The following is a 104335-nucleotide window of genomic DNA, read 5'->3' as shown; positions in this document are numbered from 1 at the left end:
GAAGCTAAGCCTCTCAGCGCCGATGGTACTGCAGGGGGGACCCTGTGGGAGAGTAGGACACCGCCGGACTCCTTTTAAAGTCAAAATGGCCACCCAACGCTGGGTGGCCATTTTGCATTTACACCCAGAGAGAAGGGCCACCCATTGCGGGTGGCCCTTTTTTGTTGCCTGACGGCAGCGAGCGGCCGGCGTCGCTGCGCGCTGAGCCACACGTAGCCGCTGCGCGCTGAGTCACACGTAGCGCGCGACGAGGCGTTGTAAGCAGTGCTCCCAGCCCTGACGCAGGCTCTCGAGTTCGTCGCTTGCCGCCTCGTGCACGATCTCAACGGACGTGGTTGCGTCATCGGCGTCGGTGAAGGCGATGCGCACGGTGCTGGGCGCGGGGCGCGGAACCACGGGGTCGTCGTCTTCCCATTGCCAACTGAAGTCGAGGCGGTGGGTGTCAATGACGCTCAGGTAGCTGCCATGCACGCCAATGCCGGCGCTCTCGGAGGCGAATCGGTAGGTTCCGCCCTCGCGCACGTCGGCGACGTAGGTGGTGTCAGCAAACGGCCACCACCACTGCGCAAATAAAGACATGTCGACAAAGTCTTGCCAGAGCTCGTCGCGGTGGGCGGCAACGACCACGTGTAGTGCGAGTTCTCCCATGCCTTGAGGGTGTCACATGCGGGCATGCGACGTAACCCCACAAGCTACTCGACGAGGAGGTCTTCGACGGCGAAGTCGGGGTCGAGCTGCACGTAGATGACGAGGTCGGGGTAGTTGTTCTCGGCCGCGTATTCGAGGGTGACGACGCCGTCGGTGAAGACGGTGACACCGGTGAGTTCCATGTCGCCGGCGAGCTTGCGGTAGTCCTCTTCTTCGACGTCGCGCTCGGACTGTTCGAAGGCCGACTCGGTCAGCTCCCGCACGACGTCTTCTTCGATCGATTCGAGCTTTTCGCCGCTGAGCCCATCGAGCGCGTCATCGGCGAGTTCGCGCAGACGCGCCTCGTCGGTGGTGAGGTTGTCGTCTTCATCAACCCAGCGCAACGAAACGCTCTGCCCGGTTGGCAACAGAACCAGCGCCACCGGGTCTTGGTCCTCGTCGAGGTGAAAGTCGGTGATGTCAGCCATGTCGCTCCAATTCATCGGGTACACCGTCAAACGTCATCGGGTACACCGTCAACGCTACACAGCATCGGGTTCTCTCAGGGGGTGCGCGGGATAATGGAACCATGTCTGTTTCGTCGCGTCTTCGCTTGGTTTTGGTGGGTACAGCCGTTGCGCTGCTGGCAACGGTCGGTCTCGCAGCTCCCGCTTCCGCGCACGATGCGCTGGATGGTTCCGACCCGGCGACGGGTGCGAGCGTCGAGGTTGCGCCGACTCAGATCACGCTGACGTTTACCGCCGACCTGATGACTGATGGCGCGGAGGCGCAGGTGTTCGCGAGCGCGGATCCGGTTGCGGCATCGCAGGCTGGTGAAACCGATTGGTCGGCTGGTGCAGCCGTTGTCGACGGCGCGAGCCTCGTGGTTCCGTTGCGCGACGATATGCCGGCGGGCACCTATTCGGTGAACTGGCGCGTCGTCTCCAGCGACGGGCACGCCATCTCGACCTCGTCGGCCGAGATCGTGAGCTTTACGGTGACGCAGGGCGCGGCGGCCACCGAGACGCCGTCCGCAACTCCGAGCGCAACGCCCGCCGCAACTCCCGCGCCGCAAGCCACCGCGTCCGCCGATGCAACGGCTGAGCCCACCGGCGCCACTGACGAGATGCCGGGCCTGTCACCGATGGTGATTTGGGCGCTCGTGATCGGTGGCGTGATCCTTCTTGCGCTGCTCGCTGTCATCGTGCGTCTGACGCGCAAGCCGTAATACGCGCACATACACGCCGCAATGCGCGGGATGCGTGTTGACACTGCCGCGTGCGTTCCGTAACTTGAGAGAGCGGAACCATGTGAGCCTTGGCCCACGCGGAGTCGCCGCTCCTTCATGGTGACGTCAGTCACGGTGAAGGGCGAGGGGGAGCAGTTTCTGCATTCGTGCGCGTGATAGCACGATGTGCTGAAGCCCCTGAGCCTGGAGCACGAGGCCCAGCAGGGGAAACTGCACTTGATCACGATCCCCCCTCACGTCGATGAGGTGCTTCCCCTGCTGGGTCTAGATCAGTGCGGCCTCAGCTTGCGGCAGTCCGCGGCGTCTTGATAAGCACGCCCGCGACCAAGAAGGTGACGGCGGCGATGGGTGCCGCGACAGTGAAGAACGCCTCGCCCAGTTGCAGCGGATATGCGGGATTCCAGATCACCGCGATGGCGGCGAGAATCGGCAACCACCACCACTGCCGGCCCTGAATCGCGTACCAGCCGACGATAACGGCGAAGATCGTGACCACGAAGCGCGTGACCAACGGCCATTCGCCCGAGACCAGCAGCGGCGAGACGAAAAGGTACGCCGCGACGAGCAGGCTCGGCGCGAGAGCATTGCGCTGGTAGGGGGGAAGGTCTGCTGCCGCAGGCATGTCACGTCACTTTCTCACGGACATCTAGCTGGGCGAGTCCATGTACCACTTTCCGTCAATCTTACGCAGTGCAAAGACGCTGGTTTGGCCGTGGAAGATGTCGCCATTGATGTCTTCCAGCTTGATCGTGGCGGTGTCGCCGGTGACCGTTGCTTTGTCGATGGTGACTTCGGTGATGCCCTCGGCCTCCAGCTGGGGGGCGAGCGCCTCGCTCAGAATCGCGATCGATTCAACGCACCCCGCCCAATCCGGGTCGGACGAGGTGACGACCTCGCCTTCGCGCAGGCTCAACCCGCACACCGTTTCGCCGTCACCGGCGATCATGGCGTTCATGAAGGTCTCGGCAGTCTGCGTGACCGCGTCCTCTTCGCTGGTTCCGCTGCAGCCGGCCAAACCCAGCGCTAGGGCGGCGATGGTGCTCACGGTCAGCAGCTTTTTGATCATGATTCCTTGATAACACGCCCGGCTATGTGCGCGCATGGAGTTGCCGGAACCCGGACGGAACCACGGCATGCGGAACCACGGGGCAGCGTACATCGCCGCAGGAACGGCAAAGGGGGGCGGCTTCCGCGTTGGAAGCCGCCCCCCTTTGATAAGAATTAGCCTGCGAACGAGTCCTGGCTGAGGTACCAGTCGCCATCGACCTTGGTCATGGTGAGCGACTCTTCGCCACCGAGTGCTCCAGCACCCTTTGCGGTGACCGTTGCGGTGTCGCCGTCGATCTCGACCTTGGTGACCTCGATCTTCTCGACGCCCGAGTCCTTCATGGCTTCCTTCATGGTGTCGCCGAGGCCCTCGTAGGTCGAAACGCACAGGTCGTACGTCGTCGCGTCGTCCTTCATCGGGGTGGTTGCGTCAACGAGCATGACATCGCACGTTGCCTCGCCGTCGCCCGCGATCAGGCCGTCGAAGAACTGCGTGAAGCGGTCAGCGACCTTTGCTTCCTCGCCGCCACCAACGCCGCCGCCCGAGCAGGCTGCAAGGCTCAACGAGAGAGCTGCGACTGCACCCAGTGCCATCAGTTTGCGCTTCATAATATTCTCCTGGTGTAAGTGGAACCTCTTATCCAGGGGTGTGCGCACGGCGCACAAGTCTGTTCCCCTCAAATCGCGAGCGTCCCGCCTCGCGACATCCTTCTCATTCTATGGTGCGAGGGCGACAACGCCATATCGTGCGCCTGACCTCTCGGTGAACACTCCGCTTCGGTAACAACGCCGCCAAAAGTGAACGGCGCGGGCGGAACGAGGGGGCGTTATGCGCCGATGGCGGTGCGCCAGTGCGAGAGAAGGCGGGCGCCGGCCTCATCGTGAATGAGGTCGTCGACGGTGAGCACGGGGTAGGGGCGCTCCAGCATGCCGTCGGCTGGGCGCACGTCGACGTGCGCGACGCTCATTCCAGCGCCGTGCACGTAGTCGGCCATCTTGTAGTCGCTGCGCGAGTCGCCAACGCTTCGCCACGAGGCGGGCAGATCGCCGAGCGCAGCGAAGTACTCGATCGCGCGCTCGGCGCCGCGGTCTTTGTCGAGCAGTACCGACTCGATATCGGTGGAGATGATCGTAGGATCCACGCGATACGGTGCCGCCCCCGCCGCATCGGGGTGTGACTGCTCGCCATAGGTGAGCCCAATGCCGAGGTCGGCGAGAAGTTCGAACGCCTCCTGCTGAAAGGCCCGCTGGCGCGCGTGGTACTCGGCGGCGGTGACATCGGTGCGCTGCTCGACGGAAATCATCGCGCGCTTCGTCTCGTCAAAGAACATGGTGTCGTCGAAGCGCGCGGCAACGAGCTCACGCACCGCGCCGATCGCCTCGGGGCTGAACGCCACCGATTCGTCCACCACCGTCTCGCTCATGCCGTCGGCGTCGATCCGCGCCCATGCGCCGCCCTTTTCAAATACGCCAAACATGCGCGCCCCCGGCATCCGAAGCGCTTCACCGAGCCCCGCGGCCCAGAGCGGGGCAATCACCTGCTCGGCAATAAAGGCGTCTGAGCGCCCCGTGATGAAGGCGATCGGAACCCCGGCTGCGGTGAGCGCGACCAGGTCGTCAACAATGCTGGGGATCGCGATGGAGCGCGTGATGGGGCTCGCGATCGGCCCATCGACGTCAAGCAAGAAGCCGATTTCGGGTGTCGAACCGGCCGCCGCAGATGTCGAATGAATGCGTTCCATGACGCCAGCCTACGCGCCGGGCCCGATGCATTGGTTCCGCCTCTAAGCTCGAAGAAACGGAAGGAAGACGCATGACTACTCTCGATGTTGGCCCCCTGATTCTCGGCGGAAACGTGTTCGGCTGGACGGCCGATCGTGACGACAGCTTTGCAGTTCTCGACGCGTTTGTTGCCGCCGGCGGTCGCGCTATCGACACCGCCGACGTCTACAGCGCGTGGGTTCCTGGACACACCGGTGGCGAGAGCGAGACCATCATCGGCGAGTGGCTGGCTGCCCGTCCGGGCGTGCGCGAGCAGATCGTCATCGGCACGAAAGTCTTTCAGCACCCCGAGCGCGCGGGCCTCGCCCCCGCCAATCTTCGCGCGGCGCTCGAAGATTCGCTGCGCCGACTGCAAACCGACTTCGTTGACATTTACTACGCTCACCGCGATGACCCCGACGTCGCTCAGCTGGACTACCTGACCGCCTTTGACGAGCTGGTACGCGAAGGCAAGGTGCGCACGATTGGTATCTCGGCGTTCAGCCCCGAGCGCATTGCGTCGGCCGTGAGCACCGCGGCCGGTGCGAATCTCACACCGATCAGCTATTCACAAGACGAGTACAACCTGGTGTCACGAGACATTGAAAACGGCGCTCTGCCCGTGATTGCCGCTGCCGGCATCGCCGAGGTTCCCTATTTCGCGCTCGCAGCCGGCTTCTTGACCGGCAAGTACCGTCCGGGCAAGACGGTGCAGTCTGAGCGACTGAACCGCGTGACTCCTCACCTCGAGAACCCGCGCGATGTGGCTGTGCTCGACGTGCTTGATGGCATTGCCGCAGCTCACCGGGTTCCGGTCGCGGCCGTGAGCTTGGCATGGCTGCGCGCTCAGCCCGTCGTTGCCGCACCGATTGCGTCGGCACGAACCACCGAGCAGTTGGAGGCGCTGGTGGCGTCGTTCTCGCTGCAGCTCACCGACGTCGAGGTGGCAACGCTCACGCAGGCCTCCGCCTAGTCATTTCGTGATGGCGGAACCACATGGTTCCGCCATCAGGTGTGCGTGCGAATGCGGGGGATTCCGGTGAGCGGATCAATGGGGCGATGGTGCGTGCCGTCGGCATTTTCAACCAGGTATCCCTCACGCACCCAGTATTCGAAGCCGCCGATCATTTCACGCACGTGGTAGCCGAGGCGTGCAAATTCCAGCGCACCCTTGGCGCCCGCATTGCAACCGGGGCTCCAGCAATAAACCACAACGTGCGCGTCGGGGGCGATCTCATTCGGTGCACGCCGCGCGATCTCGCTGTAGTGCATGTGCACGGCGCCGGCGACCCGCCCCTGCGCGAAGGCTTCGGCCGAACGCACATCAACTATGACCAGGTTTTCACCCGCCGCGCGGGCGGCGTGAACATCGCTGGGGTCTGTCTCGCATTGCAGCTTGGCTGCAAAGAAACTCGCGCGATCCATCGTGCCTCCGTCGTTCTGGCTGAGGTTCACCAGATGTAGCTGATTTCGATTTCGATCTCGTCACCGTCGAGGCTGAACGTGCCACCAACGGCGAACTCGATCTCCTGCGGTTCGGGATTGGGTTTTGCGGTGGTGGGATTCGCCACGATCGTGATGGTCGCATTGTCTGTCTCAAAACTCAGATCGCTCACGTCGAGCCACGCCAGCTCCGACACCTGCGTTGTCAGTTCGAGCGAGTCGAGATTCTTGTCTCTCACGTCTTCGGGGCAGTCATGCGACATATTCGTCGGAACCTCGGCACACGCGGCGACAAATTCCTTCACCTTCGCGAGAACCTCGTTTTTCGTCTCATCGCTGAGCGACGCCTCTAGATCGACGTAGATCGGCTCTCCCGGAGCGGCGAGGAGCGACGCCTCGTCGCCGGAGAGATACTCGCTGTCGGGATTCAGCGTCACCGGGTAGATCCCCGGATACAACGTGAACGTCGCTGAGTAGCCGAACTCCTGCTCGCTCAGGGTCTGTTCGCTGCCCGCAATCTCGACGTCGGCAGCCCCCGTAGCCCACACTTCGGCATCGAAAACCAGCGGATCATCGATCACCCATGTGCGCAGCAGCCCGAATTCGCTCTCACCCGTCGAGACCGCAATATCGACCTCGTACGATTCGCCGCCCAGCGTGAGCTCGGCCGTCACGACGCCGCTGTCACCATCGACCTCGCTCGTGATGTCGCCGACCGTGAAGTGTTCGACGCCCTCGGCGTTATAAACATCGTTGCGGGTCAGATCGGAGGCATCGCCAGACGACAGCGGAACCATCGCGCTCGCGGCGTCTGCGTCGCCGGCAGCGAGATGGTCGAGGTACTCCTGCACCACGCTCTCCGGGCCACGATTCTCGTTGATCACGGTGAGGGCGATCGCCGCGCCACCCACCAGCACGCCGATGACACCCACCGACACGACGGATGCGATGACCGCGCGCCTTGCCTTTCGAGACATCGGCGCTCGCGGCGGCGGCGGAACGGCCATGGCCGCCGGCGCCGCGTAACTGTAGGGGGCGTGGCCGGGAGCGGAGGGCGCTTGGCCGGGGCCGGAGGGCACTGTCGGGTAGCCGGTTGGCGCTTGCGGGTAGCCATTCTGCGCTGGCGGGAACCCGGTCTGCGCTGGCGGGAACCCGGCCTGCGCTACCGGGTAGCCGATCGGCGGCGGCCCGGGTGGCTGATACCCGCCACCCGCGTACCCGCCGCCCGGGCCGCCACCGGGCGCCATCGGCACGCCGGCAACCCACGCCTGAGCGACGCGCTGGCCAACGAGAAAGGCGAAAAACTTCGGGCTCAGCGTGTACGCAATGCCCGGCATGACCTCGGCGAGTAGCGAAACCGCCAGCGCGAACACCGCGACGATGAGCGAAGTCACGAAGGTCAACCCGATCCATACGTCGCCGCCAACCTTGGTGACCGCATCGCTGACAATGCCACCCAGCGTGACCGAACCCAGTGTGTAGGTAAAGGCGATGCTCAACACCAGCACGCCGAGCGGCAATTGCCAGACGCGGTGCGGCGCGAAGGTCATCACGCGGCCGCGCCTCGCGCCCAGGAACACGCCGAGATACAGCAGCACCAGCATCGTCACCAGAATGAGCAGTATCGCGAAGCCGCCGAGGATGTCCCACGCCATCGCGATGCCGGTGGAGGTCATGCCCGTGCCCGCGAGTTGCCCGAACTGCCCCAGCGCCGCGGTGTACGCCGCCGCGTTGAGCCCGTACGGCAACCACAGCAGGGCGACGAGCGTTCCGTCTTTGATGCTGACGACGATAAACGCGATCAGAACGACGATCGACATCGCGCCGACCAGGATGGTGGCGTACCAGACCGGTTCGCGCACCAGGGCGCTTGCCCCTCCCCACCGGGAGACGCCGCGAAAGCGCATGCGCGCAAAGAATAGTGCCAGCGCTACGGTCAGCCACACCGTGAACAGCACGCCGACGAGCGCGGGCGAAACCAGCAGCACCGTATTGCCGGCTCGACCGAAAATCGCGAGAAACAGGGCGATCAATGCCGCAGGCAGAGCCTCAACGAGCGAGCGCACCAAGACGGCACCAGCGCTACCCGCCGGCCCCGACTCTCGCTGCGCGACGCGACGCGCGACGAGGTAACTCCCCATGCCCATCGCCGCGATGGTTCCGAGGCTTGCGACGCCAACTCCGCCGCTGAGGGCCGCAGCGCCCTCCATCTTGACGCCGCCGCCGAGAACAATGCCGAACCCCAGCAGGAGCTTCTGCACCCAGGGCACACCGCGCGCGATGAAGTCGGTCGCGTCGTCAAGCATCGCCAGCAGACATGCCCCCATGGCAAGACCCACGAGCAGCATGATGGCGACGGCCATCGCAGGTACCTGCCACGAGGTTCCGATTTTTCTGAGCTCCAAGGCCAGTGCGCTGGCCGGTATCGGCTGCGCAAAGCCGGGGTGCGGGGCGTAGCCCGACGGTGTCGGCCCGGCGGGCGAAACCCCCGACTGCGTCGCGAAGCTTGGCGGCAGGGAGGGGGCCGGTGCATGCTCAAAGCCGGCTGCGGCCGTCGTCGTCGGTGGCGCTGGCGGCGTGGGCGGGGGTGGCAGCACCGGCTCGGCGCTGGCCGCGCTCGGAACCACGCGCGGCGGTTGCTCTGGATGCGGCAGGCTCGGATCCGGTGTCGTCGTCATGTTTCCCCCTCGGTGCCGCCCCGTTTCTGAGGGTGAGGCGCACACCTTGCTTCGACCGTAGCGGCAGATGCGGGCTTGGGAAACAGTGAATTTGGCAGGGATTGCGCGCAATCCGGGCATGCGGCGGCATCTCGGGCATGTGCTCAGCCGCGACCGCCTAGCCTGGAGGGGTGACGAACGAAACTCCTGCAGCCCAGCCAGACGCCGCCGATGCCTCAACAGCCGAGGCCGTCGAAAGCGTCAACACCCCGAGCGAGACCGAAACGCTGACTCGCAAGCTTCGTCGTTCGCGCACCCTCAACATCGTTCTCGGTGCGGCTGCAGCCTTTCTTCTCGTCGTCGCGATCGCCCAGCCGCTGTCGCAACAAAACCCCGCGGTGAATGCCGATGCGGGCAAGGGGCCGAGCGCAGGCAGCACCGAGGGTGTAACAGGTGGCGCCACCGACGGTGCCGCCCCTGAGGCTGACCCCAACCGCCCACCTCTTGCCGAGCAGATCGCACGCGCCGACCCCAACGACCCGATGGCGTATGGCGATATTGATGCCCCGCTGACGGTGATCGAATGGACCGACTACCGTTGCCCGTTCTGCGCAAAGTTCACCAACGACACCATGCCGGTGCTGTTGGAGGAGTACGTGGATAAGGGCCTCGTGCGCTACGAGGTGCGCGATGTTTCGTTCTTCGGCGATGACTCAACCGCTGCCGCCGTCGCCGCTCGGGCCGCAGGCAACCAGGGCAAGTTTGCCGAGTACTTTGAGGTGCTCTACGCGGCAGCTCCCCAGTCTGGCCACCCCGATATGCCGCGCGAAAAGCTCATCGCGTTCGCCGAAGAGGCGGGCGTGCCCGATATCGCCCAGTTCACGGCCGACCTTGATGACCCCGCGCTCGCCGAAGCCGTTGCCGCCTCGACGGCAGACGCCCAGCAGCTCGGCGTGACCGCGGTTCCGTTCTTCGTTGTCGGCGGTACCTACTTCTCGGGCGCGCAGCCCATCGAGACGTTCCACAAGGTGTTCACCGAGCAGCTCGAACTCGCCAAGGCGGAGTAGTGGAGCTCGGCTTCGCTGGCGCCTTTATTGGCGGCGTACTGACGCTGCTGAGCCCGTGCTCGGTGCTGCTGCTGCCGGCCTTCTTTTCATACGCCTTCGGTTCGCCTACCCGCATCGCGGGGCGTACTGGCGTTTTCTATCTCGGACTCATCACCACCCTGGTTCCGCTTGGCGTGCTTGCCGGCACCCTTGGCGTCTTCATCAGCACGCATCGCAATGCGTTTGTGCTGTGGGCGTCGATTTTGGTGATTGTTTTTGGTCTGATTCAGGTGGCAGGCATTCGGCTGCCGTTCTTGAGCCGCAGCGCGGCGGGGGAGGGAACCACGACGCTGTCTGTCTACCTCTTGGGCACCGTTTACGGCATCGCCGGGGTGTGCGCCGGGCCCCTGCTAGGGGCCACACTGACGGTCGCGGCGCTCAGTTCGAGCACGCTGTATGGCGGACTCATCATGGCGATCTTCGCGGCTGGCATGACGCTGCCTCTGCTGGTGATCGCCCTGATCTGGACGAGCGTGCCGGCGATTCGCTCGGTGCTGAAGCCGCGGGAGCTCGTGATTGGGCGCTGGCGCAATGCGTGGACCAATATCGTCGGCGGCCTGCTGATGATCGGCATGGGAATTCTGCTGCTGGTGACGCAGGGCACGGCCGGGCTCCCCAGCATTTTGGGTGCAGACGATCAGGCCGCCATTGAAGCGAGCGCGATGCGGGCGACGGCCGGGGTCTCCGATATTGTCGCGATTGTCGTTGCCATCGTGGTGTTGGGTGGCGTTGCGGCGCTTCTCACGTGGCGCACCCGCCGCCTTGCCCAGCGGGGCGCTGCGGCATCGGCCGCGGAGTCTTCACACCCGGGGCGATAATAAAACCTATCCCCAGGCTCGGCGGTGTTCTCTGCCGAGAATGCGGCCGCGCTGGTACCGTGCGGCTATGACGAATTCTTCGCCAGGCCAGCCGCTTCGCGACTATCGCGTGCACCGATATGTGAACGCGTTCTGTCCGGTGTGCCACGAAGAAGAGCCGGATCGATCGCTCGATCAGGTGGCGCGGCTGTCTGGTTGGTTGGCCGTCGAGGGTGACACGGTGTACCTCGAGCGTGGCTGCCAAACGCACGGGTTGATTCGCACCCTCTACGACGAGTCCGCCGAAATCCTGAGCTACCTCGAAGAGTGGACAGCCCCCACCAAGGTGCACGTGCCCGATGTGCGCGGCAACTTCAAGCCGGTGCCGAGCGCCTACCTTGATGGCCTGCCCGAAATGCAGACGCAGCACACCTGCATTCTGCTTGAAGATCTCACCGACCACTGCAACCTGCGCTGCCCCACGTGCTTTGCCGAGTCGGGTCCTGCGGCCTCGGCCGTCGCGCCGCTTGCCGAGGTGCTGGCCTCCGTCGATGCGCGTCTCGCGCGGGAGAACAATCGCATCGACGTGCTCATGCTCTCCGGCGGCGAGCCCACACTGTACCCATGGCTCGAACAGCTCATTGAGCAGTTGGCCGCGCGCCCGGTGGTGCGCATTCTGCTGAACTCCAACGGTCTGCGCATCGCGAACGACGACGAGTTCGTCGCGTTCTTGAAGAAGCACCGCGAACGCGTAGAGATCTACCTGCAGTACGACGGAACCTCGGCTGAGGCTTCGAAGTTTCACCGCGGCGCTGATATCCGCCGTTTCAAAGAGCGCGCGATCGAGCGGCTGAGCGCGGCAGGCGTCTTCATGACGCTCACCATGACCGCCGCGAAGGGCGTCAACGATGGCGAAATCGGTGAGGTCATTCGCGTGGCTCAAGCCACCCCCTACGTGGGAGGCGTCACCGTTCAGCCGGTCTTTGGTTCCGGCCGCAACTCCGGCATTGATGCCAATGATCGCCTGACGCACACGGGTGTGCTCGCGCGGCTGGCACCGCAGACTGACGGTGCCATCACGTCGCGCGACCTCACGGCGCTGCCGTGTTCGCACCCGCACTGTTGTTCTGTCGGTTACTTCTTGAAAGATGACTCCGGCCAGTGGCGGTCGTTGACCTCGCTCATCGGGCACGACAAACTCAAGCAGTTTCTTGACCTTGAGCCCGATCTGATCGCCAATCGCATCGCAGACAGCTCCATCAACGCGTCGATGAAAGAGGCGGTGAAAAACTCGCTGCTTGATCTGTTCAGTGAGCAGTCGAGCCTGTCGCACCCGTCGATGTCATCGATTTGGCGCGATATCTGCGTCAACTGCGATATCGGCATCGGAACCTTGACGGCGTTGGCAACGACGGTGCTGCCTGGGCAACACAAGCGGTTGCGCAAGATGCTGGGCGAGCGCATTCTGCGCATCACCGTCAAGCCCTTTATGGACATCAACACCATGATCGAAGAGCGTCTCACGCAGTGCTGCGTGCACGTCGCGACGGTCAACGACGAGACCGCAGCCCATCAGTGTGCCCCGTTTTGTGCCGTGCAGGCGTGGGCGCCGCTGTCACGGCAACGCATCTCCACTGCGACCGCCCGCAACGCACAGCCGGTTGGTCTTGGCCCGGTAATCAGCGTGCGCGGTGGCGACGCTGATGGCGGTGGTGGCGCTGTGGGTGCTGACGTGGGTGTTGGTGGCGGCCTGGGCGGCGGCGGCCGTGTGACGGTTCCGGATGGTGCGGTGAGCGCACATGACTGAGGCGGGGCACACGCGGCAATACGACGAATCGGTGGGGCTGCCGTTTGACCCGCTGCGGCTGTGCGTGTTCGCGACGATTGCGGCGATCGCCGCGCTCACCGGGCCGATCGCGGTACTGGTGTTCTCGCTGATTGCGATTGGCGGCTATCGCAGAGCGCGCGCGGCTGGCCTGCTTCGCTCGCGCTGCAAGCTGGGCGATACGCGCCTCGTGCTCACCTACTTGATCGCGCTCGCGGTGGTGGCGGCGGTTGCCATTCCGTTTTGGGTGTGGGGCATCGTCACCGTCGTCAGAGGCTGGCTGGGCTGACATGTTCCCCACCACCGACACCCTGCTTGGCTTCGGCCCCGCCATCGACACGCACTCCGCGTTTGTGATGCTGGGGCTCGCCGTGGCGGGCCTGTTGTACTGGTGGGAGTTGCGGCGGCGCAGGGTGAGCGATCCGCGCATGCCCTGGCTTGTGATCGGTGCGCTCGTTGGTGGCAGCATCATGGCTCGCCTCGGAACCTGGGTGCAGCACCTCGATTTCTCGCAGAACCTCCCCTTCACCGAGCACATGATTCGCGGCAACGCGTCGATTCTGAGTGGACTGGTCGGCGCATGGCTCGGGGTTCATGTTGCAAAAAAGATCGTCGGCTATCGCGAACGAACCGGCGACTACTTTGCTCCGGCCGTCTGTGCGGCGCTCATACTGGGGCGCATCGGGTGCTTTCTTACCGAGAATCCGGGTGCGCCGACCGGCGGCGGCTGGGGAGTGGTGCTCACGCCTGAGCAAGCGGAGTACACAGGTTCCGTCGCCGGCGCCAGCCTGCACCCCTCGTTCATCTACGAGATCGCGTTTCACCTCGTGATGTTTGTGCTCCTGTGGTTTTGGCTTCGCCACTCGCGTCTCGCGCCGGGGGAGATGCTTACGGTCTACATCGGCGCGTACGCGGTGTTTCGCTTCTTCGTAGAGTTTGTGCGGGCCAACGAGGTGGCATTTGCCGGCCTCACGCGCCCGCAAATGTTCCTACTCGTGACCATTCCGCTCTTTGCCGCCCGGCTCATTTGGCTTGCCCGTCGGGGGCGCCTACTCGTCGCGCGTGCGCCAAAGAAGAGCGGAACCAATGTTGTGGAGGTTGTTGGATGACGGACGAACACAGCGGCCCTCGCCCGGGTTGCTACGGCTTGGGGGCGCATCATGACATCAGATGAGAAAGAACCGCGGGCGGACGACGAAAACGCGAGCCCCATCGTTCCGCCCCTCCCGCCCGGAATGGGCAGCCCCGCGGGCGCGCCTGGATTCACCGCGCCCGGCTCAGCCCCTGGTTCCGCGCCCGGCTCAGCCCCGGGTTCCGGGCCTGGAGAACCGGCCTCGCCGCAGCCGCCGGGGCCTGCGGGTCATGACCAATATCGCCAGGCTCCCCCGGGTGCTTACGGTTCGCCATCGCCTGGTGGCTACCACCCGTACCGACCCTGGGGCGCCCCGACGCCTCCGGTGGTCGATACCCGCCCCGGCATGTGGTGGGGAATTCTGGCTGGCGTCGTCATCGTGGTGCTCTGCACGTTAATCGTTGGCGGCAGCAGCATTGGCCAGTATCCGACAAGTGCACTGTTTATGGGTATTACTGTTGCGTTCGCGGTTGTGCCGCTGGCAGGCATCGCGACTGTCATCCCGTACCAAACCCGCAAGATTGGTCAGGGTATTTTCATCGTGCTCGGCGCGATGCCGCTGGTCTGGTTTGGAGTGTGCATTCAGGCGCTCTCCGGGCAGCGCTGAGCAGCGTCGTTGACGGTTGGCCGGTGCGTCGCACACGTTCCAGGGCGCCATTGGCCCGTATTTCTGCGAGATTAAGGCAAGGCAACGATTACGTCACCTTCGTCACAATCCATTTTCACCCGGTCGCGAAACCACTAGGTTAGTCACACAATCTCAAGACCAGGCCCGTCAATCGAGGGGCCCTAACGAACGGCAAAGAATGAGCAGCACCACCGGAACCGTCAAGTGGTTCAACTCGGAGAAGGGCTTCGGCTTCATCTCCCCGGACGAGGGCGGCGCTGACGTCTTCGCACACTACTCGGCGATCCAGACGTCCGGCTACCGCACGCTGGAAGACAACCAGCGCGTCGCCTTCGACGTAGCGCAGGGCCCCAAGGGCCTGCAGGCCGAGAACATCACCGTTCTCTAATTAGAAGAACCCGCACCTCGCGCAAACTGCGCGAGAGCCGTGGCATCCTCCGCGTGGCGGATGGCGCGCCGCACGGCGTCTAGCGCCGCGACTGCGTCATCCGCCGCGCGCGATGCCGCCAAGGCATCCGTCGCTTCCGTCAGCCGCACGCGCGCGTCGGCGCTGGATGACTGCATCACCATCGCCTCGGCGTGCGCAATCGCGCGACGGGCCGTCGCGGTGGTTCCGGGCAGGGCGTTGCGTGCGCCCTCAATGCGATCCCGCGCGGTGCGCGCGTTGCCCAACGCAACGTCGAGGCGATCGCGAATGCGTGAGATTTCCGCGATCACCGCTGTTGGCTCGGCGCCGGCGCGAGGCTCAATCGCCTCCACCGCGTTCAGGGCTCGTTCAAGCTCTTCACCCACGCGCTGCGCCGCATTCGCCGGTACGTGCTGTTGCAGCGCAACGCCCTTGGCAATGTCGGCACGAACGCTGGCGAGTTCATGGGCAACCGCGAGGCTCGCGTCAACAACAGCCTTGTGGGCAACGTCTGCGGCCAGCGATGCGGCCTCAGCCGCGCGCAGCGCACGCTCGGCCGCGGCAAGATCGGCCATCACCGAAGCGCCCGGCGTGTGCACATTGCGCTCCGCACGCTGCAATGCGCCGTCGGCCGAGGCGAGGGCATCAGCCAGCGAGCGATTCGCCGACTTCACCGGCTCCCATTCGTCATCGGCAAACCGCGCCGACAGATCGCGCTCCAAGGCGCTCGGGTCCCCAATGCCGGTCGTCAGCGCGGCAAAACGTTCACGCGCGGCGACCACCTCGGTCGGCGCGTCCGCGTTTGCGGTGAGCCACTTTTGGTGTTCGAGCTGGGCAGATTCCAACTTCAGTAGCGCGCGGTTGGCTAGGTCACCGACATGCCGGGCCTCGCGGACGGCACCCGGGTGCGTGTCTTTGCGTTCCAGAGCCAACTGATACCGGGCGAACGCGTCGTCGCGGGCGTTCGCCGCGCGTGCCCTGGCAGCAGCCAGCGTTCGCGGCGCGGTTCCGCCGTACATCGCCCCGGCAAGACCAAGCTCGATGTCGCTCTCTTCGATGGCGGTATCGAGGCGCAGCAGTGCCGTTCCGGTGTTCTGCCAGGTGACCTCTCGTCGAGCGCGCGCTCGCGGCGTACGGCGAAAGCCGCGAATACCCAGCCCGAGCACGACGCACAGCACGCCGGTGGTTCCGAACACAACAACCCAGGGCAGCAGGTCCATCGTTACGCCGTCAGAATGAGGTCTCGAAGCTCTGCCGTGGTGGTTGCGGTGGCGATGGCGCCGTCACCTTCGCCGGGGTAGCTGAAGCCCCACGTGACGTGAATCACCGGAACGCCGCACTCCGCGCCACCCTCAATATCGTGTCGTCGGTCACCGATCAGCACCGGACGAGACGTGTCCACTCCAGCTTCGGCCAGGCGCCGCAGCGCCTCGCGCACAACGTCGGCCTTGCTCACGCGAGTCACGCCGTCATCAGAGCCACCCACCATGGCAACGAAGTCGGGGCTGATGCCGAAGTGCTCGGCAAGCGGAACCACCTGAGCCTCCGGCTTGGAGCTTGCGATCGCCTGCGCAACGCCCGCTGCGGCAACCTCGTTGATCAGTTCGGCGACGCCGGGATAGATGCGGACGCCCGCGGCGAGGTCGTCATAGTCATGCAACGAGCGGTAGAACTCAACCGTGCGCAACGCTTCTTCTGGAGTCAGGTTTGCGTTGTGCTGAAACGACTCCTGCATCGGCGGGCCGATCCATTTGATGAGGTCGTCATGGGTTGGCGCCGGCTTGCCCAGGTGATCAAACGTCACCTGCAGGCGCTGCAAGATGCCCTCCGAGGCGTCGACGATGGTTCCGTCCATGTCCCACAAAATGCAAGACCACTGCGATGCTCCACTCACTCTGCCACCCTACCGGGGGTTGGTTGGCCGGTGACCAGTGTGAAGGCTAGAAAAGCGTTGGTGCTCCGGAGTCGACGCCCTTCATCGCGTCGTAGTCGAGCACGAGGCAGGCGATGCCGCGGTCGGTGGCCAGGGTGCGCGCCTGCGGGGCAAATGCCTGCGCCGCCAGCACGCCGCGCACCGGTGCCAGCACCGGGTCGCGGTTGAGGAGTTCGAGGTAGCGGGTGATTTGCTCGACGGCGTCGATGCCGGCGCGGCGTTTGACCTCGACCGCAATGTGCGTGCCGTCGGCCGCGCGCACCATGTGATCGACCGGGCCGATCGCGGTCATGTATTCGCGACGCACGAGGCTTGCGCCCTCTTCGACCAGTTCAACCTGCTCGGCAAGCAGGCGCTGCAAATCGGCCTCCACACCGTCTTTTTGCAGACCGGGGTCGATGCCGAGGTCGTGGTTGGAGTCGTGCATCATCTCGTAGATGCGCACCGTGAGCGCATCGCCAGACTTCTTGTGCACCACACGCCACCGCTCGATGACGCCCTGCGACTGGTCATCCTCGTCGAGCTCTTCAATGGCGAATGAGCACGGCGGGCTCATCCAATTGAGCGGCTTGTACGAGCCGCCATCGGAGTGCACCAGAAGGGAACCATCACCCTTGTGCATGAGAAGGCGCGTGGCCTCCGGAAGGTGCGCATTGAGGCGACCGGTGTAATCAACGCTGCAGCGGGCAATAACAAGACGCACCTGATGAGCTTACTTTGTCTGCCGCTCAGGTCCGCCCGAAAATCTGCCCGATCGCTTGGAACAACCCGAGTTCAACGGCGGCGGCGCGAAAGATGAGAAACCCGATAATGCCGATGATCCACGCGGTTGTCTCGGCGCCCGAGCGTTGCATCCACGCGGCAATGCGCTCGAGAGGCCCCTGCACGAGCGGGGCTGCCACTACTCGCAAGATGAGCAGTAGGAGGGCAGGCAAGATCATCACGAGGCAGTATCCGGCGAGCGCGGCGACCTTCACGGGTGCGCTGGTTCCGGCATCCGTCAATGCGGTCATCGCCGCGATGTACGGCAACATGGTCGCCACTTCAACGAGGCCGGCGGCAAGTGCGATCGCCATCACGGCGGCGACATTGGTGCCGGGGGCGAGGAGTCGTTCGCGCCAGAGGGTGACACGTCCTGATGGCTGGGGTTCCGCGCGCTCCGGCTCCTGTGCGGTCGGTTTTGCGGACGAGGTCTCGGTTGACGGAGATTCTGCGCGATAGTGCGGGACGGGCTTCTTGGCGGGAATCAGAAACGATGTCGCCAAGAGTGCCGCGCCCAGCACGAGGCGAGTGATGGTTCCGGCGGGCGACGCAAGAAAATCACCGGCGACGTCAGCAACGTTCACCAAGCCCCACAAGAACAGCAGCCCGACGACAAGGTAGAAAGTCGCGATCGTGGCGAGGTACACGACGATGCGGCCCGCCTTCACCCGCCCCGGGCTCAGGAGCAAGAAGGCCGGGAGCAGGAGCGTGCCAACGCTCAGGCTGTCGATGAGCGCGAGCGTAGCCAGCGCGAGAGGTAAGGGGAGCCCGCCGAAAAGATCCATAGCTCCACACTCGCGACATGCGAAGCGGCGCGGATCAGGCGAAAGACCCGTTTTTTGTGCGCCCCTCATCCCTTTGACGGATGCGGCCAGCACGCGGCTCATGGTTGCATGAAGGCATGAGCGAGCAGGCTGAGCCCCGACCTTCCGGCGGCTATCGGCGATACCGGCTGGTAGTTGACGCCGTGGTCGTCGTGGCGGCCAGCGCCCTGCTTGCCGCGCTCGGTTTTGGTGGCAGCTGGCGCTCGTTCTCCGTGGTCTCGGGGGATATCGCGCCGTGGGCGCCCATGCTCACCGCGATTCCGGCGGCGGTATTCATGCTCACCAAACGGCGGGCACCCTGGTTGTCGCTGATCGGCGCCACCATTGTGTTCGCCATCGACCTTCTCACCTTCGGCGGCATCGGCCCGCTGCTGGTTCTGCTCGATGTGCTCTGGCTGGCGGCGTATCAAGCGTCGGCGCGCGGCCGCCGCGGCTTGCTGTGGGGAATCGGTATTGCCTCGGCGGCGCTCGCTGGCTGGGCGATCCTGTTGGGGGAGACCGATCTACCGCTCGCCCTCGTCGTCGGTGCGCAGTTCGGCGTCATCTTCGCCACCGACTACTGGTGGGCGGTCGCGATGGCGCAAGCGAACGAGCTGACCGAGCTTCATCGCCAACGCGCCGACGACGCGGCCGCCGCGGCCGAGCGCGACCGCGCGGCCGCGGTGCGGCATGAGCGCGAAGTGATGGCGCGAGAGCTTCATGACGTGGTGGCCGGGCACGTGCTGGCGATGGCTATTCGGGCCGAGGCTGCGCTGTCGACGCCACCCGATGCTGACGCCGACCGGGCAGCGTTGCGCGCCATTCGTGACGCCGGGATCGACGCGCACGCGGCACTACGATCCATGATTTCGGTGCTGCGCCGCGGCGATGGTGATGCGCTTTCGACTCCCAGCCTCGCCGATCTGCCTGGCATCCTTGCCGACGCTCGGCGCGCGGGTCTTGACGTCGCGTTCACCAGCTCAGCCGTGGTTCCGCCCCCGGCCGTCGCCGTCGAGCAGGCCATCGTGCGCGTGGTGCGAGAGGCGCTAGCGAACTGTGCTCGCCACGCCAATGGCGCAGCCGTCGCCGTCGCACTGGATGACGGCGTCGACGGTGTTCGCGTTCGCGTCGTCTCGCATGGCGGCGCGCCCGCCGTGAGCGGCTACGCCAGCACCGGATGGGGGCTCAGCATGCTGCGGGAGCGCGTCACGGCGCTCGGCGGAGAATTTCGTGCGGGCCCGACCGATCGCGGCTGGGTTGTGGAGGCCATTGTGCCGCGGGAGGTGGTGGCGGCATGACGGAACCATCAGTGCTGGTCGTTGACGATCACGGGGCGATACGCGCGGGGTTGCGCATCATGCTGGAGTCGCACGGGATTGTGGTTGTCGGTGAGGCGGCGGATGGCGACAGTGCGGTGCGAAACGCCGCGGCCCTTCGGCCAGACGTTGTGCTGATGGATTTGCGCATGCCGGGGCGCGATGGCGTCTCGGCGACACGCGAGATCGTGGAGCGAGGCCTCGCTGATGTGTTGGTGTTGACCAGCTTTGATGAGGATGAGTTGGTGCTGGCGGCGATTCGCGCCGGCGCCGTGGGGTTCTTGCTGAAGTCGGTTGAAGCGCGAGCGCTCGTTCAGGCGGTGCGTGCCGTGGCCGCAGGTGACGGCGTGCTTGACGCAAAAGTGACCAGGCGTGCGCTCGCGGCCGTCTCGCCGGGTGAGGGGGTGGCCCCCAGCGCAACGACACACGCCGAGCTGACCGCGCGCGAGCAGCAGGTGCTCGATGGCATTGTGCGCGGATGGTCAAACCGTCAGCTCGCCGAGAACCTCAGCATTTCGCTGCCAACGGTGAAAACCCATGTCTCCAGCGTGCTTGCCAAGCTTGGCGCTCGCAGTCGCTCGCACGCTGCAGCGCTTGCGCGCGGCGACTGAGGTTACTCGACCGACGTGGGCTTGGCCGTGGGCTTGGACTCGCGCGCGGCGGGGGAGGCAAGCCCCGAGATGATCGCGAGCGCCACCAGAATGTAGAGCGTGTTGAGCAGCCCGATGTGTTCGCTGATCAGGCCGAGCAACGGCGGGCCGCACAAGAAGGCAACGTAGCCGATCGTGGCGACGGCGCTAACGCGAGCGGCAGCACGAGCCGGGTCGTCTGCGGCGGCAGACATGCCGAGCGGAAAGCCCAACGAAACGCCGGCGCCCCACAGCACAGCCGCGACGAAGACGAGCTCGACCGATGGCGCCAGAATGAACAGCACCATTCCGGTCGTCGCGCTCAGTGCGAGCACCCGCAGAATGGCTACGCGACCGAAGCGGTCAACCAGCGGGCCGCCAAACAGGCGCACCACCGTCATGCTCACCGAGAATGTCGCCAAGCCCAGCGCCCCCAGCGCCTCCGTGGTTCCGTGGTCTTCAACCATCGCCAACGCGAGCCAGTCGTTGGCGCCACCCTCGGCAAACGACATGCCCAACAACACCAGGCCAATGCCGTAGGTGCGTGGGTCCTTCCAAGCCTCCAGGGTGAGCGCCAGGCGGTCGCGCCACGTGGAGCGACCGGTCGCCTCAGGCGCTTCGACGGCCGAGCGCGGCACGTTTGTGTAGGCCAAAACGGCGGCGACGCAAATGACGGCGGCCATGATGCTGGCGTGCGCTGCGACGCTGAAGTCGAGGCGAATCGCGAGGGCACCCAGCGAGGCGCCGGCGACCGTTCCGAGGCTGAACAGGCCGTGGAACATCGGCAGCAGAGTCTTGCCGGTGTGGTTTTCAATCGCGGCACCCTCGACGTTCATCATGACGTCGGTGGCGCCATTGCCCAGGCCAAACAAGAAGAGTCCGGCCATCACCAGCGGGTAGGCGTGCGCCACATCGGTACCAATGCCGATGACGACGAGGCCGAGCGCAAAGGTCACGATGGTGGTGGGCATGGCGCGGCGGGTGCCGAGGCGCGCGATCAGAAACGACGCGCTGCTCAAGCCGATGAGTGAGCCGACGCCGGAGCCCAGCAAAAGCAGGCCGACCTGAAGATTGTCGATGCCGAGCGCCACCTTGATCGCGGGCACGCGTGCGGCCCACGTTGCGATGCTGAGGCCGCTTGCGAAGAAGATGGCAAAGATGGCGAACTTCCAACGCAGAAGCTGACCTTGAGTTGACACGGTATCCACGCGCCCTACTTTACCGAATCGATTCGATCCGCGATACTGTGAGTTGGGAGGCACGGTGGCAAGCAAGGTAACGATCGCCGACGTGGCGCGTGCGGCGGGAGTCAGCGCGTCAACGGCATCCGTCGTTTTCAGCGGCAAGATCAAGGTTTCTGACGAGACGGCAGCGCGAGTGCGCGCGGCCGCCGCCGACCTGGGTTACCGCGGCCCCGACCCACGCGCCGCCTCGCTGCGCACCGGGCGCAGCGGCATCGTCGGTGTCGTGATGACCGCCTCGCTGCGCACCGCCTTTCTCGATCCAATTGCCATCGCCACCATGGATGGCATTGTCTCCTCGGTGGCCCACCTGGGTGCTGGCATTCTGCTGCTTCGCGACGACGGCCACACGCCCGCCGCCACCGAGGTTCCGCTCGACGCCGCCGTCATTTTCGGGTCTCATCGCGAGTCGAGTGAGCTGGTGAAGAGCCTCTCCGAGCGGGGCATTCCGGTCGTCACCGTTGAGGGCGATCCCACGTGGGGGGTTCCGGTGATTTCGCTCGATAATGCTGACGCGCAGGCGCAGTTGGCGCATCATGTCGCGGGGCTCGGGCACCACGAAGTTGCCGTTGTCTCGTTGCGGTGGAATTCGACGGCGGAACCAGGGTTTCAGTCTGCAAGCGAGGCGCCGACCATCGACTTCACGCGGGAGCGACTGGCCGGGGTGCGAGAAGTTTTTGACAATCCCATTGTTTTTTCTGCGCGCGGATCATCGGTGGACTTCGGTATCGAAGCGGCCAACGCGATCCTCGATCACCATCAGCCGACGGCCATCCTGGCGCAGAGCGACTTGCTTGCCGCCGGCGTTATTCGTGCGGCGATTGAACGCGGCCTTCGTGTGCCTGAAGACCTGTCGGTGACAGGGTTTGACGGGGTGGTGGTTGACGGGCTCGCGCCATACCAACTCACGACTATGCACCAACCGGCATATGACAAGGGTCGTGCCGTTGGCGACGCGTTATCGCGCCTGCTTGATGGCGAGGTTGCGCCCTCGGTTCGCTTCACCTGCACGTTCCGCCCTGGCAATACAACGGCGCCACCGGGCAGATCGCCGGTAAGCTAAAAGAGCCCTGCCCGCCAGTCCGTTAAATCGGCGCGACGAGCGAAGACGAACCCATGCTCACGATTCTCGCGATTTTCGCGGTTGCTCCCCTGGTGATCGTGTGGCTAACGCGCGTCTGGGGTGCGCGGGCCTTTGTGATTGCGGCGCTTCTTCCGCTGGGCGCATTTTTTCATGCCGCCACTCTCGCGCCGCAGGTTCTTGCCGGTGAAGCCATCACCGAGAGCTATGCGTGGATTCCACAGCTCGGCATCAATATCTCGATGCGCATGGACTTTCTGGGGCTGTTGATGACGTTCATCGTGACGGGTGTTGGCGCCCTCGTGATGATCTATTGCGCGTGGTACTTCTACGGCAAGACCAATAACCTGCCGCAGTTCGCAGCCGTCCTGCTCGCCTTCAGCGGCGCCATGTACGGCCTGGTGTTGACCGATGACATCGTCATGCTGGTGATGTTTTGGGAGATCACGAGCATCCTGAGCTATTTGCTCATTGGCTACTACCACACGCGTGCCGCGAGTCGTCGTGCGGCGCTGCAGGCGTTGTTGGTGACCACGCTCGGCGGCCTGGTGATGTTTGTGGGCGTTGTGCTGCTGGTTGTGCAAACCGGAACCTCGTCGCTCAGCACAATCTTGGAGCTCGCACCATCCGGCCCCGTGGTCAGTGCGGCACTGGTGCTCATCATCATCGGCGGCCTGTCGAAGTCGGCCATCTTCCCATTCCACTTCTGGCTTCCCGGCGCCATGGCGGCGCCCACCCCGGTGAGCGCGTACCTGCACGCCGCCGCAATGGTCAAGGCGGGTATCTACCTGTTTGCGCGGTTCGCGCCCACGTTCGCCGAAGACCCGGTGTGGCGCCCCATCATCATTTCGCTCGGTGTTTTCACGATGCTGCTCGGCGGCCTGCAAGCCATTCGTGAGACCGACCTGAAACGTATTTTGGCGTTCGGAACCGTGAGCCAGTTGGGGCTCTTGACCACCGTTTTGGCCATGGGAGTGCAGGCAACCGCGCTTGCGGGCCTCGGGCTTCTGCTCGGGCACGCGCTGTTCAAATCGGCGCTGTTCTTGATCGTTGGCGTGATCGACCGCCAGCTTTCAACGCGTAATATCACCGAGCTCAGCGGCGTCGGCCGGCAGGCGCCGGTGATGGTCGTGTTCTCCACCATCGCGGTGGCCTGCATGGTGGGCCTGCCCCCGACCATCGGATTTGTCGCCAAAGAGGGCGCGCTCACCGGCTTTTTGACCGAGGGTCAGGGCGGCTCGATCTGGGGCTGGGTGGGCTTTATCGGTATCGCCATTGGTTCCGTGCTCACCATGGCGTACGGCTGCCGATTCTTGTGGGGTGCCTTCGCGACGAAGCGCGCGCAGGACGGAACCATCGCAGAGCGCACCGAATGGCCCGATCCGCCGATGGGGTTCTTGGCCGCGCCGATTATTCTCTCGTCGCTCTCCCTTATCGCCGGTCTCGCCGCCGGATGGCTCGACACCGGGTTCCAGCTCTACGCGCGGACCGCACCTCTCACCTCCGTCGGATCTACCGCCCAGCCGCACGTCGCCCACCTCGCGCTGTGGCACGGCTTGGAGCCCGCTCTCTTCGTCTCGGCCGGTGCGCTGTTGGTCGGTCTTGGCCTTTTCTTCCTCACCCGCAACTCGGTGAGCACGAAGCGCCTCCTCGGCTTTACCGCAGCCGATGTGTACAACGCCGTGGTTCGTGGCGTTGACCGCCTTTCGGTGATCACCACCTCCCTCACCCAGCGCGGCTCGCTCCCCATCTATGTCGGCATCGTGTTCATCGTGTTTGTGGGTGCCGAGGCCACGGCCCTGCTGGCCTCGCCCGAATGGCGTATCGACCTGGCCGCCTGGCACAGCCCCACCCAGATCGTGGTGGCGCCGCTCATGATCATCGCGGGCGTGCTCGCCGTTCGGGCTCGTAAGCGCTACACCGGTGTGGTGCTGGTGTCGGTGACCGGCATTGGCATGGTGGTGTTGTTCGCGACCAGTGGCGCGCCGGATCTCGCCCTCACGCAGGTGCTGGTTGAGACGGTAACGCTGGTCGCGTTCGCGCTCGTGTTGCGCCGTATTCCGGCGCGGATGGGGCAACACAACCGCTCGGTTGCCCCGATCGGCCGCGCCATTCTCGCGGCAGCAGCCGGTCTCACCATGGCCGGCATCGCGATTGTGGCGACCGGCGCTCGCATCACCGAGCCCATTTCCACGCAGTTTCCGTCGCTCGCGTATGAGCTGGGTCACGGCAAGAACGTGGTCAACGTTGCCCTCGTTGACCTACGCGGGTGGGACACCATGGGCGAGCTCAGCGTGCTGATTCTGGCCGCGACGGGCGTTGCCTCCCTGGTGTTTGTCACCGACCGCACCGATCTGCTCTCACAAATGCGCGCGGTTCCGAAGACCTCCGGGCGCCGTGCTCGCAGGCGTCCGCTGGTCGAGACCGGCGACGGCGTCGCCGCGCAAACCCTTCACAACCGCAGTAGCCCACGAGCCTGGCTCGTTGGCGGTCAGATGATGAAGGAGGAGTCACGGTCGATCATGCTCGAAGTGATCGTGCGCATTCTCTTCCACACCATCATCGTGGTGTCGATCTACCTGCTCTTTGCCGGTCACAACCTGCCTGGCGGTGGGTTTGCCGGCGGACTAGTCGCGGGCATGGCGCTGGTGATGCGCTATATCGCCGGCGGTCGCCACGAGCTGGGTGCCGCTGCTCCAACCGACGCCGGAATGCTCTTGGGTGCCGGCATGACGATTGCCGTGCTCACCGCAATCGTTCCCATGTTCTTCGGCATGGCGCCGCTGGAGAGCACCTTCTGGGAGGCCGAGGTGCCCGTGCTTGGCCACATCGAATTTGTGACCTCAACGCTCTTCGACATTGGTGTCTACCTGGTGGTGATCGGTCTGGTGCTTGACGTGCTGCGCAGTCTCGGCGCCGAGGTCGATCGCCAAACGCAAGAACGTCGTCAGCGATTGGAGCGCGTATGAACGCTTCAATGACCCTCATCGTGATCATGGCAGTGTTGTTTGCCGCGGGCGTCTACGCCATGATGGAGCGCTCGCTGACCCGCGTGCTCATTGGCTTCCTGCTGCTGGGCAACGCCACCAACCTGTTGCTACTCATCGTGATGGGCGCACCCGGAATCGCCCCGTTTTATGGTTCCGGCGATCCAGAAGAGATGAGTGACCCGCTGCCGCAGGCGCTCACGCTCACCGCCATCGTGATTACCTTCGCCGTCAGCGCGTTCCTGCTTGCCCTGATCTATCGATCGTGGCAATTGGGTGAAGCCGACATCGTTGAAGACGATGAGGTCGACATCGCCGTTCGTGAACGTGGTGCCGAAGAAGACGAGGTCATGGACGACGAGGAGTTCGGCGACGACGACGTCGCCACCGACTTTGTCGGAACCGAGACCTCGCCCATCACCGTCTTGCACACCCGCGACTTTGACGGCATTGACGACAACGCTCCCGTTGATACGCCAAACCCGCCGACCCAGAACGGAGGTGAGCGTTGATGGATATGAGCATCCTGGTTCCGCTGATCGTGACGCTCCCGTTGCTGGGGGCCGCCATCACCCTGATCTTCGGCCGCATGCGGCGCGTGCAGATCATCACCTCGATCGTCACGCTGACCGTGGTGTTCGTGATTGCGGCGGTGCTGTTGGTCGCCGTCGACGCGGGTACGCCGATCGCGGTGTCGGTGGGCGGGTGGCCTATACCGTTCGGCATCGTGCTGTACGTTGACCGGCTCGCATCGCTTCTGGTTGCCGTCTCGAGCCTCGTGCTGCTGGCCGTGTTGTTGTTCTCCGTTGGCCAGGGTGCGGCCGATGGTGACGGCGAAACCCCGGTTTCGATCTTCTTCCCCTCGTACCTGATTCTCGCCACCGGAATCTTCAACGCGTTTATCGCGGGCGACCTGTTTAACCTGTACGTCGGGTTTGAGATTCTGCTGGTCGCCTCCTATGTGCTCATCACGCTGGGCTCGACCGAATCGCGCATTCGTAGCGGCGCCGTCTACATCGTCGTCTCGCTCGTCTCCTCGATCCTGTTTCTCGCCGCGATCGCGATGATTTACGGCGCGCTCGGCACGGTCAACATGGCGCAAATTGGCGAACGCATGGCGGAGTTGCCCGAGAGTACGCAACTCGTGCTGCACCTCATGCTGGTGATCGCTTTTGGCATCAAGGCCGCGATTTTCCCGGTGAGTTTCTGGCTGCCAGACTCCTATCCAACGGCGCCGGCACCGGTTACCGCGGTGTTTGCCGGCTTGCTGACCAAGGTCGGTGTCTACGCGCTGATACGCACCGAAACGCAGTTGTTTAACTCCTCAGACATCAACACGCTGCTGTTGATCGTGGCGCTCGCGACCATGGTGGTTGGCATTCTCGGCGCCGTCGCACAGGCCGAGTTGAAACGAATCTTGTCGTTCACCCTGGTCAGTCACGTCGGCTACATGGTGTTCGGTCTTGCGATTGCGACACCGGCCGCGATTGGCGCCACGGTGTACTACACCGTGCACCACATCATCGTGCAGACCACCCTCTTTCTCGCCGTCGGCCTCATTGAGCGCAGAGCTGGTTCCACCTCGATCCTGCGGGTGCGTGGGCTGATGAAGGCGGCGCCGCTGATTGCCGTGCTGTACTTCATTCCCGCGATCAACCTGGGCGGTCTGCCGCCGTTCTCCGGCTTCATCGGCAAGTACGCGCTCTTTGGCGCGGCGGCCGATGAGGGAACACCGCTCATGATGGTGCTGATTGTGGGCGGCATCGTGACGAGCCTGCTCACGCTCTACGCGCTGATGCGCGCATGGAACCTGTCGTTCTGGCGTGAAGAAGACGACTCGGTTGAGACGGAACTGCGCATCAGCTACCTCGGCAACGCACCTGCCGCCGATGACAAGTCCGAACAACGCGTCATTCCGCGCATCATGACCGCGGCAACGGCAGGCATGGTCGCGGTCACGGTTGCGCTGACGATCTTTGCCGGCCCGCTCTACGATGTGTGCATGCGCATCGGTGATGCGCTGACGACGCCGGTCACCCTGCAACAGCTAGAGCCGGAGGTGTCTGATGGTTGAGACCCGCAGAACCGCGGCGCGTCATCTGTGGACGCAGCTACCGTTTTTCATCTGGCTGATTCTGCTGTGGATGCTGCTGTGGGGTCAGTTCACCCCGCTGTCTCTGATCACCGGAACCATTGTCGCCATCGTGACGACACGCGTGTTCCGCCTGCCGCCCGTCGAACTCTCCGGCCGCATCAACCTTTGGTACGGCCTGATCTTCATGGTGTCGTTCATCGGTGCCGTGATTTCTGGCTCGCTGCAGGTGGCGTGGCAAGTGTGGAACTGGAACCGCCAACCCGGATCCGCCATCATCGCGGTTCCGCTGCGCACCGATGATGACCTGATCATGACGCACGTCGGCGTGACCGCGTCGCTCATTCCCGGCTCGCTGGTGGCACAGACCGACCGCCAGAATCGCGTGCTCTACCTGCACATCATTGGCGTGCGCAACGCCGCAGACGTCGAGCGTCAGCGGCGTTGCGTGCTGCGGTGGGAGGACCGCATCGTGCGTGCCGTTGGTTCTCGCGAACAGTTCGGAGCCCTCAAGGCGCGCGAGGCCGAGAGCCGCAACGCACGAAACGGGGTGCCCGCATGAACGTGCTGCTTTTCGTCATCATCGTGGTGTTCGGCATTGCCGCGGTGCTCACGATTATTCGCCTCGTGCAGGGTCCATCGATTCTTGACCGCGCAGTGGCAAGCGACGTGCTGCTGACCGAGGTGATGTGCGTGCTGGGGGCAGAAATGGCGATCAACCATCACACGCGCTCGCTGCCGGTGCTGTTGATCATTGCCGCCGTCGGCGTCTTCGGCTCCATCTCGGTCGCCCGGTATGTCGCGCGAAGGGACAACCAGACCCCATGAACGGTGACCAGATTCTTGACCTTGTCGCAGTGATCCTGATCCTGATCGGCGCGCTGCTGTGTTTGTCTGCTGCCGTCGGTCTGCTGCGGTTTCGCGATGTTCCGACTCGACTGCACGCGGCAACGAAGCCACAGGTGCTGGGGTTCTTGCTGATCTGCATTGCCATCGCGCTGTCGGCGCGCTCGGTGGCGGTCACCGCCATGCTCGCGGCCATCGTCATTATTCAGTTTGCGACCGCGCCGCTTTCGGCGCATATGGTGGGTAGGCAGGCCTATCGCAACGGAACCATCGACGAAGATTCGCTTCTCGTCGACGAGTTGAAAGATGCGAAAGACGCTGCGTCTGAGTAGGGGACTTGAGGGGGAGCGCGCGTGATGAACATTGCGCCTGGCTGGTACGGGGTAAGCGGAACGAGCGACGTGCGTTGGTGGGACGGCGCCAAGTTCCGGCCGATTCTGCTGCGGGATGGCCTGCCGCACTATGAGAAGTTTCGCTCGATCTCACCGGTGCCCTCGATCGTGCTCGGCGTGCTCATGGCGCTGTTGGGCATTGGGCGGTTTGCCATCAGCGACGATGACCCGTACGCGTTCGCCTTGGGCATCGCCTGGGTCTTGATTGGCGTGATGAGCCTGGTGCTTGGCCTGCTTGGCCTCGTGATCGAGAGGCTGCCGGCGCCGATCCACGGGCCCTACCTCGATCCGCGCACGTTTCCGTGGCCGGAGCAGGTCGAATACGGCCCGATACCGCCGGGGTGGTACCCGGCGCCGTCCAAGCGCATTCCCCGCTGGTGGAGTGGTGCGCGCTGGAGCGAATACGTCGTGCTGCGCAGGTTTCCACTGCCGATGGCCGGCCAGCGCAAACGTCAGATCGCCACAACCTGGACCGTCGCCATTGCCTTCATTCTGTTGGCCGGTGTGGGCGTCGCCCTCGCCTTCTACGGCGCGCGCCTTCACGACACCAGCACGATGGTGGTCGGCGTGACCTTGGCCGTTTCGTTCCTCCTGCTGGGCGGCATCCTCACGGCCTACATGGCGTATTTGGTGCGGGTTTATACCCTGCCCGTGGTTCCGCCGGGCGTCACGCGATGACAACCGCGAGCGTGAGCATTCCCGCCGGCTGGTACTCGGTTGCCGGAACCAACGATGTGCGTTGGTGGGACGGCCGCGGTTTTCGTGAGGTCACCCTCGTTGACGGAGCGCCGCGTTATCGCTTTGCCTGGGGTTTGCCGGCGGGCAACTATCTGCTCGGCGCCGTGATCGTGCTGGTGTTCGGGGTTGTCAGCCTGTTTGTTGGCGACAGCCTGCGGGGCGGCGGCTGGCTAGTCTTGCTCGTGGCTGCTCTCATCGCCGTGGGGTTTGGTGTCGTCGGCGTGCTCGCGATGAAGACGCTGCGGTTGCCGCCGCCGACCGGGGAACCGGTGCGGGCTGATGCGGTGCAACCGCTGCCTGGAGCGGCCGAGCCCGGCCCGATTGCCCCCGGATGGTACGCGGGGCCCGCGCGAGACAAGCCGCGCTGGTGGACGGGTGCGCAGTGGACCGACTACCTGGTGTACGCCGGTGTTCCGTACCCGGCGCGCGGACAGGATGAGCGGGTGCGCCGCCAGTCGCGGCGGGTAGCGCTGGGTGCCGCCGGGATCTTTGTCGCCTCGGTCGTCGGTGCCGTCATTGCGGGTGTGTCTGGTGCGGTTGGCGTTGCGATCGTGCTGAGCGCTATCGCGGTGATTGCGCTGGCCGTTGCGATCGGGCTCCGGCTCGGCGAACGCCGGGCCATGCGCCCCTTCATCCGGCCGCTGCTGCCGCCAGCCGGCCCGCCGATCGCCTAGGCGAGCTACCGCGTTAGATCCAGCCCTTTTCCTGGGCGAGACGCGCCGCCTGAACCCGGTTGGCGGCGCCGACCTTGCCGATGGCGGCGGAGAGATTGTTTCGTACCGTGCCCGCCGAGAGGAACATCTCGGCGGCGATAGTGCCCGCGCTCCTACCGTCGGCGGCGAGCCGCAACACCTCGCGCTCGCGCTCACTCAACGGATTCGTGCCCTCAAACAGGCTCGCCTCGGCGAGGGTGGGATCCACCACGCGCAACCCCGAGTGCACCCGGCGCACGGCGTCAGCCAATTGTTCCGCTGGCGCATCTTTCACGACAAAGCCGCTCGCGCCCGCGTCGAGGGCCGCACGCAGGTACCCCGGCCGCGCGAACGTGGTCACGATCAGCACGCGGGTGTGCGGGCTGCGCTCACGCACCAGTCGGGTGGCCTCGATGCCGTCAATGTCGGGCATCTGAATATCCATCAGGCAGACGTCGGGCGCCGTCTCGGCGACGACGTCCGCCGCCTCGGAACCGCTGCCAGCGGTTCCGACGACCGTCAGGTCTGCCTCCAACTCGAGGAGCGCTGCTAGCGCGCCGCGGAGCATCGCCTGATCATCGACGATGACGAGGCGGATCGGGGCTGTTGGCTGCGTCACCACGTCACCTCCACGCGCGTGCCGCCGGCAGATGTGGCGAATACCTCAAGCTGGCCTGCACCCATGGCGGCGCGCTCCTTCATTCCAATGATGCCGTTGCCCTGCTCGCCACCGAACCCCGAACCGTTATCGGTGACGGCGAATCTGCCCGGCGCGATGGAGACTGTCACCTCGGTGGCGTTGGCGTGGCGGAGCACATTGGTGGTTGCCTCGCGCAGAATCCACGCGGCGGTCAGCGATTGCGCCGCAGACAACGCGGTAATGTCACCATCGATGTGCAGGCTCACGCCGGCGGCGCGGAGCGCGTCGCGGCACGAGCGCAACTGGTCGGCGAGCGTTGCGCCACGCACGCCCGCGACGGTGGCTCTGACGCCCGCAATCGCTTCGGTCGTGAGGGCCTCAATATCGGCGAGCTCTGCTTTGGCGCGTTCCGGGTCGGTGTCGATGAGGCGTCTGACGAGTTGGGCCTTGAGGCTAACTACGGTCAGGGAGTGACCGACCAGGTCGTGAACATCGCGGGCGACGGCCTCGCGCCCCTCGCTGGTGGCAAGCTCCAGGCCGAGCTGCTCGCCCTGGGCCGACTGAATAATCAGCGTCGTAGAGACCGTGTTGACCACGCCCAGCAGCACGATGATCGCGAGCACCGACAGATATCTCATGCCGTCCGGCGCCGTGAAAACGTAGACGGCCGCCGCCGTGACGCACACCCCCAGGGTGACCCAGTGCGCGGCACGGGTAAGGCCGTAGGAGGCGAACGACATGATGAACGGGATAAAACTCAATACCGAGCCGCCGACGGCGGGAATCGTGACCACGGCGCAGACAATGAGGAGCGCGAACGCCGCCCATTGAATCGGTTGGGGAGGTTCAACCAGCCCACCCCCGCCGAAGCTCATTCCGTTGATGAAGCCGGCGACGTAGACAATGACGAACGCCACCAGCGCGATCCAGCCGGCGAGGCGCCACCCGAAGTCTGCGGGCGAATTGATCAGTGTGATCAGTGGGTAGATAAGAAAGACCAGCCAGACGATGGCCATCACCCAGCCAAACCGCTCCCACGGCGCTCCGCCGCCTCTGGCGCGCCGCATGGCTTGCGCGCGAGAGGCGGCAGACGTTTCAGGCGGCGTTACTGATCGCGCATCCCGTGTCATGCTTTGAGCCTACCGACGCGAACGTGAGCGACGAATGCCTGCGGCCACCAGCAGTGCAAACAACGCAGACCAGACCACGACGTTCACGATAGGCACCCACAGTGCGTCGGTCTGCCCCGTCGTGAGCATGCCCTCCGTCAGCGGCCAGCGGCTCAGCGCGACGAATCCGTACACCGGCGTGAAGCGGGCGATATCGAGCATGAGGCCATCCAGCGGAATGAACACATTGCCGAAGAACGCGAAGAACGTCATGGAGATTGACGCCAACGCCGCGGCCGAATCTGACTTGAAGAACAGCCCGACGCCGAGCCCGTACAGGCCAAACATCAAGCCGAGCGTCAGGATGATCGCCGCGCACGCCAACCAGCGCCAGCCGTCTGAGGCCTGAGCGCCCGTCAACCACCCGGCAACGAACACGGCCAGCAGCGCGACGATGGCGAAGGTGACGGCAGTGATCAGTTTGGTGATGGCATATCCGGTCGAGCCCAGCGGCGTCATGGCCAGTTGCCGGCCCCACCCCTGCTGCGCCTCCGCGGCAGCGAGCGAGGTGAGCGAACTCATGGCGACCGCGGTTCCGTACGCCGCCATCGAAACCATCACGTAGAAGGCGACGTTGCCGTTGCCTGCGGAGAGGGAACCATACCCCGCGGTCGCGCCAAACAGCAGGTACATGGCAACCGGCATCGCGATCGTGAAGGCCAGCGTGTAGGGGTTGCGAATCTGCCGGAGCGCCTCGACTCGCAGCATGGTGGGGGAGATCGTTACGTTGCTCATGACTTAGTCCTCTGTGAGTGCCGTGAAAGCGGTTTCGAGCGTCGGGGCAGCGACCTCCAGGTCGTGCGCTCCGGCAGCGAGCAGGAGAGCGGCTGCGCTGTCTGAGTCGATAGCGCGCAGGCTCACCCGTTTGGCGTCGACCCGAAGGTCGGTGACCCCAGGCGTGTCGTGCAACTCCTGCAGGGCGGCCTGCGGGTTGGTGTCTGGCAGAGTCGCCGACACGGTGCGGGCGCCGAGGCCGGCACGGAGCTGCGCCGTCGGGGCGTCGGCCACGATTCGACCGTGATGCATCACAACGGTTCGCCGGGCGAACTGTTCTGCCTCTTCGAGATAGTGCGTGGCAAACAGGATCGTGCGGCCGGCATCTGCCTCGTCGCGCATCACGTTCCAAAACAGTCGCCGCGCGGTGACATCCATCCCCGCCGTCGGCTCATCGAGCACCAGAATGTCGGGGTCGGCGACGATCGCGAGCGCAAACTTCACGCGCTGCTGTTCACCGCCGGAACACTTCGAGATGCGGCGGCGCGCGAGACCCGTCAGATTGGTGCGCTCCAGCACCGCAGGTACCCGCGCCAGCGCGTCCCGCCCGTACAGTGAGGCGATCACCTCGACGGTTTCGCGCACGGTCATGTCAGCGAGCAACCCACCCGTCTGCAGCACTGCGGAGATGGTTCCGCTTGCCGTCGCCTTGGTGGGCTTCTCGCCGAAGATCGCGACGCTTCCGCTGGTCGGCTGAGTGAGCCCGAGCAGCATGTCAAGCGTCGTGGTCTTGCCTGCCCCATTGGGGCCGAGAAGCGCGACAATCTCGCCGCGCCGAATCGAGAGGTTGATGCCATCGACGGCGGTGACCGCGCTCTCGGTGGAGCCGAATTGCCGCCGCAGCTCGTCGAGCGCGATGACAATCTCGCCACTTTCGGCCGATTGCGTCGTTGCGCTGGGTTGCGTTGATGCTGTCATGCCTCCAGCGTCGCGGATCGTCGCGGCGCTGTCTGTGGCCCAGCGTCACGAGTAAATCGTGACAACTGTCATGACACCCCGGCGCCTATTCCTTCGGCGTGAGCGTGAGCGTGTCGGTGGTTTCTGCCGCGACGGCCTCCGGGGTGAAGGCCCAGGGCAACTGCCCGCCATCTGCCCAGATCGGTGCCTGGTCGACGTAGTTGGGGTGAAACGCGTGGCCGCTGGTGCCCGTCAGGTTGATATAGGTCGACGCATCCCAGTCGCTCACATCGATCACCATGCGCATTGACGGAACCGTGGTGGTCGCGAAGCTCTCACCGATCGTCCATCCGGTGGCATCAACGACGCTGGCGCCTCCGCCGACATCGTAGGGGCCGCGGTTGAACAGCCACTCGATGGGCGCGATACCGCTGGAACCAAAGGTGTCGGAGCGCAGCGTGATGGCGTGGAGCGAACCCCAGTTCCACTTGGTGACGTCTTCGCCCTGGAGCTCGGCCAGGCGGTCGTAGGCCTCGTTGACCGCGTAGTCCAGCATCTCCGCTTGGCTGCTGATGCCCAGCTTCTCGTTCACCCACCACTCGGATGAGGGGTCGCTCAGGAGGGCGTCGACCGCCTGGAACAGGCGCGACTGGCCGGTGACCGGTGCCGGAACATCGCGCTCGGCAAACATGGCCATCACCAGCGTGTCCCACAGCACGTTGGCGTAGGCGGCCGCGGCGCTGTCTTTCGCATTTTGCGCATCCCAGCCGGCGAGCAGTTCGAGGGCGGCCTGCACACCGGGGCGATCGCTCTTGATGTCGGCGACCGCCGTGGTCAAACGCTTGCCGATGAACATTTCCTGATCCATCTGGATCGCGCGCATTTGCTCTGCGGTGATGGGGCCTTCGGCAATCGCCGCCTCGATAAGGTTCACGATGCGGTCGGCGCGGTAGCCGTCATCCCAGTCGCGCGAGAGAAAATAGGGGTAGGAGTCGTCAACGATCGCGGCGTTTGCCGTGACGATGTAGCCCTCCTTCGGGTTCTCGCTCGCGGGCAATGCCGCAAACGGAATGTATCCCTGCCAGTCGTACGCGCTGTCCCATCCTGGTTGCGGAATCCAGCCGTCACCCGCGCCGCGAATCGGCAGGTTTCCGGGCGCCTGATAGGCGATGTTGCCGTCGACATCGGCGTAGATCAGGTTCTGGGCGGGCACCGAGAACATTGCTGCCGCGGCGCGGAAGTCTTCCAGGCTGTGGGCCGTGTTCAGCGCAAAGATCGCCGCCGGGGTCGTGGTCACTTCCAGCGCCGTCCACTTCAGGCTCACGGCGTAGCTGTCGCCCTCCGGCGCCGCATCGAAGTTCGCGTCGTCGGCAATCGCGGTGAAATCGCCGGTGAGGCCGGAGACGACCGGGCCATGCACGGTTGACCGGATGGTCAGCTCGACGTCATCGCCGCCAGCCACCTTGACGATTTCGGTGCGCTCCTCAAAATCAACGAGGGCACCGTCACGCCAGTATTGGTCGTCCTGCACCCGCTCGATATACAGGTCGGCAACGTCGGTGGTGAGGTTGGTAAAGCCCCACGCCACCGTGTCGTTGTGACCGATCACGATGCCGGGAAGGCCGGAGAAGCTGAAGCCGGAGACATTGAACGGGCACGCGGGGGACGGCTGGGCGCACTTGAGTTGCATTTGCGTCCAGACGCTGGGCAGCGCCGCCCCCAGGTGGGGGTCATTTGCCAAGAGCGGCAGCCCGCTCTCGGTGTGCTCGCCAGAAACCACCCACGAGTTCGAGCCGATTCCCTCGCCGGCATCACCGACGAGCTTTTCAACCGCCTCCAGCACACCGGAGGCGCTTTCCCACTCGATTCCCGCGGCGCCCACCGTCGGCACGGCCACGCTTGCGTCGTCAATGGTTCCCGCGTTCGCCGTTGCGGCGCCGGAACCGTCACTGATGGTTCCGGAACCATCGCCATTGCCCTGAATCACGGTCGGCAGCGTCGCGGTGTCGACAATCGTGGGGTGCTCATCAAACGGGTATGCGGGGTAGAGGGCGGCGACCTGCTCAGGGGTGAAATTTTGCAGCAGCAGGGCGCGGTCGGTTTCGTCTTCGATGTTGGTGCGAAGGTCCCACGCCATCGCCTTCAGCCACGCGACCGAGTCGGCCGGGGTCCAGGGCTCGGGCTCGTAGCCGGGGTTGGTGAGGCCGAGCACGCTGTATTCGAGCGCCAGGTCACCGCCCTTGTTCTCGGCAAGGTAGGCGTTCACGCCGGCGGCATATGACTCGTAGTAGCTGAGGGTCGTCTCATCGAGAGCGGCCACCTCTTCTTCGGCAATCTCATGCCAGCCGAGCGTGCGCAAGAACATGTCGGTGCCGACCTGCGACTCGCCAAAAAGTTCGGCAACACGGCCGGCGGTGACGTGGCGGCGGAAGTCCATCTCCCAGAAGCGATCTTGCGCGTGCGCGTACCCCTGCGCGAAGAAGAGGTCGTCGGTGTTCTCCGCCGTGATGGTGGGAACGCCCTGCTCATTGCGCTGGATCGTGACCGTGTTGGTCAGACCGTCAACGGCCACCTCGCCGTTGTAGGTGGGAAAGGGGCGCTGAATCGTCCAGCTGATGAGAGCGGACGCGACGATCACCGCGACGGCAATCACCGCCACAATGGTGAGAAGTGACCGCCGAACAATGGTTCCTGCGGTCAACGGTCTTTTGGTCACAACGGCAGTCGCGTCAGTCGTCATCGAATTACCCCCTGCTTGGTGGAAGCGGTGGCTGCGTACTCAGCCGGTTCCGACTCCCTGTGGCATAGTACCCACCTTTTTTATCGATGTCCTCAGACGCGTTTGGTGTCTCGTCTGAAGAACAGCACGGCGAGTGCGGTGAACGCGGCGAACCAGAACAGCAGATTCGGAACCGCCCAGACGCTCGGCGAGGCGCCAATAATCGCGCTCTGGGCAAGGTTTGCAATGCCCCACAGCGGCGTGAATTGCGCGGTCACCTGCACCATGGCGGGGAGAGCGGAGAGCGGAACAAAGAGGCCGGCCATAAAGGCCAGCACCGGCAGCAGCGGGCCCATGTATCGCATCGCGTTTTGTGAGGGGAACGCATACCCCACCGCGAGGCCGAGGCTCGTCATCGACAGCGAGGTCAGCCACGCGAGGGTGCCCGCCGCAATGAGGTTGGGGAGCGGCGCGGTGATGCCCAGAATCGCGCCCGCGATGAGGGTAATCACCACGGCGATGGCGGAGAGCACCATGCCGGTGCCCACCTTGATCAGAATGTAGACCAGTGGGTTCAGCGGCGTCAGGCGTAGTTGGCGCGACCAGCCCATGCCACGCTCATAGGCGACCGTCACGCCGGTCATTGTCGAGCCGACGAGGGCGGCGTACACCGCCATGGAGATCATGATCGGAAGGGCAGCGGACGTGCCGCCTGCGGCGACCGGAACCTCGGTGAGCGACGTGTTTTTCAGCGGCACGGCAACGAGCAACAGCATCGCGACGGGGAACACCACGGTGAAGATGATCACCGAGTAGTTGCGGAACAGGCGCTTCAGTTCGAGGCCGAAGAAGGTCCAGGTGAATCCGCCGAAGGGGGGAACGCGGCGGTTGGAGACATCGATGCGATCCACGTCAGCCCTCCTGGCTCGTCAGACGCAGGAAGGCCTGCTCGAGGTTTTGACTGGTGATCGTGACATCGCGGGCTTCGGTCTGCGTGAGCAGATAGCGGGCCACGGCGTCGGAATCGCTGGTGTGGATCACGACGCGATTGCCTCGCACCGTCACGGTGTCAACCGCCTCGAGGGCTGCCAGACGCTGCTCATCGGCCCCCGGCAGCTCCGCCTCCACCCGACGACCGGCGGCCATCGCCTTGATCTCAGCCGTGGTTCCGTCTGCCACAATCTGCCCCTGGCGGATCAGTACGATGCGGTCGGCGTACTGGTCGGCCTCTTCGAGGTAGTGCGTGGCGAAAACGACGGTGCGGCCACGCTGCGCATCGGCATGGATGGCCTGCCAGAAGGAGTGGCGGCCTTCAACGTCCATGCCGGTGGTCGGCTCATCGAGCACGATGAGAGCCGGGTCGCTCACCAGCGCCATCGCAAAGCGCAGGCGCTGCTTTTGGCCTCCGGAACACTGCTGCACCTTTTTGGTGGCGATGTCGGTGATGCCGGCGCGCGCCATCGCGTCATCAATGCTGATGCTGCCGACGAAGAGTGATGCGGTCATGCGCATGGTGTCGCGTACCGTTACGTCGCCCAGCAGGCCGCCGGTTTGCATGACGGCGGAGACGAGTCCGCGCGCGATCGCCGCGCGCGGTGTCATGCCAAACAGCTCAACGGTTCCGCTCGTCGGCTGGCTGAGGCCCAGCAGCATGTCGATCGTTGTGGTCTTGCCCGCACCGTTCGGCCCGAGAAAGGCGACAACCTCACCCGGGTTGACGGTGAGATTCACGTCGTCGACGGCGGTGTGAGAGCCGAACGTCTTAGTCAGCGACGTGGCGCGCACTGCTGGTGTCATGGTTCCAGCCCACTCCTGTTTCGTGTGATTCGCAAATCGACGGCCGATATGCCCGGTGTGAAAGGCGCCGGAATGAAAACGGCGGGGCCTCAGCTGTTGCGCTGAAGCCCCGCCATCACGGATGTGCCTAGTCGGTGCCGGCGTCGAAGGCGGCGGACTCGCCCGCAGCGTCAAACTCTGCGGCTTCGGCCTTCATTTCGGCCGTGCCCTCGGCGATTTCTGCGGCGTCGCCGGTGGTGTACCCGCCGACGAGTTCGCCGGTGGGGCCGCCGATCAGGCCGAGGGCGGCGTACTGCTCCAGGCGCGAACGCGAGTCGGCAATGTCGAGGTTGCGCATGGTGAGCTGGCCGATGCGGTCCTTCGGGCCGAATGCGGCATCTCCCACGCGCTCCATCGAGAGCTTCTCGGCAGCGTACGACAGGTTGCGCGACTCGGTGTTGAGGATCGTGTAGTCCTCGCCGCGGCGCAGACGCAACGTGACGGTTCCGGAGATGGTGGAACCAACCCACTTCTGAATCGACTCGCGCAGCATGAGCGACTGCGGCTCCAGCCAACGGCCCTCGTACATGAGGCGACCGAGGCGGCGACCCTGCTCGTGGTAGGTGGCGAGGGTGTCTTCGTTGAGGATGCCGTTAACGAGGCGCTCGTAGGCGGTGAACAGCAGCGCCATTCCGGGTGCTTCGTAGATGCCGCGGGACTTTGCTTCGATGATGCGGTTTTCGATCTGATCGCTCATGCCGAGGCCGTGGCGGCCGCCGACGCGGTTGGCCTCGAACACCAGCTCAACCGGGTTGGCGTATTCGACGCCGTTGAGGGCGACGGGGCGGCCGGCGTCAAACGTGACGGTGACGTCTTCGGTTTCAATCTCCACCGACGGATCCCAGAACTTGACGCCCATGATCGGCTCAACCGTTTCGAGCGAAACGTCAAGAAATTCGAGGGTCTTTGCCTCGTGCGTTGCGCCCCAAATGTTGGCGTCGGTCGAGTACGCCTTCTCGGCAGAGTCGCGGTACGGATAGCCGTTAGCGACGAGCCATTCGCTCATCTCCTGGCGACCGCCGAGCTCGCCGACGAACTGGGCGTCCAGCCACGGCTTGTAAATGCGCAGTGAGGGGTTGGCGAGCAGGCCGTAGCGGTAGAACCGCTCAATGTCGTTGCCCTTGTAGGTGGAACCATCGCCCCAGATGTCGACGCCGTCTTCCTTCATGGCGCGCACCAGCAGCGTGCCGGTGACGGCGCGGCCGATCGGCGTGGTGTTGAAGTAGGTGCGTCCGCCCGAGCGAATGTGGAAGGCGCCCGTTGCGAGGGCAACGAATCCCTCCTCGACGAGCGCGGTCTTGCAGTCGATGAGACGCGACAGTTCGGCGCCGTACTCAAGCGCGCGACCGGGGATCGCTTCGATGTCGTCTTCGTCAGGCTGACCGAGGTCGCCCGTGTAGGTGAAAGGAACCGCGCCGTTGTGTCGCATCCAGGCGACCGCCACGGAGGTGTCGAGCCCTCCCGAGAATGCGATGCCGACGCGCTCGCCGACCGGAAGGGATTCGAGGACCTTTGACATACCGCCAGTCTACCGGCCGCCGCGCCGCAGTTTTGCGGGTGGTCGCGCGCCCCCATACCCGGGGGCGGCAGGGCATGCAACCCCCTTGGCATCACGCGATGCGCCCGCTAGCGTTGAGTCACAAACAGTGGTGTGCCCCTCACACGATGATGGGCATATCGGATAGGAGTTCTGACATGACTTTCCTCGGATTTTTGTTGCTGGGTTTGCTTGCCGGCGTTATCGCCAAGGCCATTTTGCCCGGGCGCCAGGGCGGCGGTTGGTTCGTAACCCTCATCCTCGGCGTTGTCGGCGCCATGCTCGGTGGCTGGCTGGGTAGCCTGCTCTTTAACCGCCCGTTGACCGAGTTTTTTGACCTGCAGACTTGGCTGCTTGCCATCGCTGGCTCATTGATCGTGCTGCTGATCTACGGCGCACTGACCCGCGGCTCGTCGAAGGCTTCATAGGCCGTTGCCGCTGGCGCACCCACTTCGTTCTCGATCGCCGATCGAGCGCCGAGGTGGGTGCGCCAGACAGCGAGACCGGCGACGGCAAGAATCGCGGCCGCAATGCCGATGACGTAGACGCCGACGCCGAAGTATCCGTTGGGCTGAAGGTACGGGTTAAGAAACGGGTACGGGTACCAGAACGGATCGCCCGTGGTGGGGTTGGTGACGGTTTCGCCGCGCAGCAGCGTGTAGATGACCCAGGCAATCGGGAAGATCGCAGCCACACCCATGGCGGTCCAGGCCAGCGGACGCCGCGCGATGCAGAGCACCAGCTCAAGCAGAAAAATGATGGGCGCGATGAGGTGCAGCACCTCATTTGACCAGGCAACCGTCGCGCCCTGCTCCAGCACGTAGCCGCGCAGCAACAGGTTGTACACGATGCCGGTAATGACCATGTAGGTCATCACGCTGATCCACGCGTAGGAGAGCGCCCGCGGCTCCCACTGCCTGCTTCTGCCGCGGGTGAGCAGCCACAGGCCGCCGATCAGCATGATGATCGCGCCGAGGCAGTTCGAGAGAATCGTGAAGAAGCTGAAGAAATTCACGACGGTCGTCGTCACATCGCGGCCCTTGTCGCTGGCGAGTGTGAACGTGGTGATGAACTGCGCCACCACCGCCGCCACGATGAGCGCCGCGGTCACGAGCCGAAGCAGCGCCCACGCGACGCGGATGTTTTGACCAGGACGCACCGCGTGGCTCTCGCTCATGCGGCTTAGCGTAGCGATTCGCGGCAGTGTGACGGTAGAGCGCGCCGCGGATTACCCAACCACCTGCTAGCTTGCGCCGAGCCAGGCGCGGTAGGCGTCGAAGCTGTAATCACGCCCGAGGAAGTCGCGCACGAGCACGGCGGCATCTTTCGTGCCGCCGGGTTCGAGCACACGCTCGCGGTACCGGGTGGCGACCGCCTGGTTCATGAGGTCGCCGTCAAACGCAGTGAGCAGGTCTCGCGCGATGACCAGGCTCCACTGGTAGGTGTAGTAGCTCGCGCCATAACCGGTGAGGTGCCCGAACGACGCGGTGAAGTGGCTACCCTCGAGGTTCTTGACCGGCGAGGTGGAGTCCACCCAGTGCGCGGCCGCCGCGGTGATATCGGCCGGAACATCGTGATGCAGCTGGTAAGAAACGCGGGCAAAGCCGAGTTGGCGGCGCACGAGCAGTGCGCGGCCGAACGCGTCAGCCTCCACCATGCGCTTGACCAGGTCGGCCGGAATCGGCTCGCCACTGTCATTGCGGGCAAACGTTGCCAGCACGTCGGCGTCCCAAGCCCACTCTTCGAGCATCTGGCTGGGTGCCTCAACGAAATCCCACTCCGTGGCGATGCCGCTCTGTGCGGTGAAGCGTTGGTGACCGGCCAGGATTGCGTGCACCAGGTGCCCAAATTCGTGCAGGAACGTGACGACCTCATCGTGCTCCATGGTTCCGCGCGCGAAATTGCAGAGCAATACGCCTTCTGGCAACTCGACACCCGCACGCCCCACGACCAGGTCGAAGCACGCGGCGTGGTTGTACTTGCCGTCACGAGGGTGCATGTCGAGGTAAATGCGGCCAATGGTGGTTCCGCCCTTCGTCACATCGAAAACGTGAACGTCTTCGTGCCAGGACGGAACCTCAACACGCTGATACTCGATGCCCAGGAGTGCGCCGGTGAGGTCAAGAACGCCCTGCATGACGGCCGGGAAGGAGAAGTAGGAGCGCACCACCTGAGCGTCGACATCGTGCTGCTCGCGCTTGATCGCCGCGAGAAGGTACGCCAGGTCGGCGGTCGTGACCGCGGCAGCGTCTGGGTCGTCTTGCCGCAGGCGAGCCAGCACGATCTCGTATTCGGCGCTCGCGGCGTCGAGCGAGGCACGATCAACCTTGGTCAGAAACGCGTCGACGTTGGCCGAGGAGCCGGCCATACGCGTCGCCGTCTCCACATCAGACCAGTCACCAAAGCCGAGGAGCTGCGCGCGATCGCGGCGGACGCTCAGAAGCTCGGCCAGGATCGGGTCGTTGATCGGCCACGCCAGGTCATTGTAGAGCTCAGAGATGGCGATGCGGGTTGCGCGGTTTGTGGCATATTCCCGCACCGGCACGTAGTCGGGGTAGTCGGTCGTGAGTGTGATGAGACCGTCGGCATCAACCGGGTGGTTATCGAGGAAGTCTTGGGGGAGCCCGGCGAGTGCATCAGGGGCGATGCGCATGGTGCGCTTGCCGTCGCGAATGTTCTTACCGAACTCCACGCCGAGCTGCGAGTCGCGGTCGGCGAGCTGTTGCGCCCGCGCACGGCCGGCATCGTCCAGGCCGACGCCAGCGAGGCGGAAGTCGCGCAGCGTGTGCTCCAGCAGTCGCGCCTGTTCGCTGGAGAGCGCGGCGGCATCGGCGGCATGGCTCGCGTTGGTGAAGATCTCGTAGAGCTCGCGGTCAAGCGACAGCTCGGTTTCGTACGCCGTCGCGGCCAAGTACCGCTCCGACCCGGCGTCACGAACGGTCGCGTCTGGGTGGCATTCACTCAGCACATAGCTCGCACTGCCTGCCGACCGCAACGCCCACGTCACCTCGTTCCAGAGGTCGAGCACCTCCGCCGTGCTTCGTTCGATGCCATCCTTGAGGCCGGCGACGTGCTGTCTAGCTGCGGTGAGAAACGCGTCGGGCCGGTCGGTGACGAAGGCCTCCCACGCGGCGGCGGTGGTGGGCAGTGTGAGCAGCGGGCTGGTCATGTGTCGAGGCTATCTCAGCGGCTGATCGTGATTGTTTCGATGTCGACCGCCGTGACAGGGGTGACGCCGTCGGCGGCAACTCCGGTGGCAGCGACGTCGCGCAGCGTGGCGAGCGACGCCTCATCGAAAGACCCGAACGACGTGTAGCTGGGCGCCAGTGCCCCCGGAGCCGATTCGTAGACGAAGAAGAATTGGGAGCCGTTGGTGTTGGGGCCGGCGTTGGCCATCGCCAGGGTTCCGGCTTCATACTTTTCGGTGCCGGTTAGCTCGTCAGCGAACGAGTAGCCCGGGCCGCCCATGCCTGTGGCGGTGGGGTCGCCGCACTGCAGAATGTAGATGCCCTGGGTGGTCAGACGGTGGCAGGACGTGTCGTCGTAGTACCCCTGCTCAGCGAGTGACACGAAGCTGTTCACGGCGCAGGGGGCGGCGTCGGCGTCGAGCGTGAGCACGAGATCGCCGACGGAGGTCTTCATCGTGGCGGTCACCTCGCCCGTGACGGCCGGCTCAGCAGGCGGAACCTGCGTGCCATCTTTCGCCGACGCCGATCCGTCGGCGAAGTAGTCACAGGTTCCGCTTGCCGCAGGCTCTGTGGTGGAGGTTGTTGCGCTGTCGCTCGCATCAGTGCCACCGGAGGTGGACCCGGAGTTGGACGGCGTCGAGGCGCAGCCCAGCAGGGTCAACGCGAGCAGGGCAGTGGCGGCAGTCGAGGCGAGAAGGCGCATGGGTTCGAGGGTAGTCGGTCGGCGCGACGCCACAAACCGGGGCGCCATCGCAAGCGCGAGCGCGGCGCACTCGGGCCCGGCTTCGGGCCTTTCAGGTCAACCGGATAGGATTGGGTGGACCCACGCCCGGGTCCCTTTCAGGGGGTGCAAGCCAAATGCCAGGAATCGTGATCGTCGGCGTCCAGTGGGGCGACGAGGGCAAAGGTAAAGCGACAGACCTTCTCGGTGAGCGTACCGACTGGGTCGTGAAGTTCAATGGCGGCAACAACGCCGGTCACACGGTCGTGGTCGGCAACGAAAAGTACGCCCTGCACCTGCTGCCCAGCGGCATCCTCTCTCCCGGCGTCACGCCCGTCATCGGCAACGGCGTCGTCGTTGACCTTGAGGTGCTGTTCGCCGAGCTCACCGCGCTCGCCGCTCGCGGCATTGACGTTTCGCGCCTGAAGGTGAGCGCCAACGCGCACATCATCACGCAGTACCACCGCACGCTCGACAAGGTCACCGAGCGTTTCCTTGGCAAGCGCCAGATCGGAACCACGGGTCGCGGCATCGGTCCGGCGTACGCCGACAAGATCAACCGCGTTGGCATTCGCGTGCAGGATCTGTTTGACGAGAACATCCTGCGCCAGAAGGTGGAGGGCGCGCTCGACCAGAAGAACCACCTGCTGGTGAAGCTGTTCAACCGCCGCGCCATCACCGCCGACGAGATCGTCGACGACCTGCTTTCCTACGCGGAGCGTCTCAAGCCCATGGTGGCTGACACGGCGTTGCTGCTGGCCGAAGCGCTTGACCGCAACGAGGTCGTCGTGTTCGAGGGCGGCCAGGCCACCATGCTCGACGTCGATCACGGCACCTACCCGTTTGTCACCTCGTCTTCTGCTACCGCTGGCGGCGCGGCAACTGGTTCCGGTGTCGGCCCCAACCGCCTGGACCGCATTGTCGGCATTGTGAAGGCGTACACCACGCGCGTCGGCTCTGGCCCGTTCACGACCGAGCTGTTTGACGAGTCGGGTGACATGCTGCGTTCGCGCGGTTTCGAATTCGGAACCACGACGGGTCGCCCCCGCCGCGTTGGCTGGTATGACGCGCCGATCACCCGCTACGCGACGCGCATCAACGGACTCACCGACCTGGTGCTCACCAAGCTCGACATTCTGACGGGCATCGAGCAGATTCCGGTGTGCGTCGCTTACGACGTTGACGGCGTGCGCTTTGACGAGGTTCCGGTCAACATGACCGACTTTCACCACGCGAAGCCGATCTACGAATACTTCCCGGGTTGGACCGAAGACATCTCGACTGCCCGCACGTTTGACGACCTGCCGCAGAACGCGCAGGACTACGTGCTCGCCCTCGAGAAGATGAGCAACACGCGCATCTCGGTCATCGGTGTGGGCCCGGCCCGCGACGAGGTCGTCGTTCGCACGCCGCTGCTCGACTGATGCGGTTTTGGCTCGGCGGCTACACCGCTGACATGGGTGGGCATGCCGCGGGCGTTGGCGTGCTTGTTGCCGGCGAGCCGGCCGCACAGTCGCCTCGCGGCTCGTTGACCTTTGCCGGCACCGCCGCGCACGCCGAGTCGCCGTCGTGGCTCGCCGCGCACCCGACGCTCGATGTTGTCTACGCGACGCTCGAAGAGCGCGGCGTGGTGCAGGCGTTTCGCCGCACCGGCGAAGACACCCTTGCGCCGCTTGGCAAGCCGCTGGCGACCGGGTATGCCACGTGCCACGCGGCCATCGCGCCGGGGGCGGGCTCGCTGGTCGCTGCCGCGTACGGTGACGGAACGGTCACGCGAATCGCGGTGAACGCCGATGGTTCGCTGGGCGCAGCGGTTGCGCTCGCATCGACCACCGACCCGTACGGCTTTGAGGCGGAGAACCCGCCGGCGAGCCTGGCGGCGGCCGGAACCATAGACCTGAGCGCCGCGGCCGCAGCACTTCGAGAGGCGGCTGGCCCCGAGTTCGCACACCTGGTTCCGGATTATGACAACCCAGAACCCGTCGAAACCTTGCCCGTGGTCGAAGACCCGAACGCACGCGTTTCGCGCGCACACCACACCACGTTCTTGCCCGGTGGGTTGTACGCGACAACCGATCTCGGCTTTGACCTGGTGCGATTCTGGCGCGGTGACACCGAGATTCAGCAGGTGGCGCTGCCAAAGGGCTCCGGCCCGCGTCACGCGGTGTGGCACCCGAGCGGTCACCTGTATGTCGCAACCGAATACTCGGCAGAGGTGTACGCCCTTGCCGCCGATCGCGATGGCACGTGGCGCATCGTCACGGCGGTGCCGGTTTCACGGGAAACATCGTTTGGTGTCGACTTTCCGGCGGAAATCTCGACCACCGCAGACGGTCTGTTCTTGCACGTCACGGTGCGCGGATCGAACACGATCGCCACAATCGCTGTGCTCGACGGTGGGGCGCGGCTAGAGGGCGTATCGCTCGTCGAGTCTGGCGTTGATTGGCCCCGCCACCATGTGCTCGTTGGTGACACTCTTTTGATCGCAGGGCAGCGTTCGGATGACGTGGTGTCGCTGAGCGTCGACGCCCGCACCGGCGTGGTCGGCCAGCTTCTGTACCGCGCCCCCGCCCCGACCCCGACGGCATTGGTTCCGATCTTCGACTAACGCGGATTCGCGGCGTGGGTTGGGTTGCCGGTGCTGTGGGTGTTGTTCCGTGGTTCCGGTGCCGGGGGTGTTGTTCCGTGGTTCCGCTCGCCCCGGTTTCAAGCAGGTTGGGCAGGAAAAATTCGCCTGCCCGCGAGAAAACCCCTGGTCAGCTCCCTGCGGGTGAACGTTTTTCCTGCACAACCGGGGGAGGGCCCGGATGGCACGGCGGAACCCGGGGCGGAGAACCACGGCGCGAAACCACCGCGCGCGGCACGGAACCACGGCGCATGGAACCACCGGGCACGGCACGGAACCACGGCGCAGGGAACCACGGCGCGCGGCACGGAACCACGCCGCAGGGAACCACGCGGCACGGAACAGGGAACCACGGCGCACGGAACAGGAACCAGGGCACACGTCGGCCGCGCGGGGCGCAGATCGCCGCGCTTGGGCACAAAAAACCGCTGTGTGGGTGGCCCCTTAGCCCACCCACACATCGGTGATGATGATTACTTGACTTCTGACTGGCAGGCGGAGATAACTTCGCCGAGCGCTTCTTGCGTCGCGGGGTCGTTCACGTTCTTCTCGAGTTCGGTGAACTCTTCGAGCGTGTACTCCGACTGCAGCGCCTCAAGCGAGCACTCGCAGTAAGCGGTCTGGCCGCCGCTGCTGGCCTCACAGCTGGAGATGAAGTTTTCGGTGACATTGGCGGGCCACGATTCGGTGCCGCCGTTGTCACCGCCGCCACCAGCGGAGTTGGAACAGCCGGTGAGGGCGGCAATGGTCAGGGGAACAGCAAGGATGAGGGCTGCGAGACGTCGATTCATGCTCACAATTTACCAGCCCGCTGAGAATCTCAGAAGAATTGCATGCGTTCGGATCCATCGAACGCCCTGAGTGTGTATATGGCCGGTGGCCAGCAAGCACGGCGGACTCTGACCCGCATTCGTTACGCGGAATGAACGCGCGCGTCATCGGCGCGATCTAGGCTAAGGGCATGACCGCGGAAGACCCCACCACCACGCTCCTGCGCTTGCGCGCGACGATCGACAATATCGATGCCGCCCTCATTTTTATGCTGGCCGAACGGTTCCGCGCGACGCAACAGGTGGGCGTCCTCAAGGCCGAGCACGCGATGCCGGCGTCTGATCCCAAGCGCGAGGAACAACAGGTTGCGCGCCTCAAGCAGCTCGCCGAAGACGCGCACCTTGACCCCGAGTTCGCCGAAAAGTGGTTCAACTTTGTCGTCGCCGAGGTGATTCGTCACCACACCGAGACGGCAGAAGAGCGCGGCTAGCAACGCGGTTCCACCCTCGCCGACGCAACCGCCACCGCCACCGCCAACCGTCAATATCGACCGCCAACGCAACCGTCGCGCTACCTCGCGGGTCGCCCCACGGCCGCGATAATCTCGGCGACCGCCTCCCGGCCCAGGTGAAAGACCTCGCTCGCCGGCTCGATGCGCTCGACAAACGGAACCACGCGCGTGCGTGAGCCGCGGATCTCAACGACCGCGCCGCCAAACGCCAGTTCCGCCGATTCTTCGGCCGGGTCATCGAGCGCGCGCGCAATATTTGCCACGCCCGGCGCGACGACCACCGGAATTCCCTCAATCGTCTCGACAACGGGGTGGTGGTAGTGACCACTGAGCACCACGCGCACATCGGAACCACGAATCAGTCGAACAAGCGCGTCGCCGTCAGCAGGGTCGAGGGCGAGTGCCTGCAACAGATCGGTCTGCGCATCGATAGGCGCATGATGCATCACGATGACCGTGCCGTGCTCGGCAGGCTCAGCCAGCGTCTCACGCAGAAATTCGAGCTGTTCGGGTTCAAGGTTTCCGTAGCCGCGGGTTGGCACGGAGGTGTCTAACACCACCACACGCCAACCATCATGCTGCGTCACCGAGACGACGGGCCGTGCCGGGTCGTCACCGACCGGCAGGCGCTCCTCGGTCCCGGGCTGGCCGCCACCAAGCACGGCCCGAAAGGCTTCACGACGATCATGGTTGCCCATGGCAAACACGGCCCGCCCCCCGTGCGCCTCAGCCCAGTCGCCCACCAGCTGTCGCACGCGCTGGTACGACTCGATGGTTCCGTCTTCACTCACGTCGCCCGAAACGACAACGAGGTCGACGGCCAGATCGCTCACGTGTGCGAGCGCGGCGGCGAGTTGCGAGGCGGTGTTGACAACGCCATAGTGGCGCGAATCGTCGCCAAAGAGGTGGGTGTCGGTGAGGTGAAGAATGCGAAGCGCGCTCATGGCAATACCGTCCCTGATGCAGGTTTTTGGATGGCGACAGTAACGCAAAGACTAGCGCCCGACCGCGACAGCGGCGCAGCCAGCGGCGCGACAGCGGTGCACACGTCAGTCCACACGGCGGTCAGTCAACGGTGTGGGAGGTGCGTCGCAACCCGTTAGCGCGAGCTGATCTCGCGCGGCGCGCGGCGCGCGACGAGCGCGAGGGCGAGCGCGACGGCTGCGGTGGCGATGACCCAGACGGCGCCGACGGAACCAATGATGAGGGTGGCCACGACGCCCGCGATGGCAAGGAGCGTCGCGGCGACGGTGGCGACTCTCCCGGCGGGCGCGGTGACGCGGCGACGCTCCAGCCGACCGGCGAGGGAAGCGACCAGGAAGACCGCGAATCCGACGGCGACAAACCACAGCGGCCGGGTCAGCCACCAATCGAGGCTGACCGGAGTGGGCAATGAGAACGGCGCGATGATGAGGGCGCCGGCAATCGCGATGGTCACCAGCATGTGCCAGCTGTAGATCGTCATTGAGCGGTCGCCGATCCAGCAGGTGACGCGGGCGATGCCGGGCAGGGCGCCGAACCGGCGCAGGCCAGCACGCAACTGCAGAAAGAGCATGGTTTGCGCGATGCCGAGCAGCACCAGCGCGGCCATCGGCGGGTTGAGAGCGGCGTACAGGTCGGTCGGGTAGAAGCCGGTGAGCATCGTGAGGGCAAGGGTGGCGACGGCGCCCACGCCGATCACGCGCTGGGCGCGAACACCGAGGCGGTCGAGTGTTCCGTCGGCGAGCGCAAAGCCCAACTGCTGCGCAAACAACCACACAAAAGCCAGGTTGAGCAGGCCAATCGCCGGAATGTCGGTGGCCACGCGCACAATATCTACCACAACCGCACCGAGTGCCAGAGTGAGGAGGCTGAGTGTCGTGTTTCGTTCGTGTAGCCAGACCATGGCCGGAACCAGGGCGGTGACTCCGATGTAAACCGCTAAGAACCAGAACGGCTGGCTAATGCGAAAACCCGCCGTCGCGATGACATCGGGCGAGACGCCGGTCACGGTGAGTACGGCCAGAAATACGGTGACGGCCGCGATAGCCGCTCCTGCGGGAATGAGCAGGCGTACGAGGCGTGACGAAATGTAGGCAGATGCCGTGGTTCCGCGAGCCCGGAGGCGGCTGTACTGCGTGTAGGAGGCGAAGCCGCCGAGCACGAAGAACAGCGGCATGACCTGCGCGAACCAGGTCAGCACGGGCCAGCCTGACCAATGCTCCATCGCGTTTTCGAGTAGCGGCGTACCGTTGACGTCGAGGCTGACGCCGACCATGAAGGCGTGCAGCGCGACGACGATCACCAGCAGTATCGATCGGGTGGTGTCGATGGCGATGTCGCGCGCGCCGCCGATGACGGGCAGCTCGCGCCGGGGAGCCCGGCTCGGGGTGGGAGCGCCGGTGGTCGTTCGCGCTATTGCGTCGGTGCTCGTTCGCGCCATTGATGCGCGGCCACCGAAGGGGGCGGCGGTGGTTGTTTGGCGCGGGGCGATGTCGACCATACCCCTACGGTGCGGCACAACAGGTGGTCGGGGCATCACCCTACGGGGGTGACCTCGACAGTACTGCGGTAGGGGGTGTTGGCTTTCGGGCTAGTCGGAGCGTTCGACGAGACCGGCGTCATACGCGAGGATGACGGCATTGACGCGGTCCCGCAGGTCGAGCTTGGTGAAGATTCGGCTGACGTGACTCTTCACGGTCTGCTCGGCGAGAAACAACGACTCTGCGATCTCTCGGTTGGAGAGGCCGCGACCGATCAGCACCAAAATTTCGTGCTCGCGTTCGGTGAGGTCGTTCAGGCGCAGGGAGTGTCGGTTGGTCGCTGGCCGTGTGGCGGCAAACTTCTCCAGCAGGCGCTTGGTGATTCGAGGGGCGAGCAGCGCGTCGCCCGCGGCAACCACGCGCACCGCATTGACGAGCTCTTCTGGAAGCGCGTCTTTCAGCAGAAAGCCGCTCGCGCCGGCCGCCAGCGCGTCGTGCACATACTCGTCCGCGTCAAACGTTGTGAGAATCAGCACGGCGGGGCTTGTCCGCCCGTCACGCTCCGCGGCCGCGAGAATTTCGGTCGTCGCATCAATGCCATTGAGGTTGGGCATGCGAACGTCCATCAACACCACGTCGGGGCGCATCTCGCGCGCCAATGCAACGCCTTCGACGCCGTCGCCCGCCTGGCCAACGACGGTGATTCCGTCGTGCGCGCCCAAGATTGCGGCGAACCCGGCACGAACCATGGCCTGGTCATCAACAATCAACACGCTAATCATGACGATGCTCCTCGGGTGCTTGCGCGTGGAATCGCAACCTGCACGGCAAAGCCGCCGCCAGCTTGCGTTGCCGTTGTGACGGTTCCGTTCAGCACATGCAACCGCTCACGCATGCCGCGCAGGCCCTGCCCGCCGGTGCGGCTGGGGTGCGCGTCACCGGCGCGGGCATCGGCCGGACGAGTGGTGGCCTCATTGGTGATGGTGATGTGTCGCTCGTTGCCCGATTCGTGCCAGGCAACGGTGACGGCGGCTCCGGGCGCGTGGCGGGCGGCGTTGCTCAGCGCCTCCTGCACGGCGCGGTACACGGTGAGCCCCAGGAGCGGGTCGGCGCGCTCCGCGGGGGTGAGGTTCCATTCGCCGGTGACCGTTACCGGCGCGAGCGCGCGCGCCCGCTCCACGAGCGCGGAAAGATCGGCAAGCGTCGGCTGCGGGTTCGATGCGGCGCCTGTTGTTTCGTCGCGCAGCACCCCAAGAATGGAACGCATATCGGCCATCGATGAGCGCGCGGTGGCGGCAATATCGTCAAACTCCGCAATCGCATCGGGTGGGAGATCGGCAAGGCGGTACCGAGCGCTGGCGGCGCGAACCTGAATGGCCGACATGCCGTGCGCCACCACATCGTGCAGTTCGCGGGCGATGCGGGCCTTCTCCTCTGCCGCTTCGCGGTGCGCGATTTCAGCAGCGGAGAGCGCTCGTTCCGCAACGAGCTGGGCGCCCACAATCTCCCAATTGCGCATGATGATGCCGGCCAGGGCCAACACCAGGGATGCCGCGGCGAACACCACCAGATCGGCGATGATCGCGCCGCTCGGGGCATTGGCGCTGAGAGCCTCCGTGGTGGAGACAATCACCAGCAACAACCCGCCGGCCCAGGCGATCGTCACCACAAACCATCGTGCCCGCCAACCCACCAGCAGCCAGGTCAGCGAGACCGCGATCGTGGTGGTGACGGAAACGGGCCATGGCGCCTCGGTGGTGAAGGTCGACCCACTCGTCAACGCGGTCGCGCTCACGATCGCCGCCGCAACTCCGCCCCACGGCAGCACGATGGCAAGCGGCATGGCTCCCGCCAACACCAGCGAGAACAGCATGGCGGTGACCACCGGAACCTCGTACACCGTGACGCTGAGCGGCGCCGAGACGGCGAGGAGGGCGACGGCGAGAGCGCCGACGCCCAACCACAGCACGACATTCGCTCGCCCCGGAAGCACCCGCCACCGAGACGTACGTTCGGTGGCGGCGCTCTGCTGCGCAGTACGGGTCACGCGGTCTCCGATCTTTGTTCCAGGCTAGCGCCCGTACCGCTTGGAACCCGTGGCTTGTAGTGCCGGGGCGACCGGTTTACGGCACCGAGCGGCGTAGCGGCAGGTAGGCGGCGACAGCGAAGATGAGCATGAGCGCCAGCAGCATGAAGGTGAGTCCGGTGACGCCGGCGGCGAGGAAGAACTCGGCCACCGCTCCCCAAATCTCGAGCCGAGTGATCGCGCCGATGATCAACACGAGCACCAAACCGAAGCCGACCAGCCCGAAGGTGAGTCCGCGCGCTCCCCAGCGGCGGTAGACCGTCGCGAAGAAGAAGCCGATCGTGAACAGCAACATGGTGACCGTGAAGTAGAACAGCCCGGCAACGAATGGGCCCGCCGTCCACAGCCATGGCAGACGGAAGAAGAAGCCATTGACTCCCCACCCACCGGTGACCTCTTCGATGAGTCCGCCAACGACAACGATCAACGCCAGAATCGCTGCGGCGATGGCACCGGCGCTCAGCGTTCCGATGTAGAACTCGCGCCTGGTCACGCTCATCGCCTGGGAGAACGGGAAGGTCGCCGCCATCGCCATGATGCCCGCGCTCAGCATGTACCACATGGGCGCTTGCGATCCGCCGCCGAACTTCGGGCCGGATTCGGGGATCAAGATGTAGACGAGAAGCGAGACCAGAAAGGAGCTGCCCAGAATAATCAGGGGGATCCACACGAAGGTCCAGCGGTTGACGAACTGCATGCGGGTAACGGTGCCGATGCGACTCATCGCACGACCTCCTTCTGCTCTGCGGCGGCCTGCGTGAGCCGCACGATGAGTTGCTGAAGCGAAACGGGGGCAAGATCGACGCCGGCCGCGCTCAATGCGTGACGCTCGTCCGGTGAGATGTGACCGAGCACGGTCAGGCTGGTGACGCGTCCGAGCGATTCACGGTGCAGCACCTCACGATCCGCCGCGAACGCCTCGACAGCCGCGGTGTCGCCGACCAGGGCCGTTGCACGATCGCGGAGATCATCGGTGGTTTCATCCATGATGATCTTGCCGGCGTCGATCACCAACACGCGTTCAATGAGGTTAGAGACTTCGTCGATGAGGTGGCTGGAGAGAATAATGGTGCGCGGATGCTCGGTGTAATCCTCAAGCAGTCGGTCGTAGAAGATTTGGCGAGCGACGGCGTCCAGCCCCAGGTAGGGCTCGTCGAAGAAGGTGATCTCGGCGCGGGAGGCGATGCCGATAATCACGCCGATCGCCGAGAGCTGACCGCGTGAAACCTTCTTGATATCGCGGTTGAGCGGCAACTGGAAGTCTGCGATGAGACGCTGCGCCAGCTCCTCATTCCAATTCGGGAATATGAGTGCTGCGGCCGCGATAGCGTTGCGCGCAACCCAGCCGTCGGGGTATCGCTGACTCTCTCGCACGAAGCACATGCGGTTAAGAACCTTGGCGTTTTCGTACGGTGCCTCGCCGAACACCCGCACATCACCCGACGTCGCGAAGTTCTGCGCGGTGATAATCGACATCACCGTGGTCTTGCCAGCGCCGTTGCGGCCAAGCAGGCCGTAGATGGTGTTCTCCTCCAGCGAGAAGCTCACGTTCTCGACCGCGGTCGTCTTGCGGTATCGCTTGGTGAGGTTCTTCACTTCGACAACAGTGGTCATCGGCTTTCCCCTTCAGTTTGTGTCTGTGCGGCACGATCTCGGATGAGAGCGGCCAAGTCGTCCGTCGTGAGCCCGAGCTTGCGAGCCTCGATGATGAGCGGCTCAACAAAGCGGTCGGCAAAGATGCCTCGCCGCTCAATCAGCAGGTTTTCGCGCGCTCCCTGGGCGACAAACATGCCGATTCCGCGGCGCTTGTACAGCACACCTTTGTCAACGAGCATGTTCACTCCCTTCGCGGCGGTCGCCGGGTTGATGCGATAAAACGCGGCGAGTTCATTGGTGGACGGCGCCTGACCCTCTTCGACGAGCGAGCCCTCGACGATGGAGTCTTCGATCTGCTCTGCGATCTGGACGAAGAGCGGTTTGCCTTCTTCGATCACGAACACCTCCCACTTACTTGGTTAGTTACTCGACTAACTAACCACATAACCACGCGAGTGGCAAGAGGGAGCGCCTGAATAGTTTGACGCGATCTGCAAGCCCCAGCGATCCCCCGGTGGCGAGTGCAGGTTCCGGAACCTACATTGCGGCGCGAAGATCGGCGCGGCCGGTAGCGTCACGGCCGAGCCAGAACGCCGCGATCAGCATCGCGACCAGAATGAGCGCGCCAACGGTCGCGGCGACGCCGAGCCAGCCCCACGGCTGAAACGCCAGGCCGACGGCCCACCCGAATAGGCTCGAGCCGCCGTAGTAGGCGAGGTTGTAAAGGCTCGACGCCTGTGCCCGGCCGACGTGTGCGATCGCCGGAATCCAGCCAGAGGCGGTGGCGTGTGCCGCGAAGAATCCGGCCGTGAAGATGAGCAGGCCGATGATGACCGCGACGATGGCGTTGGAAATCGTGATCGCGAGGCCGACCAACATGAGCGCCGAGGAGCCAATCAGCACCCGGTATCGCCCCACCCGCAGCGCCGCGCGCCCCGATTGCGCCGATGACCAGGTGCCGGAGAGGTAGGCGAGAAACAGGAAGGAGGAGATGGTCGCCGGAATCAGAAACGGCGGCGCCTGGAGGCGGAACCCGAGATAGTTGTAGACCGCGACGAAGCCGCCCATGAGCAGTCCGCCCTGACAGAACAATGCGACGAGGCGGGAGTCACGCAGGCACGTCATGATCTTGCGAGCTAGCGGAATATCGCGAGCGGAACCACGGATCACCGGTTCGAAGCCGCGCGGCGCGGGTGCCAGCAGGAAGAACACGATGCCGGCAATGGCCGCGATGATGGAGACCACCAGGGTTCCGGTGCGCCATGTGAAGACCTCGCTGAGCGGGCCCGAAATGATGCGTCCGGCGAGGCCGCCAAGAGACGTTCCCGAGATGTAGGTGCCGCTGGCGATGGCGGCGGCGCGTGGCGAGATCTCTTCGGCGAGGTACGCCAGCGCGACGGCGGGGATGCCGCCCAGCGCCGCACCCTCAATGAATCGCAGCACCAATAGCGCCTCGAACGTGGGGGAGAACGGCACAATAAGGCCGAGAACCACGGCCGCGGAGATCGCAACGCGCATCGTGAAGCGGCGGCCGCGGCGGTCGGCCATGCGCGACCACGGAATCACCGCGATGGCCAGCCCCAGAGTCGCCGCCGAGACAGCAAGCGCTGCGGTTGATTCGCTCACGCCCTGATCGGCGGCGAGCTCAGGTAGCACTCCCTGCACCGAGTACAGCTGCGAAAACGTGGCCACGCCCGCCGCGAAGAGTGCGACGATGAGCAACCGATAGCCGCGCGTTCCGCGGTCGTGCCCATCCCACGCCTCACTCACGCGCGGCGCCTCTCGAATTCATGAACTCAGGCTAGTGCCGCGGCGCGCATTCGCGGGATTCGGCGTGCACTCGCTGCGCTATGGTTCCGGTGTCTGCGTCTGCGGCTTCGCGGGCGGCTGTGCCTGCGCCGGCGTCTGCGTCTGCGGCAGCGGGGGAGTATCGCCGCTCGTGATTTCGCCTGCGACCTTCTTTTCGAGCACGCTGATGGCTTCGTCGGAGATGACGATCAGCCCGTCGAGCTCTTCGCGCACGCGGCGGTAGGCAACCTGGCGTTCGGCCTGCGTCGCGCCCTGGTCTTCTGCGACGCGCAGCAGCTGTAGCGCGCGATCGAGGCGTTTGCGCTCGTCGTCGCTGAACGCCCGATTCTTCTGACGCTTGGCATCGCGCTCGGCCACATCGAAGGCCGAGCCAAAGTCGATGACGGCCTCGCGATAGGCGCGAATCGCGTCGGCATCAACCTTCGCGTCGGCCGACTCGGGCCGCAGCGTGTCGGCGCGACGCTTTGCCCGCAAGAAGGTAGCCGTGAGCTCATTGCGGCCATCGCTCATCGCCGGGTAGGCAATGAGTTTGGCCACGTCGAGTTCGTAGTCCAGCCATCGCTTCACGACGTCATCGTGCTCCGCCATCAGCCGTGTGATCTCTTGCTCGCGGGTCGTAGGGATGGCCGCCGCGTCTGCGGCGACACTGCCGAGCGGAACCGGGTGCTGGTACTGCGGAATCGGCAGGCCCTGGCGCTCGGCGCGTTGCGTTGCCCGCGCTTGGATTTCTGCCGCCTTGAGGTCTCGCTTGGCGGCCAGGAGCTCGAGACGTCGCTTGTGGCGCGCCTTCGACGCGCGACGCATGTTTCCGGCGACGGCGCTACCCACGCCCATCAGCGGAAACACCAGCCACCAGTAGGCGGCCGCAAAGTTCCAAAAGTCCACGCCTCCACCCTACGTCGCGCGGCGGCTTTCCCCTCGAAATTCGCGCTAGTTCAGCAGGAGCGCGAGAACGGTCGCGCCGCCGCCACCGAGCACCAGCGCGATGATCACAATCCAGGCCACCATGCGCGTGCGGCCGAGGCGCGATTCGCGCATGGCTTCGAGTTCGTCGTCTGCTTCAGTCATTACACACCTGCCGGGATGACGGCGCCGAAAGCGGCGGGAAGGGTGGCGCGGGAAACCTCGCGAAGTTCGTCGACCGAGACGGTGAGCACATCTTGAATCTCAAGCGTCGCGTTCTCCGAGGCAATGTCGGTCACACCGATGCGCAGCACCGGGTAGCCGCGACCATCGCACAGGCCACGGAACTTCACGTCTTCTTCACGCGGAACCGAGACGATGACGCGACCGGTCGACTCGGAGAACAGGGCGGCGGCGGCATCAACACCGTCGCGTTCCATGATCTCGGTCAGCCACACGCGGGCGCCAACACCGAAGCGCGTGGTGGTGTCAACGAGCGCCTGAGCCAGGCCACCCTCGCTGAGGTCGTGCGCTGCAGAGATGAGGCCCTGCTCGGCACCCGCACGCAGCAGGCCGGCGAGCGTCTTCTCAGCCGCCAGGTCAACCGCCGGCGGGCGCCCGCCGAGGTGATCGTGGATGACGCCGGCCCACTGCGAGCCCGAAAGCTCGGTGGCGGTGACGCCCAGCAGGTACAGGTTTTCGCCCGCGTCTTGCCAGCCAGACGGAATGCGGCGGGCAACGTCATCGATGATGCCGAGCACACCGACAACGGGCGTCGGGTGAATCGGAACATCGCCGGTCTGGTTGTAGAACGACACGTTGCCGCCGGTCACCGGAATGCCGAGTTCAACACAGCCGTCGGCGAGACCCTCGACGGCGCGGGAGAACTGCCACATCACCTCGGGGTTCTCGGGGGAGCCGAAGTTCAGGCAGTCGGTGACGGCCGTCGGAATCGCGCCGGTGACGGCGACGTTGCGGTATGCCTCGGCAAGAGCGAGCTTGGCGCCCTCGTACGGGTCGAGGTAGCAGTAGCGGCCGTTCGCGTCGGTCGCGATGGCAAAGCCCAGGCCCGACTCCTCGTCAACGCGAATCATGCCGGCGTCGTCGGGGAAGGCCAGGGCGGTGTTGCCGCCAACGTAGTAGTCGTACTGGTTGGTGATCCAGCTGGTGTCGGCCAGGTTCGGCGACGCGGTGAGCTTGAGGAATTGCTCCTTCAGCACGGCGGGGTCGCTGGAGCGCTCAAGAGCGGCAGCCGAGTCGGTCTGCACCGCGTCGATCCACGCCGGGTAGGCGACGGGACGCTCGTACACCGGGCCGTCAACGGCGACCGTTGAGGGGTCAACGTTGACGATCTCTTCGCCGTGCCAGAAAATCTGCAGGCGCCCGTCGCCGGTGACCTCGCCCAGAACGCTGGTCTCCACGTCCCACTTGTTCACGACGGCCATGAACGCGTCGAGCTTCTCGGGAGCGACGATTGCCATCATGCGCTCCTGCGACTCCGACATCAGAATTTCTTCCGGCGTCAGCGTGGAGTCGCGCAGTAGGACGTTTTCGAGGTCAACGCGCATGCCGGAACCACCGTTTGCCGCGAGCTCGCTGGTTGCGCAGGAGATGCCGGCAGCGCCGAGGTCTTGAATGGCCTCGACCAGTTCGCCCTTGTAGAGCTCAAGGCAGCACTCGATGAGCACCTTCTCAGCGAACGGGTCGCCAACCTGAACGGCGGGGCGCTTGGTCGGGCCGCCTTCGTCGAACGAGTCCGACGCGAGGATCGAGGCGCCACCAATGCCGTCGCCACCGGTGCGCGCACCGAACAGCACAACCTTGTTGCCCGCACCCGTGGCGTTAGCCAGCTTGATGTCTTCGTGGCGCATGACGCCAACGGCAAGCGCGTTCACGAGCGGGTTTGCCTGGTAAACCGAGTCAAAAACCGTCTCGCCGCCGATGTTCGGCAGGCCGAGGCAGTTTCCGTAGAACGAAATGCCCGACACCACGCCGTGCACAACGCGAGCGGTGTCGGGGTGGTCGATCGCGCCGAAACGCAGCTGATCCATCACGGCAACCGGGCGCGCACCCATGGAGATAATGTCGCGGACGATGCCGCCAACGCCGGTCGCGGCGCCCTGGAAGGGCTCGATGTACGACGGGTGGTTGTGCGATTCGACCTTGAAGGTGACCGCCCAGCCTTCGCCGATGTCAACAACGCCGGCGTTTTGCCCCATGCCAACCATGAGGCGTTCCTTCATCTCCGGCGTGACCTTCTCGCCGAACTTGCGAAGGTACATCTTCGACGACTTGTAGGAGCAGTGCTCCGACCACATCACGGAGTACATCGCCAGCTCGCCCGAAGTGGGGCGGCGACCGAGGATCTCCTTGATCTGGTCGTACTCATCGCTCTTGAGTCCGAGTGCCGCGTACGGCTGCTCCTTCTCCGGGGTAGCGATGGCGTTTTCGACAGTGTCGGCGACGGGGCGAACGGGGTTCTCAGCTGCGGCAGTCACGCGTGCTCCAGAGTCAAGGCGGCGGGAGTCTGATCAGTCTATCTGTGCATTGGGATTCCCGAGACCCCGTGACTTTTGCTCGAAGAGCGGAACCAACCATCCGCCCGTCGAGCGAGCGGAGCGAGACGAAACGCAGCGAGCCGACCTCGGAACTTCGATTCGTTCCGGCTCGGTCGCTGCGCCATGGTTCCGCATCGTGTCTATTCGGCAGGATCGACGAAGGGGCCGAGGCTCTGTTTCAAACGCACCACGATATTGGGATCGAGAGGCGTCAAATGCAGGGCATAGGTCGTGATGACTCGATCCACGTCTTCGGTGCCGCCGTCAGGGTGAAACTCGATCGAACGCACCTGGAGGCGCTCGACAAACTCTTCATCGGTACCCTCCCAGCGCTCGTTGATGTCATCGCGGTACCCGTCTTGAACGATCCATGGTTGTGACGTCTCGTCGGTGATCTCAGTGGCGATTGCCTGTCGAGACATCTCATCGATCGAGGCGAACACCTCGAGCGCGCTATCGATCAGTTCGATGTAGCGGTCGGTGAAGGTATCAGGGTGGTGCAGAAAGATGGTGACGGGCAGCTCGCGCGACTCATAGTCCATGAGGGTTTCGAACACTGCGCCGTTGACGAGTTGCGTGAACGTCACCTCGCCGAGGAATCGGCTCGTGGCCATTGTTGGGACCTTTCTTTCCGGTGGGGCGCCCATTTGCGGCGGGGCGCCCCACCGACGACTAGTTGTTTCCGGTGAGCGCTTCGTCGGCGATAAGAGCGTTGACCGTCGTTGTTGCGGCGGCGTCCGATGAGAAGAAGTCTTCAACGACGGCGTCGAACAGGTCTTGTCCGCGCGCGTACTCCTTCGCCGTGGCGTTGAGGTCATTGACGACGGCGTTGTGCACATCGACCGCGGAAACCATGGGCCCGGTCGCGCCCATACCGATGGACTCGTGTCGTTGAACGGCATAAGTTGACGGAACCATGCTGAGGGTACTTTTTGCGGTCGCCAGCGCATCGGCAATGGTGCCCATGTTGCGCGACACGTGATTGGTGTCGTTCCGATCCATCGTCATGATTCCGTCTGCGCCGGGAAAAAGCCCCAACGAGAGTTTGTCCAGATTGAAGCTCGTGGGCTCTTGAGCGAACGCGTTCTGTGCCTTAACGAGCATCGTGTACATCTGGTTCTCAACGTCGTAGATCGACTGGTTGAGCTTGCCGAGAGCGTCGAAGAACGAACCCCAAATCTCTTGGTAGCTGGAGCCGCTGACGGTTGCGCTTGCCGAAACGGCGGCGACGGCGGTCGTTGCGGCCGCGGCGGTACCCGCCAGCGCTGCCACTGCAGGCGCCGCAGCACCAGCGGTCACAATGCTGGCAAAAACGCCGACGACGGCGCCAACGAATGTGAGAGCAACGGTGGAGACGGCACTGAGCCATGCGTCTCGCTCTCGATCTGCGGCAAGTGCGAACGCGCTTTGGGCGTTGGCCATGATCTCCGCGACATCTCGACGAACGGGCTTCCACATGGCCGACTGGGCAGTGTAGACGGTCTGGAGAACGCCGCAAGCGGCTCCTGTGCCACCGATCACATTGGCGAAACCTTCATCGTATTTAGCCAGGAACGGGGAGGTGAATGCGCCCGAAATCTTGTTGAGCGTGACTTCTTTGACGGTGTCTTTCGAGTTCAGGATGGGGCTCGGCAAGACCGTTGTTCCCGCTGCCGATGTTCCGAATGCGGCGGCAGCGCCGGCGCTTGCATCCCTCGCGCTGTCGCAGCTCGACCCATCGGGGAGACCTTCCCAAGGCCGAAAGGCATCGTCGACAGCAGAGCGAACGGTGTCGAAATCACCCGCGATCGACGGGTGATTGGCCTCAACCAAACCCGTGAACTCGCCTCCTCCCTCACCGGAAGACGGGTCTGGCCGTTGGTAGGAGTTTGCGGCGACTACGCCCCAAAGCGCATAGCAGTCGTCGTAGAGAAAATGCACGGGATAGTCAGTTTCAGACATCCAGCAGTCGATGGCTGACAGGTACATCTTCTTTTTGATGTCTGGTAGCTCGTCATATGAAACCATTGTTTTCCCCCTTGATGAGTCCCGGCACTGCGATGCCGATTTTACTTTACGAGGCGTGCGCGCGTTGGTGCGAGTTCGTGTGGAAACTCTCATGCACAGCTCACGGGTTGCCCCGTAGGCTCTGTGGAGAGCTTGAACCACGGGGGACACGATGAAGAAATTGATTCTCGCGCTTGGCCTTTTGGGGGCTGGGGCGCTGGCCGTTCTCTTGTGGATTCTCGTGCTCGCACCGGGGGAGCAAACCCCGCCGAGTCAGACAGTTGTGTTTGAGGCCGTGGCGACGACACAAGATCCGTTCGCGGTTCGCTACATCGTCGGGGCGGACGATGTGACGCAAACGGCAACCTCGCAGTTTGTTGCCGATGTCAGCACGAGTGAAAATCACGCCCAGTTCATTGTGAGCCTCGAGCCATCAACCCAAGGCGACCGCACGGTCACCTGTCGGGTATCGATTGGCAACGACGTCATTGTGGAGCAGACCAGCGAAACCGGGTTTGTTGACTGCACGACCGATCTGCCGCGAGCCAACGACGGTAACTAGCCGCACGCACTCCCACGCTGCGGGTCGGCCGGGCGAACCCACCCATCCGCGCATTGAACGAGTGGGGCGAGACGAAACGCAGTGAGCCGATCTCGGAAACTCTGCCGCACTCAGCCCCGCAAAAACGCGATGCCCGCCTCGCGGAAGGCCCGCGAACCCGGTGCGTTGATGTGGTGCCGGGCCGGAATCTCGAAGAACTCACTGTTCGGAAGCGATGATTGCAGCAACCGTGAGTCTTCGAGAATCGCATCGTCGCTGCCGGTCGCGATGAGCGTCGGCTGGCTCGGCGGGTTGTTGACCGGTGGCACGTCGTCGGCGAGATTCATGCCCTCAGCGAGGGCCAAGAGCGCATCAAGATCGTTGCCCGGCAGACGCGACGCGAGCGAAACGTACCTCGCCGTCGTCTTGTCTTGCACCGTGGTTCCGTCGTCCAAAAACGCGCGTGCTTCGTCAACCTTGAGGCGGCGCAGCGGCTTGCCATCGGGGATTCCGCCGAGCACGCCGCGGCTGATGTGTTCGGGGTGGTCGGCCATGACCTGCCAGCCGACGCGGCCGCCGAGCGAATAGCCGAGATAGACGGCGTCGGTGACGAGGTACGTGTCGAGCACGGCGATGACGTCATCGGTGAGCATGGTCATGCTGTACTGGTGCGCATCGTGCGGCTTGTCGCTTGCGCCGTGGCCGCGCTGATCCATGCCGAGCACGCGAAAGCCGGCGTCAAGCAGCTCTCGAACCCAACCGGTGTTGACCCAATTGTCGCGGGTGCTGGAGGCGAAGCCGTGTACGGCGATCACCGTGGGGTCAGCGTCATCGCCCCAGGAGTACGTCGCGATGCGGTGGCCCTCGGCCGACATGACGAACTGCGGATCGGGCATTTCGGTGAGCTCACGAAGATCCATGCAACTAGTTTGCCCCCGTTTTTACCCGGGTAGCTCTTGCGGGGGCATCGCCACGCGCAGCAGCTGGTCAAGCACCGCATGGGCGGCGGCGCGTGAGTCGGCATCGTCATGCTCGATGATGAACAGCGCGGCGTCATTCATCGCGCCAGACAGTTGAGCGGCCATGGCTGGCAGGACCGCATCGGGTACGCCGACATCGCGTAGCCCCTCGATGAGGTGGGATCCCGAGTGGGTGGCATCGATCTCGCGCCATTGCGACCACCCCAGCACCGACGGCGCGTCGATCAGCAGCACGCGCGGTGCGGAACCATGAGTGATCGCCTCGAGAAAAGCGTGCGACCCTGCGACCAACTGCTGCCATGGTTCCGCACCCGCCGCTTCGGCGGCCGCGACGACCGCCTCGGCAACGTGCTGTTGTAGTCGGTCAACCACCGCGCGGAACAGCCCAGCTTTGTTGGTGAAGTGGTGGTAGATGGCGCCTCGCGTGACGCTCGCGGCCGAGGCCACATCGTCGAGCGCGACGTCGGCGAAGCCTTGGGCGGCGAAGAGTTCGGTGGCGCAAGAGAGCACGTGCTCGGCGGTCTGGGCGGCTGCGGCAGCGCTGGCGCGGGGCATGGGGCTTCCTTTACATGCAGAGCGTATGTATAGTGATCGTGTTACATACACATTGTACGTAAAAGAGGAGAAGATCATGACCATGACCAGCCTGTACCCGGTCTTGATGTCGCGGCAGGTCACCGAAACCGCCGCGTTCTACCGCGACACGCTTGACCTAACGGTCACCTACGAGGCCAGTGACTACGTCAGCATGCGCAGCGGCGCCTTTGAGCTGGCAATTCTGGCGCACGATCACCATTCGATTCCGGCCGGCTACCACATGGTTCCGGCGGGCCTCATTCTCAACTTCGAGGTCGACGACGTCGATCCGCTTCACCAGCGGCTCGCTGGGCGACCCGAGGTGATGATCGTGCAAGCGCTGCGCGACGAGCCCTTTGGGCAACGCCACTTCATCGTGGGTGCGCCGGAGGGCATGTTGCTCGACATCATTCAGCCGATCGAGCCGGCCGCGGAGTTTGCGGCGAACTTCACCGCAGACGCCTGAGTCGCACACGTCGCGGGGCGTCAACGCGTGCGACTACCCGGCTGGCGCGGGCGGAACCGTGGGCTGGGTGATACGCCGAAGCTCGGTTTCAAGCGCCGCACGTTCATGGGGAGCCGGGCACTGCGCGATAGCGGCGGTGAGCGTGGCCCTGGCGGTCTCGATATCGCCGCCATCGAGTTGCAGGTGTGCGGCGAGCACCTGAACGCGGTAGTGGTGCGGAATCTCTGCCATGAGCTGCGCAACGGCGCCGGGGTCGATGGACCTGCCAGAACTGGCCCTGGCCGCCTGGCGATTGAGGGTGCTGAGGGGTGAGCCGGTGAGGGCTTCGAGCTTCGCGTACGCGCGGTCGATCGCCTGCCAATCCGTACGATCGGCGGAGGGTGCGAGGCAGTGAAGGGCGGCGATCGTCGCCATGATGCGAAGCTCTTCGGCGAACCCGGTCGTCGGCTCAATCGCGGCATAGGCGCGAAGACCGGCCGCGATTTCATCGTGGCGCCACAGCGTGCGGTCTTGATCGCGCAGGGTGACGAGGGTATCGGCATCGGGGTTTCGGGCAGTCCGCCTCGCGTGCGTCAGCGTCACGAGCGCGCGCAAGCTGGCAAGCGTCGGGTCATCAATCGCGCTCGCGGCGGTCGTGATGAGAGCTACGACATCGGAAGCGACTGCCTGGTCGGTCGCGTAGTACGCGGCAGTGTACGCGAGATACAGTGCATGAGCCACATCGGGGGCACGATCGGGGTCTGGGGTGGCATCTCGCGTGGAGAGGCCGGCAGCCGCGATGCGCTTTTTCGCGCGGGTCAGGCGCGCCGCAAGCGTCGGTGCGTTCACCAAGAACAGTGAGGCGATGCGCTCCGTATCGATGCCCAGCACAAACCGCAGGGCGAGGATGGGGCGAACTTCGGCGGCGAGCGCGGGGTGGCACGCCAGCCACAGCAGTTCGACGCGGTCGTCGGCGGGTGATGTCGGCGCCACGGCGTCGCTGATTTCGTGCTCGATGGCCTCGGGCCGCGCGATGAGGTGACGACGACGCCGCAACACCTGTTCGTGACGCAGGCTGTCAACCAGTCGGTTTTTTGCGGTGCGATACAGCCAGCCTGCCGGGTTATCCGGTGGCGTCGCACCCCACAGCCGCACGGCTTCTTCAAACGCGTCGGCCAGTGCCTCTTCTGCGAGATCGAACCGACGCGAGTAGGCCGTGAGCCGCCGCAGAAGCGGCGCCCAGTGTTGCTGGAGCGCCGCTTCTGTGCTGCGAATGTCGCTCATTCCATGGCGTCGATCGGGCGTAGCTCCATGTCATACGGCGGCAGTGTGTCACTCAATGCGAGAAGCGTGTCGAGGTCGGGCACATCGATCAGGTAGAACCCACCAAGGCCTTCGTAAATGTCGGCATAGGGGCCCTCCGTAACGACGCGGGTGCCGCCGCTACGCCGAATTGTCGTCGCCGTGAACCCGGGCTGCAGGGCGCCGCTGGAAATCAGTTCCACACCAGGCGCCGCCGCACAGGCCGCATCGAACTCTTCGAAGCGCGCGATCAGCGCTCCCTGCTCCTCCTCGGTCAGAGACGTCCACGCCGGAACATCGCCGTCACCGGTCAGCATCAGAAGGTATTGCATGTTGTCACCACTTTCTCGGGCGGGCGCCCGTTATTAGAGTGACGGATCAGCCCCGCATAAATCGACAACCCGAGAAAAATTGGGGCGAATCGGGTGGTGATCTCCGTGAGGGAACCAGTTAGATGAGGCCGGTCTCGCGGGCGACGTGAATGGCGCGGGAGCGACTGTCGACGCCGAGCTTGGTGAAGATGTGCGCGAGGTGACTCTTCACGGTCGCCTCGGTTACGAAGAGCGCACGCGCGATTTCGCGGTTCGTGGAACCAGTGGCCAGTAGGCGAAGCACTTCGACTTCACGGTCGGTGAGCTTGGGCATGGGCTGGCGCATGGTGCGCAGCACGCGTGAGGCGAGGCTCGGCGCCAATACCATGTCACCGGCCGCGGCGCGCACGATGCCGTCGGCGATCGTCTCGGGCGCGACATCTTTGAGCAGGTAGCCGGCAGCGCCCGCCTCGATGGCGCCGAGAATTTCGGCGTCGCGGTCGTAGGTGGTGAGGATCAACACGGCAGGCGCGGGCTGGAGTGCGCGCAACGCGGCCGTCGTCTGCACGCCGTCAATGCCATCCCCGAGGCGCAAATCGCACAGCACCACGTCGGGGTTGAGGTGCGTGGCGAGCGCGATTGCCTCTTCGCCCGTCGCCGCCTCACCGATCACTTCGATGGTGTCGCTGCTCAGCACGGCGCGCAGTCCGCTGCGCACCACGGGGTGGTCATCGACGATCAGCACGGTGGTCACGGGGTACTCCTCAGCATGGGGAGATGAACGGAGAGCGCGGTGCCTTCGCCGGGTGCGCTCTCGACATCGAGCCCGCCGCCGAGCTCTCGCAGGCGTGCCCGCATGAAGCGAATGCCAAAGCTGGATGACCGGGCGTCGGTGCTGGTCTCCCAGGCCGCCGCGTCGAAGCCGGAACCATCGTCGATAATGTCGAGGCGCACCGTGTCGCCGGCATCGACCATACTCATCACGACGCGCTGCGCGTTGGCGTGCAGGCGCACATTGGCGAGTGCCGACTGGGCGGTACGCAGCAGGGCGACCTCGATGTCGGTGGGTAGCAGTGGCAGGGTGTCATCGACATGAAGTGTGGTGCCGATACCCGTCTCGTCATGCAGACGCGTGAGCATGCGGCCGAGCGCTGCGGTGAGCGCATCGTCTTCGAGCTCGCGCGGTGCGAGAGAGGCGACAATGCGTCGCACATCGGAGAGGCTGTCGCTGGCGAGCGACTCCACCTGACCGAGCGTCCGTTCCGCCTCGGGGTCGGCGGTGCGGTCGGCGCCGGCGTGCGCGAGCAGTCGGATGGAGGAGAGCGCCTGCGCGACGGTGTCGTGAATATCACGGGAGATGCGGGTGCGCTCGGCGATTGCACCCGACTCCCGTTGCGCCGTCGCGAGCTCGCCCTGCAGCTGCGTCATTTCTTCCTGAGCCCGGGTGAGCGAAGCGACCAGGCGCTCGCGCTCCGCCGCGTCGCGCAGCAGCTTGAGGTAGCCGCGGGAGATTCCGAACGCAAAGACGCCGCCGATCAGGGGGCCGAAAACGTTGGCGTAGCTCGTGGTTCCGTGGTGCAAAATCGGGGCGACGATCACGACGGTCAGCACGAAGGCCGAGAACGTGAGACCCCACGCGAGCGGCAACAGGTGCCCGGCGAGAATCCACAGCACAAACGAAACCCAGACGAACTCGGGCGAGACGGCCACGGCAACGAGCCACGCGATCGCGAAGCCCACCAGCCACAGCGCGTACCACCGGGTGGTGCGGGCGCGCTTGGGCATGAGGCTCGCGACGGTGTGCCAGGCGATGAGGGCGAGCCCAGCGGCGATCGCGGCGGCGGGTGCCGTGCCCTGTGAGATCGCCCGCACGATGCCGATGATCACCAGCAGGAGCAGCATCGCGTGCTGGCCGATCGCCATCGCCCGCACCGTCGCGCCCCGTGCTCCGGCGACCGCCGGAGTCGGGTGCGCGAGCGGTGTGTCGATGAGACTCATGCGCTCATTCTGCCTCGTTGAGCGCGAACTCGGGGGCTGCGATGGTTCCGTTGTCGGGGCTCTCAACCCCAGCAACGCTCGCGCTTGCGGCGCTTCGGCCTTCGGTCTCGGGGTTGGAGGGCCACCACATCTTGTCGCCGACGAGCGAGAAGAGTGCCGGAACAATCACGGTGCGCACCATGAGGGTGTCAACGATCACGCCGACGCCAACGATGAGCCCGAGCTGGCCAAGAGTCACGAGCGGCAGCACGCCGAGAGCGGCGAACACGCCGGCGAGCACGATGCCAGCGCTAGTGATGACGCTGCCGGTGCGCGCGACGGCCTCGACCATGCCGGCACGCGTGCCGCGGGTGCCGGCTTCGGTACGGGCACGATGCACCAGGAAGATCGTGTAGTCGATGCCGAGCGCGACCAAGAACAAGAACGCGAGCAGCGGAACCTGCAGATCGAGAGCGTGCTGGTCAAAGAGCACGCGGCTGAGCCACGCACCCGCGCCGATGGCGGCGATCGCGCTGGCAACGTTCACGATGAGCAGGATCACCGGCGCGACGATTGAGCGCAGCAGGAACAACAACACGATAAAGCTGACCGCGAGAATCAGCGGGGCGACGAGCCACAGGTCGGCCTGGTTGCCGGTGCGCGCGTCAACGTCGGTTGCGACGGCTCCGCCGACCACGGCATTCGCGCCGTCGATCTCGTGCACGGCGCCGCGTAGCTCGTTGATCTGCGCCAGGCTCGCGTCGCTACTGGGGGCGAATTCGCTCGTCACCATGATCTTGCTGAGGGCGCCATCCGCCGTGGTTTCGATGGAATGGGCGCGCACGACGCCATCCACATCGGAGACGGCCGCAACCACCTCATCGGCGTAATCGGCGTTCGCGATCACGTAAATCGGTTGCGCCTCACCGGGCGCAAAGTGCTCCGAGAGCACCTCGAGGCCGGTGGCCGACTCCGACTGCACGCGGAACTTCTCGACCTGATCCAGTCCAATCGTGGTTCCGAAGAGCCCGGTCATCATGATGCCGAGTACCGCGACGCCCGCGATCAGGCTGGGAATCGGGCGTCCGACCACCGCGCTCGCAACGCGGCGCCAGACGCCGGGGCGGGTGGTGCTCGTGACGGAACCACGTGGTTCCGCCGCGCTTGCGGGGCGCGGAACGAAGGGCCAGAACACGCGGCGGCCGCACACCGCGAGCAGCGGCGGCAACACGAGCAGCACGGCGGCGAGGGCGATGAGGAGGCCAAGGGCTGAGGAGACGCCGAGGCCGTGAGTGCCGGGAATGACGGCGAGCACCAGGGTCAACAGCGAGAGTACGACCGTGACGTTCGAGGCGATGATCGCCGGTGCCGTCTTGCGCCAGGCGGTGCTGAGCGCTGCGCGGTGATCGGTGTGCGCGAGGAGTTCTTCGCGATAGCGCGAGATCAGCAGCAGTGCGTAGTTGGTGCCGGCACCGAACACGAGCACGCTGATGATTCCGGCGTCGAACTGCAGGTCAAACGCAGCGCCAGCGGCGGCGGTGACGCGGCCGGCGAGACCGTCGGCGAGCGCGACGACGGTGAGTGGCAACAGCCAAAGAATGGGGGAGCGGTACGTGATGATGAGCAGCAGCGCAACGATGAGGATCGTCACCAACAGCAGGGTGAAGTTGGCGCCGTCGAACGCCGCAGCAATGTCCGCGCCAAACGCCGGACCGCCCGTGACGAGCAGGCTCAGCCCGTCGATCGGATTGGCCGCGAGCGTGGTGCGTAGCGCTTCGACGACATCGGCGGTCTCGGTGTTGTTCGCGCCAACCGTGATCGGGTTGAGCATGATCGCAGCCTCGCCGTCTTCGCTCATGATCGGCCCCGATGCCGGCGCGGGCGCCGACTCGTCGAGCGCGGGCAGCAGTGCGGTGAGCGCGTCGGTGTCGGCGGGGGTGAGGGCGGAACCATCGGTGCGGGTGGCGAGCACAATCACCGATTGTTCGTCAGCGTCGGGAAACTTCGCCATGAGTTCGCTGGCGACCGCCGACTCAGAGTCGGTTGGTGCCTGTGCGTTGCCGGCCGGAGCGTGCGCCGAGCCGAAGGCGCCGAACAGCAGCACCATGACGAGCAGGCCGAGCGTGAGTGAAACCCAGGCGCCCTTTCGTGAGGTGAGCGTGCCGGCGAAGCGGGAGAGTGTGTCAGAGCGAGCCATGGTTCCAGCCCACCAAGAATGAGGCGTCGAAACATCGCGAATGTGGGGGAACTAAACATCATCCAAATGGGTGATGCGCGGGAGGCTTCGCTGGGTGGCGGCGCTGGTTGGTTGCCTTGGGCGGTGGCCCTGCGTGGCGGTTGTGGTGGCGGCGTGCGCGCCCGGACTACAGGCTTTCCAGAATCGCGGGCAGCAGGAAGGGGAGGAAGATAATCGCGCCAACGACGATGATCCCGAGCAACCCGAGAAGACAGCCTTGAACGCCGCTGCCACCTCTGAGCCGGCGGCCTTCTGGGGCGACTTCGGTGGCTGTCTGGCTGCCCGAATCCGTGCTGTTCGTTACTCGGTCATCACGCCAGCGCGCCCACTGATCCACTTTCGCGAGGATCGCGTTGACGGCGGCGACTCGGCGGTTCCATGCTTCAGGGTCGAGCCGATCGAACGGGCCGGGTGTGGAGAGAATTGCCCAGTTGTCGACGAGTTCGACGTCGAAGGCGCTGGCGCCATCGACAAAGTTGGCCATCACATTCGGCCTACCCATCCTCCGCGCACGCTTGGATCAATCGGTGCGGACAGCGCCGTCGTGTCGAGCGTGTCGATCAAAGGGCGGACCTTTCTGTCGCTATCTCGCGTCGAGTATGTGGGTCAATGCTAACCGCGTGAGGGTGTGGAACCTGTGGATGAGTTGGGCAGGACGGAGTATCAGGCGCGGTGAAGGGAACACGTGATCAGCGATCAAATTACATGCGTGTAGTTTCGATGGTGCTTTCGATTTACACAGTTATCCCCGGGTCTATGAACAACCTATGGGCGCTTCTTCACAGGTTATCCACCGAGTTATCCACAGCTGGGGAGAACTTTCGGTGTTTTGCTCGCATGGCTTGTCCTCGGCGATGAGCGTTGGGAGGATGCTGTCATGGGTGAGCAATTCGCGGTTGGTGACCACGTTGGGTGGAACTCCGAGGCGGGGCGCGTGAGCGGAACCATCATCGCGGTGCACACGGCGAACTTCGATTACAAGGGCTACACGCATCACGCCTCGCCACACGAGCCGCAGTACGAAATCAAGAGCGATAAGACCGATCACATCGCGGCGCACAAGGGCAGTGCGCTCACCCACCTCGATGAGTGAATCCTTCTTCACCATCGGCCATTCCACGCTGGCTCTTGGCGACTTCATCAGTCTGCTTCATGGTTCCGACATTCAGCTCGTCGTTGACGTGCGCAAGTTGCCGGGCTCGACGCGGTACCCCTGGTTCAACGCCGAGGTGCTGGCGCCGGCGCTCGCGGCGGAAGGCATCGCGGTCGAGCGGTTTCAGGCTCTGACGGGCCGTCGGCCGGTGAGTCACACCGTGCCGTTCGCGGTGAACGCGTGGTGGCAAAATCGCAGCTTTCACAACTATGCCGACCACGCATTGTCGCCCGATTTTGCCGCGGCGCTGGATGAGGTGATCGCGGCGGGGAGCGAGCGGCGGCTGGCACTGATGTGTTCGGAGGCGGTGTGGTGGCGGTGCCATCGCCGCATCATCACCGACTATCTGCTCGCGCGCGGGCATGAGGTTTGTCACATCATGGGCGAGCGGAACCTGGTCTCTGCCCAGTTGAGCGAGGGCGCGATTGTGGGCGCTGATGGAGAGGTGACGTACCCGGCGTAGGGACGGCGCCGGGTACGTCGGAGGTGCTGCTTACAGACCGGGGTCGTCGGCGAGCAGCAGGTTTTGGCCGAGGGCTTCGCGATCGATGACCGCGCCGTCTTTCATGACGGTGTCGATGTGTTGGTAGTTGCGGGGGTCGGCGAGGGGATCGGCGGTGAGGATCAACAGGTCAGCCTTCTTGCCTGGCACGAGCGTGCCGATCTGGTCATCAACCTGGTACGCCTCGGCGATGTAGCTGGTTGCCGAGCGGAGCGCTTCCATCGGGTCGAGCCCACGCTGCACGGCGCCGCGAATCCAGAAGAAGTGGCTGATGCCGATCTGGGTTGGCATGTCGGGCACGTTGTCGCGAATGCCGGGGCGGAACCCGGGGTGATTCTTCACGCGCTGGCCGTAGGCGAAGCCGTCGGTGGTGAGCAGCACGCGGGCACCCTTGGCGATGAGGGCGTTGTCGTTTTGGATGAGGTTGTTCATCATCGCGTCGATCGCGCCACCCGACTGCTCAATCAGCCAGTCTTCGTGCTCTTTTGTGCGCACCAGTGCAGCGCACGGAATCTGGTTCTGCACGATCGTATCGAGCAGGTCATCGGGAATGAGGCGGCCGATGGTGGCGTCGGGGTGTTGCAGCAGGTCGGCGCCGAGCTCGACCTCGATGCGCAGGCTCTCCACCGTTGTGGTGTGTGCCTGCACGGTGAGGCCAGCTTCGTGTGCCGCCTCGACGATGGCGCGCTGCGATTCTTCTGAGAGCATGAGGTAGCCGGTTGCGACGTGGTCGGTCGCGGCATATTTGATGAAGTCGGGGCGCGTGCGCTGGATATAGTCGCGCACGACCTCTTTCACCTCTGCGGGGGTCAGGTACGCGAGGTGCGTGCCGGTTCCCTCCTCCCAGATCGCGTTGATGCGCGCCATGGTTGCTGGTTCCAGGATGGAGCCGATGGGGAAGAAGTCGTCGGCGAGCGGGCCACCGAGGCCGAGGATGTTGCCGGCCATGTAGATGCGCGAGCCGACGAGTTCTCCGGCGTTGATGCGGTCGCGGATCGCGGCGGTGGGGCCGGCCGGACCCCACGTGTCGAAGATGGTGGTGAGGCCGTATTTGAGCGCGATTTCGGCGGCTTCGCGCACGAGTTCGTCGTAGCGGCCCTCGAATTCGAGGATCGTGTCGGGCGTGCGGGCGGAGACGAGGTGGACGTTGGCGTCCATGAGTCCGGGGATGATCCACTTGCCTGCGGCGTCGATGATCGTTGCATCGGCCGGAACCGTGATGTCTGCTGCGGGGCCGGCTGCGGTGATTGTGTCGTCGACGATGACGATGACGGCGTTATCGACGGGCGCGGCGCCCGTCGCGTCGATCAGGACGCCGTTGACGATGGCTGTGGTTGATGCCACGAGATGTTCCTCCGCTCATTCCCACGCCTGGCTTGTGGGTTGTTTTTCACCCTATCGACGGGGGTGGTTTGGGCGCTCGGATGGAGTTTTCTTCCTTTCGACCGGCGTTTTGTGTCGCGTTTCACCCGAATCGGCGGCGCGTTTGCGCGAAGTTTTCGATCGGTCGTTTCACCGTGGTGCTCCACCGGGTGTTGGTTGCCCGCCCGGGATTGCCCCGCCCGGGATTGCCGGGCTGCCGGGCTGTCTTGCCGGGCTGCCGGGCTGCCGGGTTGTATTGCCAGGCTGCCGGGTTGCCGGGCTGCCGGGTTGTCTTGCGGCTCCCCGGTTAGGCCGCGAGGTCGTAGCGGGCTCGTCCGCCGAGGCGGGGTGTGCCTTGCGGGTCGATATGGGGCGGCGGGACGAACCACACTTTGGCCTTGATACCTGTGCCGGTGATGCGGATATTCCAGTCGTTGTCGTGTATGCGGTGATGGCAGGTTTCGCAGAGCAGGACGCCGTTGTCGAGGTCGGTTGGGCCGCGATCGCGTTGCCACCATCGAATGTGATGCGCGCGGGTCATTTCGGGCGGTAATCCGCACATCGCGCAGCCTCCGTCGCGTTCGGCGAGCGCGAGGCGTTGCGCGCGGGTGAAGAGCCGCTTTTCGCGACCCCAGTCGAGAATTTCGCTCTCGCTGCCGAGCACGCAGGGGATGGTTCCGCCGTTGGCGGCCATGCGGCGTGCGGCGCTGGCGCTGATCGGCTGGTCGATACCGTCGATGGTCGCCGACCCGGTGTTTGTTTCGTCTTGTAAGTCGGTGAGCGTCATGCGAACGATGATCGTTGCGCCGGCGAGATTGGGGCCTTTGGCCTTGCATTCGAGCATGTGCGCGCAGAACAGGCTGAGCGCGTCGGCCTGCAACATCGGGACGGAACGCTTGTCTCCCTCGGGGTCAACCGCTTCTTTGCGCGCGGCGAACGTTGCACTCACATATCCCCGTAGCGCCGAGACGATGGGTGCGGCCGACTCAACATCGAACTTTGCGGTGAGGTGAACGAATCCGTCTCGCTCGAAGAGGGTGAGTGATCGTTGTGCTTGCCGTTCTTGCTCGCGTGGCTCAATCCCGTCTGGATCGAGCCACGCCTCGGCTCGCACGATCAGCTTGCGTACGTCGTCGATTGCGAGGCCGGTGGCCGACTCGACCAGTATGCGTTCGCCTTCTTGGGTTTGCGCCGCACCGGCCGCCATGCGACACCGGTCGAGGAGAACCGTGATGAGTGACGCGGCTGGCGCCCCGAGTGTTCCGGCTTCGAGGGCCGCGGCAACGAGTGGGTACTTTGCCGGCAGTCGCGCGCCAAGGAGATCTGTGCGCGCTGCGGTGCTCTCGCCGACCTTGATGAGACGTATTGCGTCGCCCGTCGAGACGCCGAGGGTCGTGGAGAGCATCTTCGCCGGTGTGCGAAATCCGTGTTGCTTCGCGAGTGAGTCTGCCCCGAGATCGGCGCGTGACTCTTTCGCAAGCCCCGCCGCGATATCGACCTGCACGGCATCGAGGCGTCGCCTCGCGACTCCAACGGCCTCCATCGCCGAAATGAGTTGCTTTCTCGAAAGATCGTTCGAATCAGAAGCATCGGCCCATGCCTCGGAGAGGCTTGATATTGCCTCTAAAAGGAGCGTCAACTTCGACATGCCCCCATTCTACCTCGATCTGGTAGCTTTGTCGAATAAATCTTCTAAAAAATGTCCAAGTGATCGTGGAGAACCTCGAATGTTGAGACGCGAGCCCCCGGGCAATTCGAGGGCGCGCAAGCAGCTCCGCATATCTCTCGCGAGGATGGCGCCCCGGTGCTCGACGGCGACGCCCTTACGCATCGCAACGCAAAGGGGCGCCCGAAACCAAACGGTTCCAGGCGCCCCTTTCGCTCACCGGCTCACGCCGCCGCGCCAGCACACGCCAACGACGCCACGCGTGCGGGCAGAGCCTACTTACGCGGCGACAACCTCGGCGCCAGCGAGCGAGAGCTCATCCAGCATCGATGCGAGGGTGTCGTTGAGCTCAACGGGTGCGACGAGCTTGCCGTCGTTGTCGAGCATGGTCCACGGAGTCTGCACCTGCAGGTCGATGCTGGTGCGGTCCAGCTTGAGGTTGCGCAGCACGAAGTCGAGCTGGCCGATCATGCGGCTTTCGGGGTAGGCGCCGTAGCCGATGATGCCCGCCGGCTTGCCCTGCCACTCGGCGAGGAGGTAGTCAAGCGCGTTCTTCAGCACGCCGGGGTAGGAGCCGTTGTACTCCGGGCTGACGATCAAAAAGGCGTCCGCCGCGGCGACGCGCTCGGCCCAAGCGAGGGTGTGGGGCAGCTCATACTGACCCATCATGGGCGGGTGCGCCTCGTCGAAGAACGGCAGGCCAATCTCCTGCAGATCAGCGACATCGACGGTCAAATCTGCGCGCTCGTTAGCCGCACTGATAACCCAGTCTGCGACGGTGTGACCGATGCGGGCCTGGCGGGTGCTGGCGACGATGACCATAAGAGTGGGCACGAAAGACTCCTGAGGGGGTTGTGAAAACAGAAGACACCGCATCCTCGCGGACTGCGGCGTCGAAAGGGGGTAACGGCGGTATTCGGGGGAGTATCCCCGCAATCGCTCACGAATTGCACGTCGATGCGCGCAGTGAGGCGGAACCATATGGTTCCACCTCCGCACCGGGTTGCACCCCAGAGCCGCTTACGGAACAGCGCCGGAACCAAACACCCCACCCACCCCCACCACCAACCAGCACCCCCCAAACCCCCCGAAACCCGGCCCCGGAGGGCATGGGCGGTAGGCTCAATGCTGATTCAGATAATCAACGCATGGGAGAGCTAGTGGCCGAGCGCAAGTCATCGCGGCAACCGATCGCTGATCAGATGTATGACCTACTTCTGCATCAGTTCATGTCGGGGGAGCGCGGAGCGGGCGAAAGCCTGAACATTGGCGCCCTCTCGCGCGAGCTTGACGTCAGCCAGACGCCGCTTCGTGAGGCGCTTGCGCGCTTGGAGTACACGGGTCTCGTTCAGCGGGAGGCGCTTCGCGGATACCGCGTCGCACCAATGATGACGCGCGCCGAGGTTGAGCAGCTGAAGGAAGCACGTCTTGTGCTGGAGCCCCGTCTTGCGCACGATGCCGCGCTGCGTATCACGCCCGAGTTTCTCGCCGCGTTGCGCGAGAGCATGGATGAGTTTGAGCGCTCGGCCGATGCCGCAGACATGGAGACCGAAGGGTTTGACATGTACTGGCGCTCGGACAACCGCTTTCACACCCTGATCGCCGAGCAATCTGGCAACCAGTTCTTGGAGCTGGCATACGCGGCGCTTGCCGGTCAGGTGCAGCGGTTCCGACTCTTCTCTAAGTTCGGTCGCACGGGTGCGCGTCAGGCTGCGCCGGAACACGGTGCGATTTTCGATGCGCTCGCGGCGGGTGATGCAGATGCCGCGGCAGAAGCGATGCGCTTGCACGTTGTCGGCGCTACGCAGCGCCTACTGGGTAGCTAAGACGGCGACAACCATAGACAAAGCCATGAGGAATCCAATACTATAGTGAATAATATAGGACTGGAGGTGCAACGATGCAGACACAGCAGACCCCGGCGCGGTACGTCGCGCACCCGCTCGTTGAGGGCTTTCCCGGCAAGTCCGCCTCGCACGGCGCCTTCGGTTGGAGCAGCCTCTGGCTTCTCGACGACGGAACGCGCCGCGTCCTGATTGATGCGGGGCAACCCGCGTACATTCCGCTGATTCACGAGTCGCTTGATCGCCTCGGCCTCGCCTCGGCAGACATCACCGACGTTCTGCTGACCCACATGCACTGGGATCACGTCGCCAACTTCACGATGTTCCAGAACGCCGTCACCTGGGTGGGGGAGCAAGAACTCGCCTGGGCGGCAGAGCAGCCGGCCGGAACCAAGTTCATCCCCGATTTGCACGTGCAGGAGCTGATGCGCCGCACCGAAGGCGTCGAACGGATGCGGGAGGGCCAAGAGGTGCTGCCCGGAATCCACGCGATTGCCGCCCCGGGCCACACGCCACATCACCTCGCATTCTTTACCGACCGCGCGGAAAATTCCCTCGTCTTCGCCGGCGACTCCGTGAAGAACATTCACGAATTGGCCACCTCGCACGTCGACTCCACGATGGACGAAGACGCCAGCGTTCGCACCATCGATCGCCTGCGCTCGCTGATGACCGACACCGACGCAACCCTGCTGCCCGGCCATGACGTCGGCCTCAGCATCATCGACCGTGAGGTGCAGCGCCTGCGAGAGCAGCGCGCCCAGATCAGCTTCTTTGCCGACGCCCTGAGCCCCGAGAGCGACCGCAGCATCGGCTGAGCCGGTGCTGCCACGAAAGGACACTCATGACTTCCGTCCTCTATACCGGAGGCGCTGGCCGTATGGGCCGCGTGATTCGCGAAGGACTCGCCGGTCGATACGAGCGCGTCGTCCTCTACGTGCGCAGCGAACCCGTCGAACCCCTCTTCGCGGGTGAAGAGGTCGTCGTCGGCGACCTCGGTGACCTGCAAGCTTTGACCGCCGCCGCCCAGGGTATTGACGTCATCGTGCACCTCGGCGCTGTCGCCGACGAAGCCTCATTTGAGCGCATCCGCGAGGCCAACATTGATGGCACCTACAACGTCTACGAGGCGGCCCGCCTCGCGGGCGTGCGCCGCGTCGTGTTCGCCAGCTCCAACCACATCATCGGTTTTCACCCCGCCTCCGAGCGTCTCGACGAGACCGCTTCGATTCGCCCAGACACCTATTACGGCGTCTCGAAAGCGTTTGGCGAAGCGCTGGCGAGCCTGTACTACGACAAGTGGGGCGTCGAGTCGGTGCTGCTGCGCATCGGAACCTTCCGTCCCGCTCCAGAGGATGTGCGCCAGTTGGCGCTATGGCTGAGCTGGCGCGATGGCATCGAGCTCACCCGGTGCGCGATCGAGAGCGGCCCCGTCGGCTGCCAGGTCGTCTACGGCGTCTCGGCAAACACCGACAGTTGGTGGGACGCGCAGGCCGGCTGGGCCGCCATCGGATTTACCCCGCAAGACAATGCGGCAGACCACGCGCAGAACATTGACCGCAGTGTTCCTGCCCCCAAATATCACGGCGGAGCATTCACCGCTTCCGAATACCAAGGAGGAATCTGGTGACCGAAAACACCACGTCCCACGATGTCCTGATCACGACCGCCTTCCTCAACCCGGGCGACGAAGTTGACGCGATGCTGCGTGGTTCCGGTCTCACGACCCACCACGAGCCGAACCTCACCGCCCTCGCCGAGGCCGACCGTCGCGCGCTGCTGGCCTCCACACGCGCCATCATCGCCGGTACCCAGCCGCTGACGGCGGGTGACCTCGCCAGCGCCCCGAACCTGGAGATCGTTGTTCGCACCGGCGTCGGCTACGACAGCGTTGATGTCGCCGCGGCGAGCGAGCAGGGCATTCCGGTGTGTGTCACCGCCGGCGCCAACCGCCAGGCCGTTGCCGAACACGTCTTTGCCCTCATGCTGGGCGTTGCCCGTCGTATTCCCGAGAACATCAGCAATCTGGCGGCAGGCACCTGGCAGCAACTCACCGGCCGCGAGCTTCGCGGCGCGACACTGGGCGTGCTGGGGCTTGGATCCATCGGCAAGGCCGTCGCCACGATTGCCGCGGGCTTCGGCATGAACGTCATCGCCTATGACCCCTACTTTGACGACGTTTTCGCCGCGGCACACAATATTGCTCGCGCCGAGCTTGACGACGTTCTTGCCCAGTCCGATTTCGTCACGCTGCATCTGTTCCTCGACGATTCGACGCGCAACCTCATCAACGCGGAGCGCCTGCGTCTCATGAAGAACGACGCGATTCTGGTGAACACGGCCCGTGGCGGCATTGTTGACGAAGCCGCCCTCGTTGACGCCGTTCGCAACGGTGTTATCGGCGGCGCCGCGCTCGACGTCTTCGAGCACGAACCCCTGCCCGCAGACAGTGCGCTGCTGCACACTCCTGGCATCCTCGCCACCACCCACGTTGCGGGTGCAACCCGTGAAGCTCGTGGCGAGTCTGGCCGGATGGCTGCGACCAACGTCATCAACGTTCTCGCCGGAGGCGATGCACAGTTCGTCGTGAACCCGGCGTACCAAGAGGGTGCCGCATGATCATCCAGACATCGGGCGGCCCGCTTCGGCTGGCGGCCAACCTCAAATGGATGTACACCGAGCTCCCCTTCGAAGCGCGCTTTGATGCGGCGGCCGCGGCAGGATTCACCGGGGTTGAGTTTGCATCCCCCTACGAACTGCCCGCTGCCCGCGTGCGAGAGCTGCTTGATAACGCGGGCCTCACCCAGGCCCTGATCAACACTCCGGCCGGCACCGCTGGTTCCGCCACCGTCATGGGCGCCGCCTTCGTGCCTGGCGCTCGCGCTGAATTCCGCGAGGGCGTCGAGCGTGCTCTTGAATACGCGGATGTGCTGGGCAACCCGATCGTTCACGTGATGGCTGGCCTGCGGCCCGTGGATGCGGAACCAGAGCTGGCGTTTGCGACGTATGTCACCAACATCGAATGGGCGGCAGCGCAGGCTCGCGAGGCGGGCGTTCGCATCGTGCTTGAGGCCATCAACAAGCGCGAACAGCCCGCGTATGGCCTGGCTTCGATGGAGACGGCGGCCGCGGTAGCAGCCGCGGTTGATCCGGAGACTGTCGGCGTGCTTTTCGACGTGTATCACGCCCAGACAGACCGCGGAAATGTGATCGAACGTTTCGAACGACTTGCCCCGCTGGTTGGGCACGTACAGATCGCAGACAACCCCGGTCGCGGTGAGCCCGGAACGGGCGAAATTGCGTATGAGCGGGTGCTCGCGCGGATCGCCGCCAGCGGCTACGCCGGATGGGTTGGCTGCGAATATGGCCCGGTTGGTGACACCGACGAAGGCCTCAGCTGGATCGAAAGGATTGCCCAATGAACGATGTGAAAATCGCCCTGATTAGTGCGACCCCGCTGGCCATTGCTCCGGCGGCTTCCGCCGTAGGCGCGGTTTTTCCGAACAGCACGGTCTGGAACCTTCTCGATGACCGACTGCTTGCCGATCTGGGCCAGCAGGGTGAGATGACGGCGCCGCTGGCCGCTCGCATGGACACCCTCATCGACTCCGCCATCGCCGGCGGTGCCGACGGTGTGTTGCTGACCTGCTCGCAGTACGGCGTGCGCGCCGATCATCGTGATCTCGCCGCCGACGGTGTGGTCGTGTTCTCCGCCGACGGACCACTGTTCGACAAGACGGTGTCGCTCTCACCCGCCAACGTTCTCCTCGTGGCGTCTTTGGAGTCGGCGGCCGCTGACAGCTCGGCGCGCCTTGAGGCGGCCTTCGCCGCCGCCAACAAGACGACCTCCATCCGCTCTGTCGTGGTTCCTGCTGCGGCAAAGCCCCTCGCCACCGACGAGCTGGCCGATCACCTTGCTGCCGCCATCGCCGAGGTCACCGAGCCGTACGACGTGGTCGTGCTCGCTCAGTATTCCCTCGCCCCCGCGGCCGAGGCGTTGCGTACCCGCATCACGGTTCCGGTTCTCGACGGCCCGAGCGTTGCCGCCGCCAGCCTGCGCGATGTTATCGAGGCGTCCCCCCGATGATTGGTGTCATCGCCGATGATGTGACCGGTGCCACCGATGTGGCTGCGGCGCTCAGCCGTGAGGGCCTGCAGACGTTGCTCGCCTTCAACGCCGAGACCTCGGTCACCGAGGATGCCGACGCGATTGTGATTGGGCTGAAGACACGTTCGATTCCGGTGGCAGAAGCTGTCGCGACGAGTCTGGTGGCGCTGCGCTCCCTGGAAAATGCGGGCGCCACGCGCTTCTATTTCAAGTACTGCTCGACGTTCGACTCCACGGACGAGGGCAACATTGGGCCCGTCACGGAGGCGCTCGCCGAGGCGCTCGGGGTGTCCACCGTCGTGACGACCCCTGCGGCTCCGATTCACGGCCGCACCGTGAATGACGGCAATCTGTACGTCTTTGATGTTCCGTTGCACGAGACGCACATGGCGCACCACCCGATCACGCCGATGCGCGACTCAAATCTGGCGCGCCTGCTGACGCCGCAATCGCGCGGTGCCGTCATGACCCTGCCGCTCTCTGCCGCGCGCGATGGAGCCGTTGCCGTACGTGCAACGATCGCCGCGGCCGAGAGCGCAGGTGTTACGCAGGGGAGCGTGAGCGTGACGCAGGTGATTGCCGACGCCGTCACCGCAGCCGACCTGGCGATCATCGCCGAAGCGACAGATGACGCCGTGCTGACGGCCGGATCCGCCGGGCTCATCGGCGCCATTGCCGAACGTCAGGCCGCATCCGGTCGCACCGTTTCTGCACCGCCGGCCGGTCGCACCGCGATCATCGCCGGAAGCTGCTCGCGCCGCACTCTCGAGCAAATCGCCGCGTTCGAGTCGTCGGGCGGATTGTCGCATCGCGTCGTCGCGGCACCGGGCCAGACCGCGGCTCAGCTGGCTGAAGCAGCGCTGACGTGGTGGGACGAACAGCCCACAGACACGTCGGCGATGATCTACTCGTCAAGCTCTGCTGAAGAACGCAATGACGAACTGCCCGAGGCCGGAGAACTGTACGAACAGGTGGCAGGAATCGTCGCCAACGGCCTGGCTCATCGTGGCGTTCAGCGCATGCTCGTCGCGGGAGGCGAGACGTCGGGTGCCGTGATTCGTGAACTCGGAACCACGGTTGCCGTGGTGGGAGATGAGGCCGCCGTGGGTGCGCCGTGGATTCACGACGTTGCCGGTGGCGTGCATCTTGTGCTGAAGTCAGGAAACTTTGGCGAGGTCGACATGTTCACGTCGCTTGCCGGAGGCGCGAGCCATGACTGAGTTGCGCAAGACTCTCGAACGAGTCGCGCACTCGATCCACCGGCGCGGTCTCACCCACGGTCGTACGGGCAATCTGGCCGTGCGCGAAGGTGATCACATTCTCGTGACGCCGACCGGCGTGAGCCTGGCCGATGTCTCGGCCGCCGAGCTTTCTGTTCTCGACGCTGACGGCCGTCATCTCGATGGCCCGCCGCCCACAAAAGAGGCGTTCTTGCACGTCGCCGTGCTGCAGTCGAGGCCGACGGCACAGGCAATTGTGCACACACACTCGGTGCACGCGGCGGCGCTCTCGTGCTTAGCCGACCTTGATCAGGCGCAACCACTGCCGCCGCTCACGGCCTACTACGGCATGCGGGTCGCACCCCTCGAAGTGTTGCCCTACTTTGCACCCGGCGACAAGGCGGCGACCGAGGCCGTGCAGCAAGCGGCCACGCGCTCGCACGCGCTGCTCTTGCGCAACCACGGCCCCGTTATTGCCGGGAGTGATCTGGAGTCGGCGCTGGACGCGCTCGAAGAGCTCGAACACACCGCGCAAATCTTCTTCCTCACCCAGGGGATGCGCACCGCACCCCTGACGGAACATCAGCTCGCTGCGCTGCAGCCTCAGACCCCTCAGGAGCCCCGCCCATGATCACTCTCTACAGCGGACTCGTTGTTCGACAGCCTCTCGTTGAAGAACTCATCCCGGCGTTCGAAGCGGCCACCGGCGAGCGCATCGTGGCAACGTTTGAGCCGACGACCGTGCTGCTCGAAAAGATCGCAGCCGGTGAGCGCCCCGATCTGTTTCTCGGCGTTTCGGCCTCCGCGCACGATCTGGCCGCTCAGGGCATTTTGAACGCGGACACCGTCGTAGACATCGCGGTTTCGGCCGTCGGGTTTGCGCGGCTGGCTGACAGCCCTGCGCCGACGGCCGACACCGAAGAGGCGTTTGTGCAGTACCTGCGCGACTCGCGCGTCGCGTACACGCTCTCCGGCGCCAGCGGAATCCACTTCATGAATGTGCTCCGCGAGCGCGACCTGCTCGACGTCATCGACGAGCGCGCCGTGCGGTTCCCCGCGGGTCTCACCGCAGAAGCAGTGATCGACGGTCGCGCTGACGTCGCTATCCAGCAGGTCTCGGAGTTGCGTTCGGTTGCCGGCGAGCACGTGGTGGCGCCGATTCCGCACGCACTGCAGTCCTATGGTCGCTTCGCGATCGGCGCTGGCGTTGCTGCACCTCCATCCGCGCTGGCATTCGCGGCATCGCTCACCGAAGCCCGCGCGCAAGCGGCCTTCGCGAGCGTTGGACTCAGCGCGCCGTAAAGCTTCACCCTCACACCTGTTGCATCGAAGCAGCGGAAAGGCAGAAATCATGACGAAGAGAAAAGTGATCATCGACACCGACACGGGTGTTGACGACGCGCTGGCCATCATGCTGCTCGCAGCAGACCCCGAGGTGGATATCCTCGCGGTGGTCAGCGTCTTCGGAAACACCACGGGTGAGCGTGCGGCCGATAACGCACGCTACGTTCTCGACATCTGCGGGCGCCAGGATGTTCCGGTGTACCGTGGCAGCGATGTTCCGATCAAGCAGGAATTGCGCATGAACCCCGGCATTCACGGCGAGGACGGATTCGGAAACACCGGCTTGCGCCCCGAAGTATCGGTGGCGACCGAGCCCAACGGCGTTGACGTCGTGCTTGACCTGGTGTACCAGTACCCCGGCGAGATCGACTATCTCGCCATTGGCCCGCAGACCAACCTTGCCCGCGCGTTGGAGCGTGAACCCGAGCTGCTGCAGAAGCTGCGCAGCACGACGATCGTCGGCACGCTCGGCCCTGCGCTTTACCGCGACACGGAACCATGGGCTGATCGCCGGTTCCGCGTCTCGCGCGACCCCAACGTCACGTTCGACATCGACGCTGCTGAGGCCGTTGCCGCTCACGAGGGTGACGTGACGTGGTGTGGGCCCTATGTGACCCGCCAGGCGCTGGTTCCGGAGGACTTCTTCATCGAGATCGCGCAGTCGACGGGCTACGCGCCCGCCGAGCTGATCACCAAGATCAGCGCGGACTACGCGGGCTTCTACAGCCGCTCGTACCCGCAGCCCGGCGATGAGCGCGTTATGGGTATCAACGACAGCATGGCCGTCGCCGCCCTGCTTCGCCCTGACCTGATCACGGCATCGGTGATGCGCCCGCTGCAGACGTTCGAAGACCCGGCGACGGGTGACCGCTACCTGGCCGGCGTGCACCCGGTTAAGGATGAGACGCGTCCGGTGCAGCGGGTTGTGGTGGACATGAACTTTGACGGCGTGCTGGAGATGATCGGCGAGACTCTGCGTCGCCCCCTTCCCTGGCGCTAAGCCGCAACGAAGAATGCCCCCGAACTCACGCGAGTTCGGGGGCATTCTTCGTGGTTCGAAGTCTTCTTAGTCTTCGTACGCGCGAGCGCGGACCCATGGCATCGGCAGGAGTTCGTCGGGGGAAGCCGCGGCGACAACGCCGTCGCCGGTGTCGATGAGCACACGCAGTTCGTGGCCAAACTTCGGGATAAGTTCGCGGCACACCCCGCACGGGTTGATGACGTGCGGAACATCGTCAGCGCCGAGTCCGACAGAAACGATCGTGGTGATCGCCTCGTCGCCGCCGATTTTCGCGTTGGCGACCGCGCTGCTCTCGGCGCACACCTTGACGCGCGGGGTGGCGAGGCTCACGCCGAGGTACACGGCGCCCGAGACACCTCGGGCAGCGGCGGCAACCCGCACGGCGCGAGGGTCGTGCACGCGCGAGAGGAGGGCGGAGGCGGCCTCGATGAGCTCCGCGTCTGAGGGGAGGAGTGCTTGGGTCATGTCGTACCTTTCCTAAGTTCACGCGAAACACGATCGGTTCACGCAATACACGAAAGCCTTCGGGCGTGGTGGGGGGAGATCCACGGCCGAAGGCTTTCGCTGCTGACCATGCTCAGAGCAGGCAGCGGTCAATCACGCTAGTTGCTGGTTCCGAACGCTAGTTGCTGGTTCCGAACGCCGTGACGGCCTCAACGAGTGCATCGGCGACGGCCGGCGCGTCAATGTCCATCAGAACGTCAACGTTGGGCACGCCGCCCCAGCGGTCGATCATCTGCACGACGGTCTGGCCGCGAGCGTGCTTGCCGTCGAGCTCGACGTCGACGCGCAGGTGACGCACCTCGAACCAGTCGGGGTTGATGGCGTAGGCAACACACGGAACATCGTTCAGGTGCATGCCTTCGGTCTTCCACTCCGGCATCTCAGTGATGTCTTGGTGGCGGTCGGGGTAGCCGATCATTTCGCACAGCGCGCGACCCATGGGTGAACCCGATGCCCACAGCTTCTCGACGCGGTCAGGGGTGACCGAGAACTTGCGGCACACGTCAAGGCCAACCTGCGTCAGCTTGGCGCCAGACTGCACGACGATTTCGGCGGCTTCTGGGTCGTTGAAGATGTTGGCGCTGGCCACGGGGGATGCGTTGCCCCACGTGAGGGCGGCGCCGCCCATGTAGATGATGCGGCGCACGTTCTCTGCGAACTTTGGCTCCAGCGAGATCGCGAGGGCGACGTTCGTGAGCGGCGCGAGTGCCATGATGCTGATTTCGCCCGGGTTTGCCATTACGAGCTCGATCATCTTCTGCACGGCCTCGGTCGGGCCGTCGGTGCCGGGAGCCGGGTCGGGGTACTCCCAGAAGCCAACGCCGCTGGGGCGGTGGATGTGCTCGGCAAAGTTTGGTTCGCCAACGAGAGGGCGGGGCGCGCCCAGGTAGATCGGCAAGTCGGAACGACCCGAAAGGTGCGTGATCTTGCGGGCGTTGGCGGCCGCCTTCTGCACGTTCACGTTTCCGAAGTTGATGGTGAGCGCCTCGACGTGGAACTTGTCTGTGGCGAGTGCCCAGAACAGTGCTCCGGCGTCGTCGATGCCGGGGTCGGTGTCAATGATGAAGCGTTCCATGGTTCCGTTCTTTCTATGGTTCCGGTGTCTGTGCGAACCTGCGCGGTGCCGCCGACGTCGCCGACGGCACCGCGCAGAGAGCCGGACTACTTACCGACGAAGATGCCGTTGCGCTTCTTGGCTGCGAGATACAGGATCACGCTAATTGCGCACAGGATGGCGATGTAGACGGGGAAGACCCAGAACATGCCCTCGCCCTGAAGCCACAGCAACAGGTATGACGCGGTGCCACCGAAGAGGGCGACGCCAACGCCGTAGCCGAGGCCGAGGCCCGTGCCGCGGATGTGCTTGGGCAGCAGCGAGTTGGAGACGGTGACGAAGATCGTCATGTTGAGCAGCAGCACGATGGCGCCACCAAACATCACGCCGGCGAAGGTTCCGATGCCCGGCGCCGAGTACAGCAGCGAGAGGAAGATCGTCGGGATAGCGAGGATGCGAGCGATCACGAAGACCTTCGACATCGGGAATCGGTCGAGCACCTTGCTGAGCGCGAGAGCACCGAGCGTCATGAACACACCGAAGCCGGTCGTGATGCCGAAGACAGCGCTGGGGTCTTCCTGGTACGCGGCACGTGCCAGGTTGGGGAGGCCAGCGATCCACGTGTAGTTGTAGGCCTGGATGGCGCCGACGATGAAGACGGTTGCCAGAACGCTCAGCCAGTACTTGCGTACGTCAGCCCAGATGGCGCTGGAGGAGGCCTTCTTCTGTGCGGTCTCGGCGCGAGCGGTGTCAACGTCGAGGGTCTCGGGAAGGGTTGCGCGCAGCCACAGCACCAGCAGACCGAACAAGCCACCGATGATGAACGGAATGCGCCAGCCCCACTCAGCGAGGTTGTCGCCCGTGAGAATCTGCGTCAGGAAGAAGATCGACAGCGGAGCCAGCAGGTTGCCGAGGTTGTTGAAGAAGCCGAAGAAGCCCGAAACGTAGCCGGGGCGGTTCGGAACCAGTTCCAGCGCGTATGCGGTGCCGAGCGGCGCCTCAATACCTGCGGAGAGACCCTGCAGCAGGCGCATGGCGACGACGATGATCGGAGCCGCGACGCCGATGGTCTCGTAGTCGGGGAGGATGCCGATCACGAAGCTACCGAAGGCGACGGCGGCGATCGCGAATATCATGATCTTGCGGCGGCCGAGACGGTCGGCGATGGAACCAAAGATCACGCCACCGAGGGGGCGGGCAACAAAGCCGACGGCGAAGACGGCGAGCGCATTCAGGGTCGAGGCGAGTTCGTTGTCGGCGGGGAAGAAGTGGGCTCCGAGATACGAAGAAAGCAGGCCAAAGATTGCCCAGTCGTACCATTCGAGCGCGTGGCCCCAGCTGAGAGCGCGGAGGTGCTTGCGCTCGGTTTTGGTGGCTTTGCCTGTCAGCTGTGCTGACTCGGGCGCCGCGACGTCTTGTGCGTTCATGGAGCTCCTTTGCTCAACTCTCCGGGGGGATAGTCCGTGATTTCTGCGAACGCCTCGGGTGGGCGGCAGGTTTCAATCACTATAGTATAGCGCACGCTATTTGTGTGAGTTGGATTTGGGTGGAGGGGTAGGAACGCCGAAATTCCGCGTTATCTCGCGGCGAAGGTCACACCCCTTCGGGGCGTGTGTTGTGTGATTCAGTCGGCGAGCGTCGCGTGCTCGGCGAGGTATTCCGCTCGCACTTCGCTCAGCGAGCGATTGGTTCCTTCAAGAACCCACCACCACCAACCGTTCGCTGGCCGACCCGTCGCGCGTTGCGCGGCGCCCGAGGGGGAGTCCGCGACGGCGTCTCCGACCTGAAGCGACCCGTCTTCGAGCACGATGGCGAGCGCATCGGTGTGCTGCGGGTCTTGAAAGCGTGAACGAAGCCGCGACCCTGCGGGGAGAAGTCCCGAATTCACAAGGTGATGCACGTACACGCCGCTGAGAGTGGTTGGCCGCGTGCGCACCTCGGCGACCCGACCGACATGACCATCAGGAACGGGCCAGATGCCGAGAACCAGCTCAACGAGCTTTTCTGTGCGCGCCTCAATGTGCGCCTCGTCCCATGTCGCAGGGGCTGAACTGAGGACCTCGGATGTCAGTCGATTCACATCTTTGGTGAGCTCGTTGCGCTTGGAATCCCAGCTACCGTGGCTGAGCGAGCTGTTGAGTTTTTGGCTGGTTAACGTCAGGTTGCCAAGCTGATGGAGAATCACATCACGTGCTTGTTGCTGCTCCTCCGTTAGGTCAGCCACCCAGTGCTTGCGCCATTTTTGTGGCATGAGGTGTTCGATGGTTCCGCTATTGCGTGGAACGGGCTCCATCGCAAATCGCTTGCCGTCGGGATAGCCACGCTTAGAGTCTTCGATAGCTTCGAGCACCATGCGGAGCCGGTTGCGGCGGTACTTGAGATATGCCTTCGTACCGACGAGCGCTTCGCGAACCTCGCTATCGCCGGGCCAGTATCCGTGAGCGAGGTCCGTAGACGCGAGGTGCTGGGCGACAGCGTCCGCTTGTTCCGCTGGTGGTAGCGAGCGCAACGTTCTCAGTAGTTCAATGATGAAGCGGTTGGTTCCTTGCGAGGGCGCCTTCACCAGCGACCGACGAACAAACCAACTCTCCAGGGTCGTCACGATCTGGTTCTTGTCGGCCTGAGTGAGCGCGGCTTGTTCGGGCTCGTCAAGCCAGATAATGAGGGGGCGCGAAACCTCGGAGTCGAGGGTTCCGACGCGATAGCTGAAAAGTTCGACCCGGCTGAGCACGCCACTGTTCTTCTCGGAAGCCTCGATGATCTCGCGATAGCGATCCGCAGAAGTGCGAATATGAGCGAGGAGCGAGGGTATGTCTTTTGCGGACGTGTTCACGTAGTGCTTGAACTGCGTGAATACCTCGCGGATGGGGAACTCTTCGAGCGTTCGAGCGGTGAGCCATTGCCAGAGGAAAAGCGAGGCGCGAGGGTTGGTAACGCGACCCGTCGTGACCAACTCCTCCCACCACGGAGTTTCGAAGTCGGCCCAGTATTTGAGGTAAGCCTCTTCAGCGCCTTGCGGCGAGCCGGCGAAATTTTGGAAGACGAAGTTCTTGATGAGGTCGGCGGCGGACAGCGGAGTGCCTCGAGCGTTGAGTGTTTCGAAGATCGCCTGCGCGTCTTCGTACGCGTCGAGTCGAATCGCGGCGATTTCGAGGCGCTCAGTGATAGCCGGCACGAGCATTCGACCGCGCTGCTCCGCGATGTCGCCATCACCGAGCCAGGCATCGATCGCTTCGGAGAAATACCGGTGAGCGATGCTCAAGCGGGAATGCAGAATTGAGTCGTAATCGACGGGCGCCGGCGCAGCCATCACCGCGGCATAGCCTTCGCGGTCGCGGTTGGTGGGCCAGAGTTTGAAGCGGTCGGATTCATCGACACGGAAGTCGGTGGGATTCTCGATGAGGGGCAGAATCTGACCCGCGAGCTGTGACCATCCGCGCTGCTCGAGCTGACCGTGCAAGGCATCGAGCAGAATCTGCAGCGTGGTAAGTCGCTGTTGGCCGTCAATGACATTCCACGTCGGCAATGCGCCGAGCCCGGCCGGGGTCTGCTGCAGGACGATCGCCCCAAGAAAATGCGTTGCATTCTGATTGTGTTGCGCGATCACCTCGATGAGCCGAGTGATGTCGTTCCACAGCGGTTCCCACTGCAAGTCCTTTGACCACACGTACGGTCGCTGAAAGAGCGGAACCACGAATCGCGTTGGGTTGAAGAATACGTCTCGCGGCTTGACGACATCTGTTCTCATGGCGGCACCTAATCTGCTCGGTGGCGGCAACGCTGTCATCCGGAGCGTGTGTTCTTCCAACCCACTTCTCGTGGCACTTCCATCCTGGCGGATGCTGCCGCCATCGGCGTCAGCGGCTCGCCACGTCTCCCGACGCCTCCGAAAGCAAGGGGCGCCCGCAACCCCATGGTTCCAGGCGCCCCTTTCGCCCGAAGACGAATGCGCGAATGTTATTCGTTGGGCATGACGACGGCGCGTGCCGAGAGCTTGCCCGATTCGAGGAGTTCGTAGGCTTCGAGTGCTTGGTCCATGGTGAAGCGCTGCACATCGGGAACGATTTGGCCCGCCTGGTACATCTTGACGACCTCGTGGAGGTCTTCGATCGTGCCCCAGTAGGTGTTGGTGATGACGGCTTCGTAGGGGTTGGTGAAGAACGACCACTCAACGACGCCGCCGGCGATGCCGACGACGGTGAGGCGCCCGCCCTGCGCCATGGTCTGCTGGCCGAGTTCGATCGTGGGCTTGATGCCGACGAAGTCGAAGATGGCGTCGACGCCGCGTCCGCCGGTGATTTCGCGGATCTTCTCGACCTGGCCTTCTCCGCCGGGTACCGTGATGGCGCCGCGCGAGGCGGCGAGTTCCATCGCTTCGGGCTTCATGTCGGTGGCGATGACGGTCGCGCCGGTGAGGGCCTTGATGATCTGTACGGCGATCTGGCCGAGGCCGCCGAGGCCGATGACGAGAGCGGTCGCGCCGCCCTTGTTGAGCTGGGGGAGTGACAGCTTCATGGCGTGATACGGCGTGAGGGCAGCGTCTGCGAGGGGTGCTGCGGCGACCGGGTCTGCGTCGCCGAGGGGGATGAGGTTGCGAGCCGGAACCGTAAGGTATTCAGCCATGCCGCCGTCGCGACCGAGGCCGATGCCCTGGTACGGGTTGGTGGCGGCGTTCTCGCAGTAGGTGTCTTGGCCGCGCGAACATGCGGTGCAGTGGCCGCAGCCGATGGGGCCGAACACGAGGTAGGCGTCGCCCTTGGTGAATCCGGTGACGCCCTCGCCAACCTCTTCAACCCAGCCCGAGTTCTCGTGGCCGAGCGTGTATTCGGGGTCGAGCCCGTGAACTATGCCAGCCTCAAAGTCGGCATAGATCGCGACGTCCGAGTGGCACGCGCCAGCTCCCGCAACCTTCAGTAGCACCTCGCCCGGGCCGGGGGTGGGCTTAGGAACCTCTTTCAGCGACGGCTTGGTCTTCCAGTCGGTGAAACGTACGGCGCGCATGATTTGCTCCTTGTTTTTGAGCCCGCTGTTGGGTGTGTTGCGGGGTCTACTTCAAGGCTATGCCTGGGTTGTTGCCATGGGGCCGGATTCGGCAGGGAATATTCGGGTGAATAGAATCCTTCGAGACTGAAATCCAGAAAGAACCCAAACAAGCAAGCCGTGCCGTCTCTGCACATCGGTTGATGCGATCGAACCGTCAGTCGTGTGTGCCATTAGAGAGCCGTGCTCCCGTGTGCACAATGATTTGGCGGGTCAGGCTGCATAGATCGCTGAGCCAGTCGAGTATCTGGTGAGCATCGTCGAGTGACCGGAACTTTGGGTGTGACTGCCACGTGAAGGTTCCGTCGTCTGACACGTCGAGTGTATGGAAACCGCCTTTGCCTGATGGATGCGCGATATTGCTCCAGTGCGCATAGAGATCCTTGAAGCCCGGGAGGGACTTGTTCGCCGCGGCAATCACGCGTCCAATTGGGAACCCTTGGGTTGCGCCTGGACCAAGTTTCTGAACCTCGCTGGGCCGATCGGCGAGGTAGTACACAACAGCGAGATTCTCTGCAAATGCCCGCAGGAGCGTCACGGATGCGATTGGATTTCCGCGTTCAACCAGATCGACAACTCCGATGTGCATTGCTTGTGCACGCTCCAAAAAAGCGAAGTATGCGAGATCGTCTTCGTGTAACGCATCGTCGTGGAGTAGAAAATCAAGCGCGCCAGCAACCATCGCGCGACCTTCGGACCGCGCGATGGAAATCTCCGCAGATATGGCCGATGCGTCGAAAGGCTCTGACCTCTTCATGCACGAAGCATAGTACGTTCGTGGTGAAGACCGCGGCGGTGTGTCGCGAGCGGCGGGTCTGTGGTTTCTGCGAACCAGCCGTAGCGAAACGTGGAGAGGAAGCACGTGGCTTTGCCTTCGTCCGAGTAAGTCGCCGGCCGTGGATGAGATCGGGATAGGCCATCCGTCCGGGATACTTAGATGTGCTGAAGAACTGGCTCCCGCAACAGCTCGCTCCGATCGTCGCGAGGCTTTCGCGCGCCGACGACAGCTTCTATCGAATTGCTATGCGATCGCTCGATTGGTCGAAGTCCGATCCGATTGAGCTAACGGAGCTGCGTTCAGCTGACGGACGTACTCGCGTCGAGGTGTCGGCAATCTCGCCAGTACCGTATGATGTAGCACTTCTCTTTTCGGAAGGCATCCATCATCTCCGTACGGCACTTGACAACGTTGTCTGGTACCTGGTCGAGCTAGAGCAAGGTTTACTCTCGGACGTGGCATCGCGAAAGGTAGCTTTGCCGGCCTACCAGGAGAAGTTGAAATTCAATGAGTGGGCCAAGCGCATCCGGAAGGATGTTCCGGCGTTGGGTGACCCAACTACGGAACTCCACGAGCGAGTGTCATCTCTTCAGCCATTCCGCGATGACAGCGGCATCCCGTCCATCCCGCACCGCCTAGTCGCAGCGGCCGGACGCAACCCCGAAGTTGTACACCCGCTCATTCTTCTTCAGGAGTACTCGAATACCGACAAACACCGATCGATTCGTGCGAGCGTTGCGCGACAGCTCATCCACGGCGAGGACGGTGCTCTCACTGGTCTCGGTCTCCTTGCCGAGCCGGTGACCATCGGTTCCCGGGCGGCTCCAGATGGGCGTGTTGGCGAGGTCCGGTTGATCGACAGTTACCCGAGCTTATGCATCGCGCGACCAGCACCTTCCACGTGGGTGGTCTCGCCAGCAGCGGAACTATAAAGATTGGCTGCGTGGGTACGCGACTATGCCATGCCGACTCTGGTAGCGGGCACACTCAGCGTCGAACCCTTCCCTTGCCGCGTAGATGTTGAAGCTAGCAGCGAGATCGACGTTGCGGAGTTGGCAGCGCTTGCGGCGCCCACCTCGCAGTCCCGGCTAGACGAATTTCACTACCGTTTCGTGCGCCCAGCTCTCCTCGATGCGGCGCTGTCGCCGATGAAGATACGGCACGTTGAGTTCCCGGATTAGGGCATCGGCCCGCATTGTTGGTGAAGTGCCAGAGATCGCCCCTGTAGAACGGAAACTGCATGATGCTCCCGCTCGGTCAGAAGCTGGGCTCTCCTCTCATCAAGTAACGTCCCGGTCGGCTCCGGCGGCAGTTTGTTTCTTGGCGTCTCTGAGGTCGCGTGAGAGGAATCTTCGGCATAATTCGGGTCCGGCTATCTGGGTGATGCGAAGTCCTTGAGCGTCAGGATCGCTCGCCGAATGGCGCGTCTGTCTTCGGCTGGCACATCTACTGTTGCAAACGTTGAATCATCATTGCCGATAGCGAGGGCGCCCTGCGGCGCGTTCTTGGTGCGTATGAGGTCGACATAGGCGCCGAAATCAATGTTCCAGATGTTGTACCGCACACCAGGATCGTCTTGCGCAGAATATCCCCGCCGCACAAGGTGCAACACGCGTGCGTCGAAGAGCGTAAGAATCTCTGGACTATGCGATTCATCTTCTGTGACAAGGAACGCACGGGCTTTCTTCCCTCGGATAACCTCATCGATGATCCAATGCAGTAGCCTGATTGCTTCTTGTCGACTCTCGAGCGCCTTCAGTTTGTCAGACTGGTACCAGTCGCGTGCAGCTTGACGAACTAGGGGAACCGTGATTTTCGTGTCGAGCGCATGGGTGGCTGCGATGCCAGCAATATTCAGTGCGTCGCGGGGTACACCCTCAGCCGCGCGGACAAGCTCCGCGAATGCGCGGGAATCTGAGAAAGCCACGGTGATTACCGAGGACGGAACCGAGGTGTCGATACCAGGCACCAGGCCCTCTCCCGCAGCGACGTGGCGCGTGAACAAGTCGCTGAAGAACTCGACGCTCCGCTCCTCGTTTCCTTCATAGACCATGAAATCATCAAGGTTGACGTTCGCCGATATATCGGCCCCGACTTCGAACCCGATGGTTGCGTCTCCACTTGTCGTGCGGAATACGGACTGGTGCTCGATAGCCGCGATCTTCACCACGATTTTCTTAAGCGGAAGAACCGAGCGAAGAAGGAATTCTGCAAGGAAAGGCTGCAGTTCTGGCGGAAGGCTCGACCATTCATCGATCAATATCCACAAGCGTTTGGTTGCCAAGCTCTCGGTGAGATCACGAAGCGCTCGTGAGACCTCACCAAAGTGGATTTCGTGTGTTTCGACACCATTGACCTCCTCCCGGTGCTCATTCGAGGAAGTCTCGCCTGCGATAGTCGCCGCTGTTACACGACCACCGTGAAAACCCCCAGATAGCTCGGCAGCGAAATTGGATCCCGATGATGTTGATTGGCGACTTGTGCGCCCGCGGGACACCGTCCCCTCGACGCGAACGCGAGCAATTGCTTGCGCGAAGGCGTTGGCGCGCGCAACCAATAATTCGTCCCCGGTGGTGGCGCCTTCCAGGGCGCTGGACAGTAACTCCTCGTGCAAGGCTCCGAGAATGTCAATCAGCAGTCGCGTTGCGCGCTCGGCTCGATCAGCGGGAGGGCCACCAGTGACCCCCGTTGGGCTACCAACAGTGCGGAGATCGAGGTAGACAGCCAACTCACCGCTTTCACGTTTCTCGCTCGCTAGGTAGTTCAGCGCGTGGGTTTTTCCTGTTCCACGGCGCCCGTAGATGATCTGGCTATCGACGGTGTCGATGACATCAAAGACTCCCGAATCAGAGAACGTGCGGTGGAGCACCTCGATTTCTTGCTTTTCGGCTCGCTTTGGGATGCGAGAGAGTGTGCGATTGGCGACGCTCAACTGGGGCATGGCTTGAGGGTAGCGTATGCATTGAAGCGAGAACGCTGCGCGGTGTCGGGTTCGTCCGATACGCAAAGGAATCAAACCAGACCGAAAGGACCGGTACGGGCGCGGGCAGATGAAGCCCGGAGGAATCCTGCGGCGAGCATTGTGTCATCAGCCAAAGTCGAACAGTCGACCGGCCGGAAAGTAGACCACTCCACGGTTGCCTGGCCGTTGCGCTCGCGTCTGTGAAGCGACGTACCGAAAACGACACAATCCCCACCGGGAAGGTAGACACATGACCGCCGATTTTGACCTCGCCGCTATCGGGCGCGGGTTGGCGTTCAAGGGTGCTCTTGGCAACGTCGACACCGCGCTCGACGCAACTGACGCAATCGTCATCACAGCCGCACCCGGAACAGGAAAGACCACCCTGGTCCCGCCCCTTGTCGCCAACCGTGTCGAAGGCCGCGTCATCGTGACCCAGCCGAGACGGGTGGCGGCCCGCGCCGCGGCGCGTCGCCTCGCGAGCCTCGACAATTCAAACCTCGGCGACCGTGTGGGGTTCACTGTGCGTGGCGAGCGCTCGATGACCGATGAAACACGGATCGAGATGGTGACGCCGGGGGTTCTGCTGCGGCGGCTCATGGATGATCCCGGACTCACCGACGTTGGCGCCGTCATCCTCGATGAAGTTCACGAGCGCGCAATCGACACCGATCTCCTCATCGGGTTGCTGGGCGAAGTGCGCCAGCTCCGCGACGACATCGTCGTTGTCGCCATGTCGGCGACCGTCGACGCCGAGCGGTTCGCCGCTGTTCTGGGCGACTCCGATCCGGCGCCGATCGTGTCGCACGATTCGGTCGCGCATCCGCTCGACATTAGATGGGCACCACCGCCGGGCGACCGCATGGATGAACGAGGCGTAACCCCCGGCTTTCTGCGCCACGTTGCGCAGGTCGCGGTAGACGCGCATGGCCACGAACCAGACACCGACATCTTGGTGTTTGCGCCAGGCGCGCGCGAGGTAAGCGTGATCGCGATGCATCTGCGCGACGATGTGCGTGACGCCGATGTGCTCGAACTCCATGGTCAGGCACCGGTTCGCGAACAGGATCGCGCCGTCTCAGAACGCGGTGCTGGCCAGCAGACACGAATTATCGTCGCGACTTCGATCGCTGAGTCGTCGCTCACGGTTCCGGGCGTGAGCATCGTGGTGGACTCCTGCCTATCGAGAGTTCCGATGTACGACTCCGGCCGCGGGATGTCAGGCCTTGTAACCGTCTCAACCCCACGCGCATCCGCCGTGCAGCGCGCCGGTCGTGCCGCGCGTCTCGGGCCGGGCACCGTGATCCGCTGCGTCGATGAACGCACGTTCGCTGCCGCCCCCGCATTCGGTACCCCAGAGATGTTGTCCACCGACCTCACCGATGCCGCGCTCCTGTTGGCCTGCTGGGGCGCTCCACGCGGTGAGGGTCTGCGTTTGCCCGACGCGCTGCCAGCCACCGCGGTGGCGCGTGCCGAAACCGCACTCCAGGCCCTGGGTGCTGTCGATGCCCAGGGGAAGGCAACGGCGCTCGGCCACAAGCTCGCCCGCATACCCGCTGACCCGCGGCTCGCGCGAGCGCTGCTCGATGGGGCTGAGCTTGTGGGTTCACGAGTCGCGGCCGAGGTCGTCGCCGCGGTGAACGACGACATTCGCGCCGACGACGCTGACCTCGACGCCACGCTGCGGGCGCTGCGCGATGGCAGGCATCCGCAGCATCGCTCCTGGAGCCGTGAGGTTGATCGCTTCACCCGCCTCGCGGGCCGAGCAAATGGTTCCACCCGCGCTGATTCCGTCGGCCTCATCGTGGCGCTCGCGTTTCCCGATCGCATCGCGCGCCGGGTGGCAGACGGGGTGTTTCAGCTGGCGTCCGGAACCAGGGCAGGAGTCGCAGGAGAGCTGGCGGGTGGCGAGTGGCTGGCCGTCGCCGACATCACGCGCGCGACGAGTCGGGTCGCCGCGGGAACGGGTGCCGTCATCCGGTCCGCGGCGGCGCTTGATGAAGAGTCTGCGCTCGTCGCCGCAAAGCACTTGACGACAGATCGGATCGAAGCGACCTTCACCGACGGTCGCGTGGTCGCCCGCCGCGAAAAGCGAGTCGGCGCTATCGTGCGCTCCTCGGTTCCGGTGTCTGTGAAAGCCGGGGTCGAAACGGAAGCCGCTGTGCGTCGCGCTCTGCAAGCTCGCGGGCTCGACCTGTTCGAGTGGGCGGAGAGCGCGGTCGCATTGCGCTCGCGGCTCGCGTTGTTGCACCGCGTGATCGGCGAACCGTGGCCGTCGATGTCGGACGATGCGTTGCTCGCTCGACTGGACGAGTGGCTCGCGCCCGAGATGTCCGCGCTCGCGGCAGGCAAGTCGGTGTCGAAGATCGACTTGACCTCGGCACTGCGACGGTTGCTGCCATGGCCCGAGGCCGTCGCCTTTGATGAGCTTGTTCCGGAACGTCTGCGGGTGGCGAGCGGCGCGATGATCCGGGTGCAGTACTCGCTTCACGACGACGTCAACCCGTCGGCCGTGGTTGCGGTGAAGCTGCAGGAGTGCTTCGGAATGCTGGAATCTCCGCGGGTCGCTGGCGGGAGAGTTCCGGTCATCTTCCATTTGCTGTCTCCCGGCGGTCATCCGCTGGCGGTAACGGCAGACCTGGCCTCGTTCTGGGCCGGGCCCTATGCGCAGGTTCGGGCTGAGACGCGCGGCCGGTATCTGAAGCACCCCTGGCCCGAAGACCCTTACACCGCTGTGGCGACGGCTAAGACCAATCGGAGACTGGCGGCAGAGAAGGGCGATTGAGGGCGTTCGGAAATCCGCCGCGCCTTCCCCGCGACGCTAGAGCGCTTCGATCGCAGCTGCGATGCGATCGTCCATGACGGCGACGGACCGAGAATCGGCGCCGTTCGCCGTCGCCAACCGGCTGGCATCGGCGAGTGCGGCGCGCAGTTCAACCGCGAAATCATCTGCGTCGGCCTCGTCCACGTCAAACAGCCGGAGTGAGTCGCGCTGTCGTATCGCCTCGATGGTGACGGAGTTCTCGCCGGCCAGCGAGAGCTGATGATCGTCGCCGTCACCGAGCGGCTCTGGGTTGACATCGAAGACGGGGGAGAGCTGCCAGCTGGTTCCTCGGCGCAGGAACCCATGGTTCCGTAGGTGGTCATCGAGGTTTCCTACTGCGGCGCCGAAGAGAGCTCGCCGCCAGAGTTCCCGGGTGTCGGCGCCGTTCAGACGCGCAAAGTCGACGACGTCAACCCAGTCGCCGCCTTCACCATCGCCGGCTTCCAGAGCCGTCATCGCCGAGATATACGGGATTCTGACGCCGTCGACGGAACGGTCGAATCGCTTCAGTAGCAGCACCGTGCGTCGCTCGCCGTCGACGGTGAATTGCTTAGCTAAGTGTGTGGGGGTGTCGATGCCGACGCGCTGCATGAGTTCGAACATGACCGCCTCCCACGCCATCTTGTTCCAGTCGTCGCCGTTGGGCTTCGGAAACTTGGCCAGCCACAGTTCTGACCCAAGTCGCACATTCGCCTTGGGGCGTGCTCCACCCAGTGATCCCGTCGCACGGAAGAGTCGACGCACGGCGGCATTGTCGATGTCGCGCTCGTTGCGTTCGATCTGATCGGCGACGCGCATCAAGGCGGTGAGGTCTGATTCTGCAGGGACGCCGTTTTCGTCGGCGCACGGGATTCCGTTCTCCCAGAAACGGGTGGCGCCCTGACGGCTCTCGTCGCTGACACCAAGCATCAGGCTGATCTCATCGAGTGTTCGCCCGGCGGCGCGGTTGAGTACCTTTCGCCCCCAGGTATCTGGCGCGGAATCGCTGAAAGGGTTCGCTGCTGCCAAGGGGAACGCGCCGCGATGGAGGCTGAGCATGGGTGCGAGCGGGAAGGCCGCCCGGTTGCGGAGATAGTCGTCGTCGTACGTGAAGGACCCGGTGGCGCGTGTGCGGTGAATTCGGCCGGCCAGCACGTCTTGGCCGGAGATCACTGTCGTGACCTCGATTGGCTCAGCCATCGTCACGTACCCGCACCCGAATGGGGAGCACCTCGTCAGCCATGAGGCGACCGCGGTCAGTCTCGTACGGATCTGTTGCCGTGACTACCTCGTTCATGAGGCCCAGGACGCGAAGAACGCTCATCGTGATCTCCAGAGATGCGCCGTCGCCCCTCTCCAGTTTGCTGATGGTGGGTGGCGTGGTTCCGGCACGCTCGGCGACCATCTTCGCGGTCAGGCCGAGGAGCTTGCGCTGCGTGGCGATGTTTTGCCCAATAGTGCGCAGCGCGCGCTTCACGGGGAGCGGGGTAGATTTCACTCCTCCAGGATAAAGGATGTTTTTCTTTATGCAAAGTCTTATTAGATGCAGTATTTTTTATCTAAATGTGACCGGGCACCTTTTTCCTGGCCGGAGGCGACGCAACGAGAATGGCCCGGCCGAATCCAAAGATCCGACCGGGCCACCCCGTTGCTAAACGAACGTCTTACAGAGCGTCGATCGCAGCGTTGAGCGTTGCCGACGGGCGCATCACGCGGTAGGTGAGAGCCTCGTCGGGGCGGTAGTAGCCGCCGATGTCAACGGGCGTTCCCTGCACGGCGAGCAGTTCGTCAACGATGGTCTGCTCGTTCGCACGCAGCGTTGCGGCCAGCGGCGCGAAGGCCGCAGCCAGCTCGGCGTCAGCCGTCTGCGCGGCGAGCTCTTCGGCCCAGTACAGCGCGAGGTAGAAGTGCGAACCACGGTTGTCGATGGTTCCGAGTCGGCGACCCGGCGACTTGTTCTCGAGCAGGAACGTACCGGTTGCCTTGTCGAGCGTCTCGCTGAGAACGCGTGCCTTGTCGTTGCCGTTCACGTTGGCGAAGTGCTCGAACGAGGCTGCCAGCGCGAGGAACTCGCCGAGGCTGTCCCAGCGCAGGTAGTTCTCTTCAAGAAGCTGCTGAACGTGCTTGGGGGCGGAACCACCGGCACCGGTCTCGAAGAGGCCACCACCGTTGAGAAGCGGAACAATCGACAGCATCTTTGCCGAGGTTCCGAGTTCCAGAATCGGGAACAGGTCGGTGTTGTAGTCGCGGAGGACGTTACCGGTGACCGAGATCGTGTTCAGACCCTGGCGGATGCGCTCGACCGAAAGCTTGGTTGCCTCGTACGGCGCGAGGATCTCGATGTCGAGGCCGGTCGTGTCGTGCTCGGGCATGTAAGCCTTGACCTTGGCGATCAGGTTCGCGTCGTGTGCGCGGTTCTCGTCGAGCCAGAAGACCGTCTTGTCACCGGTTGCGCGTGCGCGCGAAACAGCAAGCTTGACCCAGTCGCGGATCGGGATGTCCTTCGTCTGGCATGCACGCCAGATGTCGCCCGCCTCAACGTCGTGCTGAATGAGCACGTCGCCAGCCTGGTTGACGACGCGAACGGTTCCGGCTTCTGCCAGCTCAAACGTCTTGTCGTGCGAGCCGTACTCTTCAGCCTTCTGAGCCATCAGGCCGACGTTCGGAACCGAGCCCATGGTTACCGGGTCGTACGCGCCGTTGGCGCGGCAGTCGTCGATAACGGCCTGGTAGATGCCGGCGTAGGAGGAGTCGGGAATGACGGCGAGCGTGTCGTGCTCGGCGCCATCGGGGCCCCACATGTGACCCGACGTGCGGATCATCGCAGGCATCGATGCGTCGACGATGACGTCAGACGGAACATGCAGGTTGGTGATGCCCTTGTTAGAGTTGACCATCGCGAGGCGCGGGCCATCCTTGATGCCCTGCTCGAAGGCGCGGCGAATCTCTTCACCGTTGGGCAGCTCGCCCAGGCCGTCGAGAATCGCGCCGAGGCCGTTGTTACCATCGAGCCCGGCGTCGAGCAGTTCGGTGCCGTACTTTGCGAACACATCGGCGAAGAACGCGCGAACAACGTGGCCGAAAATGATCGGGTCAGAGACCTTCATCATCGTGGCCTTGAGGTGCACAGAGAACAGAACGTCTTCATCCTTCGCGCGCTGAATCTGCGCAGCGAGGAATTCGTCCAGCTTCGCAACCGAAATGAAGGTTCCGTCAACGACCTCACCCGGGAGAACCTTGAGCTTCTCCTTGAGAACCTTCACGTCGCCCGCAGCGTTGACGTGCTCAATGCGCAGCACGTCGTCAGCCTCGATGATGACCGACTTCTCGTTCGAGAAGAAGTCGTTCTGACCCATCGTGGCAACGTTGGTCTTCGACTCGGGGGTCCATGCGCCCATCGAGTGCGGGTTCTTGCGTGCGTACTCCTTGACCGACAGCGGAGCGCGGCGATCGGAGTTGCCCTCGCGGAGAACCGGGTTTACAGCCGAACCCTTGATCTTGTCGTAGCGAGCGCGGGTGTGCTGGTCTTCGACCGTCTCCGCTTCGTCGGGGTAGTCAGGAATGTCGTAACCCTTGGCCTGAAGCTCAGCGATGGCTGCCTTCAGCTGCGGAACCGATGCCGAGATGTTCGGTAGCTTGATGATGTTGGCCTCGGGCGTCGTGGCCAGGCCGCCGAGCTCTGCCAGAGCATCGCCGATGCGCTGCTCGTCGGTCAGCTTCTGCGGGAACTCCGCGATGATGCGGCCAGCGAGCGAAATGTCGCGGGTCTCGATCTCTACACCAGCGGTGCCAGCAAAGGCGCTGATGATGGGAAGGAGCGAGTGCGTTGCCAGAAGTGGCGCCTCGTCGGTGTGGGTGTAGATGATCTTGGCCATCGTGCGGCAAGCTCCTCGCGTGACAGGCTGAAAAGTGTCTTGATATCAAGATACCTGAGTGGGCGTGTTGCCCAGGAATCAGCTTAGTTCAGGGGTAGGGGATGTGCGAGGTGGGGGTGGGGGCGTGGGGGTAGCGGAACCATCGGGTTGCGTGGGGGTGGAACGGTTGGGTCGGCGGTGGTGGAACGGTCTGGTCGTGATGAACGTCCGTCCCCTTCGGTACGCTGCCAGTGGGAGGCCAAGGTGAAAAAGCAGATCAACGTTGTCGGCGCGGTCATCGTGCGAGACGGCGAGGTGTTGTGTGCACAACGTGGCCCAGGCGCCCTTGAAGGAATGTGGGAGTTCCCCGGCGGCAAGATCGAGGCGGGGGAGACGCCGCGCGAAGCGCTTGAACGGGAGATTCGCGAAGAACTCGAATGCGTAGTCTCGGTCGGTGAGCAGGTTGAAATCACCGCCCACGAGTACGACTTTGGCATCGTCACGCTGACAACGTTCTACTGCGAGCTGATAGAGGGCACACCAAAGCTGACCGAGCATGCTTCGGTCGTTTGGCTCAAGCCCGAGCGGCTCCTCGACCTAGAGTGGGCGCCGGCCGACGTGCCTGCCGTTGAACGAATCCAGCGAGACTTCGATTCCGTTGGCGCGTGACTTTGATTGGTCGAGCGACTTCGCACTCGACCTTGAATATGGTTTCGCGAACCGTGCTGTAGCCGCTCCAAAAGCAAATGGTCCTCGGCTGGTAGACAACGCCGACGACAACACGATGCTTCGCGCCTTGCGAGAAGAACTCAAGACATCGAGTCAGTTTGTATTTTCGGTGGCTTTCGTCTCACCCGGTGCGATCTCGCTGCTAAAGCAAGAACTCGTCTCTTTTCGCGGAGCCGGGACGATCATCACGTCGGACTACCTGGGCTTCAACTCGCCGGGTGCGTTCCGTGAACTTCTTGCCCTGCGTAACCACGGCATCGATGTTCGCCTCCACAGCGCGGCAGCCTTCCACCCAAAGGGTTACATCTTTGAGCACGACAGCCGAGTGACGATGATCCTCGGCAGCTCAAACCTGACCAAGAGCGCGCTCGTGACGAACCATGAGTGGAATCTACGGGTGTCTGCTTTGGAAGGCAGCGACCTCGGAGACCAAATCGACCACCTCGTCGATGGCCAGCTGTCAAACTCAATTGAGCTCACCGAGCAGTGGGTTGACGAGTACGAACTCACCTACGTTGCACCGCCTCGCAATTCGCGCACGCGCACGATTGTGGGCAGCGGAGATACTCGCATGCCCGACCCGGATCGGCCCCTGCCGCTGATCGCTCCCAATGCGATGCAGGCCGAGGCACTTTCGGAGCTCGACGCTATTCGACGATCAGGCAAAGACAAGGCCATCGTCATCTCCGCCACGGGCACGGGAAAGACCATCCTCTCCGCCTTCGACGTGAGGGCGGTCGACCCAGACCGATTTCTCTTTGTCGTTCACCGCGAGCAGATTCTTGATAAGGCAATCCAAGAATTTCAGCGCGTGCTCGGAGCCGCACCGTCCGACTTCGGCAAGATCAGTGGTTCCGAACGCGCAACGGACGCCCGGTACGTCTTTGCGACCCGCCAATCGCTGTCGCGCGACGATGTGCTCCAATCCATCGACCCGCACGCGTTCGAATACATTCTCATCGACGAAGCTCATGGCGCCGCGTCCGAGTCATATCGGAAGATTCTGAGCCACTTTCGGCCCACGTTCTTGCTGGGCATGACAGCAACGCCCGAACGCACGGACGGTGCCGATTTGTTCGAGCTGTTCGACTACAACGTCGCGTACGAGATCCGGCTCAATCGGGCGCTTGAAGAGAACATGCTCGTGCCTTTTCACTACTTCGGCGTCACGGACTACACCACCGACGACGGATCGACTATTGGCGACAACTTCGCCGACCTCCCCAAGCTGCTGTCGCACGCGAGGGTCGACCATATTCGCGCCACTTTGGAGACCTACGGGCACAAGAGCACCCCCGTCAAAGGTTTGATTTTCTGCCGCTCCAAAGCAGAGGCTCATGGTTTGGCTGAAGCGCTCAACCGCTCCAGCGTGGATGGCAAGCCACTTCGCACGCGGGCTCTGACAGGTGATGACACGATTGAGCAGCGAGAGGCGGCAGTAGCACTGCTCGAAGGTGGCGAACTCGACTACATTCTGACCGTCGACGTCTTCAACGAAGGCATCGATATCCCGTCCGTGAACCAAGTTGTGATGTTGCGGCAGACCCAGTCGGCGATCATCTTCGTTCAGCAACTCGGTCGCGGGTTGCGAATCGCGCCGGACAAGGAATTTCTTGTCGTCATCGACTTCATCGGCAACTATGCAAACAACTATCTGATCCCGGTCGCGCTGTTCGGAGATGAATCACTGAACCGCGAATCGGTGCGAAAGAACCTCATCGCCGCGGAAGAAATCGGCGTGGTTTCCGGGCTTTCCAGCGTTCGATTCGACGAGATTGCGCAGCAGCGAGTGCTCGAGGCGATCGCCGCCGCGAAGCTGGACAGCATGGCCAATCTGCGGGCCGCGCTCGAAAACATGCAAGCGCGCTTGGGGAGAGTGCCACTGCTCGCGGACTTCCAGCGCTTTGACGCCGCCGACCCCGTTGTGCTCGGAACGGTCCGCGGAAACTACCCGGAACTCGTGTCCAAGCTGCTGAAGGTTCCCACCGGTCTCAGTACCGAAGAGTGGGACGCTCTCGCGTTGCTTTCTCAGGAGGTTCTCGCAGCCAAGCGCCCCCACGAAGCGATCGTCGTTCGTGAACTGTTGGCGCACGGAGAGCGCAGCGTCGATCAATTAATTGACGCAATCGTCAGCCAGGGGTTCTCCGCAACACCTGCGCAGGTCGACACTGCCGTGCGCGCGTTGACGTTTGAGTTTTACACTGAGCAAGAGCGGAACAAGTACAAGATTCCCCTCGCGGAACGGCGCGACGGCATCATCGCCGCGACCGGAGTCTTTGGTCGGAACGCATCACGGAGCGAGTCGTTTGTTTCCGCGATTGAGGACTTACTCGAAACAACGATTGCAGTCGTCAGCGAGCGGTACTTCTCCGATGTTCCGTTCGTGCAGGGGCGGCAATATTCACGAAAGGATGCATGTCGACTGCTGTCGTGGAGCAAGAACGTTTCGGCGACTATCTACGGCTACAAGGTCGACGCGCTGACTCGGACATGCCCGATCTTTGTCACGCTTCACAAGAGCGACGAGATCTCGGCGAGCACTGCTTATGGGGATGAGCTGCTAAGTCGTTCGACGATGCGCTGGTTCACGCGGAGTCGTCGAACCCTGCAGAGCGGTGAAGTGCGCAGCATTGTAGAAAATGAGGTCGACCTGCACGTCTTCGTGAAGAAGGACGATGCCGAAGGAAGCGACTTTTACTACCTCGGCAAGGCGCGATCCGAGGGCGCGGCAGAAACTGTCATGCCGGGGGACACTCCGCACGCAGTGGTCGAGATGATTCTGCGGTTCGATCAATCGATCGACGCGGCTCTGTTCGACTACTTCCAGCCGATGCTGACGTCGGCGTCGTAGCGTGAGGCGTGGACCGCTGCTTCTAGCGGTCCAAAATCCTCTCCTATTGTTCTCATGTTTTTGCGCCTCAATCTGGGGAATATCGATACTTGAATGTCGGTGGCCCCTGGGAGAATGGAGGCATGAACAGCAACACGCACATCCTCGCCGACGCGGTCAGCGTCGTGCGCGAGAGTGTTGCTGATTTGTTGGT

The 104335-nt window shown here is 64.1% G+C and carries 102 protein-coding genes and 1 rRNA gene; 43 read left to right on the top strand and 60 right to left on the bottom strand.

Annotation, left to right across the window (positions count from 1 at the left end; genetic code table 11):
- A 5S ribosomal RNA gene (rrf, locus tag FVP60_RS13380) occupies nt 1-69 on the top strand; the annotation flags it as partial.
- Nucleotides 70-231: 162 nt separating this feature from the next.
- Here rrf and FVP60_RS12870 read toward each other — a convergent pair.
- Nucleotides 232-648: an SRPBCC family protein gene (locus FVP60_RS12870; protein WP_147826697.1), complete on the bottom strand. Its 417-nt coding sequence runs from the start codon at nt 646-648 to the stop codon at nt 232-234.
- 44 nt (nt 649-692) lie between these two features.
- A complete protein-coding gene (locus FVP60_RS12865) occupies nt 693-1115 on the bottom strand; it encodes a hypothetical protein (RefSeq protein ID WP_147826696.1) in 423 nt (140 codons plus the stop codon).
- Between the two features lie 101 nt (nt 1116-1216).
- On the opposite strand from FVP60_RS12865, the gene FVP60_RS12860 reads away from it, so the two are divergent.
- Nucleotides 1217-1855, top strand: coding sequence for a copper resistance CopC family protein (locus tag FVP60_RS12860; protein WP_147826695.1), 639 nt, complete (start codon nt 1217-1219; stop codon nt 1853-1855).
- Between the two features lie 301 nt (nt 1856-2156).
- On the opposite strand, the gene FVP60_RS12855 is transcribed toward FVP60_RS12860, so the two are convergent.
- From FVP60_RS12855 to FVP60_RS12840, 4 genes are all read right to left on the bottom strand, one after another.
- Nucleotides 2157-2498, bottom strand: coding sequence for a DUF6804 family protein (locus tag FVP60_RS12855; RefSeq protein ID WP_147826694.1), 342 nt, complete (start codon nt 2496-2498; stop codon nt 2157-2159).
- A gap of 24 nt (nt 2499-2522) precedes the next feature.
- The gene (locus tag FVP60_RS12850) at nt 2523-2942 is read right to left on the bottom strand and encodes a nuclear transport factor 2 family protein (protein ID WP_147826693.1); all 420 of its coding nucleotides are present in this window, start codon (nt 2940-2942) and stop codon (nt 2523-2525) included.
- A gap of 155 nt (nt 2943-3097) precedes the next feature.
- Nucleotides 3098-3532 carry a nuclear transport factor 2 family protein gene (locus FVP60_RS12845; protein WP_147826692.1) on the bottom strand — a complete coding sequence of 145 codons (435 nt, stop codon included), beginning with the start codon at nt 3530-3532 and terminating at the stop codon, nt 3098-3100.
- A 218-nt stretch (nt 3533-3750) separates the two neighbouring features.
- Nucleotides 3751-4665, bottom strand: a complete 915-nt coding sequence (locus tag FVP60_RS12840) for a hypothetical protein (RefSeq protein WP_147826691.1) — start codon at nt 4663-4665, stop codon at nt 3751-3753.
- Between the two features lie 71 nt (nt 4666-4736).
- On the opposite strand from FVP60_RS12840, the gene FVP60_RS12835 reads away from it, so the two are divergent.
- Nucleotides 4737-5657: an aldo/keto reductase gene (locus tag FVP60_RS12835; protein WP_147826690.1), complete on the top strand. Its 921-nt coding sequence runs from the start codon at nt 4737-4739 to the stop codon at nt 5655-5657.
- A gap of 35 nt (nt 5658-5692) precedes the next feature.
- On the opposite strand, the gene FVP60_RS12830 is transcribed toward FVP60_RS12835, so the two are convergent.
- Together FVP60_RS12830 and FVP60_RS12825 are read right to left on the bottom strand one after the other, a co-directional pair.
- The gene (locus FVP60_RS12830; protein ID WP_147826689.1) at nt 5693-6109 is read right to left on the bottom strand and encodes a rhodanese-like domain-containing protein; all 417 of its coding nucleotides are present in this window, start codon (nt 6107-6109) and stop codon (nt 5693-5695) included.
- A gap of 26 nt (nt 6110-6135) precedes the next feature.
- Complete coding sequence (locus tag FVP60_RS12825) at nt 6136-8805, bottom strand: hypothetical protein (RefSeq protein WP_147826688.1); 2670 nt, start codon at nt 8803-8805, stop codon at nt 6136-6138.
- A 170-nt stretch (nt 8806-8975) separates the two neighbouring features.
- Between FVP60_RS12825 and FVP60_RS13295 the strand changes: the two genes are divergently transcribed.
- The 7 genes from FVP60_RS13295 (at nt 8976) to FVP60_RS12790 (ending at nt 14660) form a co-directional block, all read left to right on the top strand.
- Nucleotides 8976-9851, top strand: a complete 876-nt coding sequence (locus FVP60_RS13295; protein WP_147826687.1) for a DsbA family protein — start codon at nt 8976-8978, stop codon at nt 9849-9851.
- Nucleotides 9851-10708, top strand: a complete 858-nt coding sequence (locus FVP60_RS12815) for a cytochrome c biogenesis CcdA family protein (RefSeq protein WP_147826686.1) — start codon at nt 9851-9853, stop codon at nt 10706-10708. The genes FVP60_RS13295 and FVP60_RS12815 overlap by 1 nt, the downstream gene beginning before the upstream one ends.
- A gap of 67 nt (nt 10709-10775) precedes the next feature.
- Nucleotides 10776-12494: a radical SAM protein gene (locus FVP60_RS12810; RefSeq protein ID WP_246132618.1), complete on the top strand. Its 1719-nt coding sequence runs from the start codon at nt 10776-10778 to the stop codon at nt 12492-12494.
- Nucleotides 12487-12801 (top strand): hypothetical protein, encoded by a 315-nt coding sequence (locus FVP60_RS12805; RefSeq protein WP_147826684.1) that lies wholly within the window; start codon nt 12487-12489, stop codon nt 12799-12801. Before FVP60_RS12810 ends, FVP60_RS12805 begins: the two co-directional genes overlap by 8 nt.
- Nucleotide 12802: 1 nt before the next feature.
- A complete protein-coding gene (locus FVP60_RS12800) occupies nt 12803-13621 on the top strand; it encodes a prolipoprotein diacylglyceryl transferase (RefSeq protein ID WP_147826683.1) in 819 nt (272 codons plus the stop codon).
- Between the two features lie 51 nt (nt 13622-13672).
- Nucleotides 13673-14251, top strand: coding sequence for a hypothetical protein (locus FVP60_RS12795; protein ID WP_147826682.1), 579 nt, complete (start codon nt 13673-13675; stop codon nt 14249-14251).
- Nucleotides 14252-14450: 199 nt separating this feature from the next.
- Nucleotides 14451-14660: a cold-shock protein gene (locus tag FVP60_RS12790; protein ID WP_147826681.1), complete on the top strand. Its 210-nt coding sequence runs from the start codon at nt 14451-14453 to the stop codon at nt 14658-14660.
- Here FVP60_RS12790 and FVP60_RS12785 read toward each other — a convergent pair.
- From FVP60_RS12785 to FVP60_RS12770, 4 genes are read right to left on the bottom strand one after another with little or no spacing between them, the layout of a single operon-like run.
- The gene (locus tag FVP60_RS12785; RefSeq protein ID WP_147826680.1) at nt 14657-15898 is read right to left on the bottom strand and encodes a hypothetical protein; all 1242 of its coding nucleotides are present in this window, start codon (nt 15896-15898) and stop codon (nt 14657-14659) included. The two genes, FVP60_RS12790 and FVP60_RS12785, sit on opposite strands and share 4 nt — an antisense overlap.
- A 2-nt stretch (nt 15899-15900) precedes the next feature.
- The gene (locus FVP60_RS12780) at nt 15901-16572 is read right to left on the bottom strand and encodes an HAD hydrolase-like protein (protein ID WP_147826679.1); all 672 of its coding nucleotides are present in this window, start codon (nt 16570-16572) and stop codon (nt 15901-15903) included.
- A 46-nt stretch (nt 16573-16618) separates the two neighbouring features.
- Nucleotides 16619-17314 (bottom strand): endonuclease NucS, encoded by a 696-nt coding sequence (gene nucS, locus FVP60_RS12775; RefSeq protein WP_147826678.1) that lies wholly within the window; start codon nt 17312-17314, stop codon nt 16619-16621.
- 25 nt (nt 17315-17339) lie between these two features.
- On the bottom strand, nt 17340-18158 hold the full coding sequence (locus FVP60_RS12770) for a GAP family protein (protein WP_147826677.1): 819 nt from the start codon (nt 18156-18158) through the stop codon (nt 17340-17342).
- A 116-nt stretch (nt 18159-18274) separates the two neighbouring features.
- On the opposite strand from FVP60_RS12770, the gene FVP60_RS12765 reads away from it, so the two are divergent.
- Together FVP60_RS12765 and FVP60_RS12760 are read left to right on the top strand one after the other, a co-directional pair.
- Nucleotides 18275-19474 carry a sensor histidine kinase gene (locus FVP60_RS12765; RefSeq protein WP_147826676.1) on the top strand — a complete coding sequence of 400 codons (1200 nt, stop codon included), beginning with the start codon at nt 18275-18277 and terminating at the stop codon, nt 19472-19474.
- Nucleotides 19471-20103 (top strand): response regulator, encoded by a 633-nt coding sequence (locus FVP60_RS12760; protein WP_147826675.1) that lies wholly within the window; start codon nt 19471-19473, stop codon nt 20101-20103. The genes FVP60_RS12765 and FVP60_RS12760 overlap by 4 nt, the downstream gene beginning before the upstream one ends.
- Before the next feature lie 2 nt (nt 20104-20105).
- On the opposite strand, the gene FVP60_RS12755 is transcribed toward FVP60_RS12760, so the two are convergent.
- A complete protein-coding gene (locus FVP60_RS12755; protein WP_147826674.1) occupies nt 20106-21329 on the bottom strand; it encodes an MFS transporter in 1224 nt (407 codons plus the stop codon).
- 55 nt (nt 21330-21384) lie between these two features.
- On the opposite strand from FVP60_RS12755, the gene FVP60_RS12750 reads away from it, so the two are divergent.
- The 9 genes from FVP60_RS12750 to FVP60_RS12710 are packed head-to-tail and all read left to right on the top strand — an operon-like array spanning nt 21385 to nt 30172.
- Entirely contained in the window at nt 21385-22425 is a 1041-nt protein-coding gene (locus tag FVP60_RS12750) for a LacI family DNA-binding transcriptional regulator (RefSeq protein ID WP_147826673.1), read from the top strand.
- A 53-nt stretch (nt 22426-22478) separates the two neighbouring features.
- Nucleotides 22479-25412 carry a Na+/H+ antiporter subunit A gene (locus FVP60_RS12745; protein ID WP_147826672.1) on the top strand — a complete coding sequence of 978 codons (2934 nt, stop codon included), beginning with the start codon at nt 22479-22481 and terminating at the stop codon, nt 25410-25412.
- Nucleotides 25409-25942 carry a Na(+)/H(+) antiporter subunit C gene (locus FVP60_RS12740; RefSeq protein WP_147826671.1) on the top strand — a complete coding sequence of 178 codons (534 nt, stop codon included), beginning with the start codon at nt 25409-25411 and terminating at the stop codon, nt 25940-25942. The genes FVP60_RS12745 and FVP60_RS12740 overlap by 4 nt, the downstream gene beginning before the upstream one ends.
- 5 nt (nt 25943-25947) lie before the next feature.
- Nucleotides 25948-27504, top strand: coding sequence for a Na+/H+ antiporter subunit D (locus FVP60_RS12735; RefSeq protein ID WP_147826704.1), 1557 nt, complete (start codon nt 25948-25950; stop codon nt 27502-27504).
- Complete coding sequence (locus FVP60_RS12730; protein WP_147826670.1) at nt 27497-28084, top strand: Na+/H+ antiporter subunit E; 588 nt, start codon at nt 27497-27499, stop codon at nt 28082-28084. Before FVP60_RS12735 ends, FVP60_RS12730 begins: the two co-directional genes overlap by 8 nt.
- Nucleotides 28081-28350 (top strand): MrpF/PhaF family protein, encoded by a 270-nt coding sequence (locus FVP60_RS12725; RefSeq protein ID WP_147826669.1) that lies wholly within the window; start codon nt 28081-28083, stop codon nt 28348-28350. Before FVP60_RS12730 ends, FVP60_RS12725 begins: the two co-directional genes overlap by 4 nt.
- Nucleotides 28347-28700: a monovalent cation/H(+) antiporter subunit G gene (gene mnhG / locus FVP60_RS12720; protein WP_147826668.1), complete on the top strand. Its 354-nt coding sequence runs from the start codon at nt 28347-28349 to the stop codon at nt 28698-28700. Before FVP60_RS12725 ends, mnhG begins: the two co-directional genes overlap by 4 nt.
- 24 nt (nt 28701-28724) lie before the next feature.
- On the top strand, nt 28725-29438 hold the full coding sequence (locus FVP60_RS12715; protein WP_246132619.1) for a DUF2510 domain-containing protein: 714 nt from the start codon (nt 28725-28727) through the stop codon (nt 29436-29438).
- Nucleotides 29435-30172, top strand: coding sequence for a hypothetical protein (locus FVP60_RS12710; protein WP_147826666.1), 738 nt, complete (start codon nt 29435-29437; stop codon nt 30170-30172). Before FVP60_RS12715 ends, FVP60_RS12710 begins: the two co-directional genes overlap by 4 nt.
- A gap of 13 nt (nt 30173-30185) precedes the next feature.
- On the opposite strand, the gene FVP60_RS12705 is transcribed toward FVP60_RS12710, so the two are convergent.
- From FVP60_RS12705 to argG, 8 genes are all read right to left on the bottom strand, one after another.
- Nucleotides 30186-30809 (bottom strand): response regulator transcription factor, encoded by a 624-nt coding sequence (locus FVP60_RS12705; protein ID WP_281289131.1) that lies wholly within the window; start codon nt 30807-30809, stop codon nt 30186-30188.
- A complete protein-coding gene (locus tag FVP60_RS12700) occupies nt 30806-31960 on the bottom strand; it encodes a sensor histidine kinase (protein ID WP_246132617.1) in 1155 nt (384 codons plus the stop codon). Before FVP60_RS12700 ends, FVP60_RS12705 begins: the two co-directional genes overlap by 4 nt.
- A gap of 9 nt (nt 31961-31969) precedes the next feature.
- On the bottom strand, nt 31970-32734 hold the full coding sequence (locus FVP60_RS12695; protein ID WP_147826665.1) for an ABC transporter permease: 765 nt from the start codon (nt 32732-32734) through the stop codon (nt 31970-31972).
- Between the two features lie 3 nt (nt 32735-32737).
- Entirely contained in the window at nt 32738-33691 is a 954-nt protein-coding gene (locus FVP60_RS12690; protein WP_147826664.1) for an ABC transporter ATP-binding protein, read from the bottom strand.
- An 85-nt stretch (nt 33692-33776) separates the two neighbouring features.
- The gene (locus FVP60_RS12685) at nt 33777-36410 is read right to left on the bottom strand and encodes a penicillin acylase family protein (RefSeq protein ID WP_147826663.1); all 2634 of its coding nucleotides are present in this window, start codon (nt 36408-36410) and stop codon (nt 33777-33779) included.
- A 92-nt stretch (nt 36411-36502) separates the two neighbouring features.
- The gene (locus FVP60_RS12680; protein WP_147826662.1) at nt 36503-37300 is read right to left on the bottom strand and encodes an ABC transporter permease; all 798 of its coding nucleotides are present in this window, start codon (nt 37298-37300) and stop codon (nt 36503-36505) included.
- A gap of 1 nt (nt 37301) precedes the next feature.
- A complete protein-coding gene (locus tag FVP60_RS12675; protein ID WP_147826661.1) occupies nt 37302-38186 on the bottom strand; it encodes an ABC transporter ATP-binding protein in 885 nt (294 codons plus the stop codon).
- Between the two features lie 127 nt (nt 38187-38313).
- Nucleotides 38314-39744 carry an argininosuccinate synthase gene (gene argG, locus FVP60_RS12670; RefSeq protein ID WP_147826660.1) on the bottom strand — a complete coding sequence of 477 codons (1431 nt, stop codon included), beginning with the start codon at nt 39742-39744 and terminating at the stop codon, nt 38314-38316.
- Between the two features lie 176 nt (nt 39745-39920).
- Between argG and FVP60_RS12665 the strand changes: the two genes are divergently transcribed.
- Complete coding sequence (locus FVP60_RS12665) at nt 39921-40190, top strand: GlsB/YeaQ/YmgE family stress response membrane protein (protein WP_147826659.1); 270 nt, start codon at nt 39921-39923, stop codon at nt 40188-40190.
- Here the strand turns inward: FVP60_RS12665 and FVP60_RS12660 are convergent.
- The 3 genes from FVP60_RS12660 to FVP60_RS12650 form a co-directional block, all read right to left on the bottom strand.
- On the bottom strand, nt 40151-40939 hold the full coding sequence (locus FVP60_RS12660) for a Pr6Pr family membrane protein (protein WP_187240677.1): 789 nt from the start codon (nt 40937-40939) through the stop codon (nt 40151-40153). The two genes, FVP60_RS12665 and FVP60_RS12660, sit on opposite strands and share 40 nt — an antisense overlap.
- A gap of 66 nt (nt 40940-41005) precedes the next feature.
- Nucleotides 41006-42931 carry a M3 family metallopeptidase gene (locus tag FVP60_RS12655; RefSeq protein ID WP_147826658.1) on the bottom strand — a complete coding sequence of 642 codons (1926 nt, stop codon included), beginning with the start codon at nt 42929-42931 and terminating at the stop codon, nt 41006-41008.
- A gap of 14 nt (nt 42932-42945) precedes the next feature.
- Nucleotides 42946-43653 (bottom strand): peptidylprolyl isomerase, encoded by a 708-nt coding sequence (locus tag FVP60_RS12650; RefSeq protein ID WP_147826657.1) that lies wholly within the window; start codon nt 43651-43653, stop codon nt 42946-42948.
- Nucleotides 43654-43808: 155 nt separating this feature from the next.
- Between FVP60_RS12650 and FVP60_RS12645 the strand changes: the two genes are divergently transcribed.
- Together FVP60_RS12645 and FVP60_RS12640 are read left to right on the top strand one after the other, a co-directional pair.
- Nucleotides 43809-45095 carry an adenylosuccinate synthase gene (locus FVP60_RS12645; protein WP_147826656.1) on the top strand — a complete coding sequence of 429 codons (1287 nt, stop codon included), beginning with the start codon at nt 43809-43811 and terminating at the stop codon, nt 45093-45095.
- A complete protein-coding gene (locus tag FVP60_RS12640; protein WP_147826655.1) occupies nt 45095-46279 on the top strand; it encodes a lactonase family protein in 1185 nt (394 codons plus the stop codon). Before FVP60_RS12645 ends, FVP60_RS12640 begins: the two co-directional genes overlap by 1 nt.
- A 491-nt stretch (nt 46280-46770) precedes the next feature.
- On the opposite strand, the gene FVP60_RS12635 is transcribed toward FVP60_RS12640, so the two are convergent.
- Nucleotides 46771-47088: a hypothetical protein gene (locus tag FVP60_RS12635; protein WP_147826654.1), complete on the bottom strand. Its 318-nt coding sequence runs from the start codon at nt 47086-47088 to the stop codon at nt 46771-46773.
- Between the two features lie 170 nt (nt 47089-47258).
- Between FVP60_RS12635 and FVP60_RS12630 the strand changes: the two genes are divergently transcribed.
- Complete coding sequence (locus tag FVP60_RS12630; protein ID WP_147826653.1) at nt 47259-47558, top strand: chorismate mutase; 300 nt, start codon at nt 47259-47261, stop codon at nt 47556-47558.
- Between the two features lie 80 nt (nt 47559-47638).
- Here the strand turns inward: FVP60_RS12630 and FVP60_RS12625 are convergent, their stop codons facing one another.
- The 13 genes from FVP60_RS12625 to FVP60_RS12570 all read right to left on the bottom strand — a co-directional run bounded on the left by FVP60_RS12625 (nt 47639) and on the right by FVP60_RS12570 (nt 61000).
- Nucleotides 47639-48523, bottom strand: a complete 885-nt coding sequence (locus tag FVP60_RS12625; protein WP_147826652.1) for a metallophosphoesterase — start codon at nt 48521-48523, stop codon at nt 47639-47641.
- A 155-nt stretch (nt 48524-48678) separates the two neighbouring features.
- Nucleotides 48679-50061 (bottom strand): acyltransferase family protein, encoded by a 1383-nt coding sequence (locus tag FVP60_RS12620; protein WP_187240676.1) that lies wholly within the window; start codon nt 50059-50061, stop codon nt 48679-48681.
- Between the two features lie 90 nt (nt 50062-50151).
- On the bottom strand, nt 50152-50823 hold the full coding sequence (locus FVP60_RS12615) for a response regulator (protein ID WP_147826650.1): 672 nt from the start codon (nt 50821-50823) through the stop codon (nt 50152-50154).
- Nucleotides 50820-52088, bottom strand: coding sequence for a sensor histidine kinase (locus tag FVP60_RS12610; RefSeq protein ID WP_147826649.1), 1269 nt, complete (start codon nt 52086-52088; stop codon nt 50820-50822). The genes FVP60_RS12615 and FVP60_RS12610 overlap by 4 nt, the downstream gene beginning before the upstream one ends.
- 76 nt (nt 52089-52164) lie before the next feature.
- A complete protein-coding gene (locus tag FVP60_RS12605; protein WP_147826648.1) occupies nt 52165-52851 on the bottom strand; it encodes a hypothetical protein in 687 nt (228 codons plus the stop codon).
- Entirely contained in the window at nt 52848-53741 is an 894-nt protein-coding gene (locus tag FVP60_RS12600) for an ATP-binding cassette domain-containing protein (protein WP_147826647.1), read from the bottom strand. The genes FVP60_RS12605 and FVP60_RS12600 overlap by 4 nt, the downstream gene beginning before the upstream one ends.
- The gene (locus FVP60_RS12595; protein ID WP_147826646.1) at nt 53738-54121 is read right to left on the bottom strand and encodes a GntR family transcriptional regulator; all 384 of its coding nucleotides are present in this window, start codon (nt 54119-54121) and stop codon (nt 53738-53740) included. The genes FVP60_RS12600 and FVP60_RS12595 overlap by 4 nt, the downstream gene beginning before the upstream one ends.
- Nucleotides 54122-54260: 139 nt before the next feature.
- Entirely contained in the window at nt 54261-55493 is a 1233-nt protein-coding gene (locus FVP60_RS12590) for an MFS transporter (RefSeq protein WP_147826645.1), read from the bottom strand.
- 78 nt (nt 55494-55571) lie between these two features.
- Nucleotides 55572-56417 carry a hypothetical protein gene (locus tag FVP60_RS12585; protein WP_246132616.1) on the bottom strand — a complete coding sequence of 282 codons (846 nt, stop codon included), beginning with the start codon at nt 56415-56417 and terminating at the stop codon, nt 55572-55574.
- Between the two features lie 45 nt (nt 56418-56462).
- On the bottom strand, nt 56463-56600 hold the full coding sequence (locus FVP60_RS13115; protein WP_187240675.1) for a hypothetical protein: 138 nt from the start codon (nt 56598-56600) through the stop codon (nt 56463-56465).
- Nucleotides 56600-58933, bottom strand: coding sequence for a phosphoribosylformylglycinamidine synthase subunit PurL (gene purL / locus FVP60_RS12580; protein WP_147826644.1), 2334 nt, complete (start codon nt 58931-58933; stop codon nt 56600-56602). The genes FVP60_RS13115 and purL overlap by 1 nt, the downstream gene beginning before the upstream one ends.
- Before the next feature lie 200 nt (nt 58934-59133).
- A complete protein-coding gene (locus FVP60_RS12575) occupies nt 59134-59607 on the bottom strand; it encodes a hypothetical protein (protein WP_147826643.1) in 474 nt (157 codons plus the stop codon).
- Between the two features lie 58 nt (nt 59608-59665).
- Nucleotides 59666-61000 (bottom strand): hypothetical protein, encoded by a 1335-nt coding sequence (locus FVP60_RS12570; protein WP_147826642.1) that lies wholly within the window; start codon nt 60998-61000, stop codon nt 59666-59668.
- Nucleotides 61001-61151: 151 nt separating this feature from the next.
- On the opposite strand from FVP60_RS12570, the gene FVP60_RS12565 reads away from it, so the two are divergent.
- A complete protein-coding gene (locus tag FVP60_RS12565) occupies nt 61152-61541 on the top strand; it encodes a hypothetical protein (RefSeq protein WP_147826641.1) in 390 nt (129 codons plus the stop codon).
- Nucleotides 61542-61651: 110 nt separating this feature from the next.
- Here FVP60_RS12565 and FVP60_RS12560 read toward each other — a convergent pair whose 3' ends face one another.
- Nucleotides 61652-62440 (bottom strand): alpha/beta fold hydrolase, encoded by a 789-nt coding sequence (locus FVP60_RS12560; protein WP_147826640.1) that lies wholly within the window; start codon nt 62438-62440, stop codon nt 61652-61654.
- Nucleotides 62441-62461: 21 nt separating this feature from the next.
- Complete coding sequence (locus FVP60_RS12555) at nt 62462-63055, bottom strand: TetR/AcrR family transcriptional regulator (protein ID WP_147826639.1); 594 nt, start codon at nt 63053-63055, stop codon at nt 62462-62464.
- 76 nt (nt 63056-63131) lie between these two features.
- Between FVP60_RS12555 and FVP60_RS12550 the strand changes: the two genes are divergently transcribed.
- Nucleotides 63132-63542 carry a VOC family protein gene (locus tag FVP60_RS12550; RefSeq protein WP_147826638.1) on the top strand — a complete coding sequence of 137 codons (411 nt, stop codon included), beginning with the start codon at nt 63132-63134 and terminating at the stop codon, nt 63540-63542.
- A 33-nt stretch (nt 63543-63575) separates the two neighbouring features.
- Here the strand turns inward: FVP60_RS12550 and FVP60_RS12545 are convergent, their stop codons facing one another.
- From FVP60_RS12545 to FVP60_RS12520, 6 genes are all read right to left on the bottom strand, one after another.
- The gene (locus FVP60_RS12545) at nt 63576-64805 is read right to left on the bottom strand and encodes a DUF6596 domain-containing protein (protein ID WP_147826637.1); all 1230 of its coding nucleotides are present in this window, start codon (nt 64803-64805) and stop codon (nt 63576-63578) included.
- On the bottom strand, nt 64802-65155 hold the full coding sequence (locus FVP60_RS12540) for a YciI family protein (protein ID WP_147826636.1): 354 nt from the start codon (nt 65153-65155) through the stop codon (nt 64802-64804). Before FVP60_RS12540 ends, FVP60_RS12545 begins: the two co-directional genes overlap by 4 nt.
- Nucleotides 65156-65273: 118 nt before the next feature.
- Nucleotides 65274-65888: a response regulator gene (locus FVP60_RS12535; RefSeq protein ID WP_147826635.1), complete on the bottom strand. Its 615-nt coding sequence runs from the start codon at nt 65886-65888 to the stop codon at nt 65274-65276.
- Entirely contained in the window at nt 65885-67132 is a 1248-nt protein-coding gene (locus tag FVP60_RS12530; RefSeq protein WP_147826634.1) for a sensor histidine kinase, read from the bottom strand. Before FVP60_RS12530 ends, FVP60_RS12535 begins: the two co-directional genes overlap by 4 nt.
- A gap of 4 nt (nt 67133-67136) precedes the next feature.
- Complete coding sequence (locus tag FVP60_RS12525) at nt 67137-69308, bottom strand: MMPL family transporter (RefSeq protein ID WP_147826633.1); 2172 nt, start codon at nt 69306-69308, stop codon at nt 67137-67139.
- Nucleotides 69309-69474: 166 nt separating this feature from the next.
- On the bottom strand, nt 69475-69831 hold the full coding sequence (locus FVP60_RS12520; RefSeq protein ID WP_147826632.1) for a hypothetical protein: 357 nt from the start codon (nt 69829-69831) through the stop codon (nt 69475-69477).
- Between the two features lie 393 nt (nt 69832-70224).
- Here FVP60_RS12520 and FVP60_RS12515 point away from each other — a divergent pair, with 393 nt between their 5' ends.
- Nucleotides 70225-70440 carry a hypervirulence associated TUDOR domain-containing protein gene (locus tag FVP60_RS12515; protein ID WP_147826631.1) on the top strand — a complete coding sequence of 72 codons (216 nt, stop codon included), beginning with the start codon at nt 70225-70227 and terminating at the stop codon, nt 70438-70440.
- The gene (locus FVP60_RS12510; protein ID WP_147826630.1) at nt 70433-70963 is read left to right on the top strand and encodes a DUF488 domain-containing protein; all 531 of its coding nucleotides are present in this window, start codon (nt 70433-70435) and stop codon (nt 70961-70963) included. The genes FVP60_RS12515 and FVP60_RS12510 overlap by 8 nt, the downstream gene beginning before the upstream one ends.
- A gap of 30 nt (nt 70964-70993) precedes the next feature.
- On the opposite strand, the gene FVP60_RS12505 is transcribed toward FVP60_RS12510, so the two are convergent.
- From FVP60_RS12505 to FVP60_RS12495, 3 genes are all read right to left on the bottom strand, one after another.
- Nucleotides 70994-72346 carry an amidohydrolase family protein gene (locus tag FVP60_RS12505; RefSeq protein ID WP_147826629.1) on the bottom strand — a complete coding sequence of 451 codons (1353 nt, stop codon included), beginning with the start codon at nt 72344-72346 and terminating at the stop codon, nt 70994-70996.
- Between the two features lie 325 nt (nt 72347-72671).
- Nucleotides 72672-74012, bottom strand: coding sequence for an HNH endonuclease (locus tag FVP60_RS12500; protein WP_147826628.1), 1341 nt, complete (start codon nt 74010-74012; stop codon nt 72672-72674).
- A gap of 297 nt (nt 74013-74309) precedes the next feature.
- Entirely contained in the window at nt 74310-74864 is a 555-nt protein-coding gene (locus FVP60_RS12495) for an NADPH-dependent FMN reductase (protein WP_187240674.1), read from the bottom strand.
- A 314-nt stretch (nt 74865-75178) separates the two neighbouring features.
- Here FVP60_RS12495 and FVP60_RS12490 point away from each other — a divergent pair, with 314 nt between their 5' ends.
- From FVP60_RS12490 to FVP60_RS12445, 10 genes are all read left to right on the top strand, one after another.
- Complete coding sequence (locus FVP60_RS12490) at nt 75179-75856, top strand: GntR family transcriptional regulator (RefSeq protein WP_246132615.1); 678 nt, start codon at nt 75179-75181, stop codon at nt 75854-75856.
- A 74-nt stretch (nt 75857-75930) separates the two neighbouring features.
- Nucleotides 75931-76692 carry an MBL fold metallo-hydrolase gene (locus tag FVP60_RS12485; RefSeq protein ID WP_147826626.1) on the top strand — a complete coding sequence of 254 codons (762 nt, stop codon included), beginning with the start codon at nt 75931-75933 and terminating at the stop codon, nt 76690-76692.
- A gap of 26 nt (nt 76693-76718) precedes the next feature.
- Nucleotides 76719-77504 carry an NAD-dependent epimerase/dehydratase family protein gene (locus FVP60_RS12480; RefSeq protein WP_147826625.1) on the top strand — a complete coding sequence of 262 codons (786 nt, stop codon included), beginning with the start codon at nt 76719-76721 and terminating at the stop codon, nt 77502-77504.
- The gene (locus FVP60_RS12475) at nt 77501-78493 is read left to right on the top strand and encodes a phosphoglycerate dehydrogenase (RefSeq protein ID WP_246132614.1); all 993 of its coding nucleotides are present in this window, start codon (nt 77501-77503) and stop codon (nt 78491-78493) included. The genes FVP60_RS12480 and FVP60_RS12475 overlap by 4 nt, the downstream gene beginning before the upstream one ends.
- A complete protein-coding gene (locus FVP60_RS12470) occupies nt 78490-79296 on the top strand; it encodes a hydroxypyruvate isomerase family protein (protein ID WP_147826624.1) in 807 nt (268 codons plus the stop codon). The genes FVP60_RS12475 and FVP60_RS12470 overlap by 4 nt, the downstream gene beginning before the upstream one ends.
- A complete protein-coding gene (locus FVP60_RS12465; RefSeq protein ID WP_147826623.1) occupies nt 79293-79961 on the top strand; it encodes a hypothetical protein in 669 nt (222 codons plus the stop codon). Before FVP60_RS12470 ends, FVP60_RS12465 begins: the two co-directional genes overlap by 4 nt.
- Entirely contained in the window at nt 79958-81202 is a 1245-nt protein-coding gene (gene otnK / locus FVP60_RS12460) for a 3-oxo-tetronate kinase (RefSeq protein WP_147826622.1), read from the top strand. Before FVP60_RS12465 ends, otnK begins: the two co-directional genes overlap by 4 nt.
- Nucleotides 81195-81833: a class II aldolase/adducin family protein gene (locus FVP60_RS12455; RefSeq protein ID WP_147826621.1), complete on the top strand. Its 639-nt coding sequence runs from the start codon at nt 81195-81197 to the stop codon at nt 81831-81833. Before otnK ends, FVP60_RS12455 begins: the two co-directional genes overlap by 8 nt.
- Nucleotides 81830-82504 carry a molybdate ABC transporter substrate-binding protein gene (locus FVP60_RS12450; protein WP_147826620.1) on the top strand — a complete coding sequence of 225 codons (675 nt, stop codon included), beginning with the start codon at nt 81830-81832 and terminating at the stop codon, nt 82502-82504. Before FVP60_RS12455 ends, FVP60_RS12450 begins: the two co-directional genes overlap by 4 nt.
- Nucleotides 82505-82553: 49 nt before the next feature.
- A complete protein-coding gene (locus tag FVP60_RS12445; protein WP_187240673.1) occupies nt 82554-83546 on the top strand; it encodes a nucleoside hydrolase in 993 nt (330 codons plus the stop codon).
- 66 nt (nt 83547-83612) lie between these two features.
- Here FVP60_RS12445 and FVP60_RS12440 read toward each other — a convergent pair whose 3' ends face one another.
- The 6 genes from FVP60_RS12440 to FVP60_RS12415 form a co-directional block, all read right to left on the bottom strand.
- Complete coding sequence (locus tag FVP60_RS12440; protein ID WP_147826618.1) at nt 83613-84032, bottom strand: cytidine/deoxycytidylate deaminase family protein; 420 nt, start codon at nt 84030-84032, stop codon at nt 83613-83615.
- Nucleotides 84033-84189: 157 nt separating this feature from the next.
- A complete protein-coding gene (locus tag FVP60_RS12435; protein ID WP_147826617.1) occupies nt 84190-85146 on the bottom strand; it encodes a nucleoside hydrolase in 957 nt (318 codons plus the stop codon).
- An 86-nt stretch (nt 85147-85232) separates the two neighbouring features.
- Nucleotides 85233-86552, bottom strand: a complete 1320-nt coding sequence (locus FVP60_RS12430) for an MFS transporter (RefSeq protein ID WP_147826616.1) — start codon at nt 86550-86552, stop codon at nt 85233-85235.
- 197 nt (nt 86553-86749) lie between these two features.
- Nucleotides 86750-88873, bottom strand: coding sequence for a DUF262 domain-containing protein (locus tag FVP60_RS12425; protein WP_147826615.1), 2124 nt, complete (start codon nt 88871-88873; stop codon nt 86750-86752).
- Between the two features lie 209 nt (nt 88874-89082).
- Nucleotides 89083-90126 (bottom strand): NAD(P)-dependent alcohol dehydrogenase, encoded by a 1044-nt coding sequence (locus FVP60_RS12420; protein ID WP_147826614.1) that lies wholly within the window; start codon nt 90124-90126, stop codon nt 89083-89085.
- Nucleotides 90127-90322: 196 nt separating this feature from the next.
- On the bottom strand, nt 90323-90922 hold the full coding sequence (locus FVP60_RS12415) for a hypothetical protein (protein WP_147826613.1): 600 nt from the start codon (nt 90920-90922) through the stop codon (nt 90323-90325).
- A 182-nt stretch (nt 90923-91104) separates the two neighbouring features.
- On the opposite strand from FVP60_RS12415, the gene FVP60_RS12410 reads away from it, so the two are divergent.
- Complete coding sequence (locus FVP60_RS12410; protein WP_147826612.1) at nt 91105-91875, top strand: hypothetical protein; 771 nt, start codon at nt 91105-91107, stop codon at nt 91873-91875.
- A 440-nt stretch (nt 91876-92315) separates the two neighbouring features.
- Here FVP60_RS12410 and FVP60_RS12405 read toward each other — a convergent pair whose 3' ends face one another.
- Nucleotides 92316-93884, bottom strand: coding sequence for an SAM-dependent methyltransferase (locus FVP60_RS12405; protein WP_222705939.1), 1569 nt, complete (start codon nt 93882-93884; stop codon nt 92316-92318).
- Between the two features lie 271 nt (nt 93885-94155).
- Between FVP60_RS12405 and hrpB the strand changes: the two genes are divergently transcribed.
- Nucleotides 94156-96690, top strand: a complete 2535-nt coding sequence (hrpB, locus tag FVP60_RS12400; RefSeq protein ID WP_147826611.1) for an ATP-dependent helicase HrpB — start codon at nt 94156-94158, stop codon at nt 96688-96690.
- A 36-nt stretch (nt 96691-96726) separates the two neighbouring features.
- Here hrpB and FVP60_RS12395 read toward each other — a convergent pair whose 3' ends face one another.
- The 3 genes from FVP60_RS12395 to FVP60_RS12385 all read right to left on the bottom strand — a co-directional run bounded on the left by FVP60_RS12395 (nt 96727) and on the right by FVP60_RS12385 (nt 100583).
- The gene (locus tag FVP60_RS12395) at nt 96727-97908 is read right to left on the bottom strand and encodes a type II toxin-antitoxin system HipA family toxin (protein WP_147826610.1); all 1182 of its coding nucleotides are present in this window, start codon (nt 97906-97908) and stop codon (nt 96727-96729) included.
- Complete coding sequence (locus tag FVP60_RS12390) at nt 97901-98206, bottom strand: helix-turn-helix domain-containing protein (RefSeq protein WP_147826609.1); 306 nt, start codon at nt 98204-98206, stop codon at nt 97901-97903. Before FVP60_RS12390 ends, FVP60_RS12395 begins: the two co-directional genes overlap by 8 nt.
- A gap of 166 nt (nt 98207-98372) precedes the next feature.
- Nucleotides 98373-100583 carry an NADP-dependent isocitrate dehydrogenase gene (locus FVP60_RS12385; protein WP_147826608.1) on the bottom strand — a complete coding sequence of 737 codons (2211 nt, stop codon included), beginning with the start codon at nt 100581-100583 and terminating at the stop codon, nt 98373-98375.
- A 243-nt stretch (nt 100584-100826) separates the two neighbouring features.
- Between FVP60_RS12385 and FVP60_RS12380 the strand changes: the two genes are divergently transcribed.
- Nucleotides 100827-101231 (top strand): (deoxy)nucleoside triphosphate pyrophosphohydrolase, encoded by a 405-nt coding sequence (locus tag FVP60_RS12380; protein WP_147826607.1) that lies wholly within the window; start codon nt 100827-100829, stop codon nt 101229-101231.
- Nucleotides 101191-104142 (top strand): DUF3427 domain-containing protein, encoded by a 2952-nt coding sequence (locus FVP60_RS12375; protein ID WP_246132613.1) that lies wholly within the window; start codon nt 101191-101193, stop codon nt 104140-104142. The genes FVP60_RS12380 and FVP60_RS12375 overlap by 41 nt, the downstream gene beginning before the upstream one ends.
- Here the strand turns inward: FVP60_RS12375 and FVP60_RS13170 are convergent.
- Nucleotides 104109-104335 (bottom strand): hypothetical protein (locus FVP60_RS13170; RefSeq protein WP_222705938.1); only part of this gene is annotated, 227 nt, incomplete at its 5' end. The two genes, FVP60_RS12375 and FVP60_RS13170, sit on opposite strands and share 34 nt — an antisense overlap.

The sequence above is a fragment of the Microbacterium mitrae genome, from assembly GCF_008017445.1.
Classification (GTDB): Bacteria; Actinomycetota; Actinomycetes; order Actinomycetales; family Microbacteriaceae; genus Microbacterium; species Microbacterium mitrae.
This window is presented reverse-complemented; position numbering and strand designations above follow the sequence as displayed.

What these genes read in the sequence shown, in the direction of transcription:
- FVP60_RS12715 (WP_246132619.1), top strand. Translation starts at nt 28,725, where the DNA reads ATGAACATTGCGCCTGGCTGGTACGGGGTAAGCGGAACGAGCGACGTG.
- FVP60_RS12725 (WP_147826669.1), top strand. Translation starts at nt 28,081, where the DNA reads ATGAACGTGCTGCTTTTCGTCATCATCGTGGTGTTCGGCATTGCCGCG.
- FVP60_RS12690 (WP_147826664.1), bottom strand. Translation starts at nt 33,691, where the DNA reads ATGACAGCATCAACGCAACCCAGCGCAACGACGCAATCGGCCGAAAGT.
- FVP60_RS12810 (WP_246132618.1), top strand. Translation starts at nt 10,776, where the DNA reads ATGACGAATTCTTCGCCAGGCCAGCCGCTTCGCGACTATCGCGTGCAC.
- FVP60_RS12520 (WP_147826632.1), bottom strand. Translation starts at nt 69,831, where the DNA reads ATGGCCAACTTTGTCGATGGCGCCAGCGCCTTCGACGTCGAACTCGTC.
- FVP60_RS12485 (WP_147826626.1), top strand. Translation starts at nt 75,931, where the DNA reads ATGCAGACACAGCAGACCCCGGCGCGGTACGTCGCGCACCCGCTCGTT.
- FVP60_RS12510 (WP_147826630.1), top strand. Translation starts at nt 70,433, where the DNA reads ATGAGTGAATCCTTCTTCACCATCGGCCATTCCACGCTGGCTCTTGGC.
- FVP60_RS12770 (WP_147826677.1), bottom strand. Translation starts at nt 18,158, where the DNA reads ATGGATCTTTTCGGCGGGCTCCCCTTACCTCTCGCGCTGGCTACGCTC.
- FVP60_RS12675 (WP_147826661.1), bottom strand. Translation starts at nt 38,186, where the DNA reads ATGACACCAGCAGTGCGCGCCACGTCGCTGACTAAGACGTTCGGCTCT.
- FVP60_RS12805 (WP_147826684.1), top strand. Translation starts at nt 12,487, where the DNA reads ATGACTGAGGCGGGGCACACGCGGCAATACGACGAATCGGTGGGGCTG.
- FVP60_RS12385 (WP_147826608.1), bottom strand. Translation starts at nt 100,583, where the DNA reads ATGGCCAAGATCATCTACACCCACACCGACGAGGCGCCACTTCTGGCA.
- FVP60_RS12565 (WP_147826641.1), top strand. Translation starts at nt 61,152, where the DNA reads ATGAAGAAATTGATTCTCGCGCTTGGCCTTTTGGGGGCTGGGGCGCTG.
- FVP60_RS13115 (WP_187240675.1), bottom strand. Translation starts at nt 56,600, where the DNA reads ATGACTGAAGCAGACGACGAACTCGAAGCCATGCGCGAATCGCGCCTC.
- FVP60_RS12560 (WP_147826640.1), bottom strand. Translation starts at nt 62,440, where the DNA reads ATGGATCTTCGTGAGCTCACCGAAATGCCCGATCCGCAGTTCGTCATG.
- FVP60_RS12555 (WP_147826639.1), bottom strand. Translation starts at nt 63,055, where the DNA reads ATGCCCCGCGCCAGCGCTGCCGCAGCCGCCCAGACCGCCGAGCACGTG.
- FVP60_RS12570 (WP_147826642.1), bottom strand. Translation starts at nt 61,000, where the DNA reads ATGGTTTCATATGACGAGCTACCAGACATCAAAAAGAAGATGTACCTG.
- FVP60_RS12645 (WP_147826656.1), top strand. Translation starts at nt 43,809, where the DNA reads ATGCCAGGAATCGTGATCGTCGGCGTCCAGTGGGGCGACGAGGGCAAA.
- FVP60_RS12660 (WP_187240677.1), bottom strand. Translation starts at nt 40,939, where the DNA reads ATGAGCGAGAGCCACGCGGTGCGTCCTGGTCAAAACATCCGCGTCGCG.
- FVP60_RS12700 (WP_246132617.1), bottom strand. Translation starts at nt 31,960, where the DNA reads ATGACACGGGATGCGCGATCAGTAACGCCGCCTGAAACGTCTGCCGCC.
- argG (WP_147826660.1), bottom strand. Translation starts at nt 39,744, where the DNA reads ATGTCAAAGGTCCTCGAATCCCTTCCGGTCGGCGAGCGCGTCGGCATC.
- FVP60_RS12655 (WP_147826658.1), bottom strand. Translation starts at nt 42,931, where the DNA reads ATGACCAGCCCGCTGCTCACACTGCCCACCACCGCCGCCGCGTGGGAG.
- FVP60_RS12685 (WP_147826663.1), bottom strand. Translation starts at nt 36,410, where the DNA reads ATGACGACTGACGCGACTGCCGTTGTGACCAAAAGACCGTTGACCGCA.
- FVP60_RS12835 (WP_147826690.1), top strand. Translation starts at nt 4,737, where the DNA reads ATGACTACTCTCGATGTTGGCCCCCTGATTCTCGGCGGAAACGTGTTC.
- FVP60_RS12550 (WP_147826638.1), top strand. Translation starts at nt 63,132, where the DNA reads ATGACCATGACCAGCCTGTACCCGGTCTTGATGTCGCGGCAGGTCACC.
- FVP60_RS12395 (WP_147826610.1), bottom strand. Translation starts at nt 97,908, where the DNA reads ATGGCTGAGCCAATCGAGGTCACGACAGTGATCTCCGGCCAAGACGTG.
- FVP60_RS12600 (WP_147826647.1), bottom strand. Translation starts at nt 53,741, where the DNA reads ATGACCACTGTTGTCGAAGTGAAGAACCTCACCAAGCGATACCGCAAG.
- FVP60_RS12840 (WP_147826691.1), bottom strand. Translation starts at nt 4,665, where the DNA reads ATGGAACGCATTCATTCGACATCTGCGGCGGCCGGTTCGACACCCGAA.
- FVP60_RS12500 (WP_147826628.1), bottom strand. Translation starts at nt 74,012, where the DNA reads ATGTCGAAGTTGACGCTCCTTTTAGAGGCAATATCAAGCCTCTCCGAG.
- FVP60_RS12630 (WP_147826653.1), top strand. Translation starts at nt 47,259, where the DNA reads ATGACCGCGGAAGACCCCACCACCACGCTCCTGCGCTTGCGCGCGACG.
- FVP60_RS12745 (WP_147826672.1), top strand. Translation starts at nt 22,479, where the DNA reads ATGCTCACGATTCTCGCGATTTTCGCGGTTGCTCCCCTGGTGATCGTG.
- FVP60_RS12425 (WP_147826615.1), bottom strand. Translation starts at nt 88,873, where the DNA reads ATGAGAACAGATGTCGTCAAGCCGCGAGACGTATTCTTCAACCCAACG.
- FVP60_RS12470 (WP_147826624.1), top strand. Translation starts at nt 78,490, where the DNA reads ATGATCATCCAGACATCGGGCGGCCCGCTTCGGCTGGCGGCCAACCTC.
- FVP60_RS12730 (WP_147826670.1), top strand. Translation starts at nt 27,497, where the DNA reads ATGGTTGAGACCCGCAGAACCGCGGCGCGTCATCTGTGGACGCAGCTA.
- FVP60_RS12545 (WP_147826637.1), bottom strand. Translation starts at nt 64,805, where the DNA reads ATGAGCGACATTCGCAGCACAGAAGCGGCGCTCCAGCAACACTGGGCG.
- FVP60_RS12435 (WP_147826617.1), bottom strand. Translation starts at nt 85,146, where the DNA reads ATGGAACGCTTCATCATTGACACCGACCCCGGCATCGACGACGCCGGA.
- FVP60_RS12735 (WP_147826704.1), top strand. Translation starts at nt 25,948, where the DNA reads ATGAGCATCCTGGTTCCGCTGATCGTGACGCTCCCGTTGCTGGGGGCC.
- otnK (WP_147826622.1), top strand. Translation starts at nt 79,958, where the DNA reads ATGATTGGTGTCATCGCCGATGATGTGACCGGTGCCACCGATGTGGCT.
- FVP60_RS12455 (WP_147826621.1), top strand. Translation starts at nt 81,195, where the DNA reads ATGACTGAGTTGCGCAAGACTCTCGAACGAGTCGCGCACTCGATCCAC.
- FVP60_RS12625 (WP_147826652.1), bottom strand. Translation starts at nt 48,523, where the DNA reads ATGAGCGCGCTTCGCATTCTTCACCTCACCGACACCCACCTCTTTGGC.
- FVP60_RS12540 (WP_147826636.1), bottom strand. Translation starts at nt 65,155, where the DNA reads ATGCAATACCTTCTGATGCTGACCGGTGACGGCGATGTTCCGGCGTGG.
- FVP60_RS12740 (WP_147826671.1), top strand. Translation starts at nt 25,409, where the DNA reads ATGAACGCTTCAATGACCCTCATCGTGATCATGGCAGTGTTGTTTGCC.
- FVP60_RS12830 (WP_147826689.1), bottom strand. Translation starts at nt 6,109, where the DNA reads ATGGATCGCGCGAGTTTCTTTGCAGCCAAGCTGCAATGCGAGACAGAC.
- FVP60_RS12515 (WP_147826631.1), top strand. Translation starts at nt 70,225, where the DNA reads ATGGGTGAGCAATTCGCGGTTGGTGACCACGTTGGGTGGAACTCCGAG.
- FVP60_RS12525 (WP_147826633.1), bottom strand. Translation starts at nt 69,308, where the DNA reads ATGGCTCGCTCTGACACACTCTCCCGCTTCGCCGGCACGCTCACCTCA.
- FVP60_RS12430 (WP_147826616.1), bottom strand. Translation starts at nt 86,552, where the DNA reads ATGAACGCACAAGACGTCGCGGCGCCCGAGTCAGCACAGCTGACAGGC.
- FVP60_RS12855 (WP_147826694.1), bottom strand. Translation starts at nt 2,498, where the DNA reads ATGCCTGCGGCAGCAGACCTTCCCCCCTACCAGCGCAATGCTCTCGCG.
- mnhG (WP_147826668.1), top strand. Translation starts at nt 28,347, where the DNA reads ATGAACGGTGACCAGATTCTTGACCTTGTCGCAGTGATCCTGATCCTG.
- FVP60_RS12490 (WP_246132615.1), top strand. Translation starts at nt 75,179, where the DNA reads ATGGGAGAGCTAGTGGCCGAGCGCAAGTCATCGCGGCAACCGATCGCT.
- FVP60_RS12445 (WP_187240673.1), top strand. Translation starts at nt 82,554, where the DNA reads ATGACGAAGAGAAAAGTGATCATCGACACCGACACGGGTGTTGACGAC.
- FVP60_RS12710 (WP_147826666.1), top strand. Translation starts at nt 29,435, where the DNA reads ATGACAACCGCGAGCGTGAGCATTCCCGCCGGCTGGTACTCGGTTGCC.
- FVP60_RS12695 (WP_147826665.1), bottom strand. Translation starts at nt 32,734, where the DNA reads ATGAGCAACGTAACGATCTCCCCCACCATGCTGCGAGTCGAGGCGCTC.
- FVP60_RS12405 (WP_222705939.1), bottom strand. Translation starts at nt 93,884, where the DNA reads ATGCCCCAGTTGAGCGTCGCCAATCGCACACTCTCTCGCATCCCAAAG.
- FVP60_RS12785 (WP_147826680.1), bottom strand. Translation starts at nt 15,898, where the DNA reads ATGGACCTGCTGCCCTGGGTTGTTGTGTTCGGAACCACCGGCGTGCTG.
- FVP60_RS12845 (WP_147826692.1), bottom strand. Translation starts at nt 3,532, where the DNA reads ATGAAGCGCAAACTGATGGCACTGGGTGCAGTCGCAGCTCTCTCGTTG.
- hrpB (WP_147826611.1), top strand. Translation starts at nt 94,156, where the DNA reads ATGACCGCCGATTTTGACCTCGCCGCTATCGGGCGCGGGTTGGCGTTC.
- FVP60_RS12605 (WP_147826648.1), bottom strand. Translation starts at nt 52,851, where the DNA reads ATGAGTCGCATCGGCACCGTTACCCGCATGCAGTTCGTCAACCGCTGG.
- FVP60_RS12850 (WP_147826693.1), bottom strand. Translation starts at nt 2,942, where the DNA reads ATGATCAAAAAGCTGCTGACCGTGAGCACCATCGCCGCCCTAGCGCTG.
- FVP60_RS12575 (WP_147826643.1), bottom strand. Translation starts at nt 59,607, where the DNA reads ATGGCCACGAGCCGATTCCTCGGCGAGGTGACGTTCACGCAACTCGTC.
- FVP60_RS12860 (WP_147826695.1), top strand. Translation starts at nt 1,217, where the DNA reads ATGTCTGTTTCGTCGCGTCTTCGCTTGGTTTTGGTGGGTACAGCCGTT.
- FVP60_RS12800 (WP_147826683.1), top strand. Translation starts at nt 12,803, where the DNA reads ATGTTCCCCACCACCGACACCCTGCTTGGCTTCGGCCCCGCCATCGAC.
- FVP60_RS12415 (WP_147826613.1), bottom strand. Translation starts at nt 90,922, where the DNA reads ATGAAGAGGTCAGAGCCTTTCGACGCATCGGCCATATCTGCGGAGATT.
- FVP60_RS12450 (WP_147826620.1), top strand. Translation starts at nt 81,830, where the DNA reads ATGATCACTCTCTACAGCGGACTCGTTGTTCGACAGCCTCTCGTTGAA.
- FVP60_RS12635 (WP_147826654.1), bottom strand. Translation starts at nt 47,088, where the DNA reads ATGAATCGACGTCTCGCAGCCCTCATCCTTGCTGTTCCCCTGACCATT.
- FVP60_RS12440 (WP_147826618.1), bottom strand. Translation starts at nt 84,032, where the DNA reads ATGACCCAAGCACTCCTCCCCTCAGACGCGGAGCTCATCGAGGCCGCC.
- FVP60_RS12760 (WP_147826675.1), top strand. Translation starts at nt 19,471, where the DNA reads ATGACGGAACCATCAGTGCTGGTCGTTGACGATCACGGGGCGATACGC.
- FVP60_RS12530 (WP_147826634.1), bottom strand. Translation starts at nt 67,132, where the DNA reads ATGAGTCTCATCGACACACCGCTCGCGCACCCGACTCCGGCGGTCGCC.
- FVP60_RS12795 (WP_147826682.1), top strand. Translation starts at nt 13,673, where the DNA reads ATGACATCAGATGAGAAAGAACCGCGGGCGGACGACGAAAACGCGAGC.
- FVP60_RS12465 (WP_147826623.1), top strand. Translation starts at nt 79,293, where the DNA reads ATGAACGATGTGAAAATCGCCCTGATTAGTGCGACCCCGCTGGCCATT.
- FVP60_RS12790 (WP_147826681.1), top strand. Translation starts at nt 14,451, where the DNA reads ATGAGCAGCACCACCGGAACCGTCAAGTGGTTCAACTCGGAGAAGGGC.
- FVP60_RS12480 (WP_147826625.1), top strand. Translation starts at nt 76,719, where the DNA reads ATGACTTCCGTCCTCTATACCGGAGGCGCTGGCCGTATGGGCCGCGTG.
- FVP60_RS12865 (WP_147826696.1), bottom strand. Translation starts at nt 1,115, where the DNA reads ATGGCTGACATCACCGACTTTCACCTCGACGAGGACCAAGACCCGGTG.
- FVP60_RS12650 (WP_147826657.1), bottom strand. Translation starts at nt 43,653, where the DNA reads ATGCGCCTTCTCGCCTCGACTGCCGCCACTGCCCTGCTCGCGTTGACC.
- FVP60_RS12640 (WP_147826655.1), top strand. Translation starts at nt 45,095, where the DNA reads ATGCGGTTTTGGCTCGGCGGCTACACCGCTGACATGGGTGGGCATGCC.
- FVP60_RS12420 (WP_147826614.1), bottom strand. Translation starts at nt 90,126, where the DNA reads ATGCGCGCCGTACGTTTCACCGACTGGAAGACCAAGCCGTCGCTGAAA.
- FVP60_RS12765 (WP_147826676.1), top strand. Translation starts at nt 18,275, where the DNA reads ATGAGCGAGCAGGCTGAGCCCCGACCTTCCGGCGGCTATCGGCGATAC.
- FVP60_RS12825 (WP_147826688.1), bottom strand. Translation starts at nt 8,805, where the DNA reads ATGACGACGACACCGGATCCGAGCCTGCCGCATCCAGAGCAACCGCCG.
- FVP60_RS12620 (WP_187240676.1), bottom strand. Translation starts at nt 50,061, where the DNA reads ATGGTCGACATCGCCCCGCGCCAAACAACCACCGCCGCCCCCTTCGGT.
- FVP60_RS12615 (WP_147826650.1), bottom strand. Translation starts at nt 50,823, where the DNA reads ATGATTAGCGTGTTGATTGTTGATGACCAGGCCATGGTTCGTGCCGGG.
- FVP60_RS12665 (WP_147826659.1), top strand. Translation starts at nt 39,921, where the DNA reads ATGACTTTCCTCGGATTTTTGTTGCTGGGTTTGCTTGCCGGCGTTATC.
- FVP60_RS12870 (WP_147826697.1), bottom strand. Translation starts at nt 648, where the DNA reads ATGGGAGAACTCGCACTACACGTGGTCGTTGCCGCCCACCGCGACGAG.